Here is a 115,343-nt window from a genome sequence, read left to right as displayed (position 1 = left end):
AAATTACAACTTTCAATATCATTTATTGAGGTTGTACAATATAATCCCCTAACTTCATCATGATTTTGAACTAAAACCTTTTGTAAAACATCGTCTTCAACTTCCAGAGTTGTATCTGTTCCCGATTTTAGAGAATTTACTCTTGATTCGTTTATATCAAAACCAACAACTGAATATTTTGTTGCAAATAATCGCGCCAGAGGCAAGCCAACATAGCCTAAACCAATAACTGCAATTTTAACATTATTTTTTAATTCCATTTTTCTAATTTATTTAGGTCATTACAATTCACGGCTTCGCCGTTCCAAGTCCCAATATTTGGTCTCAGCTACCTAAATTAATCATTTTCGGCAAATATAGTATAATAACTCTAGTTATTCAATACGGTTTCCCGTAATACTTAAAAACAAATTGTTAATAAAAAAGCACTCTAACACAACACCTTATTAATCAGGATGTAAATAATTACGTTATAAAAAAAACAGAAGAAAAAAACCTAAAAAAGATTTCCTCTCCTGTTAATTTTAACTTGATAACGCTATTATTTATATTTTATTTTCAAAATACAGCCTAAAGTTTCTAAAACTAATATGTAATAATTATTTGAAACCTCTTGTACAATTGCATTCTGATTAGTAAAAGCTCCTGATTCTAATTTTATTTTGTCTCCCACCTGAATTTCAGAAACTGACACATCACTAATGTTGGGTGCTTTAATACTTGTTTTTATAATTTCAATTTCCTGATCTTTTACAATGGCTGGTTTTCCTAACCAAAATAAATATCTGACGACTCCCGCAACCTGAAAAACTGAATTTCTTTCAGAATCTGCTAACTGAACAAAAACATAGGAATTAAAAAGTGGCACTTCTATTTTCTTTTTTCTGTCAGACCATTGTTTCACCTGTGTAATCAATGGACAATAGCATTCAATTCCAGCTTGTTTAAGTTTATCAGCAACTTTTTTTTCCCACTTCGGTTTTGTATAAACTACGTACCAATTCATTTTTTTTATTTATAACGAAGTAAAACTAATCACTACTTCACAATTTCACCTCATTTCACTTCACTAAAAACAAACATCAAGAACCTATTCCATTGTAAACAAAACCAATTGCTTCTAATTGTTTTGCGTTTAAAATATTCCTTCCATCAAAAACAAAGGCTGGTTTATGCATAGAATCGTAAATTTTCTGCCAATCATAAGTTGTAAATTCATCCCACTCGGTTAAAACAGCAACAGCATGCGCTCCATTACATGCTTCATAAGCACTTTCGAACACATTTAAAGATTTATTATTATCTTCTTCACTTCTTGTTTCGAGATAATTTAAATCTGCGAGCATCTTGGTTCTTGGAACCTTTGGGTCATAAATTGAAATTTTAGCTTGTTCATTAATCAAATCATCTGCTACATAAATTGCTGCTGATTCTCTTGTGTCATTTGTATCTTTTTTGAAAGCCCAGCCTAAAAAAGCTATTTTCTTATCAGCTACAGTATTATATAAAGTTTGAACAATCTTATTTGAGAATCTTCTTTTCTGATGATCATTCATTATAATAACCTGCTCCCAATAATCTGCAACTTCATTCAATCCATATGACTTTGCAATATAAACCAAATTTAAAATATCTTTCTGAAAGCACGAACCACCAAATCCTACAGATGCTTTTAAAAATTTTGGCCCAATTCTACTGTCCATTCCAATTGCTCTGGCCACTTCATTTACATCTGCACCTGTTTTTTCACATAATTCAGACATTGCATTAATGGATGAAATACGTTGAGCTAAAAATGCATTTGCTGTAAGTTTAGATAATTCTGAAGACCAAACATTTGTTGTCAAAATTTTATCTCTACTAACCCAATTTGCATAAACATCAACTAGTGCATCAATCGCTTCTTCCCCTTCAGGAGTTGTATCTCCACCAATTAAAATTCTATCAGGATTTAACAAATCTGTAACTGCGGTCCCTTCTGCTAAAAATTCGGGATTTGATAAAATTTGAAACTGAACTCCATTACCTGTATTATCTAAAATACTTTTTATCGCCTCCGCAGTTCTAACTGGCAAAGTAGATTTCTCTACTACAATTTTATTCTGCTTTGCAACTCTTGCAATTTGTCTTGCGCATAGTTCTATATATTTTAAATCGGCCGCCATTCCTTTTCCTTTTCCATAAGTTTTAGTTGGCGTATTGACTGAAATAAATATCATTTGAGCTTCGTCTATAGCTTTATCAACATTGGTCGAAAAGAATAAATTTCTCTCTCTTGCTTCTGCTACAATTTCAGAAAGTCCAGGCTCGTAAATTGGGATATTTTCCGGATTAGGATCATTCCAATCTGCAATTCTTTGTACGTTTAAATCTACAACTGTAACCTGAATATCCGGGCATTTTTGAGCAATAACTGCCATTGTTGGCCCACCAACATATCCTGCACCTATGCAGCAAATTTTTGTAATTTTCATTGATCTATTATTATGCTTGATCTTTATTTATTTTAAATTATTCCAGTACCATTCAACAGCTTCTTTCAACCCATCTTGTAAAGAATATTTTGGATTATATCCCAGTAGTGATTTCGCTTTTTCAATACTTGCTAATGAATGAGGAATATCACCTGCTCTGTTTTCTCCATAAATTACAGGAACATCTTTTATTTTTACATCGAATTCAGACAAATATTCTTTTAAATATTTCACTAAATCATTTAGCGTATTTCTATCTCCAAATGCAGTATTGTAAATTGAGTTAACAGCTTCAATATTTTGTGTAGTCATTGCTAATTCATTCATATGAATCACATTGTCTATATATGTAAAGTCTCGTGAATAATTCCCATCTCCATTAATTACAGGACTTTCATGATTCATAAATTGCTTTACGAATTTCGGAATAACTGCTGCATAAGCTCCATTTGGATCTTGCTTTCTTCCAAAAACATTAAAATAACGTAATCCAATTGTTTCCAATCCGTACGTTTTGCTAAAAATTTCGGCATACAATTCATTCACATATTTAGTAATCGCATAAGGAGACAGTGGCTTTCCAATAACTTCTTCTACCTTAGGTAATCCTTGTGAATCTCCATATGTTGACGAACTGGCAGCATAAACGAAACGTTTTACCTTTGCATCACGAGCCGCTGTAAGCATATTGAGAAAACCGGAAACATTTACATCATTTGTAGTAATTGGATCTTTTATTGATCTTGGGACTGAACCTAAAGCAGCTTGATGCAAAACATAATTTACTCCTTTAACCGCCAAAATACAGTCCTCCAGATTTCGGATATCTCCTTCAATCAATTTAAAATCAGGATTACCCAAAAAATCTTTTAAATTATGACGATGCCCTGTCGAAAAATTATCTAAACAAACAACTTTATACCCTGACACTAAAAAATACTCCGTAAGATTTGAACCTATAAATCCAGCACCGCCAGTAATTAAAATTGTTTTTTCTGTTGAGTTCTCCATTTACAAAATTTTAGCTTTTTCTAAATCTATTTAAAAGTTCTTTCCAAAAACCAAGCTTCACTTCTTCGTCATGATAACCATTTGAATAAGCCCCATAACCATATCCGTAACCATAAGTTCCACCATACTTCGCTTTGTTTTCATAACCGTTTAAAACTATACTAACATTACTTACTTCACCACGTTTTACTCTATTATTTAACAACGTTATCATATCTTTTTTGGTATAATTCTGTCTCACTATATAAAGTATAACATCCGAAAATTGAACTAATTCTAAAGAATCCGCAACCAAACCTACTGGTGGTGTATCCAGAATAATGTAATCATACTTCAGTTTTAATTCATCAATCAGTTCTTTCATTGCATCACTTAAAATAAGCTCTGACGGATTTGGAGGAATGGGTCCAGAAAGTATCACATCTAAATTTGGAACTGGTGTTGAATTAGTAATTTCTTCCAGGTTATTTTGTTTTATCAGGTAATTAACAACACCTAAAGAAGTTGTCAATTGAAATTCATCAGCTAATCTTGGCTTTCTTAAATCCAAACCAACAATTACAGTTTTCTTTTCACTTAAAGCAAAAACTGTCGCAATATTTATAGAACAGAATGTTTTTCCCTCACCACTTATTGAAGAAGTTATCATTAATGTTTTAGAACCATTCACTTGTTGCTTTTTATACAAAAACTGAAGAGAAGAACGAAGCCCTCTAAAAGCTTCTGAAAGAGCTGATTTAGGCTTATCAAATACAGCCAAATTTAGAGAGTCTTTATTTACTCCAATCACTCCCAGCAATGGTATTTGAGTCAATTTGCTAATATCATCAGTGTTCTGTATAGAATTATTTATAAAGAAAATCCCAAAAACAAACAATAGAGGAATTAAAATTCCTAAAAACAGAGCCATTACATAATTAACTGATGTTTTAGGACCTATTAAACCTCCTCCAATATCCTTTGCAGGGTCAATAAAATGAATATCAGACAAATTGGATGCCTTTACTATTTCTGCTTCATTTCTTTTCTGTAAAAAAGTTGTGTATATATTATCATTTAAATCGTACTTCCTTTTAATTTTCAACAACTCCTGTTGCTCAGCAGGAAGATTACGAACTGTGCTTTCTGCCTGACCAATTTTAGCATTTACCAGTGACAAATCATATAGAAGCGAAGATTTTGCGGTTGTAATGTTCTCCTGAAGAACATTTTTTACGGCCTCCATTTGATTGTCAAAATCTTTAAAAATTTTTTCACTTTTTACTGCATAAGCCATTTCAGATCTCTGAGTAGAAAGCGCAATTAGTTTTGAAACATTTGCAACAATATTTGGATCTTCTATGCCTGCTACTGAGGGAGCTGGCAACCTTGAATAATCCCCACTACTATTTAGATATGATTTTAATGAATTATAATAGGCTATTTTTCGGGTTATTTGATCTTTTTCAACGTCAAAATTCATTATTTTATCTGAAACTTTAGCACCACCGTCTTCTATCTGGAAAATATTTTTGTCCTTCTGAAAAGATTTTAATTCATTTCCCGTCTGCTTTAACTGAGATTCCATCGCAACCAGAGTACTGTCAATAAATCGAATAGTATTTGTTGCAAATTGATTTTTACCATCCAGTTGTATTTTAATAAGCATTTTGACGGTAGCATTCAAATAATCAACCATTCTTGCTTTATTGGTACCCTGAAGGGACAAAATTAATATAGAGTTGCTTCCTTTATCAGATTCCACATTTATTCCTCTATATCTGGATACAGTTCCATTAAAATTATTGAATTTCACAAAGTATTCTTTTCCTTTATAAAAACCCGGATTATCATTTATTTGAAGTTCCCAGTTTAAAAAAGGAAGATTAACATGCTCGCCAACTTTATACTTTTTTATAAAACTCCCTAATTGCACAGAAGTTTTACTGTTACTATTCGTATTATAATTAATTAACGAAACAGAGTTACTTTCAAAAGGAATTTCAATTTGATATAAATTCTCACTTAAAAACTTAATTTTTATCAATGTATTGGCTAGCTGCCCTTTTGTATTATCAATATCAACATAAAACGGAACTGCTCCATATGAATCAATCAAGTTATACTTTCCCTGTTCTAAATAATCAATATAAAATTGCAGTTTATCAACCACTAATTCATTATGGGATCTTGACTTTAGAATTGTAGAAATTCCATTTACCTGATCTGACACTCCTCCCCAATTAAAAACCAAGCTCGTATTAGATGTAAAAAAAGGATTATTTTGTTCTTTTATAGAAACCATAGTCTGCATTCCATAAATTTTTTCCTTACGAATATTGACTTGGTAAGCAATTGTAAATGCAATAATTAAGCTAACCAGAAACCACTTCCAATAACTGGCAATTTTTAGTAAAAAGCCTCTAAAATCAAAATTGGAATGATTTTCAAAAATGGAAAAATCTTTAATATCTAACATTCTTTAAATCTGGTTTTAATTTTTTATAATGAGGTATACGGTAGTTGCCAAAGACAGTAGCGTAATAATAGTTCCTATAGATTGTATTCCGGTCTGGCCAGTTCCCCATGTTTTCTGCCTCAAAGGTTTTACATAAATGTAGTCATTGGGCTGTAAATAATAATAAGGTGACTTCATAACATTTACATCTGTAAGATCAACATCATGCATTTGAACTCCAGTTGGAGTTTGGCGAATTACTGTTACAGCCTTCCTATTTCCGACAGTAGTAATGTCTCCAGAATTTGCTATAGCCTCCAAAATGGTTAAATTATCTTTATATAAAGTTTTGGTTCCGGCACTTCCAACCTCTCCATTAATTGTGTACCTAAAACCTGCTAATTTTACAGTGACAAAAATATTGGCTTCGCTTTTAAAGTATTCTTCAAGCAATTTTTTTTCAATTTTTACACGTACCTCTTCAAGTGTATAACCTATTACATTTACTTCGCCTAAAATTGGAATTCTAATATTCCCATGATCATCAACTCTATAGCCATCAAAATAGAGAGAAGCTTCTGACCGCAAATTTTGCCCCCCCTCATTACTACTCACATTAAAAATAGAAACCAATTTTGGATCAATTGCCTTCATATTAATACTTATAATATCGTTAACCTGTAATCGATAAGGTTTAGACTCTACAGCAGCAATTGTATTTTGTTCACTTGAAGTACTTTTATCCTGAAGATAAACCAAATCTTTGATTGGAATACACGAAGTACATAATCCCGTAATTAACAACAATAGATAAAAGCTTTTTTTTGTCATTAGTTTAATTTTATCGCAAATATAGTTTTTCCATTGAATGTCTGGAAAAACTAAATTGTATTGGGGTTTTGATTAATTATTTTTAAACGTTTTTTCGAAAGGAACGCGATGCAGAATACTTCTTCCTAATGTTATTTCATCAGCATATTCTAATTCATCTCCAACAGATATTCCTCTCGCAATTGTTGAAATCACAATCTCAAAACCTGCAATTTGTTTATAGATGTAAAAATTGGTCGTATCACCTTCCATAGTAGAACTCAAAGCGAAAATGATTTCAGTTACTTTCCCGGATTTTGCCTTCTCAACCAAACTTGAAATATTTAACTGATTGGGACCAACTCCTTCAATAGGCGATATTTTCCCTCCAAGCACATGATAAATACCTTTAAATTGTCCAGTGTTTTCGATTGCCATTACGTCACGAATATCTTCAACAACACATATGGTTTCATGATTTCGCATTGTATTGGCACATATCTCGCAAATTTTGGTATCCGAAATATTATTACAGCTTTCACAAAATTTAATATCCTCACGCATATTTAGCAATGCCTGAGATAAAAAAGCAGTCTGTTCTTTTGGCTGCTTTAGCAGATGAAGAACCAAACGAAGTGCAGTACGCTTACCAATACCTGGCAATTGTGACATTTCATTTACCGCTTTTTCAATTAATTTTGATGAAAATTCCATGACGACAAAAGTAATACTTTTAATGGTTTAGCTGGCATTTGATATCAAATTCAACATTAATAAATAATATCTTTTAAATAAATCAAAAACTAATTAATTCATGACTTTTAAAACCATTCAAAAATCTACTTAAAAAATAATTTAATACTGGTTAGTAGCCAGCAAAACAAGTGTACAAGCTACTTCAACCTTAATATCATTTAATTCCAATAATTGATAAAATTCCGGATTTTCTGTTCCCGGATTAAAAACAACTCTTTTAGGTTTCGCTTCAATAATATAATTATAATAATCTCTTTGACGAACGGGATTCAGATATAAAGTAATAGTATCTATATTTTTAACAGGTATCGCCTTTGTCTGAATTTTTACTCCTGCAACTTCTCCTATTTTTTGACCTATTGCTAAAACAGAATGTCCTTTTCCAACCAACATATTTACAGCTCTAAATGAATAACGCTCCGGATTCGTTGAAGCCCCTATGACTAATGTTTTTTTACTTTTCATTTTTTTTGTTTAGACTGCAAAAGTAATCAAAAAGAACGATTTTACCTTTATCTCTTTGATTCAGAATCTATAGCAATTAAAAACATTATCCTAACATAATTATACCGAAAGACATCAAAAAATAACTATTTTTACCTCACTAACCCAAACTATATGGAATTATTCATCTATTTATTTGCTGCCTTGTTTTCGGTATTAAATCCAATCGGAACAGTACCCATTTTTGTCGGATTAACGCAACATGATTCACAAAAAGAAAGATCCAGAATCTCTCTTTGGACTGCTATCAATGTTTTTATCATACTGCTGGTCTCTTATTTTATTGGACAATATGTTTTAACCTTTTTCGGAATCAGTATTGATGCATTGAGAATTGCAGGCGGAATTGTTATCGTAAACTCAGGATTCTCTCTTCTTTCTGGGAAATTCAATAAAAAACGAGGAATCAATAAAAAAATTGAAAATGAAGCACAACACAGGAATGATATCGCATTAACACCATTAGCAATACCAATGCTTGCCGGTCCAGGCTCAATGTCTCTTTTAATTGCTTTTTACCAAGAACATCATGAGCTAAACGAAATCATAATTTCAACATTAGCTATCCTTGCAATCGCAGTCGCCATCTTTGCAATTCTTAAAAGCGCGCATTATCTAGCCAGAATATTAGGAGCTTCGGGAATTGTTGCTATTTCCAGAATTGTTGGTTTTATTGTCATTTCAATTGGAATTCAGTATATCGTTAGTGCACTTATAAATATTATCAAAGGAAATTTTTAAGTCAGTTATTATTCTCAAAAAAGAGAGGAATAAAATCTTGATGATTTTATCCCTCTCTTTTTTTATTTTTTTTGTTCTTAACTTCTTGGCAGGAAAACTTCAGCCATCATACATCTGGCACTTCCACCGCCGCATGCTTCGATAGTATCAAGACTTGAACTCAAAATTTCCGCATGATTTTCTAACTGAGAAATTTGCTTTGGAGTTAAACTTTGATGAGCCGATGCGCTCATAACAATATATCTCTTATCCTCTTTACCTCTAACTTCAAGCATATTTCCTGCAAAATTATTTACCTGATCTTCTGTAATTAGAATAATTTCTTTTTCATCCTGTTTCAAATTATCCAAAACCATTTTGCGCTCTTTCTTGTCATCAATAGAATCTGCACAAATAACCGCAAACGTTTCTCCTAGACACATCATAACATTAGTATGATAAATTAGTTTACGTTCACCTTCAACAGTTTGGAAAGCTTCAAAAATTACCGGAGCATAATCAAAATCCTCACAGAATTCTATAAATAATTCTTCATCAGCTCTTGGAGATAAAGCGCAATATGCTTTGCCGTTTGCACGATCCAACAACAAACTTCCTGTTCCTTCTAAGAAAATACCATCTTCTTCTGCAGAGGTGTAATCCATTATATTCGTAATTTCAAATCCTTTTTCTTCCAAAGTATCCAAAATATCTTCACGACGTTCCTGACGACGGTTTTCTGCAAACATTGGATATAAAGCTACATCTCCATTTTCATGAAACGAAACCCAATTGTTTGGAAAAATACTATCTGGTGTATCAGTTTCTAAAGTATCATCAACAACAGTTACATCAACTCCAACCGCTCTTAATTTTTCAACAAAAGTATCAAACTCTTGCTGAGCTTTTGCATTTACCGTACTTGGCAATAAACCGTCTAATACTTTTTGGTAATAATTATTTACAGCAGTCTGCTCATTCATTCTGAAAGCAACTGGCCGAATCATTACTATTGCGTTTGTTGTTTGTCTCATTTTTTATGTTTTTTTGTTTGCTTCGCCAATTCGGCTAAAGTTTCAGGTTTCAAGTTTTACAGAACTTGAAACCTAAAACTTGAAACAATTATTTAGTCTCTAATTAAAGGCAATGTTGAACATCTTAACAAACCTTCTTGTTTTGCTATTTCGGCATATGGAATTTCTTCTACAGTAAAACCATTTGCACGAAGCCAGTTATTTAAACGAGTAAAGTTCTTCTCAGAAACAACTACATTTTTGTCAATTGAAAATACATTCGAAAACATATTATACATTTCATTTCTTTCGATATGAAATAAATTTTCTTTCCCAAAAAGATTTACCAAATACAAATAATCTGCTTCTTCACGGAAACCTCTTTTATAGATTATTCCTTTATCTTTTCCAACTGGCTGAAAACAACAGTCTAAATGCAATGCATTGTCACGAGCTTCTAATTTCGATTTAACTAAATCAAATTCTTTGACAATTTTGTCTGGAAACAATTCTTTTATATAATTAACACCATGCATATTGGTTCTGGCTGTAATGTAATCTTTATAGTCACTTCCTTTATAAGTCCCAATAAAAATATGATCATTCCAAAGCATAACATCCCCACCTTCAATATGGACTTCTTCTGGCGGACGAACAACTTTTAAAGGATCAATTTGATCAATTACATATTGAATTGCATCTAATTCACGCTCACGATCTGGCAAAATATTTGATTTCACAAAAACATCATCAATCACAAATCCTATATCTCTAGCGAAAATCTGATTGTAGTTTTCAATCATTTCAGGGCGATAAACAGTTACATCATATTTTTGGAAAACAGCATTAAAAGCATCCATTTCAGCAACCATATCTTTTTCTACAGGATAAGTTCCTGCTTTAATATGTTCCAATGATTTAGGATCATAAGCTTCCTCAATTGTTGGAGTCGGCCCATTATGAACAGCAGAACCCAAAACAACAGCACGAAGTCTAGATGTTTCGTTCTTAACATTTAATTGCAACATAACATTATAATATTTTGAGCAAATATAAAAAAAGCTTCACAGTTTAGTGAAGCTTTCGTTTTTTATTTATTAGACTTGAACTCTCTTAAAGGATGTCCTGTATAGATTTGTCTTGGTCTTCCAATTGGCTCCTTGTTTTCACGCATTTCTTTCCATTGTGCGATCCATCCCGGTAATCTTCCAATAGCAAACATTACAGTAAACATATCAGTAGGGATTCCTAAAGCTCTGTAGATAATCCCAGAGTAGAAATCAACATTTGGATACAAGTTTCTTGATTTGAAGTATTCATCTTCAAGAGCTGCTTTTTCTAATTTTCTGGCAATATCTAAAATCGGATCTTCAACACCTAAAGTTTCTAATACTTCTGTTGCTGCTTTTTTAATAATTTTAGCTCTTGGATCGAAATTTTTGTAAACTCTGTGTCCGAATCCCATTAAACGGAAAGGATCATTTTTATCTTTCGCTTTCGCTAAGAACTTATCTGTATCTCCACCGTCTTTGTTAATTTCTTCCAGCATTTCAAGTACTGCCTGATTTGCACCTCCATGAAGTGGCCCCCATAAAGCAGAAACTCCTGCAGAAACTGAAGCAAATAATCCAGCGTGAGAAGAACCTACCATTCTAACTGTAGAAGTAGAACAGTTTTGTTCGTGATCAGCATGAAGAATGAATAATTTATCTAACGCATTTACAATTACCGGATTTGCAGCGTAAGGTCCTGTAGGCAATTTAAACATTAATTGCATAAAGCTTTCTACATATCCTTTTGTATTGTCGTAGTAGTTTAAAGGATATCCCATAGATTTTCTATAAGTCCATGTAGCAATTACAAGAAATTTAGCCATTGTTTTGCAAATAGCTTCATACATTTCTTTTTCATTATCAACATTTACTGCTTTTGGGTTAAATGCCGTTAAAGCACTTGTTAAAGCAGATAATACTCCCATTGGGTGGGCCGTTTTAGGAAAACCGTCAATAATATTTTTCATTTCTTCGTTTACCAAAGAATGTTTTCTAATATTATTTTCGAAATCTTCTAATTGTGCAGCAGTAGGTAATTCTCCAAAAATCAAAAGATAGGAAACCTCTAAGAAACTCGCTTTTTCTGCTAAATCTTCGATTGAATATCCTCTGTAACGTAAAATTCCTTCTTCTCCATCCAGGAAAGTGATTTCACTTGTACAAGATCCTGAGTTTTTGTAACCTGGATCAATTGTAATAACACCTGTTAAATCACGTAATTTGTTAATATCGATAGCTGATTCGTTTTCGCTCCCTGTGATTACCGGAAGTTCAATCTTTTTACCATCTATTTCTAATGTAGCTATTTTTGACATAATATCTTGGAAATAATTCTTTAAATAATAATTTACCAAATCTAATGAATTTAAGACTAATTAAAAAAAGAATACTGCTATGAATTTGTTAAAACTCCAAAAAAAAACCACTCATTAAAAAATGAGTGGTTTATCCTAATATAACTCTTATGATTATTTAATCTTGAAAGCATTTAAACCTGGAAAATAAGCAGTACTTCCTAATTCTTCTTCAATTCTCAACAATTGATTGTATTTTGCCATACGATCTGAACGAGAAGCAGAACCTGTTTTAATTTGACCACAGTTTAAAGCTACAGCTAAATCTGCAATTGTATTATCTTCAGTTTCTCCTGAACGGTGAGACATTACAGATGTATATCCAGCATTTTTAGCCATATTTACAGCTGCAATAGTTTCAGTTAAAGTTCCAATTTGGTTAACTTTTACTAAGATTGAATTAGCAATTCCTTTTTCGATACCAGTTGATAAACGGGCAACATTAGTAACAAACAAATCATCACCAACTAATTGTACTTTATTTCCAATTTTTTCAGTTAAAGCTTTCCATCCATCCCAGTCATCCTCGTACATACCATCTTCGATAGAAATAATTGGATATTTGGCAGCAAGTTCAGCTAAATAATCAGCTTGTTCCTCAGAAGTTCTAACTTTTCCAGTTTCACCTTCAAATTTAGTATAATCGTATTTACCGTTTACATAAAACTCAGAAGCTGCACAGTCAAGAGCGATCATAATCTCGTCACCAAAAGTATAACCAGCTTTTTCAACTGCTAATTTGATAGTATCTAAAGCATCTTCAGTACCACCAGCTAAATTTGGAGCAAAACCTCCCTCATCACCAACAGCTGTACTTAAACCTCTGTCATGTAATACTTTTTTCAAGCTGTGGAAAATTTCAGTTCCCATTTGCATTGCATGTGTAAAAGAAGTTGCTTTTACTGGGAAAATCATAAACTCCTGAAATGCGATAGGTGCATCAGAGTGAGAACCTCCGTTGATGATATTCATCATTGGAACTGGTAATGTGTTAGCAGAAACACCACCTACGTATCTGTATAATGGCAATCCAAGTTCGTTAGCAGCAGCTTTTGCAGCAGCTAAAGAAACTCCTAAAATAGCATTAGCTCCTAATTTAGATTTGTTTGGAGTTCCATCTAAATCAATCATTAATTGGTCAATTGTGTTTTGCTCGAAAACAGAAGTTCCAACTAATTCTTCAGCAATAACAGTATTTACATTGTTCACTGCATTCAAAACACCTTTACCTAGATAAGCTTTACCTCCATCACGTAATTCAACAGCTTCGTGCTCTCCAGTTGATGCTCCAGATGGAACAGCAGCTCTACCTAAAACTCCATTTTCAGTTACTACATCTACTTCAATCGTAGGATTACCCCTAGAATCAAGAATTTGTCTTGCGTGAACTTTAATTATAATACTCATTATTTTTGTTTTTTATTAATAAATTATATTTTTTTTTCGAAATTATAAAAATATTTAATACTATAAACGCATTTTAAATATTAAACACCTTTATTTATTAACTACATCGTTTTAGGCTTTAGCAGTTTTAATGTTCTCTACAAACTGATCAAACAAATAGGACGAATCGTGCGGTCCAGGACTTGCTTCCGGGTGATATTGAACTGAGAAGCAATTCTTATTTTTCATTCTCATTCCAGCTACAGTACCATCATTTAAATGTACATGAGTTATTTCTAATTCCGGATGATTATCTAATTGTTCTTTTTTAACAGCAAAACCGTGATTCTGAGAAGTAATCTCTCCTTTACCTGTAATGATATTTTTTACAGGATGATTAATTCCTCTATGTCCATTAAACATTTTATAAGTTTCAACACCATTAGCTAAACCAATAACCTGATGTCCCAAACAAATTCCGAAAAGCGGTTTATTATCTGCTAATATTTCTTTTGCAACCTGAATAGCTCCAAACAAAGGATCCGGATCTCCAGGACCGTTTGACAAGAAATAACCATCAGGATTAAATTCAGATAAATCTTTATAAGTCGAATTATAAGGATACACTTTTATGTAACAATCTCTTTTTGCAAGATTTCTTAAAATATTCTTTTTAATTCCAAGATCTAAAGCTGAGATTTTATAAGTAGCATTTTCATCACCGAAGAAATAGGGTTCTGTAGTAGACACTTTTGAAGCTAACTCCAACCCTTCCATATTTGGCACATTAGCTAATTCTTTTTTCAAATCTTCAATTGAAGTACCATCTGTACAAATAACAGCATTCATTGCGCCATTGTCACGAATATAACTTACTAGCGCACGAGTATCTACATCAGAAATACAGATTAAATTTTGTTTAGTAAAATAATCTTCTAAGCTTTCAGAAGCATTTTCTCTTGAATAATTAAAACTGAAGTTTTTACAAACCAAACCGGCAATTTTAATACTATCAGATTCAACTTCTTGCTCATTGACACCATAATTTCCGATATGTGTATTTGTAGCCACCATTATTTGACCAAAATAAGAAGGATCTGTAAAGATTTCCTGATATCCCGTCATTCCAGTATTAAAACAAACTTCTCCAAAAGTTTTACCGCTAATTCCGATAGATTTTCCATGAAAGATTGTTCCGTCACTAAGTAATAAAATGGCGCTTTGTCGTGTTGTGTATTTCATTATTTAATTTGTATTGTTTTTTATCAAGTTCTAAAACCGAAATTCACGGTTTTAATATAATTAGATATTTTGCAAATTTACTTCTTTATAGAAGCGCTTCCAAGATTTTTTAAAACTTTCATTCGTAAAAATAAAACCGATCATTTTAAATAAGTTAGATTTTTAGAGGTTTTAAAAAAATCAAAAAAAAAGGATAAACTAAAAATTAGTTTATCCTTTAATATTATAGAATGATTACTCTCATAATTATTCAGAAGCTTCAGTAGTCGTTTCTGATTCAGCAGCAGGAGCTTCTGGAGCAGCAGCCTCAGCTTTTTTAGCTTTACCACCACGACGGCTTTTCGCTTTTTTAACTTCTTTTTTACCTCCGTTGTAAAGTTCATTGAAATCAACAAGTTCAATCATCGCCATATCAGCGTTATCTCCCAAACGATTTCCAACTTTAATGATACGAGTGTATCCACCTGGACGGTCACCAACTTTAGCAGCTACGTCTCTGAACAAGTCAGTTACAGCATATTTGCTACGTAAGTAAGCAAAAACAATACGACGGTTGTGAGTCGTATCTTCTTTTGATTTTGTGATTAAAGGCTCAACAAATTGTTTAAGCGCTTTAGCCTTAGCAACAGTAGTGTTAATACGTTTGTGCTCGATAAGAGAACAAGCCATATTAGCCAACATAGCTTTTCTATGTCCAGTCTGTCTGCTTAAGTGGTTGAATTTTTTTCCGTGTCTCATGACGTGTTTTTTTTATCTTCATCTTGCTACAATCCACTATGGAGAGCAAAATATGAAGTAAATTATTCTTTATCTAATTTGTATTTAGCTAAATCCATTCCGAAAGTTAAATTCTTCACTGCAACAAGTTCATCAAGTTCAGTTAAAGATTTTTTACCAAAATTACGGAATTTCATCAGGTCATTTTTATTGAACGATACTAAATCACCAAGTGTATCAACTTCAGCCGCTTTCAAGCAATTTAATGCTCTCACAGATAAATCCATATCAACAAGCTTAGTTTTAAGCAATTGTCTCATATGCAATGACTCTTCATCATACGATTCTGTTTGTGCAATTTCGTCAGCCTCAAGTGTAATTCTTTCGTCAGAAAACAACATGAAATGGTGAATTAAAACTTTAGCAGCTTCAGTAAGAGCATCTTTTGGATTAATAGATCCATCAGTTTTGATTTCAAAAACTAATTTTTCGTAATCTGTTTTTTGCTCTACACGGAAGTTTTCGATTGCATATTTTACATTTTTTACCGGAGTAAAAATAGAATCTGTAAAAATCGTTCCAATTGCAGCATTCTGTTTTTTGTTCTCTTCAGCAGGCACGTATCCTCTACCTTTTTCGATAGTTAAATCGAAGTTCAATTTGATTTTTGAATCTAAATTACAGATAACAAGGTCTGGGTTCAGAACTTGGAAACCTGAAATAAATTTTTGAAAATCACCTGCTGTTAATTGATCTTTACCAGAAACAGAAATAGTAACTGATTCATTATCGATATCTTCAATTTGACGTTTGAAACGTACTTGTTTTAGATTAAGGATAATTTCGGTAACATCTTCAACAACACCTGAAATAGTAGAAAACTCATGATCTACACCTTCGATACGAACAGATGTAATTGCATAACCTTCTAATGCTGAAAGCAAAACTCTTCTAAGTGCATTACCAACTGTCAATCCGTAACCAGGTTCTAAAGGTCTAAATTCGAATTTACCTTCAAAATCGGTTGAATCGATCATGATAACTTTATCGGGCTTTTGAAAATTAAATATTGCCATAAATTTCGACTAAGTCAATTATTATTTGTTGTACAACTCTACGATTAATTGTTCTTTAATGTTTTCTGGAATTTGAAGTCTCGCAGGTACAGAAACGAAAGTTCCTTCTTTAAGATCATTGTTCCAAGTAATCCATTCATAAACATGACTTGAATTTGATAAAGAACGTTCGATAGCTTCTAAAGATTTAGATTTTTCACGAACTGCAACTTTATCACCAGGCTTAAGGTGGTAAGAAGGAATATTAACAACCTCTCCATTTACAGTAATGTGTCTGTGAGAAACGATTTGACGCGCACCTCTTCTAGATGGAGCAATTCCCATTCTAAAAACAACATTATCTAATCTTGCTTCGCATAATTGTAATAAAACTTCACCAGTAACTCCTTTAGTTGCTGATGCTTTTTCGAATAAATTTCTGAATTGTTTTTCTAAAATTCCATAAGAATATTTAGCTTTTTGCTTTTCCATTAACTGAACAGCGTACTCAGATTTTTTTCCTCTTTTTTTAGCCATCCCGTGTTGTCCAGGTGGGTAATTTCTTTTTTCGAAAGATCTGTCATCTCCGAAGATTGCCTCGCCAAATTTACGAGCGATTTTGGTTTTAGGACCAGTATATCTTGCCATTTTAAAAAAAATTTAAGGTAGAAATTATGAATTCAGGTCTAATCCTTCGATAATCTATGTTCTACCTTGTTTATACTATAAAAATAAAAAATTAAACTCTACGTCTTTTTGGAGGACGACATCCGTTGTGTGGCATTGGAGTAACATCGATAATCTCTGTAACTTCAATTCCACCGTTATGAATAGAACGGATAGCAGACTCACGTCCGTTACCTGGTCCTTTTACATAAACTTTCACTTTTTTAAGTCCTGCCTCAAGTGCTACTTTAGCGCAATCTTCTGCTGCCATTTGAGCTGCATAAGGAGTGTTCTTTTTAGAACCTCTGAAACCCATTTTACCAGCTGAAGACCAAGAGATAACTTCACCTTTCTTATTAGTCAAAGAAATAATAATGTTATTAAAAGTGGCAGAAATATGAGCCTCACCCGTTGATTCAACGATAACTTTACGTTTTTTTGCAGTTGCTTTAGCCATATTACTTATTATTTAGTTGCTTTTTTCTTGTTAGCAACAGTTTTTCTTTTACCTTTTCTTGTTCTTGAGTTGTTTTTAGTTCTTTGCCCTCTTAATGGAAGACCAGATCTATGACGAATACCTCTGTAACATCCAATATCCATTAAACGTTTAATGTTTAAAGAAATTTCAGAACGCAATTCTCCTTCAATTTTGTAAAATGAAACAGCTTCACGAATCGCTCCGATCTCGTCATCATTCCAATCTTGAACTTTTTTATCTTGGCTAACTTGAGCTTTTTCTAAAATCTCAATAGCTCTACTTTTTCCTAATCCAAAGATGTAGGTAAGTGCGATAACACCTCTTTTGTTTTTTGGGATATCTACCCCTGCTATTCTTGCCATAATTATCCTTGTCTTTGTTTAAATCTAGGATTCTTTTTGTTTATTACGTACAGTCTCCCTTTTCTACGCACGATAATGCACTCGGCACTTCTCTTTTTTACTGATGCTCTAACTTTCATAGTGAATATCCTTTAATATCGATAAGTAATTCTTGCTTTTGACAAATCGTAAGGACTCATTTCTAGTTTCACTTTATCACCAGGTAATAACTTGATGTAATGCATACGCATTTTTCCAGAAATATGAGCAATTACAATATGTCCATTTTCTAACTCTACACGGAACATTGCATTTGATAATGCTTCAATAATTGATCCGTCTTGTTCTATTGCTGATTGTTTTGCCATAAATATATTAAGCTACCGCTTTTCTATTTTTACCAGTCTTCATTAAACCATCATAATGTTTGTTTAACAAGTATGAATTGATTTGTTGAATAGTATCTATTGCAACTCCAACCATAATTATTAATGAGGTACCTCCAAAAAACATTGCCCAAGATTGTTGTACATCCATAATACTTACAACAATAGCTGGGAACACAGCAATCAAAGCAAGGAATAAAGATCCTGGGAAAGTTATTAAAGACATCACTTTATCTAAGAAATCTGAAGTTTCCGCTCCTGGACGAACTCCTGGAATAAAACCACCACTTCTCTTTAAATCATCAGCCATTTTGTTAGTAGGTACAGTGATTGCAGTATAAAAGAATGTAAATACAATAATTAAAGTTGCAAAAACAAAATTATACCAGAAACCAAACATATTACTAAATGCACCAACAATAGATTGTGATGTATCTGATTTAGACAATCCGGCTACAGCCGCAGGAATAAACATAATTGCCTGAGCAAAAATAATTGGCATAACTCCTGAAGCATTAAGCTTAAGAGGAATCCACTGTCTATTACCTCCTGCCAAATCTTGCTCGTAATCTCCTGTAGTTGTACGACGAGCATACTGTACTGGGATTCTACGTACTGCCATTGTAAGCAATACACAAGAAATGATAACTAATAACCACACAATAATTTCAATAACTAATAACATTGGACCTCCATTGTTATTGGTAACACGAGTTGTAAACTCTTGGATAAAAGCTTGTGGTAAACGAGCTAAAATACCAACCATAATTAACAATGAAATACCATTTCCAATACCTTTATCTGTAATTTTCTCACCAAGCCACATAGCAAAAATTGTACCTGTAACAAGAATGATAACAGACGAGAACAAAAATTCAGGAGAATTAAAGCCTAGCAAAAATGCATTACTAGGCAATGTTCTGTATAAATTATAGATATAAGTTGGACCTTGAACCAATGTGATAGCGATTGTCAACCAACGAGTGATTTGATTAATCTTTTTTCTACCACTTTCCCCATCATTTTGAAGTTTTTGTAAATATGGAATCGCAATCCCCATCAACTGAACAACAATAGACGCAGAAATATAAGGCATGATACCTAAAGCAAAAACTGAAGCTTTAGAGAAAGCACCCCCGGTGAACATGTCTAGAATAGATCCTAGACCATTTTTAGTTTGTCCCGCTAAACCAGTCAATTGCGTTGCGTCAATTCCAGGAAGCGTAACGTGTGCTCCAAAACGATATACTAAAAGTAATCCTAATGTAATTAAGATTCTATTCTTTAGTTCTTCGATTTTCCAAACATTACTTATTGATTCAATAAATTTCTTCATCTTAATAGATAAGTTATATAGTTACAGCTTCTCCACCTGCAGCTTCAATAGCCGCTTTTGCAGTAGCAGTAAATTTGTGGGCAGTTACTTTTAATTTTGCTTTCAATTCTCCTCTACCTAAAATCTTAACGATTTCATTTTTAGTAGCCAGACGATTTGCTACGAAATCTGTCATAGAAACAGAATCAGTAATCACACCGTTATCAACTAATAATTGAAGAGTATCTAAATTAACACCTTCGTATTCTTTACGATTGATGTTTTTGAAACCAAACTTAGGTACACGTCTTTGAAGTGGCATTTGCCCTCCTTCAAAACCAATCTTTTTAGAATAACCAGAACGAGATTTTGCTCCTTTGTGTCCACGTGCAGCGGTACCACCTTTTCCAGAACCTTCTCCTCTACCTAATCTTTTATTTTGATTGTGTGTAGACCCCTCAGCAGGTTGTAAGTTACTTAAATTCATAACAGTATTTGTTATTTAGCTTCTTCAACAGAAACTAAGTGTTTAACTTTGTTTATCATCCCAAGGATAGCAGGATTTGACTCATGCTCCACAACTTGTCCAATTTTACGTAGACCTAAAGCTTCCAACCCTCTCTTTTGAGAAAGAGGACAGTTGATTTTGCTTCTTACTTGTTTTACTAATAATTTAGCCATAATTTCCTGAATTAACCTTTAAAAACTTTCTCTAAAGAAACACCTCTCTGTTTTGCAACAGTATGAGCGCTTCTCATTTGCAATAAAGCATCAAAAGTTGCTTTTACTACGTTATGTGGATTTGATGATCCTTGAGATTTAGACAATACATCGTGAATACCTACTGATTCAAGAACTGAACGAACAGCTCCACCAGCAATAACTCCAGTACCATGAGATGCTGGAATTAAGAATACGCGTGCACCACCAAATTTACCTTTTTGTTCGTGAGGAACAGATTGTCCGTTCAAAGGAATTCTAACTAAGTTTTTCTTAGCATCTTCTACTGCTTTCGCAATTGCTTCAGAAACGTCTTTAGATTTTCCTAATCCATGACCAACTACTCCATTTTCATCACCTACAACTACAATAGCAGAAAAACCGAAAGCTCTACCACCTTTTGTAACTTTAGTAACACGATTAACACTAACTAGACGATCTTTAAGTTCAAGACCACTAGGTTTTACCAATTCTACATTTTTGTATTTAGACATAATATATTAGAATTTAAGTCCAGCGGCTCTTGCGCCTTCTGCTAATGATTTAATACGACCGTGGTACAAATATCCACCTCTGTCAAAAGTGATGGTATCAATCCCGGCTTTTAACGCTTTCTCTGCAACTAATTTTCCAACAGCAGCAGCGATTTCAACGTTAGTACCTTTTCCTATTTCTTTTTCTCTCGAAGATGCAGCTAATATAGTAACTCCATTTACATCATCAATAATTTGAGCGTAAATTTCTTTATTACTTCTAAAAACAGAAAGTCTAGGTCTTGCAGCTGAACCACTAACCGATTTTCTAATTCTGAATTTAATTCTCTGTCTTCTTTCAGATTTTGTTAATGACATAATCTTATATTTTAAGCTGATTTACCTGCTTTTCTTCTTAATACTTCACCCACAAATTTAACACCTTTTCCTTTATACGGCTCTGGCTTACGGAAACTTCTGATTTTCGCAGCAACTTGTCCTAAAAGTTGTTTATCAAATGATGTTAATTTTACGATTGGGTTCTTACCTTTTTCAGATACTGTTTCCAAAGATACTTCAGGAGCAATCTCTAAAACAATATTGTGAGAATATCCAAGAGCTAAATCTAATTTTTGACCTTGGTTTGAAGCTCTATAACCAACTCCAACTAATTCTAGTTCTTTTGTGAAACCTTCAGAAACACCAACAACCATATTACTGATCAAAGATCTGAATAATCCGTGTTTTGCTCTGTGGTCTTTATGATCAGACGATCTTTCAACTAAAACCTGATCGCCTTCAACAGTTACATTTACGTCCGAAAACTCCTGAACTAGTTGACCTCTTTTTCCTTTTACTGTAATAATACCGTCTTTAACTTCTACAGTTACACCAGCAGGGATTACAATTGGGCTTTTACCTATTCTTGACATCTTATCTAGTGTTTAAAATTAGTATACGTAACAAATTACTTCACCACCTACATTTAATTGCTTAGCTTGTTTTCCAGTCATCAAACCTTTTGATGTAGAAACAATAGCAATCCCTAATCCGTTAAGGATTCTAGGTAATTTGGCAGCACCTGCGTACTTACGTAAACCAGGTTTACTAATTCTTTGGATATCTTTGATTACAGGCTCTTTAGTATCTTTATCATACTTTAAAGCAATTTTGATAGAACCTTGAACTGTGTTCTGCTCAAATTTGTAACTTAAGATGTAACCTTGATCAAATAAGATCTTAGTTATCTCTTTTTTAAGATTAGAAGCTGGAATCTCAACAACTTTGTGGTTTGCAGCCACAGCGTTACGAACTCTAGTCAAATAATCTGCAATAGGATCTGTATACATATGTATTTGATTGCGATTATGGTTTTCGGGAGACACCCGTCTCCCGAACCTTTAATCAATTAAAATTATTTTTTGGTTTGCAAAAGTAATAACTTATTGCGAGATTACCAAGATGCCTTTTTAACACCAGGAATTAATCCATTATTAGCCATTTCACGGAAAGTTACACGTGAAATACCGAATTGACGGATATAACCTCTTGGTCTACCTGTTAATTTACAACGATTGTGCAAACGAACTGGCGAAGCGTTTTTTGGTAATTTTTGTAAACCTTCATAGTCTCCAGCTTCTAATAAAGCTTTTCTCTTTTCAGCATACTTAGCTACCGTTTTTTCTCTTTTCACCTCGCGGGCTTTCATTGATTCTTTAGCCATGTCTTAATTCTTTTTAAAAGGTAATCCTAATTCAGCCAATAATGACTTTGCTTCCTTGTCTGTTTTTGCAGTAGTAACAAAAGTAATATCCATTCCTGAAATTTTGTTTACTTTGTCAATATCAATTTCCGGGAAAATGATTTGCTCCAAAACTCCAAGGTTGTAGTTACCTCTTCCGTCGAAACCAGTAGCTTTAATACCACCGAAATCTCTTACACGTGGCAAAGCAGAAGTAATAAGTCTATCTAAAAACTCATACATTCTTTCTCCACGTAAAGTAACTTTTGCTCCAATAGGCATTCCTTTTCTCAATTTAAAAGACGCAACGTCTTTCTTAGAGATTGTAGAAACTGCTTTTTGTCCAGTGATCTTTGTTAACTCATCAACAGCATAGTCAATAAGTTTTTTATCAGATACAGCTGCACCAACTCCACGGCTCAAAACGATTTTTTCAAGTTTAGGAACTTGCATTACGTTTGTATATCCGAACTCTTCTTTAAGAGCAGAGATTACTCTACTCTTATATTCTTCTTTTAGTCTAGGTGTATATGCCATTACTATAGTACTTGATTAGATTTTTTTGAAAATCTTACTTTCTTATCTCCTTCTACTCTAATACCTACTCTAGTTGTTTCCTTAGTTTTAGGATCAATTAAAGCAATGTTAGAAATTTGAATAGAAGCTTCTTTCTTAACGATACCACCTTGAGGGTTTTTAGCACTTGGTTTAGTATGTTTAGAAACCATGTTTACACCTTCAACGATCGCTTTGTTTTTTTCACGGTAAACACGTAAAACTTTACCTTCAGCACCTTTATGGTCTCCAGCAATAACTCTTACGATATCTCCTGATTTTATTTTTAGCTTTATCATCTTAAAACGAATTAAAGCACTTCTGGTGCTAATGATACAATTTTCATGAATTGTTTTTCACGAAGTTCTCTTGCTACCGGACCAAAAACACGAGTTCCTCTCATTTCCCCTGCAGCGTTCAAAAGAACACATGCATTGTCATCGAAACGGATATAAGAACCATCAGCTCTTCTCACTTCTTTTTTAGTACGTACAACAACTGCAGTTGAAACAGCTCCTTTTTTAACGTTTCCGTTTGGAGTTGCATCTTTGATAGAAACTACAATTTTGTCACCAACAGAGGCATATCTTCTTTTAGTACCTCCTAAAACACGAATAGTTAAAACTTCTTTAGCTCCCGTGTTATCTGCTACTTTTAGTCTTGATTCTTGTTGTACCATAATTATTTAGCTCTTTCTAAGATTTCAACTAATCTCCAACATTTTGTTTTACTTAAAGGACGCGTTTCGCTAATTCTTACAGTATCTCCAATGTTACAGTCGTTTGTTTCGTCGTGTGCAACATATTTCTTAGTTTTCAACACGAACTTACCGTATAATGGGTGTTTTACTTTTCTTACTTCTGAAATAACGATAGATTTATCCATCTTATTTGAAGTAACAACACCTATTCTTTCTTTTCTTAAATTTCTTTTTTCTTCCATCTTTCAGCAGAATACAATTATTGTAACTCTCTTTTAGTTAACTCTGTAGCTAATCTTGCAACTGTTCTTCTAACGCTTCTAATCTGAAGTGGGTTAGCAATTGGAGAGATAGCGTGAGCCATTTTTAGGTCAGCATATACTTTCTTAGTTTGACTAAGCTTTTCTTGCAACTCCGCTGCAGAAAGATCTTTTATTTCTGATTGTTTCATAATAAATATAAATTATGCTTCGAAATCTCTAGCAACGACGAACTTAGTTTTTACTGGAAGTTTTTGAGCTGCAAGACGTAAAGCCTCTTTTGCAACTGACAATGGAACTCCTCCAACTTCAAACATAATTCTTCCTGGTTTAACAACAGCAGCCCAATACTCAACTGCTCCTTTACCTTTACCCATACGTACTTCAAGAGGTTTCTTAGTAATAGGTTTGTCTGGGAAAATTTTAATCCATAATTGTCCCTCTCTTTTCATGTAACGAGTTGCAGCGATACGTGCAGCTTCGATTTGACGAGAAGTTAAGAACATTCCATCTTCATGTACAGATTTAATACCAAACATTCCATTTGAAAGTTCATGCCCTCTTTGAGAGTTACCTTTCATTCTACCTTTTTGTACCTTACGGTATTTTGTTCTTTTAGGCTGTAACATTTTTCTTTAGTTTAAAAATTTACTTTCTTTTACGAGCGTCTGGTTTTCCACCTTTGTTAAAGTTAGATTTGCCTCTAGGAGCATCTCCACCTTTTCCACCACCTGTACCAGATTGTTTTTTGTCCATTCCAGCAAGTGGAGAAAGTTCTCTCTTACCGTAAACTTCACCTTTCATGATCCATACTTTAATTCCCATTCTACCGTAAGTAGTATGAGCTTCAGCAAGAGCATAATCAATGTCAGCTCTGAAAGTTGATAGAGGAATTCTACCTTCTTTGAAACCTTCCGAACGTGCCATCTCAGCTCCATTCAAACGACCAGAAATCAAAACTTTGATACCTTCAGCGTTCATACGCATAGAAGCAGCAATAGCCATTTTGATTGCACGTCTGTAAGAAATACGGCTTTCGATTTGACGAGCGATGCTTGTCGCCACAAGATAAGCATCTAACTCAGGTCTTTTGATTTCAAAGATGTTAATTTGAACCTCTTTGTCAGTAACTTTCTTAAGTTCTTCTTTTAACTTGTCTACCTCTTGTCCACCTTTTCCGATAATGATACCAGGTCTAGCAGTAGTGATAGTAACGGTTACAAGTTTCAAAGTTCTCTCGATGATTACTTTTGATACACTAGCTTTTGATAAACGAGCATGGATATACTTTCTGATTTTGTGATCTTCGGCTAATTTATCACCGTAATCATTTCCACCATACCAGTTTGAGTCCCATCCTCTGATGATACCAAGTCTATTTCCAATTGGATTTGTCTTTTGTCCCATGCTGCTTAAGAATTGCTTTGTGTGTTATTGATAGCTCCAAGCACGATTGTTACGTGATTAGAACGTTTTCTTATTCTGTGTGCACGACCTTGTGGAGCTGGACGAAGTCTTTTTAACATCATTCCACCATCTACTCTGATCTCTTTAACAAATAATCCAGCTTCTTCTAAATTACCTTCACTATTTTTTTGCTCCCAGTTGTTGATTGCAGATAATAATAGTTTTTCTAATTTTCTTGAAGCTTCTTTAGAACTGAATCTTAAAATGTTAAGTGCTCTTTCTACCTTCTGACCTCTTACCAAGTCCGCTACTAAGCGCATTTTTCTAGGTGAAGTAGGGCAGTTATTCAATTTTGCGAAAGCAATAGACTTATTAGCCTCTTTTCTCGCATCTGCTGTTTCTCTTTTACGAACTCCCATTGCTTCTTATTTTTTACCTTTATTTTTTGCTCCAGCATGACCTCTAAAAGATCTAGTTGGTGAAAACTCTCCTAATTTGTGACCTACCATGTTTTCTGTTACGTAAACTGGTACAAATTGACGACCGTTATGAACTGCGATAGTTTGTCCAACGAAATCTGGAGTAATCATTGAAGCTCTAGACCAAGTCTTAACAACTGCATTTTTACCACTTTCTACGTTTTCCTGAACTTTCTTGTCTAATTTATAATGAACGAAAGGTCCTTTTTTTAATGAACGTGCCATATCTTATTATTTCTTTCTACGTTCTACGATATACTTGTTACTCGGGTTTTTCTTAGAACGAGTTCTGTAACCTTTAGCTGGCAATCCGTTTCTTGAACGTGGGTGCCCTCCAGAAGAACGTCCTTCACCACCTCCCATAGGGTGATCAACTGGGTTCATCGCTACTGGTCTAGTTCTAGGTCTTCTTCCTAACCATCTTGTTCTACCTGCTTTTCCAGATACAACTAATTGGTGGTCAGAATTAGAAACAGCTCCAATTGTAGCCGAACAAGTTAACAAGATTAATCTTGTCTCACCAGATGGCATTTTAATTGTTGCATATTTCCCGTCTCTTGCCATTAACTGAGCAAAAGTTCCAGCTGAACGAGCAATTACTGCTCCTTGTCCTGGACGTAACTCAATACAAGATATAACAGTTCCAAGAGGAATTCTGCTTAAAGGTAATGTATTACCAATCTCTGGTTGAGATTCTGGTCCAGAAACTAATTTCTGACCAACTTTCAATCCATTTTGAGCGATAATATAAGTTTTCTCTCCATCAGCATAAGCTAACAAAGCGATAAATGCAGTACGATTTGGATCGTATTCAATTGATTTCACTGTAGCCGGAATTCCGTCTTTAGTTCTTTTGAAATCAATAATACGATATCTCTGCTTGTGACCACCACCCGTATAACGCATGGTCATCTTTCCTTGACTATTTCTACCTCCAGAGTTTTTTATCGGCGCTATCAAAGAGCGTTCCGGCTTATCAGTTGTAATGGCGTCATAACCATTCACAACTCTAAATCGCTGACCTGGGGTAATAGGTTTTAATTTTCTTACTGACATTTTTCTATCTTAGATATTGTTGTAAAAATCAATTGTTTCTCCTTCTTGTACTTGAACAATTGCTTTCTTAATTGCATTTGTCTTTCCACTGATTAAACCACTTTTAGTGTATTTAGTAGATCTGTCTGGTCTCACATTCATAGTGTTAACAGAAACGATAGTTACTCCATAAGCAGCTTCAACAGCTTTCTTAATCTGAACTTTGTTCGCTTTTTTGTCAACAACGAATCCAAAACGGTTTAGAACTTCACTTTCTTTGGTTACTTTTTCCGTTACTATAGGTCTGATAATGATGCTCATATTCCTATTATTTACTTAAATTTTCTTCAATTAACTCTAAAGAACCTTCCAAAAGCACTAAATTATTAGCGTTTAATATTGCGTAAGTGCTTAATTCTGAGCTAGTTACGACACTTGAAGCCTTTAAATTGCGTGACGACAAATATACGTTTTTATTCGACTCACCCAACACAAATAGAGATTTTTTATTTTCTAACCCTAAAGCTTTCAAAACGTTAATGAAATTTTTAGTGTTTGGCGCTTCAAAATTAAAGTCTTCTACAACCACAATATTTGACTCTTTTGCTTTGATTGAGAAAGCTGATTTTCTAGCTAATCTCTTTAAGCTTTTATTCAATTTGAATGAATAACTTCTTGGTCTTGGTCCGAAAACTGTTCCACCACCTTTAAACAAAGGATTCTTAACACTTCCTGCACGAGCAGTACCAGTTCCTTTTTGCTTTTTAATCTTACGTGTACTTCCAGTTACTTCAGCTCTTTCTTTAGCCTTGTGAGTACCTTGTCTTTGATTAGCAAGATATTGCTTAACATCAAGGTATACAGCGTGATTGTTTGGTTCAATTGCGAATACTGAATCAGAAAGTTGAACTTTTCTTCCAGTATCTTTTCCGTTGAAATCTAATACTTTTACTTCCATTACTTCTGAATGATTACATAAGAGTTTTTATGCCCAGGAACACATCCTTTAACAACAAGTAAGTTCTTTTCAGCAACTACTTTTAAAACTCTAAGGTTTTGAACTTTTACATTTTCTCCTCCCATTCTTCCAGCCATACGCATTCCTTTGAATACTCTAGATGGATAAGAAGAAGCTCCTACAGAACCTGGCGCTCTTAAACGGTTGTGCTGACCATGAGTAGCTTGTCCAACACCACCAAAACCGTGACGCTTAACAACACCCTGAAAACCTTTACCTTTAGATACACCTTGTACATCTACAAATTCTCCTTCTTCAAAAATAGAAACATCAATAAGATCTCCTAATTTTTGTTCAGTTGCAAAATCTTGGAATTCAACGACTTTTTTCTTAGCAACAGTTCCAGCTTTTTTAAAGTGCCCTAAAGCAGCTTTAGTGGAATGTTTCTCGTTTTTGTCATCGAAACCAAGTTGCAACGCTTCGTACCCGTCAACACCTTTGGTTCTGACTTGGGTAACAACGCATGGACCAGCTTCGATTACTGTACAAGGAATGTTTTTCCCGTTTTCGTCAAAAATACTAGTCATGCCGATTTTCTTACCAATTAACCCAGACATAAATATTAATTATTAATTACTAAAATTCCCTTCAATTTGAAAATAACAGAAATTTCCAAACAGGGAGTGCAAAAGTAGATATTAAAATTGAATAAACCAAACAGTTCCAAAAATTAAATCGCTCATTATCAAAATCCAAGCTCCAAAACGACACCGAAAACAACTTTATTCATCTCAAAATTTCAAACATTTTTTTTAATCTTTAGACAATTCAGACTTAACAATTGCTTAATAAAATTCAAATAAAAAACTTTCGCACCTCCTTAAAACAAAGGGCTTTACACAAATTCAAAAGACCATAAAAATGCAAAAACATTAAAAAAACAGCAAATCCAAATCATCTTTCAAAAACAAAAAAAAGCGAGACATTTCTGTCTCGCTTTTTATATAAAAAAATATAAAAAAATTATACTTTTATCTCTACTTCTACTCCACTTGGCAATTCAAGCTTCATTAAAGCATCAATAGTTTTAGATGAAGATGAATAAATATCAATCAATCTCTTGTATGACATTACTTCAAATTGCTCTCTCGCTTTTTTGTTAACGTGCGGAGAACGTAATACAGTGAAAAGTTTTTTGTGAGTTGGCAACGGAATTGGACCTGTTACAACTGCTCCAGTAGTTTTTACTGTTTTTACGATCTTTTCAGCAGATTTATCTACCAACATGTGATCGTAAGATTTTAGTTTTATTCTGATTTTTTGACTCATTTTCTTAAAATTAAGCGTTACCTTTTGCTTTTTTGATTACCTCTTCTGAAATATTAGAAGGTGTTTCTGCATAGTGAGAGAACTCCATTGTCGAAGTAGCTCTACCAGAAGACAATGTTCTTAATGTAGTTACATAACCAAACATTTCTGATAAAGGCACATCAGCTTTGATAGTTTTAGCACCATTTCTATCACCCATATCATTAACCTGACCTCTACGACGGTTCAAGTCACCTACGATATCACCCATATTTTCTTCTGGAGTAATAACTTCGATTTTCATGATTGGCTCAAGAATAACAGCTCCAGCAGCACGTCCTGACTCTTTATAACCCATTCTAGCAGCTAATTCAAAAGAAAGAGCATCAGAATCCACAGGATGGAAAGATCCGTCTAATAAAGTTACTTTTAAACTATCAACAGCATACCCAGCTAATGGACCTGTTTTCATAGCCTCACGGAAACCTTTTTCAACAGCAGGAATATATTCTTTAGGAACGTTACCACCTTTTACCTCATTAACAAACTGTAATCCAACTGGAACTTTACCATCAACTTCATCAGCAGGCTCGATTCTAAATACGATATCACCGAATTTACCACGACCTCCAGATTGTTTTTTGTAAGTTTCTCTATGTTGAGCAGATTTAGTAAACGCCTCTTTGTACTCCACTTGTGGCTCACCTTGATTAACCTCTACTTTAAACTCACGTTTCATACGATCAACTAAGATATCCAAGTGAAGCTCACCCATACCAGAAATAATAGTTTGACCTGAAGCCTCATCAGTTCTAACAGTAAACGTTGGATCTTCCTCAGCCAATTTAGCTAAAGCCATACCCATTTTATCAACGTCAGCTTTTGTCTTAGGCTCAATAGCAATACCAATTACCGGCTCTGGGAATTTCATAGACTCCAAAATAATTGGATTCTTTTCATCACAAAGTGTATCTCCAGTTTTGATATCTTTAAATCCTACAGCAGCTCCAATATCTCCAGCCTCAATGTATTCGATTGGATTTTGCTTGTTAGCGTGCATTTGGTAAATACGAGAAATTCTCTCTTTATTACCAGAACGAGTATTTAAAACATAAGAACCAGCATCTAAACGTCCAGAATAAGCACGGAAGAAAGCTAAACGACCTACGAATGGGTCAGTAGCAATTTTAAATGCTAAAGCAGCAAACGGCTCTTTTACATCTGGGCGACGTAAGATTTTAGTTTGATCTTCTTCTAATAATTCAGCATCATCAGGATGAATCCCTTCGATACCTTCTTTATCCAATGGAGATGGTAAATATTTACAAACAGCATCTAACATGAATTGAACCCCTTTGTTTTTGAAAGAAGAACCAGCAAGCATAGGAATAATTGCCATATCAATAGTAGCCGCTCTTAATGCATTGTTGATTTCTTCCTCTGTAATAGAGTTTTCATCTTCCATGTATTTATCCAAAAGATTCTCATCATAAGTTGCGATCTCTTCGATAAGGATAGAACGATAGTGTTTTACATCATCAACCATATCAGCAGGGATATCAACGATATCAAAAGTAGCTCCTTGAGTTTCATCATGCCATACAATAGCTTGATTTTTTACCAAGTCAACAATACCTTTAAAATCCGCTTCATCACCAATAGGTAAAGTAATTGCAACCGCATTCGATTTCAACATATCTTTAACCTGTCCGCATACAGCTAAAAAGTTAGCACCTTGACGGTCCATTTTGTTTACGAATCCCATACGAGGAACTCTATATTGATCAGCAAGTCTCCAGTTAGTTTCCGATTGAGGCTCAACACCATCAACAGCACTAAACAAGAAAACTAAACCATCAAGCACACGTAAAGAACGGTTTACCTCTACAGTAAAGTCAACGTGTCCAGGAGTATCAATAATATTAAAGTGGTAAGGTAATGATTCTGGAAGAACTTTACCTTGCTCAGTTGGAAAATTCCAAGTACAAGTTGTAGCAGCAGATGTAATTGTAATACCTCTTTCCTGCTCTTGCGCCATCCAGTCCATTGTTGCAGCACCATCGTGCACCTCACCAATTTTGTGTGACTTTCCAGTATAAAAAAGAATACGCTCAGTTGTTGTTGTTTTACCAGCATCAATGTGAGCAGCGATCCCGATATTTCTTGTATATTTTAAATCTCTAGCCATTTCTTACGAATTAAAATCTAAAGTGAGAGAATGCTTTATTAGCTTCTGCCATTTTGTGAGTATCCATTCTTTTCTTAACTGCAGCACCTTCTTCTTTAGCAGCAGCTAAACACTCTGAAGCTAAACGTTGTGCCATAGATTTTTCATTTCTTCTTCTTGAATAAAGTATTAACCACTTCATTGCCATAGAAATTTTTCTGTCTGGACGAATCTGCATTGGAATTTGGAATGTAGCTCCACCAACTCTACGGCTACGTACTTCTACGTGAGGCATAACGTTTGTTAAAGCATCTTTCCAGATCTCTAATGAAGTCTTCTCATCATTTTGCTTTTTAGTTTCGATGATATCAATTGCATCATAAAATACTTTAAAAGCTGTAGATTTCTTACCATCCCACATTAAGTTATTCACGAAACGTGTTACTAATTGGTCATTAAACCTTGGATCCGGTAAAAGTGGTCTTTTCTTTGCCGCTCTTTTTCTCATGTCTTTTTCTTAAAAGTTTTTAAATTACTTTTTTGCTTCTTTTGGGCGTTTAGCACCGTACTTAGATCTTCTTTGCGTTCTTCCTGCAACACCTGACGTATCAAGCGCTCCACGAACGATATGATATCTAACACCTGGTAAATCTTTTACCCTTCCACCTCGCACTAATACTATCGAGTGCTCTTGTAGATTATGTCCTTCTCCTGGGATGTAAGCATTCACTTCATTACCATTTGTCAAACGTACACGCGCAACTTTACGCATTGCAGAGTTTGGTTTTTTTGGTGTAGTAGTGTAAACACGCGTACAAACCCCTCTTCTTTGAGGACAAGAATCTAAAGCAACCGATTTACTCTTCTTAGTGATCTGAGTTCTTCCTGTTCTTACTAATTGTTGAATTGTTGGCATAATTAATACTAAAAATTATTATGTTTATTAAATTCCCGCTTTTTACGGGGTTGCAAATGTATAAAATATTTTTCACTATACAAACGTTAAATCATTAATTTTCAACAACATTATTTATATCTATGATTTCACAGATAAACATTAGATATTTGCTTTACATTTAACTAACAAACCAATTACTTTTGAAACATCTGCTAAACATATTCATTTTCTTATTTACTTCAGGATGTTTTGCCCAGTCTTTCTACCTTAATATAAACGGAATAAACAAAAAGCAATCTCAAACAATTGACTCTGTTTCATATAACAAAAAACATCCTAACATGAAATCTCTTTTTACAGAAATCACGAAAGTCACAAACACATTAACAAAACAAGGGTATCTTGATACCGAAATAACAGAAAACAAGAAAACAAATGACAGTACTTTTACTATAATAATCGACCTGAAAAGCAAAATAAAAGAAGTACATATATATATAGGTATAAAAAATTCACTTTACAGCGAAAAGACACCAACCCAAGACAGCATATTTATTCCTTATTCCGAATTAGAAAACTTCCTTAATCAAGAAATATCTAACAAAGAAAAAGCAGGTTTTGCGTTCACAAAATTAAAATTAAAAAATATCACCAAAAAGAATTCCATAATTTATGCCGATTTAAATTTGGATTCTGAAAAAAAAAGAATCTTAAATTCCATTATTCTAAATTATGTAAACTCGGATTCAAAAGAATATTTTCCAAAAGGAGCACTAAAACAATTAAACAAAAAATATACAAACAGAACTTTCAATCAGGAAATCATTAAAAACATTTATACCGATTTGAACAGCTTTGAATTTATTTCCCAAACAAAATACCCAGAAATACTTTTCACAAAAGATTCCACAAAAATTTATACTTATATCGAAAAAAGAAAAGCAAACACATTTGATGGCTATATTGGATTTTCAAATGACGAAAACAAAAAACTTGTCTTAAACGGATATTTAGATATTTCATTAATCAACACACTTAGAGCCGGAGAAAAATTTTCATTGTACTGGAAAAGCGATGGCAATCAACAAAAAACATTTAACACCAAAATTGAAATCCCGTATATTTTCCAATCCCCTATCGGAATAAAAGCCCAATTAAACATATTCAAACAAGACAGCACCTTTCAAAACACCAAAACAGATATCAATTTAGGCTATTATCTAAACTACAACTCAAAACTTTACATAGGATACCAGTCAACAGAATCGAGCGACATTCAAAACACAAACAATTCATCAATTAGCGACTTCAACAACTCTTACCTTACTACAACTTTCGATTTCCTAAAGACAGACTACCAAAATCCAATATTTCTTAACAAGGCCTATCTATACACTTCGTTAGGATTTGGGAAACGAACCACAAATAACAGTCCTGAAACAGCAGGAACGAGCGATCAGTTCTTTGCAAACATTAATTTCAAATACAACTTTGAAGTAAATCCTAAGAATTTCATTAACATAAATTCACAAAATTATATCTTAAAGAGTCAGAACTACATTTCAAACGAATTATTCCGCTTTGGAGGAATGAACTCTATCAGAGGTTTTTTAGAAAACAGCCTTCAGGCCAACTTCACTTCAATGATTCTTACAGAATATCGATATTTAGCATCTAAAAATCTTTATATAAATTCAATTCTGGATTATGCACTTTACCAAGACACAACAAGTGTTTCAAATAAAAATCAAATAAAGAAATTAATAGGAATTGGAATTGGAACCACAATTCAAACGACAAGTGGTATATTAAAAATAAACCTTACTAACGGAGGAGAAAAAACTTCAGATTTGCAATTATATAACACTATCATAAACATATGTTATAATGTTAAATTTTGATCTTTAACGAAAAAAATATTTTTTTTATTAGGAAAGTTAACAAATTATTAAGAGTTTTGCGATACTAATTCAAAATATTTAAAAATGAAACTAAAGTTCAATGGATTCTTAGTACTTTTACTAGTACTAGTTGCGCAATTATCATTTGCGCAAGAAAGAGCTGTTTCTGGGACAGTTTCTGATAATGCAGGAATGCCTTTACCGGGTGTTAGTGTATTAGTAAAAGGAACTAAAACAGGAACACAAACTGACTTTGATGGTAAATTTTCGATCAAAGTATCACCAAGCCAAATTTTGGTATTTAGCTACATTGGGATGAAAACTCAGGAAGTAGCTGCAAGTTCTTCTACTGTAAACGTTAAAATGGCGGATGCAGGAGCTCAGGAACTTGAAGGCGTAGTTGTAACTGCTTTTGGTATCAAAAGAGAGAAAAAGTCTCTTGGATACGCAACTACAACTTTAAAATCAGACGCGCTTACACAAGTAGTTAATGCTAACCCATTCGAAACACTTTCTGGTAAAATTGCAGGGGTTGATATCACTGCTCCATCTCAGCCAGGAGCTTCTACAAAAGTTGTTATCCGTGGATTGAACACAATTACAGGAAACAACGGACCACTTTATGTAATTGACGGAACACCAATTAACAATACCCCAACAGGTACTGGAAATAAAGGAGTTGCAGTTTCTACAAGATCATATGATGCTGGAAACGGTGTAAGTGATCTTGACCCTAACAATATTGAAAGCATGACAGTTCTTAAAGGTGCTGCTGCTTCTGCATTGTATGGATCAAGAGCTGGTGGTGGTGTAATTATCATTACAACTAAAAAAGGTAAAGCAAACAGCGGAATTAAAGTTGATATGTTAGCTTCTACTGAGTTAAGCGAAGTAGCAAGAGTTCCGCACAACCAAACTCAATTTGGACAAGGATGGAATGGAGTAAGTTACTCAGGAGCTAATTCTTACAGTAATGAAAATGGTTCTTGGGGACCTGCATTCAATGGAGAGGTTAGACCTTGGGGATCTGTTTACAACAACAGTCAACAAATTAAGCCTTATGTAGCTTTAAAAAACAATGTTAGAGATTTCTACAACACTGGAGTAATGTCTACACAATCTGTTAACTTAAGTGGTGGTGGAGATACATCTGATTTCTCTTTAGTCTTTTCTAATGTAAACAGTGATGGTGTTGTACCAACAGATGTTGATGCATACAAAAAACAATCTATTGGTTTCAATGGAGGGCTAAAAGGCAAAAGATTTACTTTAAGAACCTCTATAAACTATATCTACAAAGACCAAAGTGTTGTTAACACTGGTCAGGGTGATGATGCAGGACAAGGTTCTACATTACAACAAGATTTATTACAAATCCCTACAGACGTAAGTATCGTAGACTTGAAAGATTACAAAAACAATCCTTTCAACTCTCCTTCTTACTACTTTACTCCATATGCTACAAATCCATATTTCTCAATAAATGAGAATAGTACAAGAATTTATGGAAGTAACGTTTTTGGAAATGCTAACTTAAGCTACAAAATTACAGACAAATTAACTGCTACATGGCAGATTGGAGGTAACGTTAGAACTGAAAGATTCAAAAGTTACGGAGCTATTGTTGATTATTTACCAGGAAGCCCACAAGCTGCAGCAGGAAGTTTGACAGTAGGTGGAGTTACAGAAGGAAGATCTGAATTCTCAGAATTTGATACATTCTTCAATCTTAACTACAACACTAACTTAAGTGAAGACTGGACATTAAACCTTTTAGGAGGTGTTAACTTTAACAAAAGAGAGTCTGACGAACTATTCAACACAATTACCAACTTAGGTATCCCTGGATATTATGAACTTTCTAACTCTGCTGTTAGACCTACAATTACTCAATCTAATAGTGTTAGAAAAACTGGAGCGGTTTATGCATCTGCAGAGTTTGCTTTCAAAAACAGATATTTCGCTACTATTACAGGTAGACAAGATGTTACATCTACATTACCAATTGGAAACAATAGTTATTTCTACCCATCAGCATCTTTAGGTGCAATTGCAATCGACAATGGAGACACTTTCTTAAAATTAAGAGCTGCTGCATCTAAAATTGCAAATGACACAGATCCTTACAAAACATTAAATTCTTACATTCCTGGATCTGCTGCTGCTAATTTTGGTATCATTGCATCTCCAGTTGGAGGAGTTAGTTTTTACGAAGCTAATGGTAGACTTGGAAACCCTGATTTAAAACCAGAATCTACAGTTGAATATGAACTTGGTGCTGAAGGATCATTCTTCAAAAACAGAATCAGTTATGATGTTGCTGTTTACCACAAAACAACTAAAGACGCAATTGTTAACTTGCCGTTAGATCCATCTACTGGTTATACACAAAAGACTATCAATGCTGCAACAATCCAAAATAAAGGTATTGAGCTTTCTCTTAGTGCAAGTCCGATTAAAAACCAAGACTTTACTTGGAATTTAACTTACACTTTCACTAAAAACTGGAATGAGGTAACTGAAATCAACGGTGGACTTCCTTATGTTGACTTAGCTGCAGGATATAACGTATTCTTTAGAGCTGTAAAAGGCCAACCAATTGGATCGTACTACTCATTAGTACCAAAAACTAATGCTGCCGGTCAACCAATTGTAAGTGCTGCAAACGGTGTTAACGTAGCTAGTACTGAAGCTGAAAATGTTGGAAACTCTCAACGTGATTTCGTAATGGGTTTACAAAACAGTTTTAAATACAAAAACTTTAATTTAGGTATATCTTTAGACTGGAAACAAGGTGGAGAGATGTATTCTTACACAAAAAGATTAGCTCATTTCGTAGGAAATGGTATTGAAACTACTTACAACGACAGAGCTCCGTTTATTGTACCAAACTCTGTTAACGAAGTTGTTGCAAATGATGGAAGTGTAACTTATGTAGAAAACACTACTCCTGTTTCTTATGAGAACATAAACAACTATTACAATACTCAAACTAATACCGGATACGAAAAAAATCACGTAATCGACAAAACATTTGTACGTCTAAGAGAGGTAAATTTAAACTACGATTTCCCTTCTGCACTTAGTAAAAACATGGGATTAAACAAAATCACATTAGGAATCTACGCAAGAAACTTGTTTATGTGGACTCCTGGAGATAACCCATATGTTGATCCTGAGGTAGGAACTTACGGAACTGGTGTACTTTCAGATTTAGGAGAATTTGGAGCTAACCCATCACAAAGATCAGTAGGTGGAGTTTTAAAATTATCATTCTAAAAAAATATATAGTAAAATGAAAAAGATAGCAACAATAATAACAGCTCTTTTCTTGTTAGTGTCATGTGATGAAACATTTGACATTAATAGAGATCCGGATTTATTACCTCCGGGGCAAGCAAATAGCACCATTTTTCCTGCAGGAATTGCAGGTCTTGCAGGTGCTCAGGGATCTTACTACGCTTTAATTGGCGGATTTTGGTCTCAATTTTGGACACAAAACAATACTTCTAATCAATATAAAGATGTTGATCAATATAGTATTGGAACTAATGATTATCAAACAGGTTATGCAGCTATGTATGATGCATTAAATGATATTAGAACTGTAAAAGCTCAGGCTCTTGCTCAAGGTAATACAAAATATTATTTAATGGCAACTGTTCTTGAAGTTGAAGCTTCACAAGTTTTAACAGATTTATACGATGCTATTCCATATACAGAAGCAAATAATACTAACATCTTATATCCTAAATTCAATACAGGTAAAGAAACTTATGATTTAATGATCGCTGATTTAAAATTAGCTTTATCAAAAGACCTAAACTCTTCTGTAGGTGATAATCCAGGTAAAGATGACTTCCTTTTTGGAGGTGATATGGCACAATGGACAAAATTCGGTAATACTTTATTGTTAAAATTATATATGAGATTAACAGAAGTAGACCCTACTTTAGCTCAGTCAGGAATTACAACTTTAATTAATTCAGGTGCTGCATTTTTAGATACAAAAGATGCTGCCATGACACAATTTGAAGATGCTGCTGACAGAAGTAATCCATTATACGAAACAGACAGAAGACAATTAAATACAACTGGAAACCTTAGAGCTAGTAAAACACTTTATACTTATTTGCAAACAAATGCGGATCCACGTTTAGGCAGATACTATGGTGCTGGAGTTCCTAACAATCAAGGTGACTTCTTAAATAGTACTACTAACTTATCTTTAGTTACATTAAGCGCTACTACCCCATTTTATTTCATTAGCAGAGAAGAGAGCTACTTCTTACAAGCTGAAGCACTTACAAGATATTTTGGAGGAGCTGGAGCAAAAGCTAAATATGATGAAGGTGTTACAGTTGCAATGGCAAGATTTGGTGGAGCTGCTTCAACATTTTTAGGTACAGGAGGAAAATATGAATTTCCAACAACAGGAACAGTTCAACAAAAAGTTGAGGCAATTATCATGCAAAAATGGGTTGCAAGTTTCCCTGGAAACGGATACGAATCTTTCTTCGAACAAAACAGAACAGGATATCCTAGAATATCTGCAGTACCTCAAACTAGTGAGTCTTACATCCCTGGACAATTTAGAATTTCTGTAAACAGCCAGACAGGAAGTTTATTCCCAAAAAGAGTTGTTTTACCTAACAGTGTAAAAACAAGAAATCCTAATGCACCTGCTTTAAAACTAATTACTGACCCAGTTTGGTGGGATGTTAACTAATTTAAAATTAAGAAAATGAAAAATATATTCATAAAACTGATGACAGTAGTAGTTAGTGGTTTACTACTTACTTCTTGTGACGCTGATTCAAGTGCCGGAGTATCTAAGGTTACAAACTATCCTGTATTTGAAGTTAATGGCGAGACCACTTTATTTGTAGCACAAGGTGCAACATATAACGATCCTGGTGTTGTAGCTACTGAAAACGGTGCTGAAATTCCTGTAGAAGTATCTTTTGCCGGAAAATACAGAGGAGCTAAAACTCTTGACACAAGTAAAATTGACCAATACACTCAAACTTACAGTGCTACTAACGTAGATGGTTTTAAAGGAAGTACTACAAGAAAAGTAATTGTTTACAAAACAGGAGATCTTGTTACAAGTATTGAAGGTGTTTATATTGCTACAACGAGAAGAAATGGGACTTTAATGGCTGCATCTCAAGGAAGTTCAGTAGATGTGAAATACATTTATATCTGGAAAAATGCAGATGGTAGTTATGAAGTATCTGATGCTTTCGGAGGATGGTATGATATTTCAAGAAATATTGGAGTAACTTCTGCTGCTGTAGGCGGAACAATTACTGGTAATATCGCTACTAATACGTTTACTTTCCCTGGAATTCCAGTGTGTGCATACTTTGGAGGATCTGCAAAAATATCAGGCTTAACTGTTGATCCTGCTACAAAAACACTTGTACTAACAACTGATTGGGCTGCTGATGCAGCGACTAATTATAAGTTTGTTTCAACATTAACTCAAGTACAACTTTAAAATTATTAAAATGAAAAAATTAAAATTAAATATAACACGTGTACTTGTAGCAATGCTTGTACTAATGTCATTTGTTGCTTGTGACGAGGTAGGAGATACTGATCCAGGAGGAACATCAACTGAAGCAATGGCAGGAGACTGGTACGTTCAAACATTAGTTAACGGAGTAGTAGTAGTTGATTATAAACTTCTTTCAACTTACAATACTGCAGCAAATAATGGAAAAGAATTCTGGATTGATGACCACGGTAACGTTTGGGATTTTAAAGTTAAGGCACCACTAACCTTAAGTGCATTATCATTTGCAGGAAATAACTTAGCGAGCAGTGTTGATGATTATGATGTTAATGTAAATATCACAGAAGGAAAAATCACTAAGAATGGTGCTACATCTACTGGAGGACACAAAGTTGACGGTATCTCGTTTAAAGCTCAATTTTCAGATGATCCAACACCAGGAACCATTTACGAAATAAAAGGGTATAAGAGAACTGGTTTCCCTGAAGACGAACACTAAAAAGCTATATAAAGCATTTTACTTAAACCATCCCATTAATTTGGGATGGTTTTTTTTTATATAAACATTACCTATATTTGTCCAATGGAAAAAGAACATCAAATATTTGGCATCAGAGCCATTATAGAAGCAATTCAGGCAGGAAAAGAAGTAGATAAAGTATTTATTCAGAAAGAGATTTCTGGTGAACTGATGAAAGATTTAATGAAGGTAATGAAACGTGCCAACATTAACTTCTCTTATGTCCCTGTAGAAAAATTAAACCGTCTTACTCCAAATAATCATCAGGGTGCTGTAGCAACTATCTCTCCTATTGGTTTTATTGATTTGGAACATCTTGTAGAGTCAACTATTGAATCTGGTAAAAAACCTTTATTTCTAATATTAGATCAAATTTCCGATGCCAGAAATTTTGGTGCAATTATTAGAACTGCAGAATGTACAGGTGTAAATGGAATTATTATTCAAAAAGCAGGTTCAGCACCAGTAAACGGAGATACTGTTAAAACATCAGCCGGAGCTGTATTTAATGTGCCAATCTGCAAGGTTGAACATATTAAAGATGCTATTTTCTATTTACAAGGCTCCGGAATTAAAACGGTGGCAGCTACTGAAAAAACAGATCAAAATATTTACGATGTTTCATTAGTTGATCCTGTCGCCATAATTATGGGATCTGAAGATCGTGGTATAAATCCGTCTGTTTTGAAGATCGTGGATGAAAAAGCAAAACTACCAATGTTTGGTTCTATAGGATCCTTAAATGTTTCCGTTGCCTGTGGTGCATTTTTATACGAGACTGTCCGACAAAGAAGTTAAATTACATTGAGAATTAAGATTAGAATGAATAATTAAAACTTTAATTAATGCTTTCAAAATCTAATCCAATACAAAAAATAAAAATAGTTCGAAGCCTGTTTGTAATTTTAATCATTACAAGCAGCTACGGACAAAATTCTACTTATAACCAATTTTGGAATGAAATTCAGTTCAATCAGACTCTCAGTAAAAAATGGTCAACTGAAATAGATTTAGCAACTGCTTACAGCAGTACAGAATCTTCTTCAAACTTATTTGAAAACACTATTCAAAGATCTTTGCGAGGCTGGGCACATTATTACTATTCCTCCAGATGGAAATTATCCGGTTTTGTAGCCTACTACAGCAATAAAGATGTTCCAGAAATTGGGCAATTTGAATCTCCGGAATGGCGCTTCGCGCTTCAGGGAATTTATTATTTTCATAAAACAGGTTATACTTTAAGCACAAGAATACGTTCTGAATTTCGCCACATGAAAAATCAGGATGACAATTATGAAAATGTTTTCCGTTACAGGCAACAGATAAAATACATACAACCCATAAACAGTAAAATCTTAAGGGAGGGTGTTATTTATGCAGTAACTTCAGATGAAATATATTTAAAATCCGGGGCAAAGGTTACGGGAGAAAACTTTTTTGACCGAAATAGATTTAACATCGGTGCCGGATATTTGTTTTCTGATGACATTCAGGTTGAACTAACCTATTGCAATGAGTTTTTACCTCGCACCAACGGTAATCAAACTACAAATGCCGCTTCTTTGACCATTAGCTTCAACAATCTGCTAAGGAATATTCAGAAAAAAATTGCCAATAGACATGATCAGGAAATAAAAGACGAAGAATAACTTATTTTTCTTCCTCTTTCAAAAAACATTTAAGCTGTTCACTTATAGCTTTTTTATGTAGTTTAAAATTATAACTTCTTACAAACTCTGTTCCCTCCATATTAATCTGAGCACTTACGGCTTCATAATTTGAAAAAGCATTTAAATCTTTATCATCAATTAAATAAAGAACCTGCATTATTGAATCATTTCTTCTATATTGTGTATCATAGTGTGCCAACTTATAAGTATTCTTATCTGCAAGATGAATAATTAAATCATCTTTTATCTTCTTACCAATTTTCTTATCAGGAAATGGTGTTGGCTGTAATGCCACAAAATAATGCTCTTTGTCTGTAACTATATTAATTTTTAAAGATTTAGATTTAGTGGTATAAAACACTGCCGGTTCAAAATAATACATCATACTTCCGTCTGCCAATATCCTGTTTTTAATTTCACATTGGGCATTAGCCACATTACTAAAAACAAAACACAAGAGCAGAGCCCATAACTTTATTTTATTCATGACACTAGGAATTAAATTGTTACACTAACAAATTTACTCATTTAATATCAAAAACGAATTAAACTAAATTTCGTCTTCCAAATCTGTTTTCTTTGTCACAATATAATTGACCGGATGACTGGAGGAAAAATAGTCCATTATATCTTCTTCATCAGGGGAGCTATTTACAAAGTTTCCATTTTCATCAAAATGTTTCATAAAAGAATCAGTCGATGGATCAAAATCCGGTCGTTGCCAATCGTATACAATAGGTTTTGTATATTCCGGCGTTTTATAAAACAATGTAAAAGCAAAACCCGTTATAAAACCTCCTAAATGCCCTTCCCAGGAAATAGATTGATCTACATCCGGAAAAACGTACCAGATCATACCACCGTAAAGTATAACAACCGTTAAAGATAAAGCAACTAACCTATAGTAGCGGGTTTGAATTCCTTTGAAGAAAATAAAACTCACCAAAACATAAATTAAACCGCTTGCGCCAATATGAAAATTTGATCGTCCGACCATCCAGGTAATTAATCCCGAAAATAAGATTCCGTAAACAATTACCCCAAATGTCTGTTTGGGATAAAAAAACTGAATAGCAGCCAACAATATTAAAAGCGGAATACTATTATTATATAAATGCTCTAAATTTTCATGAATAAAAGGACTGAACAAAACCCCTCGTAAACCTAAAATCTCGCGAGGATATATTCCGTATTGATAAAAATCAAAATCAAAGCGAATCTGCATCCAATAAATGATCCATAAAAAAAGGACAAAAAATAAAGGAAGCCCAATAACCGAATTTGAAAACTTAAAATTAGTATCGCTCATATTTTTCTAAATTACAATTCTTAAGAACTCAAAAAACTATCCAAAAATATTTTACTGATAATTTGTCATAATAAAAGACCGAAACTTGTCCCGGATTGGAACAATCGTACTTCGCATCATTGGTTTTAACTTTCCCGAGATAAAAATTAAAATTAAAAAACAGTAATTTTGTAAAATGGAAGCACCGTTAGCAGAGCGCATTCGTCCGCAAAATTTAGAAGATTATATTAGTCAGCAGCATTTGGTTGGTCCAACCGGATCTTTAACTCAGCAAATTTCAAAAGGAATAATCCCTTCATTGATTTTTTGGGGACCACCCGGCACAGGAAAAACAACACTTGCCCAAATTATTGCTCAGGAATCAAAACGTCCTTTTTATATCTTAAGCGCCATCAATTCGGGAGTTAAGGATATACGTGATGTTATCGAAAAGGCAAAACAAAGCGGTGGGCTCTTTACTGCCAAAAATCCGATTTTGTTTATTGATGAGATTCACCGATTCAGTAAATCTCAACAAGATTCACTTTTAGCCGCAGTCGAAAAAGGCTGGATAACTTTGGTTGGTGCTACCACAGAAAACCCAAGTTTTGAAGTAATTCCTGCATTATTGTCACGTTGTCAAGTTTACATTTTAAATGCCTTTACAAAAGCCGATTTAGAAGCTTTATTGCAACGAGCAATGAAAACTGACAGCTACTTACTGACTAAAAAAATCAACCTTAAAGAAACTGAAGCTTTACTGCGTATCTCCGGAGGTGACGGAAGAAAACTACTAAACGTTTTTGAGCTTGTTATTAATGCTTCGTCAGGTGATGATATAACCATTACCAATGACCGCGTTTTAGAATTAGTACAACAGAACACTGTACTTTATGACAAAACCGGTGAACAGCATTACGATATTGTTTCTGCTTTTATAAAATCAATTCGGGGCAGTGATCCAAACGGTGCCGTTTATTGGCTTGCCAGAATGATTGAAGGAGGCGAAGATGTGAAATTTATTGCGCGAAGAATGTTAATCTTATCCAGCGAAGATATCGGAAATGCCAATCCGACCGCTTTTATCATGGCAAATAATACCTTTCAGGCGGTTACTACGATAGGATATCCCGAAAGCCGAATAATTCTAAGTCAATGTGCAATTTATCTTGCCACATCTCCAAAAAGCAATGCCTCTTATATGGCTATCGGAAATGCACAGCAATTAGTAAAACAAACGGGAGATTTGCCCGTTCCAATTCATTTGCGCAATGCCCCGACCAAATTGATGAAAGAATTAGGCTATGGAGATGAATACAAATATTCTCATGACTATGCCAATAATTTTGCCGAACAGGAATTCTTACCTGATGCCATAAAAGAAACGGTTCTTTACAATCCGGGAAGCAATTCCAGAGAGAATAGCAACCGCGAATTTTTAAAGAACCGTTGGAAAGACAAATACGGTTATTAACCCGTATTTGTATGTTTTAGAATTTTACTGTAATTTTTTCTGAAACTAATTTATCATTTTGATAAGATTCAAAATACCATTGCCCGTCTTCTTTTAATATTAAAGACCCCTGAACATTATCTTTTATAGCGATAAAAACATTTGGCTGAGAAGTTTTAAGAAGCTTCATTACTACTTTTGGTGTTTTATCAATTAACTGATAACCTGATTCTGTTGGCTGTGCGTATAATAAATTTGGATCTTTCAAATCAGGAGAAGGAACAGCCGCTACGGTTTGTGTAGCTGCAACGGTTGTTGTTGCCGCAACAGCTGCAGCAGGAGCTTTTGCTGAAGATGTAACTCTTGTAGTTGCTATTGGATTACCACTGTATTTATAATGCAATGCATAAACAGATTTAAAAGCATTATCAAGAGATTCTTTATAGGCTAAATCATAATCTTTTTCTTTGCTTCTACCAACTTCAGAAGTATAAACCACCTGCCCAAAGCAATCTTTAAACTGAACAAAAAGTTTAGTTACCAAAAAAGCATTATCTTTTACTACATCCATATACAAAACCTGACAACGATCTGTGTAACCATCAGGAAGTTGCTCATTCGAATAAAAACCTTCAAAGCCAGCTTTGGTCAAATTTTGTTTACTTAAAGTTGCCAAACGATATTGATTATCGGTTTTCATAAATTCATATTTCAAAGGAATAATTACTGCTTTGTAATCATTAAGAGAAACAGACTGCGCAAATCCAACAACTGAACATAAAATTGCAGTAAGTAAAAATTTAATTTTCATCATTATAAATATTTTTTTAGTTCTAATAAATGGTTTATTTGTTTATAATCACCGGAAACATCCAGTTTTCTTTCGTTAAAAAAAATCGCATCCAAACCGGCATTTAGAGCGCCGGTTACATCTGCCTCAAAATCGTCACCGATCATAATACTATTTTCTTTCGAAGTATTAGCCAGTTTCAAAGCATAATCAAATATAATACTATTTGGCTTTTTTACACCTGCTAACTCAGAATTTGTTATCGTATTGAAATAACTTCCTAAAGAAGCATTATTTATTTTCTTGTCCTGTACGCTGGCAAATCCGTTTGTAATAATATGAAGTTTATATTTTGGTTTTAGATATTCCAAGACTTCGATGGCTCCATCAAAAAGATAATTATTATCAGTCAGAAACTCGATATAATCATTCGCAATTGCTAATATATTTTCTTCAGAAATGACATAATTTAAAGCATCAAAAGAAAACTTTAAACGATTAAAACGTAATTCCTGATGTGTAATTTTATCATTCTGATAAAGCCTCCAGCATTCCTGATTTATTGGAATATATTCCTTAATAAAATCTTCAGTAATAATCTCCTGATATTTACTTTTAAAAATACGATCAAAAGCCATTGCAGAGTTTTTGTCAAAATCCCAAAGTGTGTGATCTAAATCAAAAAAGACGTCTGTAATTGTGGTATTCATGTGTTAAAAAATTCCTTCATCTACAAAACTATAATATTTTGATTCAGTTATAATCAAATGATCTAAAACTTTAACATCTAAAATTTCTCCTGCCTCTTTAATTTTCTTCGTGATTTGTTTGTCTGCATTACTTGGTTTTAAATCTCCCGAGGGATGATTATGACACAAAATCAAACCTGTAGCACCATTTTCTAATGCTAATTTGAAAATCAATCGCATATCTACAACTGTGCCTGCAATACCTCCTTTACTTAATTGTGATTTAGAAATCACCTTGTTTGAATTATTAAGAAAAAGCACCCAAAATTCTTCATGAGGAAGTTCGCCGATAATGGGCTGCATTATCTCAAATACTGCTTTACTCGAAGTTATTCTTTTTAACGTCAAAACATCCTCAGCTCTCTGTCTTCTTCCTAACTCTAATGCAGCAACAATTGAAACTGCTTTTGCTTCACCTATTCCTTTAAACTTTAGTAATTGAGAAATTGACATTTTACCTAAAGCATTTAGATTTTTTGCATTGGCTAAAATTCTTTGACTTAATGCAACTGCCGATTCATTTCGGCTTCCAGATCCAATTAAGATCGCCAATAATTCGGCATCACTCAAAGCATCTTTACCTTTTTTCATTAATTTTTCGCGAGGTTTATCGTCATCTGACCAATCTCTTATAGCGAAATGTCCTTCATTCATAATCACACCATATAAAAAGCGAATATACAGAAAAAGAAGAAAAATCTTTCAAATAAATATAATCGATTTTAAATTTGATTAACTTTAGAAACAAAAACCTAAAAATGAAATCATTACATATTTCTCTTTTATTCATTTTTCTCTTGTCCTGCCAACAGAAAGAAACAAGAAAAATTATTTCACTACATTATGATGAACCAAAAACTTTTGGAGAAAAATTATCTAAAGCGGCAATATCTATAATTGATCCATCTATTGATTATGATCCTTCTTATTTTAAAATTGAATATCCAAACGGAGATGTTCCAAAAAACAAAGGCGTCTGCACAGATGTAATCATACGCTCTTATCGAATATTAGGTATAGATTTACAGAAAGAACTTCACGAAGATATGCTTGAAAATTTCTCCTTATATCCGAATCTGAAAAAATGGGGAATGACCAAAACAGATACCAATATCGATCACAGAAGAGTTCCTAATTTAGAAGTTTTTTTTGAGAGAAAAGGAATTAAACTTCCTATAAGTCAAAATGCAAAAGATTACCAAACAGGAGAATTAGTTACCTGGATGATTAATGACAAACTGCCCCATATTGGCATCATAACCAATAAAAAATCAAAAGATGGAGAAAGAAATCTAATTGTCCATAATGTTGGCGGAGGACAAGTTCTGGAAGATTGTTTGTTTGATTATAAAATCACTGGCCATTTTAAATATTGGGAATGAAATTCTAAATCCAAATCCCAAATTCCAATCCATAAAAAAGCCGATTGTTTTACAATCGGCAATTATCTCATTCTCAAATTGATTAATTCTCTAATTAATCAACCCTTTTACATCATCAAAATTCAAACCTCCGTAGTTCCCTGAACTCATCAATAAAAGTGCAGAATTATCTAAATTTAAATTGAATAAATATTCTTTAAATTCAGCCGGATTGGTATAAATAATTAAATCTTTTCTGTTGAATGCAGTTGCTATCTGCTCATAAGTCACTTCTTCCAACTGCTTAATTTTTACAGCATCCGGCGAGTAAAAAACAACCGCAACATCAGCATTATCTAAAGCGCCTTCATATTCTTTCAAAAATGCCGCATTTAAACTGCTGTATGTATGCAATTCCAGACAAGCAACCAAAGTTCTGTTTGGATATTGTTCTTTAACTGCTTTCGTTGTAGCGGCAACTTTACTTGGCGAATGCGCAAAATCTTTATAAGCCACTTTTCCTTTTCCTTCCGCAATTTTTTCTAAACGCTTAGAGGCACCTTTAAAGCTTGCAATTGCTTCGTAAAAATCTTCTTCATCCACACCCATATTTTGGCAGATCCATTTTGCTCCGGCCAAATTATTTAAGTTATGCGCTCCAAAAACTTCAATTGGCATATCGCCTTCCGGAGTTTTTAACAAAGTAACTCCATCGCTCACAGCATATTCCGGAGTTGAATAAGCAATTTTTCGAATTGGATTCGTTGCTGCTTCAGAAACACGTTTTACTTCCGGGTCATTTTCATTGTAAACTAAAATTCCGCCATTTGTAATTTTCTGAATAAAAATTTCAAACTGCTCTACATAGTTTTCATAAGTTGGAAACACGTTAATATGATCCCAGGCAATCCCGGAAATTAAAGCAATATTGGGTTGATATAAATGAAATTTCGGACGACGGTCAATTGGAGAAGACAAATACTCATCGCCTTCCAAAACCATAAAATCATTTTCTTCTGTTAAATGAACCATTGTATCGAATCCCTCCAACTGTGCTCCTACCATATAATCTACAGCAATATTGTGATAGTGCATTACATGCAGAATCATCGAAGTAATTGTAGTTTTTCCATGAGAACCACCAATTACAACACGAGTTTTATTTTTAGACTGTTCGTATAAAAATTCAGGATAAGAATAGATTTTAAGACCCAATTCCTGTGCTTTTAATAATTCAGGATTATCTGCTTTTGCATGCATTCCTAAGATAATCGCATCAATATCTGAAGTGATTTTTTCCGGAAACCATCCCATTTCTGCAGGAAGAATTCCTTTTTTTTCTAATCTTGATTTTGAAGGTTCAAAAATAGCATCATCACTTCCTGTAACCTGATAACCTTTATTATGTAATGCTAATGCCAGATTATGCATTGCGCTTCCGCCAATGGCGATGAAATGTGTTTTCATTTAAAATGTTTAATCGTTAAACTGTTTAATCGGTTAATCGAAATGGCAAATAACTAATTAAACTTGATAATTATTTTTCAAAAATAAGGAAATATAATATGCATCATTTGGTTTTAAAGATAAATTGTTAATTTGTGCGAAAACTATTTTAAAAAAAAATCATTCGTCATTTCCAACCTTTTTTAAAATTAGAGCATCTTTTAGATTAAAACTATCTTATGAAAAATATACTATTTTTATTCTTATTTATTTCGACAGTACTTTTTGGTCAGCAAAATGATAAAAAATGGGATAATGTTATTGCCTTTGAAAATGAAGGCAAAGTAAAATCTGCCAACGAGATTGTTTCCAAAATTTATAAAAAAGCTGTAAATCAAAAAGACGAAGTCCAAATGATAAAATGCTTCTTTTACCAATCTAAATATTTGCAGGTTGTTGATGAAAATGCACAGACGAAAATTTTAAATAATTTGCAAACAGATATTAATCGCGTTTCTATTCCATCAAAAGCAATTTTGAATTTGGTGTATGCGAAATGTTTGACCGATTATTACAGCAATAACAGATATCAAATTAACAGAAGAACAAATACTACGGTTTTAGACTCCGATTTTTTAACATGGACTGATAGTAATTTCATTTCTCAAATTAATCTCGTCTTAAAAAACTCATTAGAAAATGAGGCTATTTTAAAAAACACCCCTCTGATAAAATACGAAGCAGTCTTTGATTATCCTACACTAGAAAAATTCAAAACGTTAAATGTATTCAATTACATACTATCGGAAAATATTTCTATTCTAACACAGAAATTACGTACTTGGGAAATTAAGAAAAGTGAGTTTTTTGATTTTAAAAAAGAGCTTTTAGGGAATTCAAATGATTTTATAAAAGTAAATTTTGATGCGGTTTCTAATGAAAATCTCAAGATGATTTTAAAATTTTATCAAAAACAAGAAATCAATAATCCTTCAGCAGAAAACATTTGGCAAAGAATTCAATTCAGCAAAAATTATATTGTTGATGCTGATGAAGATTACATTAAAGCCTTGACAGCGTTTCAAAAACAAACCAATGATGTAAATCTTATTCACAACATTCAACTCGAAAAAGCATATTATTTAGCTCAACATGCATCCAAACATACTTTTCCAGATTACAATATAAAAGCAGTTGCGACTCTCGATAGTATTCTAAAAACAGAAAACAAATCGAATGCTTATAAACTGGCGCTTCAAAAAAAAGAAGCTATTTTGCATAAATTTTTAAATGTAAAGCTTCAAAAGTACGTTTATAATAATGAAAACATGAGAGGTTATATTCGATATCAAAATATTGAAAATCTTAAAATTTCATTCTTTAAAATCAGTCAGGCACAAATTAAGCAGACTAAAACATATAAGAGAGACAGCATAATTGAGAATCTTGTCACAAAAACAAAACCCACAGCCTCACAAATCTATCCGCTTGTCGATAAAAAAGATTATTATGAATATTCTACTGAAGTTTTGCTTCCTAAATTAGAAACAGGTTCTTACTTGGTCTATTTTGAAAGTGAATCTGATACTAAAGGCAAGAAAGCAACTGCTTTTGAAACCATAACGGTTTCTCCATTTATAGTTTTGGCATCACAAAATGAAAAACAGGAAAATTATCAGATTTTAGATCGAAAAACAGGAAAACCTTTAGAAAATATAACCGTAAAAACTCGTTCTTTCTCTGTTATAACAAATAAAAACGGAAATGCTGTTTTGGATAAAGTAAAAGATGGCTACGATGAACTTATCTCTTTCTACACTGCAAATGACACGCTTTCTGTAAACAAAAACTACCTTTATTACAATACTGAATATGATGATCTGAATAATAAAGATCACAAATTTAGCGCAACAGTAGAATTCTATCTAGACCGCGCAATTTATCGTCCTGGGCAAACGGTTTATTACAAAGGAATTGCCGTACAGAGATTAAAAGGCAAAGTTTCTGTAGTTCCTTACACTTCGTTTAAAATTACTGTTGAAGATGCCAATCAAAGTGATTTTAAAGAATTTGACGTAACTACAAATGAATTTGGATCTTTTTCCGGAGAATTTATTCTGCCAAAAACCGGACTTACAGGAACTTTTAATATTAAAGCAGAAGAACCAGATGATTATGAAAAAGACAAAGCTTACGATAAAACAAAAAACGAACATCCATTTTGGGACAATGTCAACTTATCTTATTCAGAGTTAGGCTTTAGAGTTGAAGAATACAAACGTCCGAAATTTGAAGTTAATTTTGAACCTAAAAAAGAAAGTTTCGAACTTAATAAACTAGCAAAAGTAAACGGAACTGCAAAAGCTTTTGCAGGAAGCAACATTTCTGATGCGAAAGTAACTTATACTGTTACCAGAAGTACAAATTATTTTAGAGATTACTATTCGCAAGAACCGAATGAAGTATTAAAAACAGGAGAAACTAAAACGGATGCATCAGGAAAATTTACGATTGATTTTACAGCACTTCCTTCGGAAAATGCGATAAAAGAAAAACTTCCTGTTTTTTCTTATTTGATAAAAGCTTCTGTAACCGATATTAATGGCGAAACGCACGATGCCCAAACTACTATAAAAGTGGGCTATCATGATTTAGAGCTTAACACTACTGTCAAGACCTTAATTTCGACCAAAAATAAAAATGCTATTAAACTTACGAGCACCAATTTAAATGGCGAGTCAAAAGCGGTTAAAGCAGATGTGAAAATTTATTTTCTTAATCCGATCTCTACAAAATTCAAAACCAGAGTTTTTCCTAATCCTGATATCGAAGCGATTTCAGATGCAGAATTTGAAAAATTATTTCCTTATGAATCCAACATAAAATTAAAAGACAAAACACCAGAAACTTTAGTATTTTCTAAAAAGATTGATACGGAAACCGACAAAATCCTTCTTTTAGATTTTATTTCAAATTATAAATCTGGAAATTATAAAGTTATCTTTTCGGCTCAAGATAGTTTTGGAAATTTAATTGAAAACAGCTCCATTTTTAAAATTAAACAAAGCAAAGATAAATTTGATACAAGCAGATTATTTACTGTCGAACAAATAAATTCTGATGCAAAAAAAGATGGTTTTGCTTTACTAAAACTAACTTCTGTTATACCCGATTTATATATCATAGGAACGGCTAATTTTGAAGGCAATATTTTTTCAGAAGAAACCTACCATCTTGAAAATCATGAAACTGTAATTCGGATTCCACTTAAAAAAGAATTCAAAGATATTGTCACAATTAATTTTGAAAGTGTTTTTGAAAATGAAAAATTTGATAATAGTATCTCTGTCGCTCTGAAATCAGAAAAACCAGAATTAAAATTTGATGTAGATACTTTTAGAAGCAAATTACAACCTGGAAGTTCCGAAAATTGGTCTTTTAAACTTACAGGAACAGCAACAAAAAAAGAAGCTGAAGTTTTGGCTTCTATGTACGACGCTTCTTTGGATCAATTTGCTACAAAAAACTGGGAAAGGTGGAATAGTTATTACAACAGCGGCAGTATTGTTCGCGGTACATCGAAATCAGTTTTAGGAAATGAAAAAACGAATACTATAATCTCTTATCCAAATAGCAACTCTAAATCCATAGAACTTAAAAATGAAAGCACAAAATTAATCTGGTTTGGATTTGACTTTAACAGCTCGAATTACAATGCACTTTACCTTCAAAGAGAATATCAAAGACAATTAAGCAAAAAAGTAAAAAAGCCAGCAAATGCCAAAATGATATCGGGAATTGTAACCGATAACAACAAATTGGAAATACCTGGTGTATCTGTAACCGTAAAAGGCACGCAAAGAAGTACAACAACCGACTACGATGGATATTATGAAATAGAAGCTAATGAAAATGAAGAACTTGTATTTTCTTATATTGGCTTTAAAAGTGAAACGGCTGTTATTTCCCGAAACAAAATCCAAAATATTATTTTAAAAGATGAATCTTCTAATTTAGAAGAAGTTGTTGTAGTAGGTTATGGTGTTCAGAAAAAACAGTCTTTAACAGGAGCAGTTACCCAAATGGTCGTTCAAGAAGACAATACCGTTTATAATACAGCCGGAATTTCAGATACATTATCTGGAAAAATTGCTGGTGTGAGTGTAAGCGACTATAAAGTTATGATTAGAGGAAATGGTTCTATTTCAGGGGCAAATTCTCCAATTTACGTCATAGACGGAATAATAGTAGCCAATATAGACAATATAGACCCAAAAGATATTTTAGCAATCGATGTTTTGAAAGACCAAAAAGCAACTGCCCTTTATGGAAGCAGAGCTGCAAATGGCGCTATTATCATTACAACAAAAAAAGCATTAGAAGAGTTAACCCAAGTCAAAGCCAGAAAAAATCTTTCTGAAACTGCTTTCTTTTTCCCAAATCTAAAAACAGATTCTAAAGGAAGAGTAAGTTTCAACTTTACCTCTCCGGAAGCGCTTACAGCTTGGAAACTTCGTTTATTGGCTCATAACAAAGATGCCGTTTTAGGATATCTGGAAAAGAATGTTGTTACACAAAAAGAATTAATGGTTGTACCTAATTTTCCAAGATTCTTTAGAGAAAAAGACACCATTGTAATCAGTGCTAAAATTTCGAATGTTACTGCTGAAGCGAAAACGGGAATCGCAAGCTTGCAGTTTTTTGATGCCACAACCATGCAGTCAATTGATGCTAAAATGCTCAATACAAAAAACATTAAAAATTTTACTATTTCAGCATACGGAAATACAACAGCAAACTGGATCATTACAATTCCTGAAGGATTACAAGGCGTTCAATATCGAATCGTAGCAAAAGCAGGAAATTTTTCGGATGGAGAAGAAAATATTATTCCTGTTTTGACCAATAATATGCTGGTAACTGAAAGTGTTCCAATTTGGGTTCGTGAGAATTCAACTAAAGAATATATGTTTGAGAATTTAAAAAACAATAATTCTACAACATTAAAAAATCATCAATTTACACTAGAATATACTTCAAACCCAACTTGGATTGCCATTCAGTCGCTTCCGTATTTAATGGAATACGAACACGAATGTGCCGAACAGACTTTTGCACGATATTATGCCAATGCCTTAGCTTCAGAAATTATTTCGAGTAATCCAAAAATTGCAACTGTTTTTGAAACTTGGAAAAAAAGCGGTAAACCAACTTCTAAGTTAGAAGAAAATGAAGAATTAAAATCACTGATTCTTGCCGAAACTCCTTGGCTCAATGACGCTCAATCTGAAGACGAAAAGAAAAAGAATTTAGCACTTTTGTTTGATTTAGAGAAAATGAAAAGTTCACAGGAAACTACTTTCGACAAATTAAAACAAAAACAAAAATCATCTGGTGGATTTTCTTGGTTTGACGGCGGTTATGAAAGCGAATATATTACAAGACATATTCTGGCTGGTTTAGGTCATTTAGAAAAACTGGGCAAAAACAATACAGTCAAAAGTGATGAAATTACTAAAACTGGAATTCCGTTTATAGATTCTAAATTTTTAGAATATTATAAAACCACAACCAAAAACCTGAAAAAGAACGAGAAATTAACTTGGTTTAATCCGTATTCTGATCTGCATTATTTGTATACGAGAAGTTTTTACTTAGAGAAATATCCGTTATCAGATACCTTAAAAAAAGCCACAAAACTATATTTAGAAACAGCCAAAAAAGAATGGCTTAATTATTCTCTTTATGAAAAAGGATTGGCGGCTTTAACACTAAATCGTTTTGGAGAAAAAGAAAGTGCCAAAAAAATAATCGAAAGTCTAAAAGAAACTGCATCAAATAATGAAGACTGGGGAATGTACTGGATTGCCAATAAGGCAGGATGGTATTGGTATCAGGCGCCGATAGAAACTCAGGCTTTATTGATCGAGGCTTTCGCCGAAGTAAATAACGACACTAAATCGGTAGATGCGATGAAAGTCTGGTTATTGAAAAACAAACAAACCAAAAACTGGCCCACAACAAAATCAACTACCGAAGCTATTTATGCTTTATTAATGCAGGGAACCGACTGGCTTTCGGTAAAAGACAATACAGTTATAAAATTGGGAGATGAAAAAATCCTAACTAAAAAACTATCAGAAAATGAAAAAGAAGCCGAAACGGGTTACATCAAAATGACTTGGAAAGCCGAAGAAGTAAAGAAAGACATGGCTTCCATCAAAATTCAAAACAAATCAAAAGTTCCAGGTTTTGGAGGTGTTTATTGGCAGTATTTTGAAGATTTGGATAAAATTAAAAATAACTCCGGAGCAGTTTTATCTGTTTCAAAAGAATTGTATTTGAAGAAAAACACGCTAAAAGGTGATGAACTTCAAAGAATAACAAATAAAAATCCTTTAAAAACAGGTGATTTAGTTACTGTTAGATTAATTATTACAGCCAAAGAAAATTCAGAATACATTCATTTAAAAGATATGCGAGCTTCCTGTTTTGAGCCTGTAAATGTACTTTCTGAATATCAATACAAAGATCGTTTAGGCTATTATATGAGTACAAAAGATGCGGCAACGCATTTCTTTTTTGACCAAATCAACACAGGAACTTATGTTTTAGAATACGATATTCGAGTAAACAACAGCGGAGAATTCTCCAACGGAATTACCACAATCCAAAGTATGTATGCGCCAGAATTTGCAAGCCATACAAAAGGAATTCGAGTGAAAGTTCAGTAGGAATTATACATAAAAAAAACCTAACAGGTTTTAAAAACCTGTTAGGTTTGTACGCACAAAGTTTGCAAAAAAAGTAAACCCGACAGGTTTAAAAACCTGTCGGGTTTGATATTTATAATCAGAATTAAAGATTATTTAGCAATCGTCAATTCGTCGATGATGTTTTTCGCTCCTGCGTATTTGTCAATAATCCAAAGTACATAACGAATATCAACGTTGATTGTTCTTTGTAAGTTAGAATCGAAAATAACATCTCCAGCCATAGCTTCGATATTTCCATCAAAAGCAATACCGATTAATTCTCCTTTTCCGTTAAGAACTGGTGAACCTGAATTTCCTCCGGTAATATCGTTATCAGTTAAGAAGTTTACTGGCATGTAACCTGCTTTATCAGCATATTGTCCGAAATCTTTTTTCTTGTTCAACTCTAACAAACGAGCTGGCAAGTCAAATTCCTGATCTCCAGCTTTGTATTTTTTAACCATACTTTCCATTGTAGTATAGTTATTGATTTTAGCATCATTACGAGGATCTGCAGGTAAAGCGCGAACTTTTCCGTAAGTCAATCTCAAAGTAGAGTTTGCATCTGGATATTTAATCGCGTTTAATTTAGATTCTCTTAAACCTTCAACCAATTTACGGAAAGCCGTTGCAAAACCATCATCAGCTTTCGCCTGATCGTCTGTTTTAGAACGGTATTTTGTCAACAAATCATTAGAAATAATATACAACGGATCGTGTGTAAGGGCTACCGGTTTTGGATCTGCTAAAAACCCTAATATTTTTTCTTTAGAGGTAAAGTAACTTTGTTCCGTTGCTTTTGCTACATCAGCAGTAAAATCGCCATTGTTAGCTGTTTTCATTTTTGCAATTTCTGGAGCAAGTCCATATTCAGCAGCTTTAGCAGCGTATAAATTCAACTGTGCAGTTAAAATATCCTTTTCTAACGGAGCATAAAATTCTCCATAAACGCTTTCAATTAATGCATTGATTTTAGGAAGCATTTCTGCTTTCTTTGCATCATTTTCTTTATAATAAGCAATTAATGCATTTCCTAAATTAGCTGGCGCAGTTGCATAAGCAGAAGTACGTAAAAGCTGTGTCAAATAATTATCGTGACGTGCTTTTAAGTTTGTTTCTCTGTAATAATCATTGATTGTTGGAATTACATTCTCGTACTTTTCTTTATTTGCAGGTTTGCTTGCCCACTCATAAAACTTATCTTCTTGTTCTGCTTTAGTATCAACCGTTCCGGCTTTTGTTAAAGCATCGATCATACCCTGACGGTTTTTCCAGTAGTTTGCAGTCGAAGCATATTTAGAAGCATACTGTAAACGAACCGTTGCGTCTTTATCCATATACTTTTTCATTACGTCCATTCCAGTCTTTGCGCCTTCAACCCATGCAGGGTAAGCATATTTTATGTTTTGCTCAATTCCTCCGGCTGGCATCCAACGGTTTGTTCTTCCTGGATATCCTAAGATCATGGCAAAATCATTTTCTTTAACACCTTTAATACTTACAGGCAAATGGTGTTTTGGTTTCAAAGGCACATTGTCTTTTGAGTAAGCTGCAGGATTTCCGTCTTTATCTGCATAAACTCTAAACATAGAGAAATCTCCAGTTTGACGAGGCCACTCCCAGTTGTCTGTATCTCCACCAAATTTACCAACGCTTTCTGGTGGTGTTCCCACTAAACGAACGTCTGTGTAATCTTGGTAAACAAAATAGTAATATTCATTTCCTTGAAAGAATGGACGAACAGAAACAGTGTATTTTCCGTTTTCGCTGTTTTCTTTTTCAATCAAATTGATTTCCTGCTGAATCACTTTGTTTCTTTCCGTTTCCGTCATTTGATCGTTTACTTTAGATAAAATTCTTTTAGAGACATCATCCATACGAACGAAGAAACGAACAAACAAAGATTTTGGTTTCATTTCCTGACTACGGTCTTTAGCCCAGAAACCATCTTTTAAATAGTTTCTTTCTGCTGATGAAAGTTCAGCAATGGCACTATATCCACAGTGGTGATTGGTAAGTACCAAACCAGTATTTGAAACGATTTCGGCAGTACATCCTCCATTGAATTGTACAATCGCATCTTTCAAACTGTGATTGTTGATACTGTAAATTTCTTCGGCTGTCAATTGCAAGCCCATTTTTTCCATATCTCTATGGTTCAATCTTTCGATAAACATCAAAAACCACATTCCTTCATCGGCTCTCATAGGGAAAGTCATAAGGCACATGGTCAAGAATAAAATTACTTTTTTCATGTTATTTTGTTTAAGTGATGCGAATATAGCTCATATTTATAATTATTCCACTCAAAACAAATCCAAAATTGCACATGTTTTCGCTTTTTTAGTCTTTTATTAAGAATTTAACACAAAAGCAGAACGCGGATTAAACAGATTCGCTATTGCGAAGACGCGGATTTGGACTGATTTTTTAAATCAGTGTTTATCCGCGACTTTACGAAGTAAATCCGTTTCATCCGCGTACTCAATGTCATTCTATCAGATCATACAGAACTAAGTAACCTTTACACAATTGGCACTACATTATTCGAAACAAAAAAAGGTATTCTGAAAAACAGAATACCTTTTTTAAAATTGTATAAATAATCTAATTATTCATTAAGCATTTTCCAGAGTTTGTCTTTCAAATCGGTTAAACCTTGTTGTGCAACAGACGAAATAAACAAGTATGGAACATCTTTGAAAGTAACATCTAATTCTGCTTTCAATTCTGCTTTTAATTCATCATCCAGCATATCGCATTTTGAAATTACCAATAGACGTTCTTTGTCTAGCATTTCAGGATTATATTTGGTTAATTCGTTAACCAAAATATCGTATTCTGCTCTAATATCTGGCGTATCAACAGGAACTAAAAATAACAATGTCGAATTACGCTCAATATGACGTAAGAAATAATGACCTAAACCTTTTCCTTCTGCGGCGCCTTCAATAATTCCCGGAATGTCAGCAATTACAAAAGATTGAAAATCTCTGTATGCTACAATTCCTAAATTTGGTTTTAAAGTGGTAAAAGGATAATCGGCAATTTTTGGTTTTGCCGAAGTTAAAACAGACAATAAAGTAGATTTTCCTGCATTTGGGAAACCAACTAAACCTACATCAGCCAAAACTTTTAATTCTAAAATTACATCCATTTCTACCCCAAGCAAACCTGGCTGTGCGTAACGAGGCGTTTGGTTTGTCGAACTTCTAAAATGCCAGTTTCCTAAACCTCCCTTTCCTCCTCTTGCCAGAATTTGTTTTTCTCCATCTTCTGTAATTTCAAAAAGTGTTTCTCCAGTTTCTTTGTCTTTTACAACAGTTCCTAGTGGCACTTCAATGATTTTATCATCTCCATCTGCACCCGTACTACGATCGCCACCACCATCTCCACCGTGACCTGCTTTAATGTGACGTGCAAACTTTAAGTGAAATAATGTCCAGAGTCCTTTATTTCCAACTAAATATACATGTCCGCCTCGACCTCCATCTCCTCCGTCTGGACCACCTTTTTCAATAAATTTCTCTCTATGTAAATGCGTAGATCCTTTCCCTCCTTTTCCGGAAGAAACATATATCTTAACGTAATCTACAAAATTTCCTTCTGTCATTTTTCTAAGTATTCAGTCGCAGTCGCAGTTTTCAGTACCCAATGCGACTGAAAACTGTAACTGAAAACTATAATTTATTTTTGATCTAATCTCAGTCTAAGTCCCACCGCAAACCGCGACTGTAAACTGTGACTGTAAACTTTTTTATTCTTTCAATGCTTTAACAAGCACTTTATCAATCTTAACTCCGTCCATATCTATTACCTCTAGAACGAATTTTTGCCAAACCAATTTTTCTCCTTCTTTTGGAATATGAGAAAGCTCGGTCATGATCATGCCACTTACAGTGTTTACTTCGTAATCGTTGGTTAATTCGTCTAACTCGAAATAGGTTAAGAAATCATGTAACGAATAATGTCCGTCAACCAGCCATGAACCATCTTCTCTTTCTATAAGCTGGAATTCATCTTTATAAAACTCAGAGGCATCTCCAACTAAAGCTTCCAGGATGTCATTCAAAGTAATCAAACCTTGAAAAACACCATATTCATCTGAAACTAAAGCGTAATGAACTCCTGTTTTCTTGAAATTTTCTAAAGCTTTATAAGCCGTAGTCTGTTCCATTAAATAAGGCGCATCAGAAACTATTACCGACAAATCGAAATTATCTTTTTCTATACTGGCGAAAATATTCTTTAGTGTAACCACTCCAACAATATCATCGTAATTATCATTATAAACTGGATAAACAGCATGCAGATCCTGAACCACCAATTCCTTAATCTTGTCTTTATCTGCTTTTAACGGCAACATGTCAACCGACTTACGATGTGTCATTAACGAACTTACTTTTCTATCTCCGATATGAAAAACGCGCTCCACAATATCTTGTTCAATTTCTTGAACTTCTCCAACTTCTGTCCCTTCTTTGATTATGGCCTTAATTTCTTCTTCAGTCACTTTTCCGTCTGCAGTTGGTTTGATTTGTAAAACATTCAACAAGAAATCTGTTGAAGAAGTTAACAACCAAATAAACGGCGCCGTAATGATTGAAATGACTTTCATTGGCATTGCCACCATTTTTGCAATTGCTTCTGGATAATTTAATCCGATTCGTTTTGGAAGTAATTCTCCTAAAACCAATGAGAAGAAAGTTAAAACTACAACCACAATTCCAACTGCGATTGAATGTGCATAAGGTTTTAAAGCTGCAAAACCTGCCACAAATAATTCAACATCGGCAGTGATTTTATCGCCAGAATAAATACCTGTTAAAATACCGATTAAGGTAATTCCGATTTGTACTGTTGATAAAAATTTGTTTGGCGAATTGGCTAAATCGAGTGCTGTTTTAGCACTTTTATTGCCTTTTTTCGCTGCTGTTTCCAACCTGTTTTTACGGGCTGAAATCAAAGCGATTTCAGACATGGAGAAAACTCCGTTTAGTAGAATTAGAAAAAATATAATTAGTATTTCCAATTGATAGGGGATTCGTTATAAAATGGTCTAGTTAAATGCAATTTGTACTCAATTTATTATAGCCCAGATGGAAGTGAATAGCCCGGAGCTAAAAAAACTAATTTTTCCTGCCAGAAAACAGCGACCGGAGGAAGCTCGTTTTATGGTTTGGAAAAATAGTTTTTTTAGCGAGGACTAGTAACGTACAGCTGGAAAAAGCTTCTACAAATTATCTATAACTGACGTTAAGCGCTCTGTAATATCTTTTATTTCTCCGATACCGTTTACAGCGTGAAATTTATTCTGCGCTTTATAGTAATCGATTAACGGAGCTGTTTTTTCATTGTATTCCTGATATCTCACACGAATTTTTTCTTCGTCCTGGTCATCTGCTCTTCCGCTTGTTTTTCCTCTTTCTAATAGACGTGCTACTAAAATTTCGTCATCAGCTTCTAAAGCGATTGTTGCTGTTACGCTTGAACCGATTGTTGGCAAAAATTTGTCTAAAGCTTCTGCCTGATTGATTGTTCTTGGGTAACCGTCAAACAAAAATCCTGCTGTATCAGGGTGTTTTTTTACCTCATCAATTAACATTGCAGTTGTTACTTCGCAAGGAACTAATTCTCCGTTGTCCATAAAAACTCTTGCTTTTTTTCCTAGTTCAGTATCATTTTTTAAATTGAAACGAAAAATATCTCCTGTTGAAAGGTGTGTTAAATTGTATTTTTCTTTTAAAAATTCTGCCTGAGTTCCTTTTCCTGCACCAGGCTTTCCAAATAAAACGATGTTAATCATAATTGAAATGAGTGTTGTTACTTCTGTCTTTCAGAAGTTTTAAAATGAATATATAGTTGTGTTTTGTTATTCTGCTAATTTGTAAACTTCGGTTAAGTTTCTTCCTAATCCATCATAGTCCAAACCATAACCCACAATAAATTTGTTCGGAATTCTAATTCCGATGTAATCTATTTTTATGTCTTTTTTATATGCCTCCGGTTTAAAAAACAAAGTTGCAATTTTAAAATGCTTTACATTTCTTTCTTTAAACAAATGCTTCAATTCTTCGATTGTATTTCCGGTATCGATAATATCTTCGATAATAATTACCGTTCTTCCAGACAAATCCTGATTGATTCCGATTAATTCTTTAACCGAATTTGTTGTTTCAGTTCCTTCATACGATGCCATTTTGATAAAGGAGACTTCGCATGGTTTTTTATATTTTTTTAGAAAATCTGATACGACCATAAAGGCACCATTCAAAACTCCAATAAAAATTGGCGTATCATCTCCAAAATCGTCTTCTACCTGAGCCACTATTTTGGTTAAAGCAAAATCAATTTCTTTAGCCGAAATAAACGGAACAAATTGTTTATCGTGAAGTTGTATCATTATTTTTCTTTTTAAAATAATGCACAAAGATACAGAATTAGAACTTAACAGCTTATATCAAAATGGACTGTATGCGGATTATTTTTTTGGGAATGTTAAATATCAGTTAATATTTACAAACCAGTCTTTTAGGCTATTTTAAATTTCAGTAAATTGTTATGATATAATTATTTAACTCCAAAAAACCAATGAAAAAATCGTTAATCCTGTTTTCAATTCCGTTATTAGCTTTAATGACTTCGTGCAACGGACAAGTAAAAAAAGAAGAAAAAGAAGCACTTGCCAAACAGCCCGGAAACGTTGTAAAAACGGCTATCGGAGATATTACACTTCCTCCGCCCTACGCAACCGAATCAAAAACAAAGAACAGCAAAGTTATAGGCTGGCCCGAAGGAAAAACACCAAAAGCACCGGAAGGTTTTACGGTAACCAAATTTGCCGACGGTTTCGAAAATCCACGTTGGAGTTATACCGGGCCAAACAACGATATTTTTGTTGTGGAGAGCGGAACCAGAACAAGCAAAAACCAAATTATAGTTTTGCGTGACAAGGATAAAGACGGAAAATATGAAACTCGCGAAGTTTTTATTTCTGGTTTAAACAGACCTTTGGGAATGCTGATTCTTAAAGACTTTTTTTACATTGCCAATACCGATGGACTTTATCGATATCCTTATAAAAATGCTCCTTTAAAATTAGAAACTAAAGGAACTAAAATCGTTGAACTTCCCGCGGGTGGATACAACAATCACTGGACAAGAAGTTTGCTCGCTAATCCTGAGGGAACAAAAATTTATATTGGTGTTGGTTCCGGAAGCAATGTCGGAGAAAACGGGATGGATAAAGAAATTCGCCGTGCCGCAATTTTAGAAATTAATCCTGATGGAACCGGCGAAAAAATTTATGCTGAAGGTCTTAGAAATCCAATGGGAATGGACTGGAATCCGGCCAACAAAAAAGAACTTTGGACGGCAGTAAATGAAAGAGATGAACTTGGCGATGATTTGGTTCCGGATTATATCACGAGTGTAAAAAGAGGCGGTTTTTATGGATGGCCTTATTCGTATTTTGGAAGTATTCCTGACCCAAGATGGAAAGGGAAAGGCGAACGAAAAGATTTGATAGAAAAAGCCATTGTTCCCGATGTTCCGGTTGGTGCTCACACTGCTTCTTTAGGATTGGCTTTTTATACTAAAGATTCTTTTCCTGCTAAATATAAAAACGGAGCTTTTGTAGGACAGCATGGTTCTTGGAACCGCTCTGTAATTTCAGGTTATAAAGTTTTATTTGTTCCTTTTAAAGATGGAAAACCTTCAGGAAAACCAGAAGATTTTTTAACTGGTTTTATTTCTGACAATGATAAAGCGGAAGTTTACGGACGTCCCGTTGCTGTAACGGTTATGAATGATGGATCGCTTTTGGTAAATGATGACAGCGGCAATACGATTTGGAAAGTGACAGCAAACAAATAAATTTGAAACTCAAAAATTTTTAAACACATAGAGACATAGATTTTTTTGCATTAAAAAGTTGATTTTAAGAAAACTCGTTTTCACACATAGCTACTATGTGAATTTAAATAAGTGAAACGCCTTTTTTGCCTCAATCAATACTATGTTTCTATGTGTTAAAATAAAACCGCACTTTTAACTCTGCTCATTTATGTCTTTCCTAAAATGTTTTCTTTTTCTTTTGATTTTTTTTGTTTCTAAAAACATTTCAGCACAAGAAAATATTGATTCTACCAAAACCCAAAAACTAAACGAAGTTTTAATAAGTCCGATTCACATTAATCGGGATTTACAAAATAGTCCTGCTTCGATTGGTGTTTTATCTGAAAAAGAATTACTTCGAAATAATACCACAGACATAAGTAATGTCATTAACACGATTCCTGGAGTTTTTATGCAATCGTCGAATATTACGACAACCCGAATTTCAATTCGCGGAATCGGCGCCAGAACGCCATACGGAACGAATAAAATCAGGGCTTTTTATGGAAATATTCCGTTGACTTCTGGAAACAGTGAAACCGTAATTGATGATATTGATCTTCAAAACATTAATCAAGTCGAAGTCATAAAAGGGCCACTTTCGAGTATTTACGGCGCGGGTTTGGGCGGTGCAATTTTGATTTCGCCTGAAACATTTAATAAAGGAAACTATCAAACTGAAATAAGTTCTGTTTTTGGATCTTTTGGATTATTGAAAAACAGAGTCGGTTTTAACTTGAATGAAAAAAGTGCTTCACTAAATCTGAGTTACCACAATTTAAAAACGGACGGTTGGCGCGAAAACAGCGCTTACAATCGGGAAGGAATTACGCTCGGCGGTGAATTGTTCCGAAAGAAAAACAGCAAGTTGACGTACTTTTCCAATTACACTTATTTAAAAGCATACATTCCGAGTTCAATCAACAAAAACACTTTCGAAAATAATCCGCAGGCAGGCGCGCCGACTTGGGTTGCTTCAAAAGGCTTTAAAGAATACAAATCGACTTTGGCAGGATTAGCTTATGATTTTAAATTAAACGATCATCTCCAAAATTCGACTTCCGTTTTTATCAATTATAAAGACAGTAACGAACCGCGTCCTTTTGATATTTTGCGTCAATATACTTTTGCTTCGGGCGTGAGAACTCAGTTTTCAGGAGATTTTAAACTTGGGAAAATTAAAAATCAATTTATTGCGGGACTGGAATATTTCAGAGATAATTACAGCGGAAATACTTTCCAAAATTTATATCAGCAAAATAACGGAAACGGAAGTTTGCAAGGCAATCAACTTACCGCAACCGATCAAAAAAGAGATTTTTACAATATTTTTTCACAAATCAGAACTTTGCTTTCGGAACATTTTGAGATTCAGGCGGGTTTAAATTATAACAAAACTAAATTTGAATTGCAGAATGATTTTCCCGCTTCCGCGAATAATCCAAAGGAAAGATATAGTTATGATGGGATTTTTTCGCCACAGCTTTCTTTTCTTTATAAACCAAATGAAGTTCGAACCTTTTACTTTTCTGTAAGTCGAGGATTTTCTCTTCCTGCAACTGAAGAAACTTTAACTTCAACAGGAAACATCAATTCTGACATTAAACCCGAAACAGGTTATAATTTTGAATTGGGCGGAAAACTGCACTTTTTCAATAGAAAACTCTACACCGAAATTGCTATTTACCGAATGGAAATTAAAGATTTATTGGTTGCCAAAAGAATCGGCGACGATCAATATGAAGGTGTAAATGCCGGGAAAACTTTTCATGAAGGAATTGAGATTTCCCTAAACCATAATTGGCCAATGAATCGAATTTTTAATTTAAACTCTTACATCGGAACATCAATCGGGAATTATGAATTTAAAGAATTTGTTGATAACGAAAATGATTTCTCTGGAAATAAACTCACCGGAGTTCCAGCCAATACCGCAAGCGCTGGTTTTACTTTAAATACAAATACTGGCTTTTATTTTACTGCCGATTTTCAGTTTACAGATAAAATCCCAATGAATGATTCTAATGCCGATTATTCCGATTCTTATTCACTTCTGAATTTAAAAACCGGTTACCAATTTGAAATTCTATCTGGTTTAAAAGCTCATTTCGACGCAGGCATAAATAATGTCACAAATGAAAAATATGCCTCAATGATTCTAACCAATGCAACCGCTGTAGGAAACGTAAAACCGAGATTTTACTATCCTGGATTACCTGTAAATTATTACGGAATTATCTCATTAAATTATGTATTTTAGCACAGTATTTAACTCCACAAAACAATGCTTTCCGAACTGCAGAAGAAACTGGATTATGTCAATGCTTATAGAGAAAATCGTCTCAAAACGGCAAAAGATGTTTTAGAAAACCCTTCACTTTTTAGTGAATTGGTTTCGATTTGCTTTTCGCCCGAAAATAAAAACAATCATAAAGCCTGCTGGATTTTAGAATTTGTTTCGTACGAAGAATTGCATTGGCTTCAACCTCATCTTGACTTTTTCTGTTCGAATCTGAAAGTTTTAAAAGATGAAAGTTCCATGCGTCCGATTGCCAAGGTGGTTCAGCTTTTGGTAAAATCGCATTACAAGAAAAATGAAAACGGAATTCAACTTTCTGAAGAAAATCTACAAGACTGTATCGAAGCCTCTTTCGACTGGCTGATTAACGATACCAAAGTTGCCACAAAAGCTTATTCTATTCGTACTTTATATATTTTAGGAAATTATTACGACTGGATTCATCCCGAACTCAAAGTCATAATTGATAAAGATTTCGGAGACCATTCCCCTGCCTACAAAGCCGTTGCCAAAGAAGTTTTGAAGAAAATAAAATAGCTTTTTTTTGATAGCCACGAATTCACGAATTATTTTTTTTCCACAGATTAAAAGGATTAAAATGATTTTTTAATTACTTCAAAAAATAATCTGTGGAAATCTGTGAAATCTATAGCAGGATATTTCAGCCAAAGATTGGATTTCTATTAATTAAAAATTCGTGAATTCGTGGCTATAAAAACTAAATTTTGGCTAAAAAAAGATTAAAAAGTATCTTTGCAAAAACACAACTCAAAATGAATTATTTTTCTTCTGATTTTAAATTAGGAATATTAGGTGGCGGACAATTAGGTAAAATGCTTTTGTTTGACACCAGAAAATTTGACATACAAACTTACGTACTAGATCCAAGCGACGAAGCGCCAAGTAAAATTGCCTGCAACAAGTTTTTTCAAGGTGATTTAATGGATTATGAAACCGTTTACAATTTCGGAAAACAAGTCGATGTTTTGACTTTCGAAATCGAATTGGTAAATCTTGAAGCTTTAACGCAATTGGAAAACGAAGGTTTAAAAATATATCCTTCTCCAAAAACCTTAAAAGGAATTCAGAATAAAGGCGTTCAAAAAGAATTTTACGCTAAAAATAATATCCCAACTGCACCTTTCGAAAGATTTGAAAATTTAGAAAGTCTGAAATCTAAAATCAACGATCTAAAATTACCATTTGTGTGGAAATGCACCGAATTTGGTTATGACGGAAATGGTGTAAAAATAGTTCGTCAGGCATCCGATTTAGATACCTTGCCAAATGTAGAATGCATTGCAGAAACTATGGTTCCGTTCAAAAACGAATTAGCGGTAATTGTAGTTAGAAATCCATCCGGAGAAATGAAAACATATCCGGTTGTCGAAATGGAATTTCATCCAGAAGCCAACCAAGTTGAATATGTAATTTGTCCAGCAAGAATCGATGATAAAGTTGCTGAAAAAGCCAGAGCGATTGCTTTACAAGTTTCAGAGAACTTCAATCACGTTGGACTTTTGGCAGTTGAAATGTTCCAGACTCAGGACGACGAAATTTTGGTTAACGAAGTTGCTCCTCGCCCACACAATTCTGGTCATTATTCTATCGAAGCAAGTTATACTTCACAATTCGAAAATCATTTACGTGCTATTTTAGATCTTCCGTTAGGAAACACAGACAGTAAAGTTGCCGGAATTATGGTAAATTTAGTCGGTGCCGAAGGTCATTCTGGAAATGTAGTCTATGAAAACATCGAAACCATTTTAGGATGGGACGGTGTTACACCACATATTTACGGTAAAAAACAAACGCGTCCTTTCAGAAAAATGGGTCACGTGACAATCGTAAATGAAGATATGGCGGAGGCGAGAAGAATTGCGCAGGAAGTTAAGAATACTATTAAAGTGATCAGTGGTCAGTAATTTTTAGTGTTCAGGTGCAGTCTTCAGTTTTAACTAACTTAAATCAAAATATAAAAATGGGATTTCTGGATTTTTTTGATTTACTAGAAAATGCCTCGAAGGTGGCTGAAAGCCCAAATTTAATCAAGACTCACTTTGAAAAATTTACTGATAAAAATGAATACGTCGGTGAGAGAATTAAAAGTTTTATTGTTTTCTTAATTCTAACATTATTCTTAATTGCAATAGGTTTTGTACTTATATTTATAATTTACAAAACAACAAAACAGTCTTAAACAAAAAACTTTAAGATTTCAGATTCACAAACTTGAAACTTGAAACAAAACAAAACAAAACAAACAAAAAACTCATGAGCAAAGTAGCTATTATAATGGGAAGCATCTCAGACATGCCAGTTATGCAGGATGCAATCGACATATTAAAACAATTTAATGTAGAAGTTGAAGTAGATATTGTTTCGGCACACAGAACGCCGGAGAAATTATTCGACTTCAGCAAAAATGCACATAATCGTGGAATTTCGGTAATTATTGCCGGTGCGGGTGGTGCGGCACATTTACCAGGAATGGTGGCTTCAATGTCTCCGCTTCCAGTAATTGGAGTTCCGGTAAAATCAAGCAATTCAATTGATGGCTGGGATTCTGTATTATCGATTCTGCAAATGCCAGGTGGCGTTCCAGTTGCAACTGTCGCTTTAAACGGTGCAAAAAATGCTGGGATTTTAGCGGCGCAAATCATTGGAAGCCACGATAAAAAAGTTTTAGATACTATTATTTCTTATAAAGAAGAATTGAAAGCGGCGGTTAATAAAGCGGCTGAAGGTCTTAATAAATAAATTTAGTGGTCAGTGGTCAGATTTTTAGTGGTCAGTCGTTGTCTTTATGGAAACTGAACACTAAAAATCTGACCACTGACTACTTAAAAAAAACTCTACTTATGAGCGTATTAACACAATATTTCAACACCAAACATAATACAGCGCCTTTTTCGCAGATAAAAATCGAAGACTACGTTCCGGCCTTTCAGGAAGGAATTGCTTTGGCGAAAGCAGAAATTGATGCGATTGTAAATAATCCGGAAGCACCGACTTTTGAAAACACCATTGTAGCAATGGATTATTCGGGCGATATTTTGGACCGTCTTTCAAGTGTTTTCTTCAATTTGAATTCGGCTGAAACGAATGACGAAATGCAGAAAATTGCACAGGAAGTTTCTCCTTGGCTTTCAGAATTCGGAAATGACATTCGTTTGAATGCCGATTTGTTTGCGAAAGTAAAAACCGTTTACGATCAAAAAGAAAGTTTGAACCTCAACCCGGAACAAACGACTTTATTGGATAAAAAATACAAAAGCTTTTCAAGAAACGGAGCCAATCTTCCAGAAGATAAGAAAAACCAATTAAGAGAAATCGACAAAGAATTATCGAAATTGAGCTTACAGTTTGGCGAAAATGTGTTGGCAGAAACCAACAATTTCGAATTGCATTTAACCGATGAGAAAGATTTATCAGGTTTACCAGAAGGCACAATCGAAGCTGCAAGATTATTAGCCAAAAATCAGGAAAAAGAAGGCTGGATTTTTACTTTAGATTATCCAAGTTATGTTCCGTTTTTGACTTATGCTGATAATCGTGAATTGCGTAAAAAAATGGCAATTGCTTTTGGAGCAAAAGGTTTTCAAAGTAATGAATTCAACAATGAAGAAAATGTTCTGAAAATTGCCAAACTTCGTCATGAAAGAGCCAATTTATTAGGTTACAAAACACACGCACATTTTGTTCTGGAAGAAAGAATGGCCGAAAGTCCGGAGAAAGTATTTTCTTTCTTAAATGATTTATTGGCAAAAGCAAAACCTGCGGCGCAAAAAGAGTTTGCCGAATTAACTGCTTTCGCAAAAGAGCTAGACGGAATCGAGCAATTAGAGAAATGGGACGGCGCTTATTATTCGGAAAAATTAAAACAACAACTTTTTAATTTAGACGATGAAAAGCTGAAACCGTATTTTCAGTTAGAAAAAGTTTTAGACGGCGCTTTTACCGTTGCCAAAAAACTATACGGTTTAACTTTTACGGAAGTTTTTGATATCGATAAATACCACGAAGAAGTTACTACTTACGAAGTAAAAGATGCAAACGGAAATTTAGTTTCGATTTTCTACGCTGATTTCTTCCCAAGAAAAGGAAAAAGAAACGGTGCCTGGATGACTTCATTCAAATCACAATATGTAAAAGACGGCGTAAACGAGAGACCGCATATTTCGAATGTTTGTAATTTTACAAAACCAACTGAAACAAAACCTTCGTTATTGACTTTTAATGAAGTCACAACTCTATTCCACGAATTCGGACACGGTTTACACGGAATGTTGGCTGACACAGTTTATCCAAGTTTATCCGGAACTTCGGTTTATTGGGATTTCGTAGAATTGCCAAGTCAGATTATGGAAAATTGGTGTTACGAGCCGGAAGCTTTGGCTTTGTTTGCGAATCATTACGAAACGGGAGAAATTATTCCGATTGAATATGTTCAGAAAATTAAAGAAAGTGCAAGTTTTCAGGAAGGTTTGGCAACATTGCGTCAATTGAGTTTTGGATTATTAGACATGGCTTGGCACGGACAAGATCCAACTACTATCACCAATTTAAAAGCTTTCGAAACGGAACAATTTGCCAATACACAATTGTATCCAGATGTAAAAGAAAATGCGATGAGTACTGCTTTTTCGCATATTTTTCAAGGTGGATATTCTTCCGGATATTACAGTTACAAATGGGCTGAAGTTCTGGATGCTGATGCTTTTGAATATTTCCATGAAAATGGAATCTTTAATGAAGAGATTGCAAAAAAATTCAAAGATAATGTACTTTCTAAAGGAGGAACAGAACATCCAATGACTTTATATAAACGCTTTAGAGGTCAGGAACCAAAACCTGAAGCTTTGTTGAAGAGAGCGGGATTGCTTTAATTTTAGATTTTAGTCCCGATAGCTATCGGGATAGATTTCAGATTATAACCGAAGTAGAAATGCTTCGGTTTTTTATTTGGTTTTACTTTAACTATCTTCGTATTTTTAAATCTTAATCTTACAAATACAAGCCGTGAAAAAATATTTTAAAATAGCACTTTATCTTGCCATAATTGGACTGATTGCAATTGTCTCTGTAAACTACTACGTAAAAAATTCGACTAAGAAATACATTCATTATTCAATTAAAAAGTTTCCCAAAAATGATGTTGGGATTATTTTTGGTGCGGGAATTAACGGAAATCAGCCAAGCAAATATTTAAAGGATCGTTTGGATGCCGGAATTATGCTTTGGAAAGCAAAACGAATCAATAAAATTTTACTTTCTGGAGATAACGGTCGTGACGAATATGATGAGTTAACCGTTATGAAAAACTACTGTTATAATCATGGGGTTGATACAACAAAGATTTTTATTGATTATGCCGGTTTCGATACTTACTCAACAATGTATCGCGCTAAACATATTTTCAAGATTAAAAAAGCAACTTTAATTTCTCAGGAATATCATCTAAATCGCGCTATTTACATCGGACAACAACTCGGAATTAAATCTGCTGGTTATTCTGCAAATCAAGGAGAATATCTTGGATATAAATATGTAACGTTTAGAGAATACGGCTCTATTTTCAAATCTTTTTTTGACGTTTTGAGAAATCGCAAACCTCGTTTTTTAGGAACTACAATAGATATAAATGGGGAATCTAATTATTCTAAAGAAGATAAACGATAAGGAAAAGCCCAAAACAGAAATGTTTCGGGCTTTTTTAATTTAAAATCTCTTCATGTTTGACAACATATGCCAAGGCTTCTTTTACAACTTCGTTTAAATTCAATCCTTTTCTAGTGGCTAAGAGTGCTATTTTTTGATGCAATTCCTGAGACACTCTCACGTTAAAAGAGCCTTTATAGGTTTTATCCGGGACTTTATTCAATAATTTACATGTCTCTAAATAATCGTCAACCGCTTCTTTAAAAGAGGCTTCTAATTCTGTAACCGAAGAACCTTCAAAAGTTACCAAATCGGTTATACCTTGAATTTTACCAAAGAATATTTTATCATCTGCAGAAAATTCTAATGTACCAATATATCCGTTATATTCTAAATAGTTTTTCATCTTACAATTCTAAATATTCAATAATAATATCAAGTTGATATCCTTTCAAAACTTTTTGTGGATGTGGTTCATGTAGACTTATAATCTGTTTATTTTCATTCGCAAATTTTCTTCTTGAACCACCTGTTTTTCCTTGTGAAATCTGATTATAACCAAAATGATTCAGAACTTTCAGCATTTCATCCCAAGAAAAATCTTTTGGTTTTGATTTTAACCTTTCAATAAGTTTATCAATCTTACTCATACAAATTTATCATTAAATCTTCAATTTGCAACTAAATTTTAGTCACAAACTAAATTGAAAGATAAAAATAAGAAAAATCATTCAAAAAATATTTTTTGATTTAAAAAAAGACCTGCAAATATTCTTGCAAGTCTTTATCAAATAGTTTAAAAATAAAATCTTTACTCTTGACTCTATTTTCTATATTCTCTTTACTCTTTCTCCAAAACTCTCTTAGCCAATTTCCCAACCGTCAGTCCTTGAACAACAATTGAAAATAATACCACAATATAAGTGACTTCCAAAAGCAAGTTTTTATATTCACTTTCTGGCATTGAAAGAACCAGAGCAATAGAAACTCCGCCACGAATTCCTCCCCAAACTAAAACCATCAAAGAACCTTTGTTGTAAGCCGATTTGATTCCGAAGAACTTAAAGATATCGAAGAATTTCCACGGTAAAACTATTGAAGTCAATCTTGAAAAAAGCACAATAAAAATAGCTACAAAACCTGTCAATAATTGTTTATTCAAATCTGGAAGTAATAAAAGTTCAAAACCAATAAATAAGAATAGAACAGCATTTAAGATTTCATCGATCAGTTCCCAAAACTTTCCAAGATAATCTTTAGTTACTTCACTCATCGCGACTTTTTTACCGTAATTTCCAATAATCAATCCCGCCACAACCATCGCCAGCGGACTGGAAACGTGTAAACTTTGAGCCACTAAAAATCCTCCCGTAACAATAGAAAGTGTAATTAAAACTGAAACTTTATAATCGTCAATTTTCTTCATGACTTTTGAAGCTGTAAATCCGAAAACGGCTCCTAACAGAAGTCCGCCTATTCCTTCTTTTGCAAAAAGCCAGGCGATGGAACCAAAACTTACATCAAATGTTGGATCGGTTGCCATTTTTAGAACAACGGCAAACATTACAACTGCTACTCCATCATTAAACAATGATTCTCCAACAATTTTGGTTTCGATTCTTTTAGGAACTTTAGCTTCTTTTAAAACTCCCAAAACCACAATTGGATCGGTTGGAGAAATTAAAGTTCCAAAAACCAAGCAAAATATATAAGGGATATTTATTCCTAAAAGAGGAGCAATATAATAAAGCAACATTGAAATGATTAAAGCTGACAACACTACACTTACGGTAGAATAAATCATAATCGGAACTTTTTGTTCTTTCAGATCGGACATGTTTACGTGTAGAGCTCCGGCAAATAATAAAAAGTTCAACATCGCTCCCATCAATATTTCGTTGAAATCAAATTGTTTGATTAAATCAAAAAAATGTTTGGTCGTTGCAGGAAAATAAGAATCTCCTAAAAGACGAATACCTACTGAAACCAGCATAGCAATAATCATAATTCCGATCGTTCCCGGAAGTTTTAAAAATCTTAAATTTAAATAGGCGAAGAAAGAAGCCAATACAATAAGTATTGAAAAGGTGTAGTATAATTCCATAAAATGTGATTTTTACAAAAATAGCTGTATCATTATTTAATCGAAAATTTCAAGGTTTGAATTAACATAACTTTATTATTTGTTAAATAGCCATTCAACTAATTGAAAAAGCCGAAGTAAATACTTCGGCTTTCTACTTTAGAACATTATAATCCGCCTTTAATACTCAAAATCTAATTTATTTGTTATTACGAACAAATTCATCAAACTGTCTCAGTTTAAGAGCTTCTGTTTCTTCGATCAGTTTTGTTTTAAGATTTGCATTTTTTGCATTTTTACCTGTTGTTAGAATTTTAGGTTTTGTAGTATATAAATAAGACTCAAATATGTGACTTAAATACAAAGGAGATTTTCCAATCCCACGTGACTTATCAAAGTTTTGAGATTGATGACAAGTAAAACAGTTTACCAGATTACCTGCATTAATTTTATGAATACTATCCTTAAAAGTCTGCGTGTAGGTTTCCATTGTAATGTTAGCTAAATTCGAAGAACCTCTTGCCAATGAATCCAGAAGTACACTTGAGATCTGCTTTTTTACAATAGTTTTAGCCTGATCTTCAGGAGATAATCCATCAGTGTCTAACCAAATTGATCCATTATAAAAATAGTTTTTGAAAACATCTTTTAATTTTGAAGCTACACATTTATTAATAAAATCAATATTATTAAAATTGACAGGCTCTGATTGACTTGTAGACATGTATGCATTTGTACCTAAAACTTTTGGCACTCCATATTCATAAAGAACAAAGGCCTTATTGGGTGTAAGTGGCTTTTTATTAGTTCTGTCCCAGGTAATACCAGATAAACCGGATGTTTCTCCGCTTTCGTAAAACAGCTTTTCTTCTTTTACTGTTACTGAATTATTTTTCCAGTCATAAACCGGAGCCATATCTTTGTGCTCAAAAGTTGCCCAAATAAATTCAGGATGATTCTTTACAACTCCAACAACATGCATGCCCAGCAATGCTACAGACTTTGCTACATATTGTCCACTTTTATTTTGGACTGCTGCTTTAGTAATAAAATAATCTCCTTGTTTTTCTTTTGGAATTGCAGCTGTGCTAATCCAGGATACTTTTAATTCAAGCGACCCAACCGGAAATGTTTCTAAATTAGAATACGGTATTTTTCCACTGTTAATTTCCGATGCTGCAATAAGCGCTTTATCCATCAATATTTTATTTACGTGAATAGAATAAAATACTGTATCGCCCGCCGTTTTTCCAGGAACTACTTTTGGATTAGAAACCAAAACCCCTGCTGGTCCAGCCTGATTAATTGAACTTAAAACTAGTTTTAGTCCTAATTGCGGACTAACATGTTCCATTTCGGGAGTAACGACATCTAACGAATCTAAGAACAAAGGATTTCCGTTTGCTAATGGTTTTGTCAGCCATAAAAATTTCTGCCATGACCATTGATGAAAAATACAATTCGTTGTACTTTTAGTATCAAAAGGACTTCCATCACCTTCTTTTGGAGGCGGCGTCTGCTCATGTGGAAACCAGCTTGCTTCGCATTCACAAACCGCAGCCGCATTATCAGCATAAGAATCTTGTGCTTTTCCTAATATTTTTTCTTTATTTAGAAAAAATAGTGAGACAACCGCTACTGAAAGAACAGCGGTGGTAGTTATAATTGTTTTTCTTTTCATTTCCATGTGTTTTTTTTTGTGAATAGGGCAATAAAAAAGGGCCGCCTTTAGAAGACGACCCTTTAAATTAAATTGTAACTGAATATTAGAACTGAATTAAATCCTAATTTAATACTCTAAAGTTGATAAACCTGGGGTCCTAATTTATGCTAACTCTGGTTGTAAATTCGCTGCTGCTTTTACAGGAACATCTTCTACATTGTGTCTCCAGTACGAGAAACCTCCTTTACCATTCCAAGCATTGTCAATTGCTAAATGCGCATTGAAGTCAGCTAAGAAAGAACCAATTGCCGGCGGCGGGAAAGATTGAACATATTGTCCTTGTAAACTAACTACTTTAGTGTACTCACCTAATCCTGTTGCATAAATTTTACCTTTTACTTGTACCACAATGTGACTATCAGGACCGTTAACAGCCTGAGTAATTACTACTGTACCAGTAACAGAATTTTGCGATGGTACAACAACTAAACTAAATGTTGCAATTGGAGCACCTGGTGTTCCAACATTTCCAATTGTGCCTTTTGCTAAATAAGCACCGGCTAATAAATCTGACATAATTTTTTCGATTTAGGTTTTCCTACTCTTAAGGCTTTTCGGTACCGCCTCGTTTTTTCAAGTGGTTTCTGCTCCACCAATTTTTATTTCTTTCCTTTTTTTTAGACATTTTTCTAAATATTAAGGAAACGGCTTTTTGTTTATTTTCAATTCAAAACTATAACAGATAAGAAGGCAGAAGGAAAAAAATGACACAAAGTAGTCTTTTTATGACACCAGCTGGCAAAAGAGACTACATAAGAAAAATGAATACGTAAAAATACCTGCTTTCAAATAAGTTTCAATTATTTTTGAAAGTTTAAAAACTTTTACTTACATTTGATCCATGGAATTCAAAGAAGCAAAAAATAAGTTTGTACAAACCTGGGGAGCATTAGGCTCACAGTGGGGAATTAATAAAACGATGGCACAAATCCACGCTTTATTAATGGTTTCGAACGAACCGGTTTCTATGGAAGACATTATGGAAGAATTGCAGATTTCCCGCGGAAATGCGAGCATGAACTTAAGAGGTTTAATGGATTGGGGGATTGTTTATAAAGAATACAAAGCGGGAGAAAGAAAAGAATTTTTCACGGCTGAAAAAGACTTAGACGAATTAGCAGTTAAAATTTCCAGAGAAAGAAGCAAAAGAGAAATCAAACCAACGCTGAAAATCTTAAAAGAAGTTTCGACTATTGAAGCTAAAGATTCAGCAGAAGAAAAACACTTTGTAGATCAAACTTCCAAATTGTATGATTTTGTTTTAAAAGCAGATAATATGCTGGACAAAATGACTGAATTTAATGATAACTGGCTTGGAAAATTGTTTATGAAAATGATGAAATAAATCCTCAACCTAAAAAAATTTAATTCAAACTTTCATTTTTTTCTGAAAGTTTAAAACAATCAATAATTATGAAAAATATTAATTACCTAAATTATTTTTTTGTTGGAGTTCCTTCAATAATTTTTCTATTAGCCTTCTTTGAAATATTAGATTTTACTGTATTTGCCTTATTGTTCAGTATACTAACTGGTTTATTTCAAGTCACAATTGGTGGCTGTATGCTGATTGATGAACCCCGAAACAAATTTCTTCAATCCTATATCGGTGGAGTTGTTTTATACTTTCTTATTGTTTTCATTAATCCTTTTTCTTCTTATGATTTCAAATTTTACTTTTTAGCTGCAACACCAGCAATATTGGCATTTTACCTTTCAATATTAATCTATAAAAAAGCACACCAATGAACTTCTTAAAAGCAGAATGGAAAAACTTAGCCCTTTTCAATTATGAAGTTGAGGCTAAACTATTAGAAAAATATCTTCCGGCAGGAACCGAAATTGATATTTGGAACAACAAATGTTATGTCAGTCTGGTTGGGTTTATGTTTAAAAACACGAAGGTTTTAGGATTAAAAGTTCCGTTTCATGTCGATTTTGAAGAAGTGAATTTGAGATTTTATGTAAAACGTTTTGAAAATGACGAATGGAAACGCGGTGTAGTTTTCATTAAAGAAATCGTTCCAAAAAAAGCGATCACTTTTATTGCGAATACTTTGTATCAGGAACATTATGAAACTCAGAAAATGAGACATGAAATTCATGAAAATGAAGACAGCAATACTTTTATTTATCAATGGAAAAATGGTGCAGAATGGAATACAATTGAAATTGAAACCAAAAAAGATTTAAGCAAAATCGAAATTGATTCTGAAGCTGAATTCATTACAGAACATTATTTCGGATATACCAAAATCGATGAAGAAACGACTTTTGAATATGAAGTTACTCATCCAAGATGGAAACAATTTGAAGTCTTAAATCATCGTATTGCTATTGATTTCGAAAAAAATTATGGAAGCGATTTTGGATTTCTTCAAACTCAAAAACCAATTTCTGTTTTCCTGGCTGAAGGATCAAAAATTACTGTTAAGAATAAAAGAAAACTTCAGCTGATTCCTGTTGAAGAGGAATTATACGCATAAAACTATTCATCTTTAAAACCAAAAATCATGAAAACGTTAGAAAACCAAACCTTACTTTATGATGAAGATTGTCCGCTTTGCAGTTTATACACCACTGGATTTGTAAAAAGTGGAATGCTTGATGAAAACGGGAGAAAATCGTATTGCCAATTATCTAAAGAAGAACAAAGTTTTGTAGATTTAAAACGTGCTCCAAACGAAATTGCTTTAGTCAATAATAAAACTAAAACCGTTACATACGGAATTGATAGTTTAATAAAAGTTATTGGTTTTTCTTTTCCTTTAATTGAAAAAATTGCGACTATAAAACCAATTCATTTTATTCTGAAGAAAATGTACTCTTTTGTTTCTTATAACCGAAAAGTAATTATTCCGGGAAATGTAAAAGAAGAAAACAAACTGCAATGCACACCTGATTTCAATTACAAATACCGATTTCTTTTTATTGGATTTGCTTTGACCATAACGACTTTTATTCTTTTTGGCTATTCTAATTTGATTCCGGTTTTGCCAAAAAGTAGTATTACCAGAGAAATCATTTTAGCTTTTGGACAAATTGTTTTTCAAAGTTTATTTCTTTTAAAATTAGACAAACAAACGATTCTCAATTACGCAGGAAATATCATGACCGTTTCTTTGATGGGAAGTTTGATTTTGATGCCGATTTTAATTTTAAGTCACTTTTTCCAGCTTCCGCAAATGATCGTTTTAGGCTGGTTTGGAGTAACGGTTTTCATTATGTTTCTGGAACATTTTAGAAGGGTAAAACTTTTAAAACTTCCTTTTTACTTATCTTACACTTGGATTCTGTATAGAACTCTCGCTTTGTTTTTAATTTTAAACTAAACAAAATGACACATCAGGAAATACTCAAAAAAGTAGAATGGAAAGATTTAAAAAATCTCACTTTTAAAGAAATGCTCATTGAAAACAACTTGACAATTCCGTGGTTTATAATTTCTATGGCGTTGGCTTATTTTGGGTATTATTTACTTGCCCTGCCTTTTTCAGCATTTTTCTTTTTAGCGGGTTTGAGACAAGTTCACAATGGTTTTCATAATTCATTAGGAACAAATAATATTTTAACGTGGCTTACTCTGTATGTAAATAGTATTTTATTGATGGTTTCAATTCATGCTGTCAAGTTTAATCACATCAGACATCATAAATATTGTTTATCTGAAGAAGATTACGAAGGAAAATCAGCTCGAATGACTTGGTACGGCGCTATACTTTACGGACCAATTCACATGTTTTTGATTCATAAAGTAACTTTGCAGAAAGGAAATAGAAATTATGTTAAGAATGTCATTTTAGAATTAATTTCCATAACTATCGTAACATTCTTTATTTTTTATTTTCAAATTCATTTCCTGATTTATCATGTAATAATTATGGTCTTCGCCGAATTTCTAATGGCATTTTTTGCAGTCTGGACTGTTCATCATGATACCGAAGAATCTCCAGAATTTGCCAGAACGCAGCGTGGAAAATGGAAAAACAAAATCACTTTTAGCATGTTTTACCATTTGGAACATCATTTATTCCCGGCAGTTCCAACGATTAAACTTCCGGAATTAGCAAAAAGAATTGATGAAGCACTTCCTGATATTGAAAAAAAGCAGACTTTTTAAATAACCTGAGTTCGGGATAAGAATAGAAATAAGATTTGTGTAAAATAGCAATAATTCGTATATTTAAGTATCTAACATTCAAATATTTAAACGAATTACTGCTATGGATTTGAAAGACCAAATTACGAATATTTTTGTACAAATTGATGATTTTTGTAAAGAGTTTAATGCTCAAATCAAGAAAATGAAACTTGAAGCACTCGGCGATAGCAAGAAAAGAAGAAACAGAGCCTCACTAATGTCAGATTCTGAAATGATCACCATTATGATTGGCTTTCATCTGGGCGCTCACAAAACGTTTAAGCATTATTATAAAGAAATTGTTTGTGGCTACTGGAAAGACTTATTTCCTAAAAGCCTGTCTTACAATAGATTTATTGAACTTCAGCAAAGAAGCTTTGTGGTTTTTGCCTTGTTTCTGAAAGAAAAATGTTTGGGAAAATGCACAGGAATAAGTTTTATGGACAGTACAACTTTGAAAGTTTGCAGAAATCAAAGAATCCATAATCACAAAGTTTTCAAAGGTTTAGCAGAGCGCGGAAAGTCTTCAATGGGTTGGTTTTATGGGTTCAAGCTTCATCTGATTTGCAATGAAAAAGGAGAGCTATTATCCTTTTATATAACGAAAGGGAATGTGGATGACCGAAATCCGAAACATATTAAAAATATGACAGATCAACTCTTTGGAAAACTCTTTGCCGACAAAGGATACCTTTCCAAAGCACTTTGGGAGATGCTTTTTGCAGATGGAATACAACTTTTCACAAAACTTAGAAAGAATATGAAAAATCATATTATGAAAATGGAAGACAAGATTTTGCTGAGAAAAAGAGCCATCATTGAGACAATAAATGATGAATTGAAGAACCATTGTCAGGTAGAACACACCAGACATAGAAGCGTGAACAATTTTATGATGAACATTTTGGGAGGGCTAACCGCTTATTGCTTCTTTCCAAAAAAACCGTCACTCAACTTGAAAAAAGTAAATGACGGTCAATTATTTTTAAACTTCGCTTAAACCGAACTCAGGTTAAATAGTAAAATACAGTTTGCCACGAATTGATATTAAGTAAAACACTTCAAAAAAATTTGTGGAATTTGTGGCAGAAAAAAAACTCAACCATGAAAAAACTCATAATCGCAGCTGGAACTGGTTTTTTAGGACAAGTTTTAGTCCATCATTTCAAAAATAAATTTGAAGAAATTGTAATTCTAACGAGAGGAAAATCTCAGACAATTGACGGAATTAAATATCTAAACTGGAATGCCAGAACTTTTACTGGCTGGGAAAAAGAATTGGAAAACGCAACAATTCTAATTAATCTCGCCGGAAAATCTGTTGATTGCCGTTATACGAAAGAGAACAAAAAAGAAATTCTTTTATCCCGAATTGAAAGTACCAAAATTCTAAACAAAGCGATTTTGAATTGCAAAAACCCGCCGAAACATTGGCTGAATTCATCTACAGCAACTATTTATCGTTTTTCATTAGACAAACAAATGGATGAAGTTGATGGCGAAATTGGAAATGATTTTTCTATAAATGTAGCTCTTTCCTGGGAAAAAGCTTTTTTTAAAACTGAAACGCCAATGACAATGAAAACTGCTTTGCGGACTTCTATTGTTTTAGGAAAAAATGGAGGCGCTTTTATTCCGTTAAAGACTTTGGCAAAAATTGGTTTTGGAGGAAAACAAGGAAGCGGCAATCAGTTTGTGAGCTGGATTCATGAGGACGATTTTGCAAGTGCGGTTGATTTTATTATTCAAAAAGAAATGACTGGTTTTATCAATATTGTTTCTCCGGAACCAATTCGAAATATTGATTTTATGGAAAAACTTCGAAAAGCTGTTGGTTTTCCTTTTGGAATTCCGATGAATAAATTCTTTCTGGAAATTGGTTCTTTTTTTATTCGAACAGAAACAGAATTGGTTTTGAAAAGTCGAAACGTAGTTCCGAAACGACTTTTGGAAAATGGGTTTGAGTTTAAGTATGGGGATATTGATGAGACTTTTCGAGATTTGTTGCGATAAAACTTCCCGCATTTTTGTCATCCTGACGGAGGAAGGATCACACACGAAGCTCGACAAAGAATTGTCGATATACATAGCGGAGTTTCTAGTATGATCCTTCCTCCGTCAGGATGACAAGATTGTAGCTAAAGGATATTTCGCAAAAACTTCCACAAAATTAAACCTATCGAAAATGACAATAATAAACCTCACAACAAAAATAAACGCACCAAAACAAATCGTTTTTGATGCATCTCGAAATATTGACATTCATCAGCAATCGGCAAGTCCTTCAAAAGAAAAGGCAATTGCGGGCGTAACCTCTGGTTTAATAAATTTAAATGAAACGGTAACCTGGCGCGGTAAACATTTCGGGTTTTATATCACGCATAAAAGCCGAATTACAGTAATGGATCTATATGAATATTTTGTAGATGAAATGGAAAAAGGCAAATTCAAGTCGTTCAAACATGAACATTTTTTTGAGGAAGAAAATGGATTTACCATTATGAAAGACAAATTGCAATATGAAACTCCTTTTGGCGTATTCGGTGAACTTTTTGATATTTTATTTTTAGAAAAGCATCTTACTAATTTTCTTTTGGAGAGAAATAAAGTTTTGAAAACCGTTTCGGAAAAACTCATTTAAGATAAATTGCTTAATTTTATAAGTATCATTCTTAAAAAGAATTGATTACAAATCAAAAAAAATCAGACTTATGAAATTAAAAACGATATTAACTGTAGTTCTATTTCCCCTTTCTTTTATCGGATTTTCTCAAAGCAATTGTGCCACTCTAAAAGGATGTGAAAGAAAGCTTTGTGAATTGAATGTAAAATTAGCAACTGCAAAAAAAGCTGGAAATCAAAATCAGATAAAGGGTGTTGAAGAAGCTATTGCACAGACCAAGAAAAACTGCACCACTAAAACAGTAAACAAAGATCTTGACAAAAAAGTAAAAGAGAAACAACAAAAAGTCAACGAAAGAACTGCCGATTTGAACGAAGCGATTAAAGAGAAGGAAAGCAAAGAAAAAATCGACAAGAAAAGGAAAAAACTAAATGAAGCGAAAGCTGATTTGAATAAAGCTTTGGCTGAACAGAAAGCGAAATAATTTTTTCTCACGCAGATTTAACAGATTGAGCAGATAAAAAAACAAATTCAATTGCCTACAGCTTTAGCTGTAGGATAAATTATGATAGATTGTTTCTTGGCTTTAGCCAAACTTTGTCATTTGGCTAAAGCCCTTATTGAAGACTTCTTTTAACTCCAGCTAAAGCTGGAGGCAATTCAAAATTTAATAATTAATAAAATTCTCTTTTGAAAATGAATTTTCCTCGTTTTACGTTTTGCGTGAGGGATAGGAGCTGGCTACCGAAGTAGCGCGGATAGCCCGGCCCCGATTTGATAAGTGGGCGAATAACCGTAAAGCATTTTGCCCACTTATCAAATCGGGGGCACGCCCAGAATATTTTTAAAGAAAAACGATCATCAGCCACCAAAATATTGGTACACTTTCGACCCAAAAGGAGGTGTAATATTTAGAGCGATTTGGATTGGCAAAAAAGATAAATAACATCAGCATGATGACCATAATAAGATTTATAATCGCATCGTGATAGTTGAATGTTGAAATAAAAACTTCTAAAAACCAAAACGGAATCAACAGTAGAAATCCTAAAAGTTTGGTTTTCTTAACGCCAATTGTCTGCGGAACGGTTTGCAGATGCGGATCGTCATTGGCTAAATCGATGATTTCAAAAACTAATATCAAAACGAAAACCAATACAAACCGCTGAATGCATTTGATAAAGAAATCTGTCGTAAACGGAATTTCGGCATTTATTAAAGGTAAAACCAAAGTAGCGCCAACCCAGCAAAGTGCGACAATATAAATTTTTACGCCCGCCCAATTTCGGGCATTTCTTCTATTAGGAAAAAACGGCAAAGTATAAAGTGCAGTAATCAGAAAAATTACGACAGAGACAATTTGGGTGATCCTCTTTAAATGGAAAAAATAATAGCCAACCAAAATGAGCGAAATGAAACTCAAAACAGCGATGATTTTTAATTGCGTACCGATTGGATTTTTCTTTACGCGGACAAGTGCATCATATTTTACGAAATTATATCCTACAATTGTTCCAAAGAAAACAAATAGTGCCATTGGCTCATCGTACTGAATATGAAACACATGAAACGTTATTCGGACTAAAGCATAACACGATAAAGCCACGTGAATACTGCTGTTTAAATAAAAATTGAATATTTGTTTTAGAAGTTTCATATTGCGAAATCTAATCAATTGGTAACAAATCAACTCTTTAGTTAGAAAATTGACAAAAATTGAAGTTAAAAATACCCATTAAATTATTAATAATACTTAATTTTGCGCCACAAAAAAACAACACATTTACTTTAAAATGTAATAAACCTTGTGTAGCATGAGATTACGTCAAATAAAACACCCGGCAAATTACTTTTGATCTTTAAAAAAATAGACTGCTACAAATGAAAACAGATGCTTTTGCTTTAAGACACATTGGTCCAAGAGAAACAGATCTTCAACACATGTTACAAACCATTGGTGTTGACTCGATTGAACAACTTGTTTACGAAACCCTTCCGGACGATATTCGTTTAAAAGCGCCTTTGAATTTGGATCCTGCTATGACAGAATTTGAATTTGCAAATCACATTCGCGACTTAGGAAAGAAAAACAAAACATTTAAATCATACATTGGTTTGGGTTATCACCCAACTATCGTTCCTGCGCCAATTCAGAGAAATATCTTCGAAAACCCAGGATGGTATACAGCTTACACGCCTTACCAGGCAGAAATTGCTCAAGGTCGTTTGGAAGCAATTTTAAATTTCCAGACTACTGTTATCGAATTAACAGGAATGGAAATTGCCAATGCCTCTTTATTGGATGAAGGAACTGCTGCTGCAGAAGCTATGGCTTTATTATTTGATGTTCGTACGAGAGATCAAAAGAAAAACAATACACATAAATTCTTCGTTTCTGAAGAAATTTTACCTCAGACTTTATCTGTACTTCAAACACGTTCAACTCCAATTGGAATTGAATTAGTAGTTGGAAACCACGAAACATTTGATTTTTCAAATGAATTCTTCGGAGCGATTTTACAATACCCAGGAAAATATGGTCAGGTAAACGATTACAGTGCTTTTGTTGCTAAAGCAAAAGAAAACGAAATCAAAGTTGCCTTTGCTGCTGATATTTTATCACTTGCAACTTTAACTTCTCCGGGAGAAATGGGCGCTGCTGTAGTAGTTGGAACAACACAACGTTTTGGTGTACCAATGGGTTACGGTGGTCCTCACGCTGCTTATTTTGCAACTAAAGATGAGTACAAACGTTCTATGCCAGGTCGTATCATTGGAGTTTCTGTTGATGCAAACGGAAACCGTGCTTTACGTATGGCTTTAGGAACTCGTGAACAACACATTAAACGTGAAAAAGCGACTTCTAACATTTGTACTGCTCAGGTTTTATTAGCGGTTATGGCCGGAATGTACGCAGTTTACCACGGTCCAAAAGGATTAAAATATATTGCAAATAAAGTTCACGCATCTGCAGTTACTACTGCTGAAGCTTTAAATAAATTAGGAGTTTACCAAACCAACACAGCTTACTTTGATACGATTTTAGTAAAAGCTGATGCTCAAAAAGTTAAAACAGTTGCTGAGAAAAACAAAGTAAACTTCTTCTACCCTGATGCTGACTCCGTTTCTATTTCATTAAACGAAACAACTTCTGTTGCAGACATCAACCAAATCGTTGCAATTTTTGCTGAAGCTTTAGGAAAAGAAACAGTAACAGTTTCTGAATTAACTGAAGCTAGTCAATTACCTGCTTCATTAGAAAGAACATCTTCTTTCTTAACGCATGATGTTTTCAACAATCATCATTCAGAAAGTCAGTTGATGCGTTACATCAAAAAATTAGAGCGTAAAGATTTATCATTGAATCATTCGATGATTTCATTAGGTTCTTGTACAATGAAATTAAACGCAGCTTCAGAAATGTTGCCTCTTTCAATGCCAAACTGGAATAGCATTCACCCATTTGCACCAGTTGACCAAGTTGAAGGCTACCTAACAATGCTTAAAAAATTAGAACAGCAATTAAATGTAATTACTGGATTTGCCGGAACAACTTTACAGCCAAACTCTGGAGCTCAGGGAGAATATGCTGGATTAATGGCAATTCGTGCTTACCACATGTCAAGAAACGAAGGTCACCGTAATGTATGTTTGATTCCTTCATCAGCTCACGGAACAAATCCTGCTTCTGCAGCGATGGCCGGAATGAAAATCATTGTTACAAAAACAACTCCGGAAGGAAATATTGACGTAGAAGATTTAAGAGAAAAAGCGATTGAACACAAAGATGATTTATCTTGTTTAATGGTAACGTATCCATCTACTCACGGAGTTTTTGAATCTTCGATTATAGAAATCACAAAATTAATCCACGATAATGGCGGATTAGTATATATGGACGGTGCAAACATGAACGCACAAGTTGGATTAACAAATCCTGCTACAATTGGTGCTGACGTTTGTCACTTAAACTTACACAAAACATTCGCTATTCCTCACGGTGGCGGTGGACCAGGAGTTGGACCAATTTGTGTGAACGAAAAATTAGTTCCGTTCTTGCCAACAAACCCAATCTTAAAAGTTGGTGGTGAGCAGGCAATTACAGCTATTTCATCTGCACCTTACGGATCTGCTTTAGTATGTTTAATCTCTTACGGTTACATCACCATGATGGGAGCTGAAGGATTAAAAAGCGCAACAGAGCATGCAATCTTGAATGCAAACTATATGAAATCTCGTTTCGAAGGACACTACCCAATTCTTTATACTGGAGAATGCGGAAGAGCGGCTCACGAAATGATTTTAGATTGCCGTTCATTCAAAGAAAACGGAATCGAAGTTGGTGATATCGCAAAACGTTTAATGGATTACGGTTTCCACGCTCCTACGGTTTCTTTCCCAGTTGCTGGAACTTTAATGATTGAACCAACTGAATCTGAGGATTTGGCTGAGTTAGACCGTTTTTGTGATGCTCTTATCTCCATCAGAAAAGAAATTGAAGCTGCAACTGCTGATGACAAAAACAACGTATTGAAAAATGCACCTCACACATTAGCAATGTTAACTACTGATAACTGGGACTTCCCTTATACTAGAGAAAAAGCTGCTTATCCATTAGACTACATCGCTGAAAATAAATTCTGGCCATCTGTTCGTCGTGTAGATGACGCATACGGAGACAGAAACTTAGTTTGCAGCTGTGCTCCAATCGAAGCTTACATGGAAAGCTAAAGTTTAGTTTTCTTACAAATATTTAAACCCGACAGATTTTAAAAACCTGTCGGGTTTATTTTTGTTTCAGGTTTCAGGTTTCAGGTTTCATGTTTCAGGTTTCAAGTTTCAAGTTTCAGCATAACTTGAAACATGAAACAAAAGAAACAAATCTAAAATTAAGCAGGGCGTGCCACCATCCCGATAAAAGGGCCAATTTACTTTGCGCTTATTCGCCCTTTTATCGGCATGCTGTCGGGCTATCCGCACTGCTTCGGCAGTCAGCTCCTATCCCTCACGCAATCAAAACTATAAAGATCAATCGGTTTTAAAAGAAACATAACTTTACATCTATCTTTTGTGAAATTATTTCAATAAATAAAAACTAAGTATAAAAAAATTTCGATCATTAACTTAGCTTCAATCGTTTGAAATCAGGGAAATATTAAAAAATCATTAAAAGAAACACAATATATCTTCTAAAAAATTGTTATTTGATAATTATATGCATGCATACTATTTTTTATGATAGTTATCATAATATTATTTATACATTAGCGCTAAATTTATCGGATAATTAAAGGGAAATAATGAAAATAAAAATAATTGGTATTGGAAGTTACATTCCTAACCTAGAAGTTAAGAATACGGATTTTGACAAACATATTTTTTTAAATGAAGATGGAACTCCATTTGGTTACCCGAACGAAGTCGTAATTAAAAAATTTAAAGGTATTACCGGAATCGAAAACCGACGTTATGCCGAACCTCAATATACTGCCTCAGATTTAGCCTTCTTTGCTGCTGAAAAAGCAATTGCAAATGCAGGAATCGATGCCGAAACTTTAGACTACATTATTTTTGCCCATAATTTTGGCGACGTAAAAACAGGAACACATCAAACCGACATTTTACCAAGTTTAGCTACACGTGTTAAAAACAAATTAGGAATTAAAAATCCTAAATGTGTGGCTTACGATATTCTTTTCGGGTGTCCAGGCTGGATTGAAGGCGTTTTACAAGCCAATGCTTTCATTAAATCCGGAATGGCAAAGAGAGTTATGGTAATTGGCGCAGAAACGCTTTCAAGAGTGGTTGACGATCACGATCGCGATTCGATGATCTATTCTGATGGAGCTGGAGTTTCTATCTTAGAAGCTTCAACAGACGAAGCTGGATTATTGGCTTACGAAAGTGCTACTTACGCTAATGATGAAGCGAACTATCTTTTCTTTGGAAAATCATACAATCCAGATTTAGATCCGGATATTAAATATATTAAAATGTACGGGCGTAAAATTTACGAATTTGCTCTTAGCAATGTTCCGTGCGCTATGAAAAGCTGTTTAGATAAAAGCGGTATTTCAATTGATGAAGTTAAAAAAATCCTGATTCATCAGGCAAACGAAAAAATGGACGAAGCGATTATTGAACGTTTCTACAAATTATACGATAAAACAGCGCCTAAAGACATTATGCCAATGAGTATTCACGATTTAGGAAACAGCAGTGTTGCAACTGTCCCTACTTTATATGATTTGATTTTACAAGGAAAAATTGAAAATCATGAAATCAACAAAGGCGATGTGGTGATTTTTGCTTCAGTTGGAGCAGGAATGAATATTAATGCTTTTGTTTACCGATACTAGTCGCAGGTTACAGTCACAGTATTCAGTTTAGTTGACTGTAAACTGTGACTGAGACTGAAAACTAAAAAAGTCCGCATCTTATAGTGCGGACTTTTTTAGTATATTTGCGACCTAAATAATTAAATCAAGAACGACAGATACTTTCGTTCCTCGCAATACTATGTACGAAAAAACGTTTCCGAATAAAAGATTCAAACTTACTTTAGAATTTTTGCAAAAACACGTTAGCACATCTGAAACCATTTTTGATTTTGGTGTCCCAAATCCGTTTTCTAAAATAATGGAAGAAAATGGCTATACGGTAAAAAACACAAAAGGCGAAGATTTAGACAACGATCAAACCGCTTTGCAGACGGAAGATTATACTGTTTTTACTGCATTTGAAATTTTCGAACATTTATTAAATCCGTACACCATTTTACAAAATGTAAAATGTGACAAATTGTTAATTTCGATTCCGTTGCGTTTATGGTTTTCGCCAGCCTATCGTTCTAAAACCGATATGTGGGACAGACATTACCATGAATTTGAAGACTGGCAATTGGACTGGCTTTTAGAAAAAACAGGATGGAAAATAACCGATCGTCTACAATTTACACATCCGGTAAAAAAGTTTGGACTTAGACCATTATTAAGATATTTTACACCGAGATATTATCTTGTTGTCGCGGAAAAAGTTAAGAACTAAGATTACTGATTAACGATTTTTGATTTTTGATTTTAGATGACTTTCACAGCATCTAAAATCTAAAGTCTAAAGTCTAAAATTCTTAAAATGAAATATTACATCGTCATTCCCGCGCATAACGAGCAAGATTTAATTGGCCTGACCTTACAATCTTTGGTTTCCCAAACTGTTTTGCCTTCAAAAGTGGTTGTTGTAAATGACAATTCAACAGATAAAACGGAAGAAGTTGTATTGGGTTTCGCAAAGGAAAATCCATACATTTCTGTTGTAAACAAAACTTCAGATGCCATTCATATGCCGGGAAGCAAAGTAATTCAGGCTTTTCAGAAAGGTTTTGAAACATTGGATTCTGATTATGAAATTATTGTAAAAATAGACGGCGATTTAATCTTTCCTCCTAATTATTTTGAAACCATAATCAAACATTTTGAATCTGACCCTAAGATCGGAATGGCTGGCGGATTTTGTTATATTGATAAAAACGGCGAATGGGTTCTGGAAAATCTAACAGATAAAGATCATATTCGCGGTGCTTTAAAAGCCTATCGAAAAGAGACATTCCAACAAATTGGAGGCTTACGACCGGCAATGGGCTGGGACACGGTTGATGAATTACTTTGCAAATATTACGATTGGAAAATAGTTACCGACGAATCTTTACATGTAAAACATCTAAAACCAACAGGAGCCAATTACAACAAAACAGCCCGATACAAACAAGGCGAAGCTTTTTATACTTTAGGATACGGTTTTTGGATTACAGCCATTGCTTCGGCAAAGCTCGCCATGATGAAGAAAAAACCATTTCTGTTTTTAGATTATATTAAAGGATTTATGAAAGCCAAAAGTGCCAAAACTCCTTTATTAGTCACTCCCGAACAAGCTAAATTTATTAGAAATTATCGTTTACAGAAAATGAAACAAAAGTTAATTTGATTGCCAAAACAATCGAAAAACCAGAACTCATAACTCAAAACTCATAACTTCTTTTTACCTTAGCCAATATTTAAAAATTATGATGCTAATTCGTTATTTATCCCAAATTGGGAGATATTTTTTAATGCTGAAAGAAATTTTCAATAAACAGACCAAATGGCCTGTTATGAAAAATCTTATTCTTAAAGAAATCGATGATCTAATTATTGACTCTCTTGGAATTGTTTGCTTTATCTCTTTTTTCATCGGAGGAGTTGTAGCCATTCAGACAGCATTAAACTTAACTAATCCATTAATTCCAAAATATTTAATTGGTTTTGCTACTCGTCAATCTGTGATCCTGGAGTTTGCTCCTACTTTTATTTCGGTAATTATGGCTGGAAAAATGGGATCTTATATTACTTCAAGTATCGGAACAATGCGTGTTACAGAGCAAATTGATGCTTTAGAAGTTATGGGGGTTAACTCTTTAAATTATCTGGTTTTCCCAAAGATAATCGCTTTATTAATGTATCCTTTTGTAATCTGTATTAGTATGTTTTTGGGAATTTTTGGAGGATGGATGGCTTCTGCTTATGGTGGATTTTCAACAAGTGAGGACTTTATTGCCGGAGCACAAATGGAATTTATTCCTTTTCACATTACATACGCTTTCATTAAAACTTTAATTTTTGCAATGTTATTGGCTACCATTCCTTCTTTTCATGGGTATTACATGAAAGGTGGTGCATTGGAAGTTGGTAAAGCAAGTACCGTTTCGTTTGTATGGACATCAGTTTGTATCATTCTTTTTAATTATATATTAACTCAATTATTATTAGGATAATGATAGAAGTAAAAAACATAGAAAAATCATTTGGCGACAGTAAAGTTTTAAAAGGCGTTTCGACCGTTTTTGAAACTGGAAAAACCAATCTGATTATTGGACAAAGTGGATCCGGTAAAACGGTTTTATTAAAAACATTGCTAGGAATTCATACACCAGACTCAGGAACAATTGAATTTGATGGAAGAATTTATTCTGATTTAGATAAAGACGAAAAAAGGGAACTAAGAACTGAAATCGGAATGGTATTTCAAGGATCCGCTTTATTTGATTCGATGACTGTTGAGGAAAACGTTGCCTTTCCGCTAAAAATGTTCACTAATAACAATAAAGCGCAAATTAAAGAGCGTGTTGATTTTGTATTAGAAAGAGTAAATTTAATAGACGCACATAAAAAGTTACCATCGGAAATTTCGGGAGGTATGCAGAAACGTGTGGCAATTGCACGCGCGATTGTAAACAATCCGAAATATTTGTTTTGTGATGAACCAAACTCTGGTCTCGATCCAAATACTTCTACTTTGATTGATAATTTGATTCAGGAAATTACCCGAGAATATAATATCACAACCGTAATTAATACACACGATATGAACTCTGTTATGGAAATCGGAGAAAATATTGTTTTCTTAAAAAAAGGAGTAAAAGCCTGGCAAGGAACAAAAGAAGAAATTTTTGTAACCGATAACAAAGATATTGTCAAATTCGTGTACTCTTCTAATCTGTTTAAAAAAGTAAGAGAAGCTTATTTAAAAGGTTAAAATCTTTTAAATTCAAATATTTAAAATCCCAAACTCCAAACTATTTCTAAATTGGAATTTGGGATTTTTTTATTGTGATTTCAAAGTAATTAATTCAACTTCAGCATTTGGATTAAATAGATATGTTTTACCTGAGCTAATTTCTAAACATTCAAAACGTTTTGTCCTTACTGCTATTTTCTTAAAAACTTTACCGTTTTTGATTCTGAAAATACTTCCATATGGAATTTCAAAAACATAATTTTTATCATTCTCTTTATCATATTGCTTTAAAGCCAAAGACAAAGTCGTATCTGTATCACTACTAGCCGAAGGGTTTTTAAAATGTCTCGCCAGCAAAGGCAAAATATGACCCGGGAATATTTCCGGCCTGATAAACGGAACCATTAGACGCTGAAAAGTGTATTTCCACTCGTTTCCATGTGGCTTTATATTTCGTCCAAATTTCTCAAAAGCAACCAAATGTGCAATTTCGTGAATCAATGTGATTAAAAATCGATATTTATTCAAACTGGCATTAACCGTAATTTCATGTTTTCCACTTGGTCCGCGTCTATAATCTCCATGACGGGTCTGACGTTCGTTTACAATTTTCAAATGTACCTGATTGGCCACTATCAAATCGAAAACGGGTTTTACCGCATGTTCAGGAATATATTTAGCTAAAGTTTCGCTCAATTTAAGGTTAAATGTTATTTGTTAAATGTTAGACGTTTTAAATTGGAATTTAAACTACGGATTCGTTGATGAAACTTCTAATACTTTTCCATTAAAATATTTATTTCCATTTAATGTAAAATCATAAATATAAGTTGCCATTCCTTCAGCAGAAATTGGTGCCTGATAACCTGGAAAAGCTTCATTTAGCATTTCGGTCTGAACAGAGCCTAAAGCTAAAACATTAAATGAAATTCCTCTTTCTTTGTATTCTTCTGCTAGTAATTCGGTCAAAGTAATTACAGCACCTTTACTTGAACTGTAAGCCGCTAATCCTGCAAATTTAAGACTTCCTCTAACCCCTCCAATAGAGCTGATGGTTACAACGTGGCTTCCTTTTTGTAAATATGGAAGACATATTCTTGTAAGATTCGCAACTGCAAAAACATTTACTTTATAAATACTTTCAAAATCTGCCTGAGTGGTTTCTGCAAAAGGTTTTAAAAGTAATGCTCCTGCGTTATGAACCACTGCGTCAACATTTTTCCATGTTGAAGAAAGAAAACTTTCTACTTCTTTTAAAGCTGTCTCATCTGCCAAATCGATAGATAAGCAAGTCACATTTTGATGTTCTAAAAGCGTTTTGGGTATTTTTCTTGAAATGGCTAAAACCTGATTACCAGAATTAGCAAACTGCAATGCTAATTCGTAACCAATTCCTCTACTCGTTCCGGTAACAATAATATTTTTCATGGAGCAAAAATAATCAAATGCTGTAAAACAGCCTCTTATTTATTCATGGTTATTTCCTGCGCCGGAGAAGTTGCTATTCTAGTAACTGCAGGCAATAATTCCTGAGTAAAAGCAGTAATATGTGGAATATCCATTAGCTTAAACTCATCTGAAACATGATGGTAAAAATCAAAATTTTCAAAATCAAAAGTACTTATGGACTGACATGGTTTTTTGAAAACATCATAAAAGGAATAATTATCCGATCTGTAAAACAATTGGTATTCGGCTTCTTTTGGCAAAAAGCCTATCGTATTCTTCCCTGTATATTCGTTTATTTTGGTTGCCATATTCGATTTATCAAAACCTGTAATATAAGCCAGATAATCTCTTTTCATTGGCACACCAATCATTTCGATGTTTAACTGAGTATAAAGATTGAAATTCTGTACTTTCAATTTCTGCACTAGACTTTTTGATCCTAATAACCCTTTTTCTTCTCCGGCAAAAAATACAATTAAAATGCTTCGTTTGTTTGATTTGGTTTCGCTGAAATATTTCCCCATTGCAGCAACAGAAGTTACTCCCGAAGCATCATCATTAGCTCCGTTATTAATTTTATCAGCCTGTTCTTTTTTCTCTACACCAATATGGTCATAATGCGCACTTAGCACAACAAACTCTTTTTTCAATTCCGGATCTGTTCCTTCAATAACACCAACGATATTAAAAGCCGGACTTTTAAAATTAGTTAAAGTATCACGATACGTTTTAAAGTAAGGTTTGATATTATTCTTTTTTAGAAAATCTTCCAGAAACACCGCTGCTTTTTCAATTCCTTTAGTTCCTGTCTCACGTCCTTCCATTTCATCTGAAGAAAGATATTTTAAGAAATCAGAAATCTCCGTTTCATTGACTTTATAAGTTACTTCAATGGGTTTTGAATTTCCCTCTTTTTCAGGAATAATTGAAGTACCCGATTTACAGGCTAAGAAGATAAAAGGAAGTAAAAAGTATAGCTTTTTCATAATTGTTGGTTTTGAATTCGAACGAAAATTGTCTTAAAAGTATAAACTTATGAAAAGTAAAAGAATATTCATAAAAAAACCCTTCCAAACTAAAAGCCGAAAGGGTTTTCAAATCTATTGCAACCTAATTTTATCCAGCGATAACTGCTCTAGAAATTACGATTTTCTGAATTTCAGAAGTTCCTTCGTAAATCTGAGTAATTTTTGCATCACGCATTAAACGTTCAACATGGTATTCTTTTACATAACCATTTCCACCATGAATCTGCACTGCTTCAACCGCAGTATCCATTGCAACCTGAGAAGCAAATAATTTTGCCATTGCACCACTCACATCATAATTCTTGTGCTGGTCTTTATCCCAAGCCGCTTTCATACATAAATGACGTGCTGCTTCAATATTAACTGCCATATCAGCCAATTTAAAAGCAATTGCCTGATGATTGCAAATTTCGGTTCCAAAGGCTTTACGCTCTTTAGAATATTTCAAAGCTAATTCGTAAGCTCCAGATGCAATTCCCAATGCTTGAGAAGCAATTCCGATTCTTCCTCCAGCTAAAGTTTTCATGGCAAATTTAAATCCGAAACCATCTTCTCCAATTCTGTTTTCTTTTGGAACTTTTACATCAGTAAACATTAAAGAATGCGTATCAGAACCACGAATTCCCATTTTTTGTTCTTTTGGTCCAACAGCAAAACCTGGCATATCTTTCGTCATAATCAAAGCATTGATTCCTTTGTGCTTCAATTCCGGATGTGTTTGTGCAATTACTAAATATACAGAAGCCGTATTCCCGTTTGTAATCCAGTTTTTAGTACCGTTTACCAAATAGTGATCTCCCATATCAATGGCAGTAGTTTTTTGAGAAGTTGCATCACTTCCCGCTTCCGGCTCACTTAAACAGAAAGCGCCATGAATTTCTCCTGAGGCTAAACCTGGCAAATATTTTTGTTTTTGTTCTTCTGTTCCATATTCTTGTAATCCCCAGCAAACTAATGAATTATTTACAGACATTACTACCGAAGCCGAAGCATCAACTTTAGAGATTTCTTCCATTGCAATTACGTACGAAATAGCATCAAGACCACTTCCTCCATATTTTGGATCCACCATCATCCCCATAAATCCAAGTTCACCCATTTTTTTGACTTGCTCCGTTGGAAAAGTCTGGTTTTCGTCACGTTCAATAACTCCCGGTAATAATTCATTCTGAGCAAAATCTCTTGCTGCCTGCTGAATCATTAAATGTTCTTCGGTAAGATTAAAATCCATAGTAGTATTCTTTAAAGTTTTTTCAACCAAATTTCAAACAGAACTTTAGTTGATGGTTTTTTATGTTTTTGTTTTTTTTCAGTTCCTAAACTTTTCAGTTCAAAGGCTTTCAAAGATACTTTTTAAAAGTGTATTTTACAATGCATGCATACAAAATTAATAGATCAGCAAAGATAACGATAACGTTTTCGTGATTATTTATCTTTTTATTCAAATGAACATTAATCTCGCAACAAATCTTTTAAAATTCTGGTTGAATATTTCGGTAAAATAATATTCAAAAACCAAAATTCTGATCAATTTTTCAAGATTTAAAGTTGAACAATTCTTAAAGTGCGCAAAACTACGTAAAACAAGTCTTACTAATTTGATTACTAATATAATAGAAGAAATAAATGTAAATTTCACAGAAAAAAAACATACTGAATTTGAACTAAATATTAATAAATTAGCATTATTTTTGACCAAAAAATAAAAAATTGACAGAACATGAAAAAGATTTTACTATTACTTACACTCCTTTTAATCCTCCCTTTTTATACCGTTTCAGCACAAACTCATATCGATGTTAATGGTGTTACAGTTCCAAGAAAAATAGAATTTCAAGGTAAAACTTTACAACTCAATGGTGCTGGCGGAAGATCAAAAATGTGGTTAGAAGTTTACGTGCAAGCTTTATATTTATCGCAACTAACTCAAGACCCACAATTCATTATTGACAGTGATACTGAAATGGCAATTAGAATTGAAATTACCTCTTCTATGGTTTCTTCTAACAAATTAACAAAAGCCATGAATACTGGTTTTGAAAAATCTGCAGGTTCAAATCTTGAAGAACTTCGTCCAAGAATTGAGCAGTTAAAAAGTTTTCTAAGCGATGCAATTACTGAAAAGGATGTGTTTATTCTAGCCTATAACCCTTTAGATCAAAATGTCTATGTTAGCAAAAATGAAGTTCTAAAAGGAAAAATCGCGGGATTTGATTTCAAAAAAGCCCTATTCGGAATCTGGCTTTCTGACAAACCAGTTGATGAAACACTTAAAAAACACTTATTAGGACAATAATTCTTAATTTTTTAAATATACCAAAAGCCGAAAACCAAATAGTTTTCGGCTTTTCTTTTTTGTTTACTAAATTTACTGCGAAATACATTATTCGCATTATTCTATTTTATACATTTACGCAAAATAAACATATCACAACAAAATGAAAGATTTATTACAACAATTTGAAAACAAGGCACCTGAAATTGTTTTCAATTGGAAAGATTCAGAAACAGAAGCCGAAGGGTGGACAGTAATTAATTCACTTCGCGGAGGAGCTGCAGGTGGAGGAACAAGAATGAGAAAAGGTCTCGACATGAACGAAGTTCTGTCTCTGGCAAAAACTATGGAAGTTAAATTCTCTGTTTCAGGCCCGGCGATTGGCGGGGCTAAATCTGGAATAAATTTTGACCCGAATGATCCTCGCAAAAAAGGTGTTTTACAGCGTTGGTACAAAGCGGTTTCTCCTTTATTAAAAAGCTACTACGGAACTGGAGGAGATTTAAATGTTGATGAAATTCACGAAGTAATCCCAATGACAGAAGAATGTGGTGTGTGGCATCCGCAGGAAGGTGTTTTCAACGGACATTTTAAACCAACTGAAGCAGACAAAATCAATAGAATTGGACAATTGCGCCAAGGTGTAATTAAGGTAATCGAAAATCCTAAATTCTCACCAGACGTTACCAGAAAATATACGGTTGCAGATATGATTACCGGTTTTGGTGTTGCTGAAGCAGTTCGTCATTTCTACGCAACTTACGGAGGAGACATTAAAGGTAAAAAAGCAATCGTGCAAGGTTTTGGAAACGTTGGTTCTGCCGCGGCTTTTTACTTAGCCGAAATGGGAGCAAAAGTAATCGGAATTATTGACCGTGACGGAGGTTTAATTAAAGAAGATGGTTTTTCGTTTGAAGAAATCAGAACTTTATTCTTAAACAAAGACGGAAATAAATTAGTTGCCGACAATATGATTCCGTTTGAAGAAATCAATTCTAAAATCTGGACAATCGGCGCTGAGATTTTCACGCCTTGCGCTGCTTCTAGATTGGTGACTCAAAACCAAATCGACAGCTTAATCGCAAATGGCTTAGAAGTAATTTCATGTGGTGCGAATGTTCCTTTTGCTGATAAAGAAATTTTCTTTGGATCAATTATGGAAGAAGTGGATAGCAAAGTAAGCCTGATTCCTGACTTTATCTCAAACTGCGGAATGGCGAGAGTTTTTGCTTATTTCATGGAGAAAAAAGTGCAGATGACAGACGAGGCAATCTTTAACGATACTTCTGAAACTATTAAAAATGCGATTGTAAAAGCTCATGCTTTGAATTCGTCTAAAACAAATATCAGTGCAACTGCTTTTGAAATTGCATTGAAACAGTTAGTGTAATTTTTATTATACTTTACTATAAGCGAGCTGAATTATATTTGGCTCGTTTTTTTTGTGTTGTAGATTTTTTTAACGCAAAGTGCGCTAAGGTATTTTAATTGGGACGCAAGCAATATCTAAATATTAAGCTCACAAAGCTTTTTCTACATGAAGCTTTGCGAACTTTTAATCTTAGGATTTACTCAAAGTTATACTAAATAAAACTTTGCGTTTCTTTGCGTAAATCTTAGTGTGCTTTGCGGTAAACAACAAGCTGTTTTTTTTTAACGCAAAGTACGCTAAGGCATTTTATTTGGAGCGTAAGCAATATCTAAATATTAAGTTCGCAAAGCTTCATGTAGATAAAGCTTTACGAACTTTTAATCTTAGGATTTACTCAAAGTTATACTAAATAAAACTTTGCGTTTCTTTGCATAAATCTTAGCGTGCTTTGCGGTAAACAACAAGCTGTTTTTTTTAACGCAAAGTACGCTAAGGCATTTTATTTGGAGTGTAAGCAATATCTAAATATTAAGTTAGCAAAGCTTTGTGCAGGCAATTCTTTGTGAACTTTTAATCTCAAAGATTTATTCAAAGTTTAAGGCAAATGAAACTTTGCGTTTCTTTGCGTAAATCTTAGCGAACTTTGTGGTAAACAACAAGCTGTTTTTTTAACGCAAAGTACGCTAAGGCATTTTATTTGGAATGTAAGCAATATCTAAAATATTAAGTTCGCAAAGCTTTTTGCAGGCAATTCTTTGTGAACTTTTAATCTCAAAGATTTATTCAAAGTTTAAGGCAAATAAAACTTTGCGTTTCTTTGCGTAAATCTTAGCGAACTTTGCGTTACAATTAAATTTAAAAAACTCTTAGCGTGCTTTGCGGTTAAATTCTCTCTTTCATTGTAAACAATTTTTACTACTTTTAAACGTTTTTAAAATAATACATTTCAAAATTCAGAATCAAAATGAGTTTCACTATTTCTTCAGATAAAAAGAAATCACTTTTACTCACAACTGCTATATATGCAGTAATAATTGCATTGCTTTTTTTTATACGCTTTTGGCCTCCTTATAACCCGGAAAACAATGTAGCTCTTGCCGATGGCGGCGGTGGTGGCGGTGGTGTGACTGTAAATTTTGGAGACAGCGATTTAGGTTCCGGAGCTAATTATAAAAGCGAAGTTTTGGATGTAAAAAACAATGTAAAACAAGTTGCTGCAAAAGCTGCTCCTGAAGAAGCCACTATTACTCAGGAAAACTCAACAGCTGACGAAACAGATGTTGTCATTCCGACAAAAGAAAAACCAAAGAAACCTGTTCCTGTTACAAAACCGGAACCGAAACCTGTGCCTGAAAAACCAAAAGTTTCGAACTCTACAAACGATGCTTTATCTAGTATTTTAAAAGGTTCAAACAAAGGCGGCGACGGAGATGATAAAGTTTCAGGAAATAAAGGGAAATCTAACGGAAGTTTAAACTCTAACGGTTATTATGGATCTGGCGGCTCTGGCGGGGGAACTGGAGGCGGTAACGGAACCGGAAATGGCATTGGAACCGGAAGCGGTTACGGAGCCGGAAGCGGTGGTGGTTCTGGCGGAGGAACCGGATATTCTTTAAATGGAAGAAAAGCATTATCGAAACCTGCTCCAAAATATACATGTAATGAAGAAGGAACAGTTGTAGTTGAAGTTACAGTTGATCAAACTGGAAAAACTATTAGTGCGACTGCAGGAATAAAAGGAACAACAAACAAAGCAAGTTGTTTATTAGAACAAGCCAAAATTGCCGCATTAAATACAAAATGGTCTGCTGATGATAATGCTGCGCCAAAACAAGTTGGAAAGATTATTTATAATTTCAACTTGAATTAAAACACGAATTACACAGATTTACACTAAATCTGTGCATATATAAAAAGGCTTTCTGATGATTTTTCAGAAAGCCTTTTTATATTTTTTTGTCATTTCGCCTGAAAGGAGAAATCACACGCGGGATTCGACAAAGATTGGAGACAAACTTTGTGGAGTTTCTAGTGCGATTTCTCCTTTCAGTCGAAATGACAATATTGTAATCATTAATTAGACCTGACAGGTTTTAAAAACCTGTCAGGTCTAAATTACCGCTAGTTTGCGTGAGGGATAGTAGCTGGCTACCGAAGTAGCGCGGATAGCCCGACCGCAATAAAAAAATGGGCGAATCAACGTTATGCTGATTGGCCCATTTTTTTATTGTGGTCACGCCCTAATGATAAATCTACTTCGGACTAGTTGCTATTACAAACTTCAAATTATTTCGTACTCCTATCTGTAAAACATCTACTAAATCCTGAACTTGTAAATTGAATGGAATTCGAACAACCACAGTCTGTGTTTTATCTGTTCCTAACTTGCTCATTAAAGTAGTTTCCAGTTCTTCAAAAGGAACTTGTTGTTTGTCGATATAAAATTGCTTGTCTTCTGTAACTGACAAACTGATTAACTGCTTGTTTGTTTTTTCGTTCGATTTCGCTTTTGGAAGCGTCATTTTAATCACATTCGGATTTGCCAGTGTTGAAATAATTAAGAAAAACAACAACAGGAAAAACATAATATCGCTTAAAGACGATGTCGCTACTTCGGCGTGAAATCTTCTTTTTCTTTTAATAGACATACTTTATGCTCTTTGAATTATGTTGACAAATTCTAAAATCTGTTTCTGAATTTTTAAAGCGAAATCATCGATTTTTCCGTTTAATAAGTGGTATGCAGAGTATGCGATAATCCCCACGATTAATCCGGAACCTGAACTGATCATTTTTTCGTATAAACCTCCGGAAATGTTTCCGATACTGATATTTTCTGTAACCGAAATGCTATAGAAAATTTTAATAACCCCGGAAATTGTTCCGATGAAACCAAGAGTTGGCGCGATACCTGCGATAAGTCCCAAGTGACCTAAACGTCTTTCCATTTCGCCAATTTCGATATCTGCAGCACGGTCCATGTTGGATTCGATTTCTGCGATTGGTCTTCCAATTACCAGAACACCTTCTTTTAAAATATTTGCTGCAGCCGTATCACTTCTTTCTACAATGGTTCTTGCTAATTCAATATTTCCAGAATTTAATTTATCTCCAACATCCTGCATCAAACGGTTGTCAATTTTGGATGCTCGGCTGATGTACATATAACGCTCAAAGATTACATAAATGGTATAAAACAATAAAATCGCGATCGGAATTAAGAAAACTCCCCCTTTCATTATGAATCCAAACATTGAAATTTCCTGTTCCGGCGCAATCTTTTCGATCACTACATTAGAAGCATTTGCGATTGTATCTGTTTGTAATTGAATAAAACTAAACATATATTAATTCTGGTTTTTAATAATTAATTCTAAAAAATATTTGAAATTTGCAATAAAGATAATTTTCGCTGTAATATTAAACTACAAAAATCGAAATTTATTTCAATCGACAACTATTTTATCCAAAATAAATGAACTATCAAGAGACTACCAATTGGATGTTTAATCAGCTTCCAATGTACCAATTACAGGGAGCTTCAGCTTATAAAGAAGATTTAACCAACATTAAATTATTAGCAGAGCATCTTGGCAGTCCTCAAAAGCAATTGAGATGCATTCATGTGGCTGGTACCAACGGAAAAGGCTCTACTTCGCATATGTTATCTTCTGTTTTACAGGAAGCAGGTTACAAAGTCGGATTGTATACTTCTCCGCACTTGAAAGATTTTAGAGAACGAATTAAAATAAACGGTCAGGAAATTTCAGAAGAGTTTGTTATTGACTTTGTAGCCAAACACAAAGATTTTTTTGAAGCGAATGATATGAGTTTCTTCGAAATGTCGGTTGGTTTAGCTTTTGATTATTTTGCTTCTGAGAAAACCGACATTGCGATTATTGAAGTTGGTCTGGGTGGAAGATTGGATGCTACTAATATTATTACGCCTTTGGTTTCGGTAATTACCAATATTGGTTTAGATCATACGCAGTTTTTAGGAAATACTCTGGAAGCGATTGCAGGCGAAAAAGCCGGAATTATTAAACCAAATGTTCCTGTTGTAATTGGTGAATATACAGATGAAACAAAACCGGTATTTTTGACTAAAGCCGAAGAAAATAACGCTCCGATTTATTTGGCTTCAGATTTAATTGATCAGATTTATTTATCGGACTTGATTGGAGATTATCAGTTTCACAATAAAAAAACGGTGCAGCAGACGATTTCGATTTTGAATAATGAAACCGATTTTAAAATTTCTGAAGAACAATTAAAAGAAGGTTTGCTGCATGTTGTAAAAAATACAGGTTTACAAGGCAGATGGCAACAATTGGGAGAAAACCCGAAAATAATTTGTGATACGGCACATAATAAACATGGATTATCGGTTGTGATGAATCAGCTGAAAAATGAAAAATACGAGAAACTGCATATTGTTTTGGGTGTTGTGAATGATAAAGATTTAGATTCTATTTTGCCTTTGTTTCCAAAAGAAGCGCATTATTATTTCTGTCATCCCAATTCGTCACGAGCTTTGCCTGCCGAAACGTTACAAAAGGCGTCTCAAAACTTTGGTCTAACTGGAGAAAAATACGATTCTGTTGCAATCGCTTTTGCGGAAGCCAAGAAAAATGCTTCGGAAAATGATTTTATTTATGTTGGTGGAAGCACTTTTGTGGTTGCCGAACTTCCATTAAACTAAAATATACTTTTGATATAGAAAAAACTTCAAAAAAACCGATTTAATAACAAATTCATAAACAAGGAGATATAAATTATTTTTAAAAAAGTTTTATTTTTTATTCGATTTTCTTTGCAGAACTCGAAAACTAGCGTATATTTGCACTCGCAATCACGAAATGATAGCAACCTAGTAAAATAGGGCGATTAGCTCAGCTGGTTCAGAGCACCTCGTTTACACCGAGGGGGTCGGGGGTTCGAACCCCTCATCGCCCACCAAGAAACTCCTTAAGAAATTAAGGAGTTTTTTTTTTGCCTTTTTTTAATATTTAAGATTCAAAATTATGAGCGAACTGATCGGATTTAATGTTAGAGTTTATGCCTTTTGTATAAATGAAAATAAGATTTTAGCACTGCATGAAAAATATGCAGGAACGCCAATATGCAAATTGCCAGGAGGTGGTCTTGAATTTGGAGAAGGAACAATTGAATGTCTTCATCGAGAATTTGAAGAAGAATTAAACTTAAAAATTGAAATCCTGGATCATCATTATACTCAGGAAGATTTTATTGAATCTCGCATTAAAGACAACAAACAGATTCTTAACATTTATTATACTGTCAAAATACTTAATCTCGAAGATTTACATGTTCAAATTCCCGGATTAGAAAAACTAGAATGGATTGATATTGATTCTAAAGAAAATCCTTTTGTTTTAAAAGCAGACATAATTGCGTTTGAGAAATTGAAGAAAAAGTCACTAATTGAATAGAATCTTGTCAATTTCGACTGCAAGGAGAAATCACACTCGGAAATCGACACAGATTGGCGGCATACTTTGCAGAATTTCTAGTGTGATTCTTCGTTCCTCAGAATGACAAATCTTTGTCTAAAATTAAGACTGAAAACAGAATTCTAAATCCTTACCCTAAAAATCGTATTTTTGTTTACCGCTCCCCAAGAAAATCTGTAACACACATTTAAAATCTGTTTTTTACAGTTCTGGTTTATTCACTTAATTATTATCTTTGAATTATGAGCACATTATCAAGACCAAAACATATCGGAAGAAACATCAGCCGTATTCGTGAACTTCGCGATATGAAACAGGAAGCACTGGCACAAGCTTTAGGAACAAACCAACAAGCTATTTCTGCTATGGAAAACAGCGAAACTATTGATGAAGAAAAACTTACAGCAGTTGCAAAAGCACTTGGCGTTACAGCTGAAGGAATTAAAAATTACAGCGACGAAAACATACTAAGCATCATTAACAATACATTTAATAGCCACGACAGCTCAACATTAAATGCCGTTAATTTTCAACCTACTTTTAATCCACTTGATAAAATTGTAGAGCTTTATGGAGAAAAGGAAAAACTTTACGAACGCTTAATCCAAGCCGAAAAAGACAAAGTTGAATATCTCGAAAAAATAGTAAAAGGCAAATAACCTTTTTAAGCATAAAAAAAACTCCATTATTTCTAATGGAGTTTTTTTTTATTTCGCATTCTCAGACTTAACTGATTTATAATTCACTATCAATCATTATTTTGTATTTTCTCACATACTTTTTCAAGAAGCCTCTTAGTCTGTTTAAAATACATCATTTTATCATCAATCTCTTTTATTTTTGCCTGAAAAAGTTCCAGTGTTTCAGGTTTCGAATCGGTAGTTTCGAACCAGCTGGTCAATATTTTTTTTATTTCCGCCAAAGTAAAACCAACCTCTCTGGCTTCTATGATAATTTCTAAACGCTCAATCGTATTACTATTGTAATGCTTGTAATTATTAGATTTCACCTTTTCATCTGTCAATCCCTTGATCATTCCTAAATTCTCATAATATCTGATCGTATGAATTGATAATCCTGTTTTTTTTGATAATTCGTTTATAAGCATAGCATTATTTTTTTTACACAAAAACAATAAAGCATAGAGCGAAGTCTATACTTTTATGTTTCAAATATACAATTATTTTGCTTTTGAAGTTTTTTAAACACAAGAAAATAAAACCTCAAACTATTCCTAATGAAGTTTTAGTTATTTTTATCAAAATTTCCAAAATGAACATCATCATCAAAAAAATCAAAATTATAGTTTTTACTATTGCATTAACAATGTGCAATTACTTTTACGCTCAAACAAATAAAACAGAGACTGAACTCGATGCTTTATTTCAAAAAGCACTTCAATCCAAAACTTTTAACGGAAATGTTTTAGTTGCCAAAAAAGGAAAGATACTTTATGAAAAAGCTTTTGGTCAGGCCGATGCAAGCAATACCATTTCATTAAATAAAGAGTATCGCTTTCATATTGGTTCAATTGCCAAGGAGTTTAATGCTGTTGGAATTATGATGCTAAAAGAACAGGGGAAATTAAAATTGGACGATTCGGTTTCTAAATTTCTCCCTGAACTTCCATCCTGGGCCAACAAAATCAAGATTATTCATTTACTTCAATATACTAGCGGACTTCCTCAAATAAAATGGAATGAAGTCAATCAGGATTCAGACAACATGGCTTTTTTGCTAAAAACTGCAGCTCTCGAATTTGAACCTGGAACACAATACGATTACAACAATAATAATGTGTTTTTACAAAGACGTATTATTGAAAAAATTACGAATATGAGTTTCAATTCATTCGTAATACAGAAAATCTTAAAACCAATCGGAATCAAAAATGCTGTTGTAGATCCTGACGACAAAGAACCGCTTTTCGCAAAATCTTATAAAAGCGATGGAAAGCAAGATATTCTGAAATACAACATTTCAGGCTGGACAGCTTTAAATCTAAAGGATTTTTACAAATGGTCTGAAGCCATTAATTCGTTTAAGATTATTAATCAGCAATCGACACGCGAACTTTTTGAACCTTTTTCCAAAGACAATCAAACGGGGCTTGGTGGCGGAACCATCGAAAACGGAAAAGTAACTAGTCATATACACGATGGCGCTGCTTTTAACTATCAGGCTTTATTAGTAAGCAATCCAAGTTTTACGATTATTCTCATGACGAATAACAAACAGAATAATTTGGAGGAATTTAGTAATTCGATAGAAAATATTATCGGCAAATAATTATTCCTTCTAAGTCTACTATTCTAAAAGGATTAAATAATAGTTTTAAAATTTCAAAAAAAGAAAATTCAAAATGCATTTGCATATTGTTGTCGCGAATACTATATTTGTGACAACAATTTAATTTATATAAAAATGAGAGAATTAACATTTGCATCGTTACAAGTAAAAAATCTGGAAGCATCGAAAGACTTCTATGAAAAAAAATTAGGTTTTGAAATTGGAAATACCAATCCACAAGCTTGCATTTTTAAATACAATGAAGGCCAAGCAAGTTTTGCGATCCGCACTCCTCTGGAACCAATTGAAGACAAAGAATTAGGTATTGGCGTTGCGCTTTGGTTTGCAGTCAAAGAAAATGTAGACGAGCTAAAGGAAAGTTTTATTGCAAACGGAGTAACAACTGCGGGACCAATTATAGAAACTCCTTTTGGACGAGCTTTCCATGTAAAAGATCTTGACGGTTATAAACTTACTTTCTTAGAGACAAAATAATTGAGGAAGAAAATATTTTTTATCAAACAATCAACTAAAGTTTTTGATGGTTATCTTTGATACTTTCAAACCTCTTTTCGAAATTTATGTCCAAAGAAATTAATTTTCATTTTAAAAGTCCTAAAGACAGCCCTGGTTATCTGCTCGGGCAGTTAACTATGCTTTGGCAGCGTAAATTAAAAAGAGTTTTAGATCCTTTGGATTTAACACAGACACAATTTGTATTATTGGCAGCTTTAGGATGGCTTTCGAAAAAAAGCAATTCTGTAACACAAGTTGATATTGCCAACCAGAGTAATGCTGACAGAATGATGGTTTCAAAAGTATTGCGTACACTGGAAGAAAAAGGTTTTATAACGAGACATGAACATGAAACCGATACAAGAGCAAAGATTATTCGGTTAACAAATGCAGGAGAAACCGTTTTACAAAAAGCAATCATCGAAGTAGAAAACGCCGATCTTGATTTCTTTTCTGCTCTAGATGGAAATCTTCCAATATTTAATTCCAGTATGGCAAATCTTATTGACAGGAATAAAACCGAATGAATATGCTACAGAAATGTTTATTCTAAAACATCATTTAGCTTTTTAAAATTCAATAAAAAACTCCTTAATTGCTTAAGGAGTTTTTTATTATTTTCTATTTTGACAGAATATCTAAACTTTTTTAAGCTAAGAAATACTATTTCAATTTCGTCAAAGCTTTAGAATTTCTCAATAAAAACACATACTGAAAATAATCGGTTACAAAAGAATCTTTTAGCGGAACTATATTTTCTCCAAACGCTCTGGATTTTACAGTAATTAAATTTTGCGAATTAAGATAAGGCGAGCTTTTTGAGTTTAGTTTAAAAAGAGTAATCGCATTAGGTTTACTCGTTTCTTTTAAATCGTTGATTCCTTTTACCAGCATTAACGGACCATCAGCATTTAACCAATCTACTTTTTCGTCTTCCGGAGTTGGAAACTGAGGGTTTTTAGGAAGGTACATTTCGCTATCAATTGTATAACTCACAAAACTGGTGACTTTAATTCCAGAATCTTTTAATCCTGCTGCAAAAGTTACCCTACCCGACTCTGTTTTCTTTTGCAGTGTATGAAAATATCCAAAAAGTCCATAGAATTTCTCATTTTCAAGATGCTTTTTGTGAATTGTATTTTTAAAATTAATTACCATCGCTTCATCTCTTGAACCTTTAGATTCATCATCAAAATTTTTATCAATTCCGATAACAGTAATTTTTGAAGAATCGGCTAATTTTTGATTGTAATCATAAATAGCATCCCATTTTTCAAATAATTCCTGACTCGCTTGCTGTGGAATTCTTCTTTTGATTGATTCAACAACTTCTTTCAAAACCGTTTTGTTCTTCTCCTTTTCGGATAAAAAAACATTTAACTTTTTAGCCGTTAAACTATCCATTTCGGCTATATAATATTTAACTCCTAATTTCTTATTTAAGAAAAAAAGCATCTCCTGATCTATAATCTGATTATCAGCATAACCATGTATTTCTCCCAACAAGAAAACTTGTGATTTATAAAAATCTGCATCAAATAACTTTTCATCAATAGAATTTGAAACCTGGACATTATTTTTGGACAGGTAATTAATATTCTCATCTTTAGTAGACTCCAAAAATAATTTACTACTGATATACAAATACGCAATAAGAATTATAATAATACTCAAGAGGGTAATAAATGTAATTTTGATGATTTTTAAAATTTTCTTCATAGTTATTGGTTAGTTTGATTTTGATGTAAAAATATTTTTATTCCTGAGAAAACTCAAGTTTTATTGACTGAATTGTCATTTTTATAGGATAAATTGTTTTCAATTTTTAAATTATTGAATTCATTTTCATCAGTAATTATCTGAAAATTATTTGAAATCAATAACTTACAAATAAAGCCTAAAAAACGAAAAAAAATATACTGAATTGCAATTATTTTATAAGACATTTACAATCGTAAACTTTCATTTTTACAATCTTAAAAAATCACACAACCTTATTTTTAAGATATTAAAAGCATAAAATGATCGACCCAAAACAAATTAATTTTATGAAAACAAAAATTTTATCAACCTTTCTTTTCATTTTAGCATTGACAGTATCTGCTCAGGAAAAAGTAAATTTCACAGAAAAATTCAAAAAAGAAAATCAGGGAAAATCCACTATTGAAATTAACGAAGTAAAAGAGCTTCTAACCATTATGCTGGCAATTACTGATTTTGGTTTAGAAAATGATGATATGTTTGAACAAAAAGGGGATTATTACCAACGTGTTCTTAAACATTTCAAACCTTATAAAGAGGAAGCGATCATTAAAACGATGAATTCTCTTTTATCAAAAAATCCACTTGAATATATTTTCTTTACCGGAAATGCTCAAACTTACTTTTTAAAAAATAATGTTTTATTACCAAATGAAGCTTATATTTTACCTGCTAATAAAGTAGCGAATGTCAAAATTGAAGTAAATCCGATTACAACTTATAAAAAGGAAATTGAAGATTTTGCCAAAAAATCTCATTTCAGTGACTTTTACAAATCTGAAAAACCTTTTTATGATAAGATCATTTCTAATTATGAGAAATACTCCAATCTACGCAAACAATGGAATTGGCTGGAAAAGAATTTCGACACCAAAATAAACAGTTATATTGTTTATACTTCGGCATTAATTAACGGTCTTAATTACACTGGAGGTTATGAAAACAATAATTTCCATCTCATCGAAATGGTTTTGCCAACTATAGAAAAAGTAGAAGGTCGCTCAGAAAAAAACAGTGAAGCTTTTAATACCAGAAGCATGTTTACAGAAATTGATCACAATTATGTTGAAAAACCAAGTGTAAAGTACAAAGAAGAACTAAACACAGTGTTAAAAGACAGAGAAAAATGGGTCAACACTAAAGCTTACGGAACGGAATATTATCCTGATGGCTTCAAAGTTTTTAATGAATATATGACCTACGCTGTTTTTATCTTATACGCTGAAGAGACATACAAGGGCGATACTCAACTTCTTCTTGAAATTAATAACGAAGTAAACGCTGTGATGATTGACAGAGGATTTATTAAAATGAAAGAATTCAACGAAGAGCTGAAAAATCTTAGAAGTAAAAACAAGAAAAAGAAGATTGATGACCTATATCAGGAATTAATTAAATGGTGTAGTTTACAATAAATCTTTTAAAGAATACAAAAAAACTCCACTATGACAGTGGAGTTTTTTTGTCTAGAAAGTTTTTCCCTTTCATTTACTATTCAACGGAGCTATTTTTTTGTGTTATATTCCTCTGCAATATCACTCCAATCATCATTCCATGTACGTTCAAAATAAATATCTGCCTTTTCCCAGTCTTTTGCATCCCAATCTTCTCTTTCATCAACCAGTATTAACTTCTCAGACTGAATTTTTTCAATCATTAAATTTAAAAAATCATCAAAACTGTCAGCGATTACCGAAATCGGCTCGGGATCTCCACAAGGAAGATAGATAATCTGCCCTAAAACACCATCAGTACCTGGAATAAAATCTATACAAAGAAAATTTCCAGAACTATCATGGGCGAATGGAATTCTTTTAGTGGAATACAAAATATTGGTGATTTTTTTTACCTGATTAACTGCTTCAGGTTTTGTATCAGGAGCATTTCTAAAAAATGACCATTCTTTTTTAACTTCTTCAATACCTAAATATCCGAATCCTCCCAAAAAGCCCAATCTTCTTTTTTCTCCGTTATAGGTTTTCAATAATTGGATATAAGATGCCGGTAATTTTTGACCCGTAAAATTTTCCAATTCCTGTATTTCAACATCCGTTGTTCCTTTATTCATAAAACGGTCAAAAATATCAAGCTTACTTTTACAAACATTAATTAAACTGATTGTTAGTTCTGGTTTCATTTTAGATTGATTTTTTTTGATTTGCGCTTTTGAATAATTAAAAAACAATGTAAATATTAAAATTAAATAATATTTTTTCATCTTAAATTTTATAATAGTAAGGATTTTCTATGGAGGTTTTTACGATCATCTTTTTCTTCTCTCTGTCAAATATTTTCTTAACGGAATATCATAGACTTTCATTACTAAATAAGCGAATCCAACCAACAAAACAACTGCAATCGGTACAATAAAAGCCAACTGTGTTGTATTTGGTTTATAATTGGTATAATAATTCCCGAACATCCATAAAACTGCATAATGTGTCATATACAATGGATAAGAAATATTTCCAGAAAACACACAGATTTTTTTTAATCCAGGCTTTAAGACTGCTCCGGCTCCTAACGAAATCAATAATGGAAAATAAAATAGTACTACTAAAGGTTCCGTTAACCAATTCCATTCTGAAAATGGCATTATAAAGGCAAGCAACAATAATATACTTAAACCTGTAAATCCAAGTTTGTTTTTAATGACCAAATTGAAACGGTAGATAAGCAACCCCATTAAAAAGGAATAAGAAATTCTTGCACAGCCATCCCAAAAAGTAGGTCCGCTCCAGCCTCCTAATAAATTTCCAGAATTGTAAGCTACAAAGCAGATTGCGAAAGCTGCAAGAATTATTAGTACTACTAAAATGCTTTTGCCAATTCGATACAAAATAACAGCGTAAAAAATATTGGCAATATATTCCCAAAACAATGACCAGGCCGGCGCGTTGAAACTAAATAAATTAAAACCTCTATCTGCAATTACTGGTAACGGAATTAAAAATAGGGAACAGATAAAAGTCAAAACAATTTTGCCAGCACTATACAATTCCAAATGTCCTCCAAAAGGATCAAATAAGAATGCCAGCAGCCCCAAAACAGATCCGGCAATAACCAAAGGATGAAGTCTGATTATTCTGGCGATGAAAAAATTCCAGATCCCCATTTTTGCAATACGATCATCATAAGCATAACCAATTACAAAACCTGAAAGGCAAAAGAAAAAATCAACAGCCAGAAAACCATGACCAATAAAATTCTTACTCGGATCGGTAAAAATCCATTCCATAAAATGAAAAACAACAACAGCAAAAGCAGCAACGCCTCTAAGCCCGTCAAGAATTTCAAAATGTTGTTTGGTCTGCAGAACTGATACTGGTAATTTATTCGTTTCCATTAAATATAATGTGGTTTGGTTTTAAGTTAATAATTTGAGGCGACCGCAAGTTCTACAAATTAATACTGAAATCAAAATTAGATTTACCCTATAATTTAGAGTACATTAAATATTGAATAGCATTTAAAAGTTAGAATTTTCACATTTATATAACTTTTTATACTTTTTCATTCAGTTCGTTTTTCCTAAGTTTGCTGAAATACAAAAACAAATATGAGCTTAAAAGGTTGTCTTCCTCCTCCTTGAAATTAATAATACTTCTTTAGTATTGACGCCAGACTGAATAACTCAGTCTCTTATTCTGTGTCTTTACCTCAAATAAAATTATTAATATTCAAAAATAAATCCCTAAAAGGGATAGACAACTTCTTATGAAAAAATCATATTTGATACTGCACACCGCAGTGTTACTAGCTGGCTTTACCGGCGTTTTCGGAAAACTTATTGCTCTTAACGAACTAACATTGGTTTGGTACCGAGTGTTATTTGCTTCAATAATCCTATTTTTTATTCTAAAATCATATAAGCTTAAGGGACTTCAGTCTTTCACAGAAATAGCAAAAATTTCTAAAGCAGGAATACTCATTACTATTCACTGGATCTTTTTCTATGCCAGTATCAAATACTCTAACATTTCTATTGGCGTAGTTTGTTATTGTTTAACGAGTTTTTTTACAGCAGTTTTTGAGCCTATCATTAATAAAAAGAAATTCAATTTAGTTCAAGGTCTTCTCAGTTTATTCACGCTTTTAGGAATAAGTCTGATTTTCCATTTTGATTCTTCCTATCAGCTTGGAATCATGCTTGGCATAATTTCTTCAGCCTTTGCCGCTTTGTACACCATTTATAATGAGAAATTAGTTCAGTTTTATGATAGTAAGCTGATTAACTTTTATCAAATGTTAGGCGGAACCATTGTTTTAGGATTGGCTTTACCGGTTTATTTTTATTATTTCCCGAAAGAATCCTTTATTCCAAATTTAAAAGACACTTTATATTTATTTGTTCTAGCCTCATGCTGTACGGTCGCTTTATATGTAATGTTCGCAGAATCACTTAAAAAAATTCCGGCATTTACTGTAAACTTAACTTTCAACTTAGAACCTATTTATGCCATCATATTAGCTTTTCTATTTTTTGATGAGGGAAAATCAATCAACTTTTCATTCTATATTGGGATAAGTTTGATTATGACCTCAATTCTATTACAATCCCTAATTTCAATCAAGAAAAAAAACATTATCGAAGAGCCAATTTCCTAGACAGCTAAAACAGAAAAACTCCTTTTTATCAAAGGAGTTTTTTATGCTTTAAGCTAATCGTTTAAACCTTTACCAGCCAAAATTTGCGGAATATTCTTTTCTACTCTCGTCTCTCTCGTTTTAGATTGTTTTGGCTGAGAAAAATGAAGCAAATAGGCTCTTTGTCTTCCTGGAGTTAAAGCATAAAAAGCTTTTTTCAAATCAGAATTATCATTTAGTTTCTCCTGAAACTCCTCTGCAATTTTAAATTCAGAAACTTTTTTCAATTCTACTTTTAAACCAGCTTTTTCAATTTCAGCTGCTTCGTAAATATAGTTTTTTAAAAACTCTTTTGTATTTAAAATATCTTTCACACTGGTAAAACGAACCTGACGCGCAGCCTGGACATTTTCTGATTGTTGAATCAATATATTATCCGAATCTTTCATTAATGCTCCTTTAAAAAATAAAAAAGCACAATATTCTTTAAAGGCATGAATCAAAACTATGTTAGCTTTCTCAAAAGTATAACATGGACTTCCCCACTTTAATTCTTCTGTTAGATGACAATCTAAAGCAACATTGCGCAACAACTCAAGCTCTTCTTGCCATTTTTCAGCTTTTTCAAAATAAAAATCAACTTTAGGATTCGCACTATATTTTGTCATAAATAGCCAATTAAATAATTAACTAAAATTAATAAAATTGAAACCTATTTCACAATTCTGTTACAACTAAAAGTCATTCCCTGTAACCTTTGATAATCCCCCGCTTTGAATGATTAACGAAATCTAAAATTTTATCTCGCTCTTCAGTTTGTTCAAATTCTTTTTCTATTAACTGTAAAGCAAATTTTGTATTTCTTTTTTGCTGAAACAAAATTCTATAAATTGCTTTTAGTTCCTCCAGTTTATCAGAATCAAATCCTCTTCTTTTTAATCCCACCAGATTTAATCCCAGATATTGTAAAGGGTCATGTGCAGCCATAATATAAGGCGGAATATCTTTTACAACACGGCTTAAACCACTAATCATGGTATGTTCTCCAATAATAGAAAATTGATGTACTGCAGTCAACCCGCTGATATTGGACCAATCTCCAACCCAGACCTCACCAGCCATTCCGACACTAAATCCAATAACACAATTATCTCCTACTATACAATCATGCCCGATATGAGCATTAGACATAATCAAATTAGAATTTCCTATAATGGTTTTCATCTTTGAAGCCGTTCCTCTATTAATTGTGACAAACTCACGAATAGTGTTACTATTTCCAATTTCCAACAATGTGTACTCGTTTTGAAATTTTAAATCCTGAGGAATTCCACCCAATATCGCATTTGAATGAATCTGACAATTCTCTCCAATTCTTGTACCGCTCAAAATAGTAACATTATTTCCAATATAAGTATTGTCGCCTATTATAACATCATCTTCAATTGTAGTAAAGTTTCCAAGATTAATATTGTAGCCCAAAGCAGCGTTCTTATGAACAAAAGTATTTTTCAATTTTTAAACTTTTAAAATAGTTTACAAAAATCAAAAAAAGATACAGACAATTTTTTGAGGTAATATCAAGAAATTGATGCCCGAATTCTGCTTAAAGTTTCCTGACTGACGCCAATTAGTGAAGCAATATCCTTCAATTTAGACTTTATAATAATCTGAGGAAAAGATTCCAGAAGAAATTCATACTTCTGCTGGGCGGTCATTATCCTAAACAAATGATGGAATTCATTAATTTTTGAAAGATAAAGTCGTAATTGATTAATATGAAATTTTACAAAAAGTGGATATTCCAACAAAAGTTGTTCATCAGAATACGACAATGAGTATAAAGAAGTATTTTCACAAGTCTGAAAACTTTCAAATGAAGGCTTTTGTTCAAAAAAACTACTCATAGATGTCACAAACTGATTATCAGTATATATCCATTTGGTAACTTCCATTCCTTCTTCAGTACAAAATCTGCGAACAGCACCAGATTTAATAAAATATATTTTATCACATATTTTACCTTCACGAATCACAAAATCTCCTTTCTTAAAATTTTCCGGAATAAAATATTTACGTATTGCAACTTCCGTCTCTAAATCCAACTCCTGAAAAGTCTTTATGATCTGAATTAGTTCATCCATTCTTCTTGCATTTTTATAAAGAAGATCAAATTTAAAATTTTAATAGTAAAGCAAACTAAAAAACATCACAAACAATAAAAAAGAAATCATGCCTAAACAACATTTTAAGCAATTTTAAGACATAATTACCAAGTCAGTTACACAAGACATAAAATCCCACAAAAACTCACCATTTATAAACAAATAAACCTTAGAATATTAATATCATTTCCCTCGGGGCGGGGCTGTGTGCTGTATCTTTTGTTTTTTAAAGAAAAAAAACAAAAGGATACCGCTTCCATCGCTAACGCATTGGGATTAAAAGCAGTTTTTCGGGCTTAAAGAAAATAATAGCCCAAAAGAATTCTAAAACAAAAAATCCCTCCCGATAAATCGGGAAGGATTCTTTAAAAAAAGGCGACAAGCCCCGATAGCTATCAGGGGCTCCGCAAAACTGCAGGCCTGAATATTTTATAAAACAAAAAACCCCATTTCGTAAGAAACAGGGTTTTCAAAAGAAAGGCGACGACATACTCTCCCACAAAACTGCAGTACCATCTGCGCAGGCGGGCTTAACTTCTCTGTTCGGGATGGGAAGAGGTGAGCCCCGCCGCAATA

The 115,343-nt window shown here is 33.5% G+C and carries 119 protein-coding genes, 1 tRNA gene and 1 rRNA gene (1 of these 121 running past the window's edge); 45 read left to right on the top strand and 76 right to left on the bottom strand.

Annotation, left to right across the window (positions count from 1 at the left end; translation table 11 throughout):
• The 8 genes from ACFS3A_RS05780 to ACFS3A_RS05745 form a co-directional block, all read right to left on the bottom strand.
• Positions 1-260, bottom strand: the beginning of a protein-coding gene (locus ACFS3A_RS05780; protein ID WP_379824470.1) for a nucleotide sugar dehydrogenase. 1,030 nt of this gene lie to the left of the window's left edge; only the first 260 of its 1,290 coding nucleotides appear in the window; its start codon is at positions 258-260; its stop codon lies beyond the left edge, outside the window.
• A 281-nt stretch (positions 261-541) separates the two neighbouring features.
• Positions 542-1,006, bottom strand: a complete 465-nt coding sequence (locus ACFS3A_RS05775) for a UpxY family transcription antiterminator (protein WP_379824469.1) — start codon at positions 1,004-1,006, stop codon at positions 542-544.
• 76 nt (positions 1,007-1,082) lie between these two features.
• A complete protein-coding gene (locus ACFS3A_RS05770) occupies positions 1,083-2,474 on the bottom strand; it encodes a UDP-glucose 6-dehydrogenase (RefSeq protein ID WP_379824468.1) in 1,392 nt (463 codons plus the stop codon).
• A gap of 27 nt (positions 2,475-2,501) precedes the next feature.
• Positions 2,502-3,485, bottom strand: coding sequence for an SDR family oxidoreductase (locus ACFS3A_RS05765; RefSeq protein WP_379824467.1), 984 nt, complete (start codon positions 3,483-3,485; stop codon positions 2,502-2,504).
• Positions 3,486-3,495: 10 nt separating this feature from the next.
• A complete protein-coding gene (locus tag ACFS3A_RS05760) occupies positions 3,496-5,943 on the bottom strand; it encodes a polysaccharide biosynthesis tyrosine autokinase (RefSeq protein ID WP_379824466.1) in 2,448 nt (815 codons plus the stop codon).
• A gap of 15 nt (positions 5,944-5,958) precedes the next feature.
• Positions 5,959-6,753: a polysaccharide biosynthesis/export family protein gene (locus ACFS3A_RS05755; RefSeq protein ID WP_379824465.1), complete on the bottom strand. Its 795-nt coding sequence runs from the start codon at positions 6,751-6,753 to the stop codon at positions 5,959-5,961.
• Between the two features lie 72 nt (positions 6,754-6,825).
• Complete coding sequence (gene recR / locus ACFS3A_RS05750; protein WP_379824464.1) at positions 6,826-7,446, bottom strand: recombination mediator RecR; 621 nt, start codon at positions 7,444-7,446, stop codon at positions 6,826-6,828.
• Positions 7,447-7,587: 141 nt separating this feature from the next.
• Positions 7,588-7,953, bottom strand: coding sequence for a CoA-binding protein (locus ACFS3A_RS05745; protein WP_379824463.1), 366 nt, complete (start codon positions 7,951-7,953; stop codon positions 7,588-7,590).
• A gap of 153 nt (positions 7,954-8,106) precedes the next feature.
• On the opposite strand from ACFS3A_RS05745, the gene ACFS3A_RS05740 reads away from it, so the two are divergent.
• Positions 8,107-8,733 (top strand): MarC family NAAT transporter, encoded by a 627-nt coding sequence (locus ACFS3A_RS05740; RefSeq protein WP_379824462.1) that lies wholly within the window; start codon positions 8,107-8,109, stop codon positions 8,731-8,733.
• Positions 8,734-8,810: 77 nt separating this feature from the next.
• On the opposite strand, the gene ctlX is transcribed toward ACFS3A_RS05740, so the two are convergent.
• The 37 genes from ctlX to rpsL form a co-directional block, all read right to left on the bottom strand.
• On the bottom strand, positions 8,811-9,746 hold the full coding sequence (ctlX, locus tag ACFS3A_RS05735) for a citrulline utilization hydrolase CtlX (RefSeq protein WP_379824461.1): 936 nt from the start codon (positions 9,744-9,746) through the stop codon (positions 8,811-8,813).
• A 92-nt stretch (positions 9,747-9,838) separates the two neighbouring features.
• Positions 9,839-10,753, bottom strand: a complete 915-nt coding sequence (locus ACFS3A_RS05730) for a dimethylarginine dimethylaminohydrolase family protein (RefSeq protein ID WP_379824460.1) — start codon at positions 10,751-10,753, stop codon at positions 9,839-9,841.
• A 62-nt stretch (positions 10,754-10,815) separates the two neighbouring features.
• A complete protein-coding gene (locus ACFS3A_RS05725) occupies positions 10,816-12,093 on the bottom strand; it encodes a citrate synthase (protein ID WP_179002208.1) in 1,278 nt (425 codons plus the stop codon).
• Between the two features lie 153 nt (positions 12,094-12,246).
• A complete protein-coding gene (gene eno / locus ACFS3A_RS05720; RefSeq protein WP_379824459.1) occupies positions 12,247-13,539 on the bottom strand; it encodes a phosphopyruvate hydratase in 1,293 nt (430 codons plus the stop codon).
• Between the two features lie 111 nt (positions 13,540-13,650).
• On the bottom strand, positions 13,651-14,760 hold the full coding sequence (carA, locus tag ACFS3A_RS05715) for a glutamine-hydrolyzing carbamoyl-phosphate synthase small subunit (protein WP_379824458.1): 1,110 nt from the start codon (positions 14,758-14,760) through the stop codon (positions 13,651-13,653).
• A gap of 246 nt (positions 14,761-15,006) precedes the next feature.
• Positions 15,007-15,498: a 50S ribosomal protein L17 gene (gene rplQ, locus ACFS3A_RS05710; RefSeq protein ID WP_379824457.1), complete on the bottom strand. Its 492-nt coding sequence runs from the start codon at positions 15,496-15,498 to the stop codon at positions 15,007-15,009.
• A 62-nt stretch (positions 15,499-15,560) separates the two neighbouring features.
• Complete coding sequence (locus ACFS3A_RS05705; RefSeq protein WP_008464329.1) at positions 15,561-16,553, bottom strand: DNA-directed RNA polymerase subunit alpha; 993 nt, start codon at positions 16,551-16,553, stop codon at positions 15,561-15,563.
• 21 nt (positions 16,554-16,574) lie between these two features.
• Positions 16,575-17,180: a 30S ribosomal protein S4 gene (gene rpsD, locus ACFS3A_RS05700; protein WP_111364450.1), complete on the bottom strand. Its 606-nt coding sequence runs from the start codon at positions 17,178-17,180 to the stop codon at positions 16,575-16,577.
• 91 nt (positions 17,181-17,271) lie between these two features.
• On the bottom strand, positions 17,272-17,655 hold the full coding sequence (gene rpsK, locus ACFS3A_RS05695) for a 30S ribosomal protein S11 (RefSeq protein ID WP_026727866.1): 384 nt from the start codon (positions 17,653-17,655) through the stop codon (positions 17,272-17,274).
• An 8-nt stretch (positions 17,656-17,663) separates the two neighbouring features.
• Positions 17,664-18,038: a 30S ribosomal protein S13 gene (rpsM, locus tag ACFS3A_RS05690; protein WP_008464322.1), complete on the bottom strand. Its 375-nt coding sequence runs from the start codon at positions 18,036-18,038 to the stop codon at positions 17,664-17,666.
• 2 nt (positions 18,039-18,040) lie between these two features.
• Complete coding sequence (gene ykgO / locus ACFS3A_RS05685) at positions 18,041-18,157, bottom strand: type B 50S ribosomal protein L36 (protein WP_002987490.1); 117 nt, start codon at positions 18,155-18,157, stop codon at positions 18,041-18,043.
• 12 nt (positions 18,158-18,169) lie between these two features.
• Positions 18,170-18,385, bottom strand: coding sequence for a translation initiation factor IF-1 (gene infA / locus ACFS3A_RS05680; protein ID WP_007136545.1), 216 nt, complete (start codon positions 18,383-18,385; stop codon positions 18,170-18,172).
• Positions 18,386-18,392: 7 nt separating this feature from the next.
• Positions 18,393-19,739, bottom strand: coding sequence for a preprotein translocase subunit SecY (secY, locus tag ACFS3A_RS05675; protein ID WP_007803669.1), 1,347 nt, complete (start codon positions 19,737-19,739; stop codon positions 18,393-18,395).
• A gap of 13 nt (positions 19,740-19,752) precedes the next feature.
• Positions 19,753-20,205, bottom strand: coding sequence for a 50S ribosomal protein L15 (gene rplO, locus ACFS3A_RS05670; protein WP_109190654.1), 453 nt, complete (start codon positions 20,203-20,205; stop codon positions 19,753-19,755).
• A gap of 11 nt (positions 20,206-20,216) precedes the next feature.
• Positions 20,217-20,399 carry a 50S ribosomal protein L30 gene (rpmD, locus tag ACFS3A_RS05665; protein ID WP_008464315.1) on the bottom strand — a complete coding sequence of 61 codons (183 nt, stop codon included), beginning with the start codon at positions 20,397-20,399 and terminating at the stop codon, positions 20,217-20,219.
• An 11-nt stretch (positions 20,400-20,410) separates the two neighbouring features.
• Positions 20,411-20,935 (bottom strand): 30S ribosomal protein S5, encoded by a 525-nt coding sequence (rpsE, locus tag ACFS3A_RS05660; protein WP_085949269.1) that lies wholly within the window; start codon positions 20,933-20,935, stop codon positions 20,411-20,413.
• A gap of 3 nt (positions 20,936-20,938) precedes the next feature.
• Positions 20,939-21,289 (bottom strand): 50S ribosomal protein L18, encoded by a 351-nt coding sequence (gene rplR, locus ACFS3A_RS05655; RefSeq protein ID WP_109190655.1) that lies wholly within the window; start codon positions 21,287-21,289, stop codon positions 20,939-20,941.
• Between the two features lie 11 nt (positions 21,290-21,300).
• Positions 21,301-21,843, bottom strand: a complete 543-nt coding sequence (rplF, locus tag ACFS3A_RS05650; RefSeq protein WP_091496648.1) for a 50S ribosomal protein L6 — start codon at positions 21,841-21,843, stop codon at positions 21,301-21,303.
• 18 nt (positions 21,844-21,861) lie between these two features.
• Positions 21,862-22,260 (bottom strand): 30S ribosomal protein S8, encoded by a 399-nt coding sequence (rpsH, locus tag ACFS3A_RS05645; protein WP_008464306.1) that lies wholly within the window; start codon positions 22,258-22,260, stop codon positions 21,862-21,864.
• 104 nt (positions 22,261-22,364) lie between these two features.
• On the bottom strand, positions 22,365-22,634 hold the full coding sequence (rpsN, locus tag ACFS3A_RS05640) for a 30S ribosomal protein S14 (RefSeq protein ID WP_031456037.1): 270 nt from the start codon (positions 22,632-22,634) through the stop codon (positions 22,365-22,367).
• Positions 22,635-22,637: 3 nt separating this feature from the next.
• Positions 22,638-23,189 carry a 50S ribosomal protein L5 gene (rplE, locus tag ACFS3A_RS05635; protein ID WP_012022484.1) on the bottom strand — a complete coding sequence of 184 codons (552 nt, stop codon included), beginning with the start codon at positions 23,187-23,189 and terminating at the stop codon, positions 22,638-22,640.
• Between the two features lie 2 nt (positions 23,190-23,191).
• Positions 23,192-23,506: a 50S ribosomal protein L24 gene (rplX, locus tag ACFS3A_RS05630; RefSeq protein WP_026727873.1), complete on the bottom strand. Its 315-nt coding sequence runs from the start codon at positions 23,504-23,506 to the stop codon at positions 23,192-23,194.
• A gap of 11 nt (positions 23,507-23,517) precedes the next feature.
• On the bottom strand, positions 23,518-23,886 hold the full coding sequence (gene rplN / locus ACFS3A_RS05625; protein ID WP_007803649.1) for a 50S ribosomal protein L14: 369 nt from the start codon (positions 23,884-23,886) through the stop codon (positions 23,518-23,520).
• A 2-nt stretch (positions 23,887-23,888) separates the two neighbouring features.
• Positions 23,889-24,149, bottom strand: a complete 261-nt coding sequence (gene rpsQ, locus ACFS3A_RS05620; protein ID WP_012022485.1) for a 30S ribosomal protein S17 — start codon at positions 24,147-24,149, stop codon at positions 23,889-23,891.
• A gap of 17 nt (positions 24,150-24,166) precedes the next feature.
• Entirely contained in the window at positions 24,167-24,358 is a 192-nt protein-coding gene (gene rpmC, locus ACFS3A_RS05615; RefSeq protein ID WP_008464297.1) for a 50S ribosomal protein L29, read from the bottom strand.
• A 12-nt stretch (positions 24,359-24,370) separates the two neighbouring features.
• Positions 24,371-24,796 (bottom strand): 50S ribosomal protein L16, encoded by a 426-nt coding sequence (gene rplP, locus ACFS3A_RS05610; protein WP_008464295.1) that lies wholly within the window; start codon positions 24,794-24,796, stop codon positions 24,371-24,373.
• A 19-nt stretch (positions 24,797-24,815) separates the two neighbouring features.
• A complete protein-coding gene (rpsC, locus tag ACFS3A_RS05605) occupies positions 24,816-25,574 on the bottom strand; it encodes a 30S ribosomal protein S3 (protein ID WP_008464292.1) in 759 nt (252 codons plus the stop codon).
• 5 nt (positions 25,575-25,579) lie between these two features.
• Positions 25,580-25,993: a 50S ribosomal protein L22 gene (rplV, locus tag ACFS3A_RS05600; RefSeq protein WP_007803631.1), complete on the bottom strand. Its 414-nt coding sequence runs from the start codon at positions 25,991-25,993 to the stop codon at positions 25,580-25,582.
• Between the two features lie 6 nt (positions 25,994-25,999).
• Positions 26,000-26,278 (bottom strand): 30S ribosomal protein S19, encoded by a 279-nt coding sequence (rpsS, locus tag ACFS3A_RS05595; RefSeq protein WP_008464288.1) that lies wholly within the window; start codon positions 26,276-26,278, stop codon positions 26,000-26,002.
• Between the two features lie 6 nt (positions 26,279-26,284).
• Entirely contained in the window at positions 26,285-27,109 is an 825-nt protein-coding gene (gene rplB / locus ACFS3A_RS05590) for a 50S ribosomal protein L2 (protein WP_008464287.1), read from the bottom strand.
• 9 nt (positions 27,110-27,118) lie between these two features.
• Positions 27,119-27,409 carry a 50S ribosomal protein L23 gene (rplW, locus tag ACFS3A_RS05585; RefSeq protein ID WP_012022489.1) on the bottom strand — a complete coding sequence of 97 codons (291 nt, stop codon included), beginning with the start codon at positions 27,407-27,409 and terminating at the stop codon, positions 27,119-27,121.
• Positions 27,410-27,416: 7 nt separating this feature from the next.
• Entirely contained in the window at positions 27,417-28,046 is a 630-nt protein-coding gene (rplD, locus tag ACFS3A_RS05580; protein WP_109190657.1) for a 50S ribosomal protein L4, read from the bottom strand.
• Positions 28,046-28,663 carry a 50S ribosomal protein L3 gene (rplC, locus tag ACFS3A_RS05575; RefSeq protein WP_379824456.1) on the bottom strand — a complete coding sequence of 206 codons (618 nt, stop codon included), beginning with the start codon at positions 28,661-28,663 and terminating at the stop codon, positions 28,046-28,048. Before rplC ends, rplD begins: the two co-directional genes overlap by 1 nt.
• Before the next feature lie 406 nt (positions 28,664-29,069).
• Complete coding sequence (rpsJ, locus tag ACFS3A_RS05570) at positions 29,070-29,375, bottom strand: 30S ribosomal protein S10 (protein WP_007803605.1); 306 nt, start codon at positions 29,373-29,375, stop codon at positions 29,070-29,072.
• Positions 29,376-29,385: 10 nt separating this feature from the next.
• Positions 29,386-31,542: an elongation factor G gene (fusA, locus tag ACFS3A_RS05565; protein WP_163407836.1), complete on the bottom strand. Its 2,157-nt coding sequence runs from the start codon at positions 31,540-31,542 to the stop codon at positions 29,386-29,388.
• Positions 31,543-31,552: 10 nt separating this feature from the next.
• A complete protein-coding gene (gene rpsG, locus ACFS3A_RS05560; protein ID WP_026727879.1) occupies positions 31,553-32,029 on the bottom strand; it encodes a 30S ribosomal protein S7 in 477 nt (158 codons plus the stop codon).
• Between the two features lie 24 nt (positions 32,030-32,053).
• The gene (gene rpsL, locus ACFS3A_RS05555) at positions 32,054-32,437 is read right to left on the bottom strand and encodes a 30S ribosomal protein S12 (protein WP_007136570.1); all 384 of its coding nucleotides are present in this window, start codon (positions 32,435-32,437) and stop codon (positions 32,054-32,056) included.
• Positions 32,438-32,760: 323 nt separating this feature from the next.
• Between rpsL and ACFS3A_RS05550 the strand changes: the two genes are divergently transcribed.
• From ACFS3A_RS05550 to ACFS3A_RS05520, 7 genes are all read left to right on the top strand, one after another.
• Entirely contained in the window at positions 32,761-34,320 is a 1,560-nt protein-coding gene (locus ACFS3A_RS05550; RefSeq protein WP_379824455.1) for a hypothetical protein, read from the top strand.
• 84 nt (positions 34,321-34,404) lie between these two features.
• The gene (locus ACFS3A_RS05545) at positions 34,405-37,599 is read left to right on the top strand and encodes a SusC/RagA family TonB-linked outer membrane protein (protein ID WP_379824453.1); all 3,195 of its coding nucleotides are present in this window, start codon (positions 34,405-34,407) and stop codon (positions 37,597-37,599) included.
• Between the two features lie 16 nt (positions 37,600-37,615).
• Positions 37,616-39,049: a SusD/RagB family nutrient-binding outer membrane lipoprotein gene (locus ACFS3A_RS05540; RefSeq protein ID WP_379824452.1), complete on the top strand. Its 1,434-nt coding sequence runs from the start codon at positions 37,616-37,618 to the stop codon at positions 39,047-39,049.
• A gap of 15 nt (positions 39,050-39,064) precedes the next feature.
• Positions 39,065-39,823, top strand: a complete 759-nt coding sequence (locus tag ACFS3A_RS05535) for an immunoglobulin-like domain-containing protein (protein ID WP_379824451.1) — start codon at positions 39,065-39,067, stop codon at positions 39,821-39,823.
• Between the two features lie 52 nt (positions 39,824-39,875).
• Entirely contained in the window at positions 39,876-40,340 is a 465-nt protein-coding gene (locus ACFS3A_RS05530; RefSeq protein WP_379824450.1) for a lipid-binding protein, read from the top strand.
• Between the two features lie 84 nt (positions 40,341-40,424).
• Positions 40,425-41,159, top strand: coding sequence for a 23S rRNA (guanosine(2251)-2'-O)-methyltransferase RlmB (gene rlmB, locus ACFS3A_RS05525; protein WP_379824449.1), 735 nt, complete (start codon positions 40,425-40,427; stop codon positions 41,157-41,159).
• A gap of 47 nt (positions 41,160-41,206) precedes the next feature.
• Entirely contained in the window at positions 41,207-42,010 is an 804-nt protein-coding gene (locus ACFS3A_RS05520; RefSeq protein WP_379824448.1) for a DUF2490 domain-containing protein, read from the top strand.
• Between the two features lies 1 nt (position 42,011).
• Here the strand turns inward: ACFS3A_RS05520 and ACFS3A_RS05515 are convergent, their stop codons facing one another.
• On the bottom strand, positions 42,012-42,518 hold the full coding sequence (locus ACFS3A_RS05515; protein ID WP_379824447.1) for a hypothetical protein: 507 nt from the start codon (positions 42,516-42,518) through the stop codon (positions 42,012-42,014).
• A 63-nt stretch (positions 42,519-42,581) separates the two neighbouring features.
• The gene (locus tag ACFS3A_RS05510; RefSeq protein ID WP_379824446.1) at positions 42,582-43,340 is read right to left on the bottom strand and encodes a rhomboid family intramembrane serine protease; all 759 of its coding nucleotides are present in this window, start codon (positions 43,338-43,340) and stop codon (positions 42,582-42,584) included.
• Between the two features lie 175 nt (positions 43,341-43,515).
• On the opposite strand from ACFS3A_RS05510, the gene ACFS3A_RS05505 reads away from it, so the two are divergent.
• Positions 43,516-44,793 carry a replication-associated recombination protein A gene (locus tag ACFS3A_RS05505; RefSeq protein ID WP_379824445.1) on the top strand — a complete coding sequence of 426 codons (1,278 nt, stop codon included), beginning with the start codon at positions 43,516-43,518 and terminating at the stop codon, positions 44,791-44,793.
• 16 nt (positions 44,794-44,809) lie between these two features.
• Here ACFS3A_RS05505 and ACFS3A_RS05500 read toward each other — a convergent pair whose 3' ends face one another.
• Genes ACFS3A_RS05500 through radC form a run of 3 tightly spaced genes read right to left on the bottom strand, consistent with a single transcriptional unit; the run spans position 44,810 to position 46,965 of the window.
• The gene (locus ACFS3A_RS05500) at positions 44,810-45,583 is read right to left on the bottom strand and encodes a hypothetical protein (RefSeq protein ID WP_379824850.1); all 774 of its coding nucleotides are present in this window, start codon (positions 45,581-45,583) and stop codon (positions 44,810-44,812) included.
• A 2-nt stretch (positions 45,584-45,585) separates the two neighbouring features.
• Positions 45,586-46,272, bottom strand: a complete 687-nt coding sequence (locus tag ACFS3A_RS05495; protein ID WP_379824444.1) for a YjjG family noncanonical pyrimidine nucleotidase — start codon at positions 46,270-46,272, stop codon at positions 45,586-45,588.
• A 3-nt stretch (positions 46,273-46,275) separates the two neighbouring features.
• Positions 46,276-46,965 (bottom strand): RadC family protein, encoded by a 690-nt coding sequence (radC, locus tag ACFS3A_RS05490; RefSeq protein WP_379824443.1) that lies wholly within the window; start codon positions 46,963-46,965, stop codon positions 46,276-46,278.
• A 104-nt stretch (positions 46,966-47,069) separates the two neighbouring features.
• Between radC and ACFS3A_RS05485 the strand changes: the two genes are divergently transcribed.
• A complete protein-coding gene (locus ACFS3A_RS05485) occupies positions 47,070-47,693 on the top strand; it encodes a DUF1287 domain-containing protein (protein ID WP_379824442.1) in 624 nt (207 codons plus the stop codon).
• 90 nt (positions 47,694-47,783) lie between these two features.
• Here the strand turns inward: ACFS3A_RS05485 and ACFS3A_RS05480 are convergent, their stop codons facing one another.
• Positions 47,784-49,139 carry a UDP-N-acetylmuramate--L-alanine ligase gene (locus tag ACFS3A_RS05480; protein WP_379824441.1) on the bottom strand — a complete coding sequence of 452 codons (1,356 nt, stop codon included), beginning with the start codon at positions 49,137-49,139 and terminating at the stop codon, positions 47,784-47,786.
• A gap of 218 nt (positions 49,140-49,357) precedes the next feature.
• Between ACFS3A_RS05480 and ACFS3A_RS05475 the strand changes: the two genes are divergently transcribed.
• Positions 49,358-55,852, top strand: a complete 6,495-nt coding sequence (locus ACFS3A_RS05475) for an alpha-2-macroglobulin family protein (protein WP_379824440.1) — start codon at positions 49,358-49,360, stop codon at positions 55,850-55,852.
• Positions 55,853-55,983: 131 nt separating this feature from the next.
• Here the strand turns inward: ACFS3A_RS05475 and ACFS3A_RS05470 are convergent, their stop codons facing one another.
• The 5 genes from ACFS3A_RS05470 to hpt form a co-directional block, all read right to left on the bottom strand.
• Positions 55,984-58,128 (bottom strand): S46 family peptidase, encoded by a 2,145-nt coding sequence (locus ACFS3A_RS05470; protein WP_379824439.1) that lies wholly within the window; start codon positions 58,126-58,128, stop codon positions 55,984-55,986.
• 356 nt (positions 58,129-58,484) lie between these two features.
• On the bottom strand, positions 58,485-59,486 hold the full coding sequence (gene obgE, locus ACFS3A_RS05465) for a GTPase ObgE (RefSeq protein WP_379824438.1): 1,002 nt from the start codon (positions 59,484-59,486) through the stop codon (positions 58,485-58,487).
• Between the two features lie 144 nt (positions 59,487-59,630).
• Positions 59,631-60,905, bottom strand: a complete 1,275-nt coding sequence (locus ACFS3A_RS05460; RefSeq protein ID WP_179002157.1) for a hemolysin family protein — start codon at positions 60,903-60,905, stop codon at positions 59,631-59,633.
• Positions 60,906-61,106: 201 nt separating this feature from the next.
• Positions 61,107-61,679: an adenylate kinase gene (locus ACFS3A_RS05455; protein ID WP_109190676.1), complete on the bottom strand. Its 573-nt coding sequence runs from the start codon at positions 61,677-61,679 to the stop codon at positions 61,107-61,109.
• Positions 61,680-61,745: 66 nt separating this feature from the next.
• Complete coding sequence (gene hpt, locus ACFS3A_RS05450; RefSeq protein WP_109190677.1) at positions 61,746-62,276, bottom strand: hypoxanthine phosphoribosyltransferase; 531 nt, start codon at positions 62,274-62,276, stop codon at positions 61,746-61,748.
• A 188-nt stretch (positions 62,277-62,464) separates the two neighbouring features.
• Between hpt and ACFS3A_RS05445 the strand changes: the two genes are divergently transcribed.
• The 7 genes from ACFS3A_RS05445 (at position 62,465) to ACFS3A_RS05415 (ending at position 71,750) form a co-directional block, all read left to right on the top strand.
• Positions 62,465-63,748, top strand: coding sequence for a PQQ-dependent sugar dehydrogenase (locus ACFS3A_RS05445; protein ID WP_379824437.1), 1,284 nt, complete (start codon positions 62,465-62,467; stop codon positions 63,746-63,748).
• Positions 63,749-63,938: 190 nt separating this feature from the next.
• On the top strand, positions 63,939-66,029 hold the full coding sequence (locus ACFS3A_RS05440; protein ID WP_379824436.1) for a TonB-dependent receptor: 2,091 nt from the start codon (positions 63,939-63,941) through the stop codon (positions 66,027-66,029).
• 24 nt (positions 66,030-66,053) lie between these two features.
• Positions 66,054-66,605, top strand: a complete 552-nt coding sequence (locus ACFS3A_RS05435; RefSeq protein WP_379824435.1) for a hypothetical protein — start codon at positions 66,054-66,056, stop codon at positions 66,603-66,605.
• 236 nt (positions 66,606-66,841) lie between these two features.
• Positions 66,842-67,993, top strand: coding sequence for a 5-(carboxyamino)imidazole ribonucleotide synthase (locus tag ACFS3A_RS05430; RefSeq protein ID WP_379824433.1), 1,152 nt, complete (start codon positions 66,842-66,844; stop codon positions 67,991-67,993).
• 349 nt (positions 67,994-68,342) lie between these two features.
• Positions 68,343-68,828, top strand: a complete 486-nt coding sequence (purE, locus tag ACFS3A_RS05425) for a 5-(carboxyamino)imidazole ribonucleotide mutase (protein ID WP_111424354.1) — start codon at positions 68,343-68,345, stop codon at positions 68,826-68,828.
• Positions 68,829-68,929: 101 nt separating this feature from the next.
• Positions 68,930-70,957 carry a M3 family metallopeptidase gene (locus tag ACFS3A_RS05420; RefSeq protein WP_379824432.1) on the top strand — a complete coding sequence of 676 codons (2,028 nt, stop codon included), beginning with the start codon at positions 68,930-68,932 and terminating at the stop codon, positions 70,955-70,957.
• 133 nt (positions 70,958-71,090) lie between these two features.
• Positions 71,091-71,750: a SanA/YdcF family protein gene (locus ACFS3A_RS05415; protein ID WP_379824431.1), complete on the top strand. Its 660-nt coding sequence runs from the start codon at positions 71,091-71,093 to the stop codon at positions 71,748-71,750.
• A gap of 34 nt (positions 71,751-71,784) precedes the next feature.
• Here the strand turns inward: ACFS3A_RS05415 and ACFS3A_RS05410 are convergent, their stop codons facing one another.
• The 5 genes from ACFS3A_RS05410 to ACFS3A_RS05390 all read right to left on the bottom strand — a co-directional run bounded on the left by ACFS3A_RS05410 (position 71,785) and on the right by ACFS3A_RS05390 (position 76,051).
• Positions 71,785-72,135 (bottom strand): type II toxin-antitoxin system HicB family antitoxin, encoded by a 351-nt coding sequence (locus ACFS3A_RS05410; protein ID WP_379824430.1) that lies wholly within the window; start codon positions 72,133-72,135, stop codon positions 71,785-71,787.
• A gap of 1 nt (position 72,136) precedes the next feature.
• Positions 72,137-72,379, bottom strand: coding sequence for a type II toxin-antitoxin system HicA family toxin (locus tag ACFS3A_RS05405; RefSeq protein ID WP_379824429.1), 243 nt, complete (start codon positions 72,377-72,379; stop codon positions 72,137-72,139).
• Positions 72,380-72,570: 191 nt separating this feature from the next.
• Positions 72,571-73,833, bottom strand: a complete 1,263-nt coding sequence (locus ACFS3A_RS05400; RefSeq protein WP_379824428.1) for a cation:proton antiporter — start codon at positions 73,831-73,833, stop codon at positions 72,571-72,573.
• A 178-nt stretch (positions 73,834-74,011) separates the two neighbouring features.
• Positions 74,012-75,493 carry a hypothetical protein gene (locus ACFS3A_RS05395; RefSeq protein WP_379824427.1) on the bottom strand — a complete coding sequence of 494 codons (1,482 nt, stop codon included), beginning with the start codon at positions 75,491-75,493 and terminating at the stop codon, positions 74,012-74,014.
• Positions 75,494-75,637: 144 nt separating this feature from the next.
• Positions 75,638-76,051, bottom strand: coding sequence for a DUF1842 domain-containing protein (locus ACFS3A_RS05390; RefSeq protein ID WP_379824425.1), 414 nt, complete (start codon positions 76,049-76,051; stop codon positions 75,638-75,640).
• Between the two features lie 325 nt (positions 76,052-76,376).
• Here ACFS3A_RS05390 and ACFS3A_RS05385 point away from each other — a divergent pair, with 325 nt between their 5' ends.
• From ACFS3A_RS05385 to ACFS3A_RS05345, 9 genes are all read left to right on the top strand, one after another.
• On the top strand, positions 76,377-76,880 hold the full coding sequence (locus tag ACFS3A_RS05385) for a GbsR/MarR family transcriptional regulator (RefSeq protein ID WP_379824423.1): 504 nt from the start codon (positions 76,377-76,379) through the stop codon (positions 76,878-76,880).
• A gap of 68 nt (positions 76,881-76,948) precedes the next feature.
• Positions 76,949-77,284 carry a hypothetical protein gene (locus ACFS3A_RS05380; protein WP_379824422.1) on the top strand — a complete coding sequence of 112 codons (336 nt, stop codon included), beginning with the start codon at positions 76,949-76,951 and terminating at the stop codon, positions 77,282-77,284.
• On the top strand, positions 77,281-78,021 hold the full coding sequence (locus ACFS3A_RS05375; RefSeq protein ID WP_379824421.1) for a YqjF family protein: 741 nt from the start codon (positions 77,281-77,283) through the stop codon (positions 78,019-78,021). Before ACFS3A_RS05380 ends, ACFS3A_RS05375 begins: the two co-directional genes overlap by 4 nt.
• Before the next feature lie 27 nt (positions 78,022-78,048).
• On the top strand, positions 78,049-78,867 hold the full coding sequence (locus ACFS3A_RS05370; RefSeq protein ID WP_379824419.1) for a hypothetical protein: 819 nt from the start codon (positions 78,049-78,051) through the stop codon (positions 78,865-78,867).
• A gap of 5 nt (positions 78,868-78,872) precedes the next feature.
• Positions 78,873-79,655 carry a fatty acid desaturase family protein gene (locus ACFS3A_RS05365; protein WP_379824417.1) on the top strand — a complete coding sequence of 261 codons (783 nt, stop codon included), beginning with the start codon at positions 78,873-78,875 and terminating at the stop codon, positions 79,653-79,655.
• 103 nt (positions 79,656-79,758) lie between these two features.
• A complete protein-coding gene (locus ACFS3A_RS05360; RefSeq protein WP_063970545.1) occupies positions 79,759-80,676 on the top strand; it encodes an IS982 family transposase in 918 nt (305 codons plus the stop codon).
• Positions 80,677-80,780: 104 nt separating this feature from the next.
• Positions 80,781-81,689, top strand: coding sequence for a TIGR01777 family oxidoreductase (locus ACFS3A_RS05355; protein ID WP_379824416.1), 909 nt, complete (start codon positions 80,781-80,783; stop codon positions 81,687-81,689).
• A gap of 172 nt (positions 81,690-81,861) precedes the next feature.
• Positions 81,862-82,317: an SRPBCC family protein gene (locus ACFS3A_RS05350; RefSeq protein WP_379824414.1), complete on the top strand. Its 456-nt coding sequence runs from the start codon at positions 81,862-81,864 to the stop codon at positions 82,315-82,317.
• A 70-nt stretch (positions 82,318-82,387) separates the two neighbouring features.
• Positions 82,388-82,783: a DUF1090 family protein gene (locus tag ACFS3A_RS05345; protein ID WP_379824413.1), complete on the top strand. Its 396-nt coding sequence runs from the start codon at positions 82,388-82,390 to the stop codon at positions 82,781-82,783.
• A gap of 360 nt (positions 82,784-83,143) precedes the next feature.
• Here the strand turns inward: ACFS3A_RS05345 and ACFS3A_RS05340 are convergent, their stop codons facing one another.
• Positions 83,144-83,956, bottom strand: coding sequence for a hypothetical protein (locus ACFS3A_RS05340; protein ID WP_379824412.1), 813 nt, complete (start codon positions 83,954-83,956; stop codon positions 83,144-83,146).
• Between the two features lie 224 nt (positions 83,957-84,180).
• On the opposite strand from ACFS3A_RS05340, the gene gcvP reads away from it, so the two are divergent.
• The 6 genes from gcvP (at position 84,181) to ACFS3A_RS05310 (ending at position 91,869) form a co-directional block, all read left to right on the top strand.
• On the top strand, positions 84,181-87,030 hold the full coding sequence (gene gcvP / locus ACFS3A_RS05335) for an aminomethyl-transferring glycine dehydrogenase (RefSeq protein ID WP_379824410.1): 2,850 nt from the start codon (positions 84,181-84,183) through the stop codon (positions 87,028-87,030).
• Positions 87,031-87,599: 569 nt separating this feature from the next.
• Entirely contained in the window at positions 87,600-88,658 is a 1,059-nt protein-coding gene (locus tag ACFS3A_RS05330; protein WP_379824409.1) for a 3-oxoacyl-ACP synthase III family protein, read from the top strand.
• Positions 88,659-88,818: 160 nt separating this feature from the next.
• Positions 88,819-89,346 (top strand): methyltransferase, encoded by a 528-nt coding sequence (locus tag ACFS3A_RS05325; RefSeq protein WP_379824408.1) that lies wholly within the window; start codon positions 88,819-88,821, stop codon positions 89,344-89,346.
• 87 nt (positions 89,347-89,433) lie between these two features.
• Positions 89,434-90,282, top strand: coding sequence for a glycosyltransferase (locus ACFS3A_RS05320; protein WP_379824406.1), 849 nt, complete (start codon positions 89,434-89,436; stop codon positions 90,280-90,282).
• 79 nt (positions 90,283-90,361) lie between these two features.
• On the top strand, positions 90,362-91,108 hold the full coding sequence (locus ACFS3A_RS05315; RefSeq protein ID WP_379824405.1) for an MlaE family ABC transporter permease: 747 nt from the start codon (positions 90,362-90,364) through the stop codon (positions 91,106-91,108).
• Complete coding sequence (locus tag ACFS3A_RS05310) at positions 91,108-91,869, top strand: ABC transporter ATP-binding protein (protein ID WP_379824404.1); 762 nt, start codon at positions 91,108-91,110, stop codon at positions 91,867-91,869. The genes ACFS3A_RS05315 and ACFS3A_RS05310 overlap by 1 nt, the downstream gene beginning before the upstream one ends.
• 69 nt (positions 91,870-91,938) lie before the next feature.
• Here ACFS3A_RS05310 and ACFS3A_RS05305 read toward each other — a convergent pair whose 3' ends face one another.
• From ACFS3A_RS05305 to ACFS3A_RS05290, 4 genes are all read right to left on the bottom strand, one after another.
• Positions 91,939-92,547, bottom strand: a complete 609-nt coding sequence (locus ACFS3A_RS05305) for a SprT-like domain-containing protein (RefSeq protein WP_057114965.1) — start codon at positions 92,545-92,547, stop codon at positions 91,939-91,941.
• Positions 92,548-92,601: 54 nt separating this feature from the next.
• Positions 92,602-93,279: an SDR family NAD(P)-dependent oxidoreductase gene (locus tag ACFS3A_RS05300; RefSeq protein WP_379824402.1), complete on the bottom strand. Its 678-nt coding sequence runs from the start codon at positions 93,277-93,279 to the stop codon at positions 92,602-92,604.
• Between the two features lie 35 nt (positions 93,280-93,314).
• Positions 93,315-94,286 carry a M28 family peptidase gene (locus tag ACFS3A_RS05295; protein ID WP_379824400.1) on the bottom strand — a complete coding sequence of 324 codons (972 nt, stop codon included), beginning with the start codon at positions 94,284-94,286 and terminating at the stop codon, positions 93,315-93,317.
• Between the two features lie 130 nt (positions 94,287-94,416).
• The gene (locus ACFS3A_RS05290) at positions 94,417-95,559 is read right to left on the bottom strand and encodes an acyl-CoA dehydrogenase (protein ID WP_379824399.1); all 1,143 of its coding nucleotides are present in this window, start codon (positions 95,557-95,559) and stop codon (positions 94,417-94,419) included.
• A gap of 489 nt (positions 95,560-96,048) precedes the next feature.
• Here ACFS3A_RS05290 and ACFS3A_RS05285 point away from each other — a divergent pair, with 489 nt between their 5' ends.
• The 3 genes from ACFS3A_RS05285 (at position 96,049) to ACFS3A_RS05275 (ending at position 99,845) form a co-directional block, all read left to right on the top strand.
• Entirely contained in the window at positions 96,049-96,624 is a 576-nt protein-coding gene (locus ACFS3A_RS05285) for a chalcone isomerase family protein (protein ID WP_379824397.1), read from the top strand.
• 142 nt (positions 96,625-96,766) lie between these two features.
• Positions 96,767-97,993 (top strand): Glu/Leu/Phe/Val dehydrogenase dimerization domain-containing protein, encoded by a 1,227-nt coding sequence (locus ACFS3A_RS05280; protein ID WP_379824395.1) that lies wholly within the window; start codon positions 96,767-96,769, stop codon positions 97,991-97,993.
• Between the two features lie 946 nt (positions 97,994-98,939).
• A complete protein-coding gene (locus ACFS3A_RS05275; RefSeq protein WP_379824393.1) occupies positions 98,940-99,845 on the top strand; it encodes an energy transducer TonB in 906 nt (301 codons plus the stop codon).
• Between the two features lie 382 nt (positions 99,846-100,227).
• Here the strand turns inward: ACFS3A_RS05275 and ACFS3A_RS05270 are convergent, their stop codons facing one another.
• A complete protein-coding gene (locus ACFS3A_RS05270; RefSeq protein WP_091496748.1) occupies positions 100,228-100,623 on the bottom strand; it encodes an ExbD/TolR family protein in 396 nt (131 codons plus the stop codon).
• Positions 100,624-100,626: 3 nt separating this feature from the next.
• Entirely contained in the window at positions 100,627-101,319 is a 693-nt protein-coding gene (locus ACFS3A_RS05265; protein ID WP_289663327.1) for a MotA/TolQ/ExbB proton channel family protein, read from the bottom strand.
• 131 nt (positions 101,320-101,450) lie between these two features.
• On the opposite strand from ACFS3A_RS05265, the gene ACFS3A_RS05260 reads away from it, so the two are divergent.
• The 4 genes from ACFS3A_RS05260 (at position 101,451) to ACFS3A_RS05245 (ending at position 104,108) form a co-directional block, all read left to right on the top strand.
• Positions 101,451-102,677, top strand: a complete 1,227-nt coding sequence (locus ACFS3A_RS05260; RefSeq protein WP_379824390.1) for a bifunctional folylpolyglutamate synthase/dihydrofolate synthase — start codon at positions 101,451-101,453, stop codon at positions 102,675-102,677.
• Positions 102,678-102,856: 179 nt separating this feature from the next.
• A tRNA-Val gene (locus tag ACFS3A_RS05255) sits at positions 102,857-102,934 on the top strand.
• A gap of 65 nt (positions 102,935-102,999) precedes the next feature.
• The gene (locus ACFS3A_RS05250; RefSeq protein WP_379824388.1) at positions 103,000-103,428 is read left to right on the top strand and encodes an NUDIX domain-containing protein; all 429 of its coding nucleotides are present in this window, start codon (positions 103,000-103,002) and stop codon (positions 103,426-103,428) included.
• Positions 103,429-103,691: 263 nt separating this feature from the next.
• The gene (locus ACFS3A_RS05245) at positions 103,692-104,108 is read left to right on the top strand and encodes a helix-turn-helix domain-containing protein (protein WP_379824386.1); all 417 of its coding nucleotides are present in this window, start codon (positions 103,692-103,694) and stop codon (positions 104,106-104,108) included.
• 89 nt (positions 104,109-104,197) lie between these two features.
• On the opposite strand, the gene ACFS3A_RS05240 is transcribed toward ACFS3A_RS05245, so the two are convergent.
• Entirely contained in the window at positions 104,198-104,557 is a 360-nt protein-coding gene (locus ACFS3A_RS05240) for a MerR family transcriptional regulator (RefSeq protein WP_379824384.1), read from the bottom strand.
• A gap of 164 nt (positions 104,558-104,721) precedes the next feature.
• On the opposite strand from ACFS3A_RS05240, the gene ACFS3A_RS05235 reads away from it, so the two are divergent.
• From ACFS3A_RS05235 to ACFS3A_RS05225, 3 genes are all read left to right on the top strand, one after another.
• Positions 104,722-105,738 (top strand): serine hydrolase domain-containing protein, encoded by a 1,017-nt coding sequence (locus ACFS3A_RS05235; RefSeq protein ID WP_379824382.1) that lies wholly within the window; start codon positions 104,722-104,724, stop codon positions 105,736-105,738.
• Positions 105,739-105,873: 135 nt separating this feature from the next.
• Positions 105,874-106,233 (top strand): VOC family protein, encoded by a 360-nt coding sequence (locus ACFS3A_RS05230; RefSeq protein ID WP_379824380.1) that lies wholly within the window; start codon positions 105,874-105,876, stop codon positions 106,231-106,233.
• Positions 106,234-106,319: 86 nt separating this feature from the next.
• Complete coding sequence (locus tag ACFS3A_RS05225) at positions 106,320-106,781, top strand: MarR family winged helix-turn-helix transcriptional regulator (RefSeq protein WP_379824378.1); 462 nt, start codon at positions 106,320-106,322, stop codon at positions 106,779-106,781.
• Positions 106,782-106,917: 136 nt separating this feature from the next.
• Here the strand turns inward: ACFS3A_RS05225 and ACFS3A_RS05220 are convergent, their stop codons facing one another.
• Entirely contained in the window at positions 106,918-107,973 is a 1,056-nt protein-coding gene (locus ACFS3A_RS05220; protein ID WP_379824377.1) for a hypothetical protein, read from the bottom strand.
• Positions 107,974-108,302: 329 nt separating this feature from the next.
• Here ACFS3A_RS05220 and ACFS3A_RS05215 point away from each other — a divergent pair, with 329 nt between their 5' ends.
• Positions 108,303-109,430, top strand: coding sequence for a DUF4932 domain-containing protein (locus tag ACFS3A_RS05215; protein WP_379824375.1), 1,128 nt, complete (start codon positions 108,303-108,305; stop codon positions 109,428-109,430).
• An 89-nt stretch (positions 109,431-109,519) separates the two neighbouring features.
• Here the strand turns inward: ACFS3A_RS05215 and ACFS3A_RS05210 are convergent, their stop codons facing one another.
• Complete coding sequence (locus ACFS3A_RS05210; protein ID WP_379824374.1) at positions 109,520-110,152, bottom strand: SMI1/KNR4 family protein; 633 nt, start codon at positions 110,150-110,152, stop codon at positions 109,520-109,522.
• A gap of 126 nt (positions 110,153-110,278) precedes the next feature.
• Positions 110,279-111,361, bottom strand: coding sequence for an acyltransferase family protein (locus tag ACFS3A_RS05205; RefSeq protein ID WP_379824372.1), 1,083 nt, complete (start codon positions 111,359-111,361; stop codon positions 110,279-110,281).
• Between the two features lie 371 nt (positions 111,362-111,732).
• Here ACFS3A_RS05205 and ACFS3A_RS05200 point away from each other — a divergent pair, with 371 nt between their 5' ends.
• Positions 111,733-112,623, top strand: a complete 891-nt coding sequence (locus ACFS3A_RS05200; protein WP_379824371.1) for a DMT family transporter — start codon at positions 111,733-111,735, stop codon at positions 112,621-112,623.
• Positions 112,624-112,676: 53 nt separating this feature from the next.
• Here the strand turns inward: ACFS3A_RS05200 and ACFS3A_RS05195 are convergent, their stop codons facing one another.
• The 4 genes from ACFS3A_RS05195 to rrf all read right to left on the bottom strand — a co-directional run.
• The gene (locus ACFS3A_RS05195; RefSeq protein WP_379824369.1) at positions 112,677-113,270 is read right to left on the bottom strand and encodes a YdeI/OmpD-associated family protein; all 594 of its coding nucleotides are present in this window, start codon (positions 113,268-113,270) and stop codon (positions 112,677-112,679) included.
• A 73-nt stretch (positions 113,271-113,343) separates the two neighbouring features.
• The gene (gene lpxA / locus ACFS3A_RS05190; protein ID WP_379824367.1) at positions 113,344-114,117 is read right to left on the bottom strand and encodes an acyl-ACP--UDP-N-acetylglucosamine O-acyltransferase; all 774 of its coding nucleotides are present in this window, start codon (positions 114,115-114,117) and stop codon (positions 113,344-113,346) included.
• A 65-nt stretch (positions 114,118-114,182) separates the two neighbouring features.
• On the bottom strand, positions 114,183-114,746 hold the full coding sequence (locus tag ACFS3A_RS05185; RefSeq protein WP_379824365.1) for a Crp/Fnr family transcriptional regulator: 564 nt from the start codon (positions 114,744-114,746) through the stop codon (positions 114,183-114,185).
• A 496-nt stretch (positions 114,747-115,242) separates the two neighbouring features.
• Positions 115,243-115,343, bottom strand: a 5S ribosomal RNA gene (gene rrf / locus ACFS3A_RS05180); the annotation flags it as partial.

The organism is Flavobacterium notoginsengisoli, assembly GCF_042686225.1.
GTDB classification, from domain to species: Bacteria; Bacteroidota; Bacteroidia; order Flavobacteriales; family Flavobacteriaceae; genus Flavobacterium; species Flavobacterium notoginsengisoli.
The sequence above is the reverse complement of the archived record's forward strand: the minus strand, read 5'-3'. Positions and strand labels throughout refer to the sequence as shown.

Coding starts and splice junctions, on each gene's coding strand:
- ACFS3A_RS05775 (WP_379824469.1), bottom strand. CDS start 1,006: ATGAATTGGTACGTAGTTTATACAAAACCGAAGTGGGAAAAAAAAGTT.
- ACFS3A_RS05770 (WP_379824468.1), bottom strand. CDS start 2,474: ATGAAAATTACAAAAATTTGCTGCATAGGTGCAGGATATGTTGGTGGG.
- ACFS3A_RS05765 (WP_379824467.1), bottom strand. CDS start 3,485: ATGGAGAACTCAACAGAAAAAACAATTTTAATTACTGGCGGTGCTGGA.
- ACFS3A_RS05760 (WP_379824466.1), bottom strand. CDS start 5,943: ATGTTAGATATTAAAGATTTTTCCATTTTTGAAAATCATTCCAATTTT.
- ACFS3A_RS05755 (WP_379824465.1), bottom strand. CDS start 6,753: ATGACAAAAAAAAGCTTTTATCTATTGTTGTTAATTACGGGATTATGT.
- recR (WP_379824464.1), bottom strand. CDS start 7,446: ATGGAATTTTCATCAAAATTAATTGAAAAAGCGGTAAATGAAATGTCA.
- ACFS3A_RS05745 (WP_379824463.1), bottom strand. CDS start 7,953: ATGAAAAGTAAAAAAACATTAGTCATAGGGGCTTCAACGAATCCGGAG.
- ACFS3A_RS05740 (WP_379824462.1), top strand. CDS start 8,107: ATGGAATTATTCATCTATTTATTTGCTGCCTTGTTTTCGGTATTAAAT.
- ctlX (WP_379824461.1), bottom strand. CDS start 9,746: ATGAGACAAACAACAAACGCAATAGTAATGATTCGGCCAGTTGCTTTC.
- ACFS3A_RS05730 (WP_379824460.1), bottom strand. CDS start 10,753: ATGTTGCAATTAAATGTTAAGAACGAAACATCTAGACTTCGTGCTGTT.
- ACFS3A_RS05725 (WP_179002208.1), bottom strand. CDS start 12,093: ATGTCAAAAATAGCTACATTAGAAATAGATGGTAAAAAGATTGAACTT.
- eno (WP_379824459.1), bottom strand. CDS start 13,539: ATGAGTATTATAATTAAAGTTCACGCAAGACAAATTCTTGATTCTAGG.
- carA (WP_379824458.1), bottom strand. CDS start 14,760: ATGAAATACACAACACGACAAAGCGCCATTTTATTACTTAGTGACGGA.
- rplQ (WP_379824457.1), bottom strand. CDS start 15,498: ATGAGACACGGAAAAAAATTCAACCACTTAAGCAGACAGACTGGACAT.
- ACFS3A_RS05705 (WP_008464329.1), bottom strand. CDS start 16,553: ATGGCAATATTTAATTTTCAAAAGCCCGATAAAGTTATCATGATCGAT.
- rpsD (WP_111364450.1), bottom strand. CDS start 17,180: ATGGCAAGATATACTGGTCCTAAAACCAAAATCGCTCGTAAATTTGGC.
- rpsK (WP_026727866.1), bottom strand. CDS start 17,655: ATGGCTAAAGCAACTGCAAAAAAACGTAAAGTTATCGTTGAATCAACG.
- rpsM (WP_008464322.1), bottom strand. CDS start 18,038: ATGGCAAGAATAGCAGGGGTAGATATCCCAAAAAACAAAAGAGGTGTT.
- ykgO (WP_002987490.1), bottom strand. CDS start 18,157: ATGAAAGTTAGAGCATCAGTAAAAAAGAGAAGTGCCGAGTGCATTATC.
- infA (WP_007136545.1), bottom strand. CDS start 18,385: ATGGCAAAACAATCAGCAATAGAACAAGACGGATCAATTATTGAAGCA.
- secY (WP_007803669.1), bottom strand. CDS start 19,739: ATGAAGAAATTTATTGAATCAATAAGTAATGTTTGGAAAATCGAAGAA.
- rplO (WP_109190654.1), bottom strand. CDS start 20,205: ATGAATTTAAGTAACTTACAACCTGCTGAGGGGTCTACACACAATCAA.
- rpmD (WP_008464315.1), bottom strand. CDS start 20,399: ATGGCTAAATTATTAGTAAAACAAGTAAGAAGCAAAATCAACTGTCCT.
- rplR (WP_109190655.1), bottom strand. CDS start 21,289: ATGTCATTAACAAAATCTGAAAGAAGACAGAGAATTAAATTCAGAATT.
- rplF (WP_091496648.1), bottom strand. CDS start 21,843: ATGTCAAGAATAGGTAAAAGCCCAATTGTAATCCCTGCTGGTGTAACT.
- rpsH (WP_008464306.1), bottom strand. CDS start 22,260: ATGTATACAGATCCTATTGCAGATTATTTGACTAGAGTTCGTAACGCT.
- rpsN (WP_031456037.1), bottom strand. CDS start 22,634: ATGGCTAAAGAATCAATGAAAGCCCGCGAGGTGAAAAGAGAAAAAACG.
- rplE (WP_012022484.1), bottom strand. CDS start 23,189: ATGGCATATACACCTAGACTAAAAGAAGAATATAAGAGTAGAGTAATC.
- rplX (WP_026727873.1), bottom strand. CDS start 23,506: ATGATAAAGCTAAAAATAAAATCAGGAGATATCGTAAGAGTTATTGCT.
- rplN (WP_007803649.1), bottom strand. CDS start 23,886: ATGGTACAACAAGAATCAAGACTAAAAGTAGCAGATAACACGGGAGCT.
- rpsQ (WP_012022485.1), bottom strand. CDS start 24,149: ATGGAAGAAAAAAGAAATTTAAGAAAAGAAAGAATAGGTGTTGTTACT.
- rpmC (WP_008464297.1), bottom strand. CDS start 24,358: ATGAAACAATCAGAAATAAAAGATCTTTCTGCAGCGGAGTTGCAAGAA.
- rplP (WP_008464295.1), bottom strand. CDS start 24,796: ATGTTACAGCCTAAAAGAACAAAATACCGTAAGGTACAAAAAGGTAGA.
- rpsC (WP_008464292.1), bottom strand. CDS start 25,574: ATGGGACAAAAGACAAATCCAATTGGAAATAGACTTGGTATCATCAGA.
- rplV (WP_007803631.1), bottom strand. CDS start 25,993: ATGGGAGTTCGTAAAAGAGAAACAGCAGATGCGAGAAAAGAGGCTAAT.
- rpsS (WP_008464288.1), bottom strand. CDS start 26,278: ATGGCACGTTCATTAAAAAAAGGACCTTTCGTTCATTATAAATTAGAC.
- rplB (WP_008464287.1), bottom strand. CDS start 27,109: ATGTCAGTAAGAAAATTAAAACCTATTACCCCAGGTCAGCGATTTAGA.
- rplW (WP_012022489.1), bottom strand. CDS start 27,409: ATGAGCATCATTATCAGACCTATAGTAACGGAAAAAGTAACCAAAGAA.
- rplD (WP_109190657.1), bottom strand. CDS start 28,046: ATGGAAGTAAAAGTATTAGATTTCAACGGAAAAGATACTGGAAGAAAA.
- rplC (WP_379824456.1), bottom strand. CDS start 28,663: ATGTCTGGGTTAATTGGTAAGAAAATCGGCATGACTAGTATTTTTGAC.
- rpsJ (WP_007803605.1), bottom strand. CDS start 29,375: ATGAGTCAAAAAATCAGAATAAAACTAAAATCTTACGATCACATGTTG.
- fusA (WP_163407836.1), bottom strand. CDS start 31,542: ATGGCTAGAGATTTAAAATATACAAGAAATATCGGGATCGCTGCTCAC.
- rpsG (WP_026727879.1), bottom strand. CDS start 32,029: ATGAGAAAAAGAGCGGCAAAGAAAAGACCACTTTTACCGGATCCAAGG.
- rpsL (WP_007136570.1), bottom strand. CDS start 32,437: ATGCCAACAATTCAACAATTAGTAAGAACAGGAAGAACTCAGATCACT.
- ACFS3A_RS05550 (WP_379824455.1), top strand. CDS start 32,761: ATGAAATCTCTTTTTACAGAAATCACGAAAGTCACAAACACATTAACA.
- ACFS3A_RS05545 (WP_379824453.1), top strand. CDS start 34,405: ATGAAACTAAAGTTCAATGGATTCTTAGTACTTTTACTAGTACTAGTT.
- ACFS3A_RS05540 (WP_379824452.1), top strand. CDS start 37,616: ATGAAAAAGATAGCAACAATAATAACAGCTCTTTTCTTGTTAGTGTCA.
- ACFS3A_RS05535 (WP_379824451.1), top strand. CDS start 39,065: ATGAAAAATATATTCATAAAACTGATGACAGTAGTAGTTAGTGGTTTA.
- ACFS3A_RS05530 (WP_379824450.1), top strand. CDS start 39,876: ATGCTTGTACTAATGTCATTTGTTGCTTGTGACGAGGTAGGAGATACT.
- rlmB (WP_379824449.1), top strand. CDS start 40,425: ATGGAAAAAGAACATCAAATATTTGGCATCAGAGCCATTATAGAAGCA.
- ACFS3A_RS05520 (WP_379824448.1), top strand. CDS start 41,207: ATGCTTTCAAAATCTAATCCAATACAAAAAATAAAAATAGTTCGAAGC.
- ACFS3A_RS05515 (WP_379824447.1), bottom strand. CDS start 42,518: ATGAATAAAATAAAGTTATGGGCTCTGCTCTTGTGTTTTGTTTTTAGT.
- ACFS3A_RS05510 (WP_379824446.1), bottom strand. CDS start 43,340: ATGAGCGATACTAATTTTAAGTTTTCAAATTCGGTTATTGGGCTTCCT.
- ACFS3A_RS05505 (WP_379824445.1), top strand. CDS start 43,516: ATGGAAGCACCGTTAGCAGAGCGCATTCGTCCGCAAAATTTAGAAGAT.
- ACFS3A_RS05500 (WP_379824850.1), bottom strand. CDS start 45,583: ATGAAAATTAAATTTTTACTTACTGCAATTTTATGTTCAGTTGTTGGA.
- ACFS3A_RS05495 (WP_379824444.1), bottom strand. CDS start 46,272: ATGAATACCACAATTACAGACGTCTTTTTTGATTTAGATCACACACTT.
- radC (WP_379824443.1), bottom strand. CDS start 46,965: ATGAATGAAGGACATTTCGCTATAAGAGATTGGTCAGATGACGATAAA.
- ACFS3A_RS05485 (WP_379824442.1), top strand. CDS start 47,070: ATGAAATCATTACATATTTCTCTTTTATTCATTTTTCTCTTGTCCTGC.
- ACFS3A_RS05480 (WP_379824441.1), bottom strand. CDS start 49,139: ATGAAAACACATTTCATCGCCATTGGCGGAAGCGCAATGCATAATCTG.
- ACFS3A_RS05475 (WP_379824440.1), top strand. CDS start 49,358: ATGAAAAATATACTATTTTTATTCTTATTTATTTCGACAGTACTTTTT.
- ACFS3A_RS05470 (WP_379824439.1), bottom strand. CDS start 58,128: ATGAAAAAAGTAATTTTATTCTTGACCATGTGCCTTATGACTTTCCCT.
- obgE (WP_379824438.1), bottom strand. CDS start 59,486: ATGACAGAAGGAAATTTTGTAGATTACGTTAAGATATATGTTTCTTCC.
- ACFS3A_RS05455 (WP_109190676.1), bottom strand. CDS start 61,679: ATGATTAACATCGTTTTATTTGGAAAGCCTGGTGCAGGAAAAGGAACT.
- hpt (WP_109190677.1), bottom strand. CDS start 62,276: ATGATACAACTTCACGATAAACAATTTGTTCCGTTTATTTCGGCTAAA.
- ACFS3A_RS05445 (WP_379824437.1), top strand. CDS start 62,465: ATGAAAAAATCGTTAATCCTGTTTTCAATTCCGTTATTAGCTTTAATG.
- ACFS3A_RS05440 (WP_379824436.1), top strand. CDS start 63,939: ATGTCTTTCCTAAAATGTTTTCTTTTTCTTTTGATTTTTTTTGTTTCT.
- ACFS3A_RS05435 (WP_379824435.1), top strand. CDS start 66,054: ATGCTTTCCGAACTGCAGAAGAAACTGGATTATGTCAATGCTTATAGA.
- ACFS3A_RS05430 (WP_379824433.1), top strand. CDS start 66,842: ATGAATTATTTTTCTTCTGATTTTAAATTAGGAATATTAGGTGGCGGA.
- purE (WP_111424354.1), top strand. CDS start 68,343: ATGAGCAAAGTAGCTATTATAATGGGAAGCATCTCAGACATGCCAGTT.
- ACFS3A_RS05420 (WP_379824432.1), top strand. CDS start 68,930: ATGAGCGTATTAACACAATATTTCAACACCAAACATAATACAGCGCCT.
- ACFS3A_RS05410 (WP_379824430.1), bottom strand. CDS start 72,135: ATGAAAAACTATTTAGAATATAACGGATATATTGGTACATTAGAATTT.
- ACFS3A_RS05405 (WP_379824429.1), bottom strand. CDS start 72,379: ATGAGTAAGATTGATAAACTTATTGAAAGGTTAAAATCAAAACCAAAA.
- ACFS3A_RS05400 (WP_379824428.1), bottom strand. CDS start 73,833: ATGGAATTATACTACACCTTTTCAATACTTATTGTATTGGCTTCTTTC.
- ACFS3A_RS05395 (WP_379824427.1), bottom strand. CDS start 75,493: ATGAAAAGAAAAACAATTATAACTACCACCGCTGTTCTTTCAGTAGCG.
- ACFS3A_RS05390 (WP_379824425.1), bottom strand. CDS start 76,051: ATGTCAGATTTATTAGCCGGTGCTTATTTAGCAAAAGGCACAATTGGA.
- ACFS3A_RS05385 (WP_379824423.1), top strand. CDS start 76,377: ATGGAATTCAAAGAAGCAAAAAATAAGTTTGTACAAACCTGGGGAGCA.
- ACFS3A_RS05380 (WP_379824422.1), top strand. CDS start 76,949: ATGAAAAATATTAATTACCTAAATTATTTTTTTGTTGGAGTTCCTTCA.
- ACFS3A_RS05375 (WP_379824421.1), top strand. CDS start 77,281: ATGAACTTCTTAAAAGCAGAATGGAAAAACTTAGCCCTTTTCAATTAT.
- ACFS3A_RS05370 (WP_379824419.1), top strand. CDS start 78,049: ATGAAAACGTTAGAAAACCAAACCTTACTTTATGATGAAGATTGTCCG.
- ACFS3A_RS05365 (WP_379824417.1), top strand. CDS start 78,873: ATGACACATCAGGAAATACTCAAAAAAGTAGAATGGAAAGATTTAAAA.
- ACFS3A_RS05360 (WP_063970545.1), top strand. CDS start 79,759: ATGGATTTGAAAGACCAAATTACGAATATTTTTGTACAAATTGATGAT.
- ACFS3A_RS05355 (WP_379824416.1), top strand. CDS start 80,781: ATGAAAAAACTCATAATCGCAGCTGGAACTGGTTTTTTAGGACAAGTT.
- ACFS3A_RS05350 (WP_379824414.1), top strand. CDS start 81,862: ATGACAATAATAAACCTCACAACAAAAATAAACGCACCAAAACAAATC.
- ACFS3A_RS05345 (WP_379824413.1), top strand. CDS start 82,388: ATGAAATTAAAAACGATATTAACTGTAGTTCTATTTCCCCTTTCTTTT.
- ACFS3A_RS05340 (WP_379824412.1), bottom strand. CDS start 83,956: ATGAAACTTCTAAAACAAATATTCAATTTTTATTTAAACAGCAGTATT.
- gcvP (WP_379824410.1), top strand. CDS start 84,181: ATGAAAACAGATGCTTTTGCTTTAAGACACATTGGTCCAAGAGAAACA.
- ACFS3A_RS05330 (WP_379824409.1), top strand. CDS start 87,600: ATGAAAATAAAAATAATTGGTATTGGAAGTTACATTCCTAACCTAGAA.
- ACFS3A_RS05325 (WP_379824408.1), top strand. CDS start 88,819: ATGTACGAAAAAACGTTTCCGAATAAAAGATTCAAACTTACTTTAGAA.
- ACFS3A_RS05320 (WP_379824406.1), top strand. CDS start 89,434: ATGAAATATTACATCGTCATTCCCGCGCATAACGAGCAAGATTTAATT.
- ACFS3A_RS05315 (WP_379824405.1), top strand. CDS start 90,362: ATGATGCTAATTCGTTATTTATCCCAAATTGGGAGATATTTTTTAATG.
- ACFS3A_RS05310 (WP_379824404.1), top strand. CDS start 91,108: ATGATAGAAGTAAAAAACATAGAAAAATCATTTGGCGACAGTAAAGTT.
- ACFS3A_RS05300 (WP_379824402.1), bottom strand. CDS start 93,279: ATGAAAAATATTATTGTTACCGGAACGAGTAGAGGAATTGGTTACGAA.
- ACFS3A_RS05295 (WP_379824400.1), bottom strand. CDS start 94,286: ATGAAAAAGCTATACTTTTTACTTCCTTTTATCTTCTTAGCCTGTAAA.
- ACFS3A_RS05290 (WP_379824399.1), bottom strand. CDS start 95,559: ATGGATTTTAATCTTACCGAAGAACATTTAATGATTCAGCAGGCAGCA.
- ACFS3A_RS05285 (WP_379824397.1), top strand. CDS start 96,049: ATGAAAAAGATTTTACTATTACTTACACTCCTTTTAATCCTCCCTTTT.
- ACFS3A_RS05280 (WP_379824395.1), top strand. CDS start 96,767: ATGAAAGATTTATTACAACAATTTGAAAACAAGGCACCTGAAATTGTT.
- ACFS3A_RS05275 (WP_379824393.1), top strand. CDS start 98,940: ATGAGTTTCACTATTTCTTCAGATAAAAAGAAATCACTTTTACTCACA.
- ACFS3A_RS05270 (WP_091496748.1), bottom strand. CDS start 100,623: ATGTCTATTAAAAGAAAAAGAAGATTTCACGCCGAAGTAGCGACATCG.
- ACFS3A_RS05265 (WP_289663327.1), bottom strand. CDS start 101,319: ATGTTTAGTTTTATTCAATTACAAACAGATACAATCGCAAATGCTTCT.
- ACFS3A_RS05260 (WP_379824390.1), top strand. CDS start 101,451: ATGAACTATCAAGAGACTACCAATTGGATGTTTAATCAGCTTCCAATG.
- ACFS3A_RS05250 (WP_379824388.1), top strand. CDS start 103,000: ATGAGCGAACTGATCGGATTTAATGTTAGAGTTTATGCCTTTTGTATA.
- ACFS3A_RS05245 (WP_379824386.1), top strand. CDS start 103,692: ATGAGCACATTATCAAGACCAAAACATATCGGAAGAAACATCAGCCGT.
- ACFS3A_RS05240 (WP_379824384.1), bottom strand. CDS start 104,557: ATGCTTATAAACGAATTATCAAAAAAAACAGGATTATCAATTCATACG.
- ACFS3A_RS05235 (WP_379824382.1), top strand. CDS start 104,722: ATGAACATCATCATCAAAAAAATCAAAATTATAGTTTTTACTATTGCA.
- ACFS3A_RS05230 (WP_379824380.1), top strand. CDS start 105,874: ATGAGAGAATTAACATTTGCATCGTTACAAGTAAAAAATCTGGAAGCA.
- ACFS3A_RS05225 (WP_379824378.1), top strand. CDS start 106,320: ATGTCCAAAGAAATTAATTTTCATTTTAAAAGTCCTAAAGACAGCCCT.
- ACFS3A_RS05220 (WP_379824377.1), bottom strand. CDS start 107,973: ATGAAGAAAATTTTAAAAATCATCAAAATTACATTTATTACCCTCTTG.
- ACFS3A_RS05215 (WP_379824375.1), top strand. CDS start 108,303: ATGAAAACAAAAATTTTATCAACCTTTCTTTTCATTTTAGCATTGACA.
- ACFS3A_RS05210 (WP_379824374.1), bottom strand. CDS start 110,152: ATGAAACCAGAACTAACAATCAGTTTAATTAATGTTTGTAAAAGTAAG.
- ACFS3A_RS05205 (WP_379824372.1), bottom strand. CDS start 111,361: ATGGAAACGAATAAATTACCAGTATCAGTTCTGCAGACCAAACAACAT.
- ACFS3A_RS05200 (WP_379824371.1), top strand. CDS start 111,733: ATGAAAAAATCATATTTGATACTGCACACCGCAGTGTTACTAGCTGGC.
- ACFS3A_RS05195 (WP_379824369.1), bottom strand. CDS start 113,270: ATGACAAAATATAGTGCGAATCCTAAAGTTGATTTTTATTTTGAAAAA.
- ACFS3A_RS05185 (WP_379824365.1), bottom strand. CDS start 114,746: ATGGATGAACTAATTCAGATCATAAAGACTTTTCAGGAGTTGGATTTA.